Genomic DNA, 115,343 nt, shown 5'->3' with positions numbered 1-115,343 from the left:
CTTCGATTCGCTCCTTGCCCTTGCCGACGTTTTTCCTGCGCAAAGCGACCTGGCCGATTTCTCCAGTCTCACCCGGATGCGTTCCACCGCACGGGACACGTGCAAAGCCTTCGATTTCCCAGAATCGACGTTGCTGTGGCGCATCGGAAAAACCGGTCACGATGGGCCGATTCTCGGTAACCAGTGTGGCGAACGATGCCTGAATCTCCTCAAAGAAGTTGCCGATGTTGAAATTGAGCGCAAAGTCGAGGCGTGCCCGATCTGGTGAAATATGGGCGCCGATTTTCTCGACGCCCGGTACAAGCTGATACACCAGATGTAAAACGATTTCGGCCGCCGAATGCAGACGCATCAGCGTGTAGCGCCGCGGCCAGTCGATATGCACCTCGACGGCGTCTCCGGAACGTAGTCCGTGTTCGGCAGATACGGTATAGACGACGTCGAACCCGGATTTCGCGGCACCGAGGACAGGCCGGCCGGCAATCGTCCCGGCGTCGCTTTCCTGTCCGCCGGAAAAAGCGAAGAGAATCGTTTCCTCGAGCATGACCGAAGAACCGTCGACCGCCGCAATACGCGTCATCAATTGCGTTCGGTAGGGATCGTCCCAGAAAAGCTTGCGCAGCATGGAGAGCGAAAGAAAAACTCCATTGTCTTCGTGCTTGGCTGTAGAAGCAAACGACGGACATAAGGGAGGAGCTTAAGTTCTTTCACTCCACCGCTCGGCGAACACGTCAGGTTCTTGGCAACGCGTAAGCGATCACCGAGTCCCCGACTTTCGTCCCCAACGAGCCATGGCCGCCGGCAATCACCAGCAGGTACTGCCGACCGTCGTCGCCCATGTATGTCATTGGCGTTGCCTGCCCGCCGGCCGGCAAGCGGCTGCGCCAGAGTTCCTTGCCGTTGATCACGTCATAAGCGCGGACGTAGTAGTCAAGGGTGCCGGAGAGGAAGGCGACGCCGCTGCGCGTAACGATCGGTCCACCAAGATTCGGCACACCCATGCGGAAGGGGAGCGGTATCGGTGCCAAGTCTTGTACCGTGCCGTTGCGATGCTTCCAGGCGATCTTGCCATCGGCGAGATCGACGCCGGCGACATAGCCCCACGGGGGTGCCTGGCACGGAATGCCGAACGGTGAGGTGAAGGCGTGGAGCTTGACGGCGTAGGGCGCGCCAAAATTCTCGTTCAGCGCCGGCAAACTGTCGTCGGGGCGACGGCTGCCCTGAACGACTGGTGTCGTGTTGTCCGGGCGCGGGATCAGCTGCGATACGAAGGCGAGATAGGTCGGCGTGGTGAACGCGATTTGGCGGACGGGGTCGACGGCGATGCCCCCCCAGTTGAAGACACCGAAGTTGCCCGGATAGATTAACGAGCCGCCGGTCGACGGGGGGGTAAAGCGTCCGTCATAGCGGAGGCGACGAAAGGCAATGCGGCACATCATCTGATCGAACGGCGTGCCGCCCCACATGTCGGCCTCGCGCAGCGGCGGGGGGTTGAACGAGACGCCCGACACCGGCTGCGTGGGCGCCGTTCGGTCACCCGCTGCCGCTCCCTGCGGCGCGGGAACTTCTTGCACCGGAACGAGGGGGGCGCCGGAACGCCGGTCGAGAACGAATAGTTCGCCCTGCTTGGTCGCTTGCACGAGCGCTGGCACCGTCGTGCCGCCGATGCTGAGATCGATCAGGCTGGGTTGTGCCGGTACGTCATAATCCCAGAGGTCGTGGTGCACGGTCTGGAAAACCCAGCGTACGTGCCCGGTCGCGATCTCGAGCGCGACGACCGACGACGAATAACGTTCCACGTCCGGGCTGCGCTGAGCACCCCACTGGTCTGGCGGCTGATTGCCCATCGGGATATAGACGAGACCGAGCGCCTCGTCAGCGCTCATGATCGACCAGCTGTTCGGGGAGTTGGCGGCGTAGGTCTGCCCAAGGGCCAGTGGGGTAGTCTCCTGCGGGTGTGCCGAATCCCACTTCCACAGCAACTGGCCGGACTCGACATCGAAGCCGCGGATGACGCCGGACGCTTCGTTGGTCGACACGTTGTCGAGTACGGTTCCACCGACGATGACGACATTACGCGTGGTGGTCACCGGCGAGGTCGAGTAGTAGCTGCCCGGGCGCACATTCGGCATACCGGTCCAAAGGTCGATCTGCCCGGTCCCCCCGAAACGGCGGCAGAGCGAGCCATCGTTTGGATTGAGCGCGATCAGGCGGCCGTCGGCGGTTGGCATAAACAATTTTTCGGGGCAATCGCCCGCGGCCGGCGTAGGTGCCGGTACGCTTTCTCCGGCGGACAACGGTGTTGTGGTACCCGCGGTCGGTTCCACCGCGCGGCGATGAAACGAGAGCCCCCGGCACGTCAGGTGTTGCAGCGCGAGTCCGCTTTTGATCTGAGGGTCGAAACGCCACAGTTCCTTCCCTGTCGTGGCGTCGAGCGCAATGACGAATTGATGCGGTGTGCACAAGAATAGCCGGTTGCCGACCTTGAGGGGCGTGACCTCGAAGGTTGTTTCGACCGGGTCGCCGGGCTGTCCGCGAACATCTCCGGTGTGGAAGGTCCAGGCGACGTCGAGCTTTTCCGCGTTGCCTGGAACGATCTGGTCGAGCGGCGAATAGCGCTGCCCTTCCGAAGTGCGCCCATACGCATGCCATTCGCCTACCGGCACAGGCAGTCCATCCGGCCCGGGGGCGCCAGCCACCCCCGGTGAACGAGCCGCAGGCAATTCCCCGCGCAGGGCATACGGATCCACAAACCAGGAAACGATGCCGACGATCAGGTAAACCGCGAGTACAAGCCCCAAGGCACGTCGCCCCCCATCCCAGCCGAGCGGGGCAGCGTCGCTGAAGTCGCTTGCCGAGGCATAGCGCAGCCGGCGGATAATCCAAGGTGTGACGAGGAAAGCGCCGACGATGAACAAAACGTCGCCGCGCGCGGCGATGCCCCACCAATCGAGCCCCTTCTCCCACAGCGACCAGACAAACGTGCCGAGTATCACTGCGGCATATATCCACAAGGCCGTCGGTCTCGCTCCAAAAAGCAGAGAGGCGGTGATGAGCAGACCCGTTCCAGCGGCGACGTAGTACCACGACCCGCCCAGGGATACGAGCCAGGCGCCGCCGCCGAGGAAAGCAATGGCCATGAGGGCGATCAGGGCGGCGCTCAGCGTGAGCAGCTTGCTGCGGTTCGGGGTGCGATTCATCGTCTAGGGCTCCGGTGGAAAGGTGGCCGATGCGAATTGGGACGAATTGGGAACGCGTATTTGGGATCGGCGTGCGCAGGCGCCGATCCCACGTCGGGCGCGGTTCGGACGCGCCGTTCCCCGGCAGATGGCGTGCCCGGTACGATGCCAAAGCTGGTGCGATGTGAAGTCGCCTGTGGTGGCAGGCGTCCAGCCGACAACTACTCGGCGCGCAATAATCCCGCGTGTTTCGAAAGGGGGATAGCGGTCTCGAATTCGCGCACTTCGCGCAAGGCGTCGCTCAGGCTCATCTCGTTGGCGGCGAGCAGCTTTTCCACCAGATGTTCGGTGAGCGGCTTGAGCCGCGCGAGGATCGACCGCGTTTCGGCGTAAAGCCGTTCGCTCTGCGCCTCCATGATGTTGCGCGTTTCCTCGTCGGGCTGGCGAGGCCCGTCCGACCCGCGCGACAGGGCGCCGAAGTTCAGCCTCGTCTTGCGATACATGCCGATCTCGCCGACGGCATGGTGCAGAAGCTGGGTGACTCGCGTGATGTCATTGTGCGCGCCGTTGGTCGTCCCCTCCTCGCCGAAGAAAAGTTCTTCATTCGCCATGCCGCCGAGCAGGACGCGGATCTCGTGTTCGATATCGCCCTTGCTCTTGAGCAGATTGGCGCCCTGTTTGTGGAAGACGAAACCAAGCGCGTTGGTACGCGGGTTGGCCTTGAGCGAAATCTTGATCGTCCGCATGTCGGCGAGGATCTGGTCCCAGTCGTCATGAGTCAGTCGTCGCTCACGCTCGAGATCAACGAGAAAGTGTCCCCATTCGTGTATGGCAATGATGCGCCGGTCACGCTCACGCTCCTTGGTCGTCTGAGTGTTGACGTTACCTACCAGCACGCGTTCGGCCGCCTGCATCAGCGTATCGGCGCCGATCATCTCGCCGGCCTGCACGGCGCTGATGCCCGCCTGGTTGACGATCGTTTCGAGGTCGGCTGGGCTGCGTCCTTCGGTGACCGCCACGAGGTGGCGCAAGTCGAGATCGGGCAGGACCTTGTCTGCGCGGCGGTCGAGGTAGTGGTGGATGATGGCGAGGCGCTCCTCGCTGTTCGGCATGCGGAAGTCGACTTTCATCTGGAAGCGCCGAAGCATCGCTTCATCCATCTGCATCGTCTCGCTACTGAAATTGCTGGCGACGATCCAGATGATCTCCGCTTCATCGCGGCTGCGTACGCCGTCGAGCATCGACAGAAAGGTGTTTGCCGTATCGTCGTCGAATTTGCGTCGGCCGCCGCGCTTCATGAACAGGTCCTGCGCCTCGTCCAGAAACACGATACAGCGTTTGCGACGCTTGGCCATGGCCACAATGCGTGCCAAGGTGCCCGAACCGCCGGCGACGAAGCCGGTTTCCAGATTGGCGGCCGAGTGAAACAGGATAGGCAGCTGCAATTCCTTGGCGAGATAGCTCGCGAGCTTGGTTTTGCCGGTGCCGGCGGGGCCGCTGAACATGACGTTGAACGGCTTGTTGATGCCGTACTCGGCATACAGGCTGCGCCGCTCGTATTGATCCTTGATCTGCGCGACTTCGCCCTTGATGTCGTCCATGCCGACGAGATCGTCGATCGATCCTTGCACCTGCGCCGCTTCGATGAACTTGAGCGATTTGAACTGCGTACGCAACTGGACGAAGAGAAAAGCGAGCAAACCGAGCGTAAAGACGGCCGAGAGGACGCCGCTTGCCACGCCCATCCAGTTGTCCTTCTCCGATTGCGGTCGGGCACCGGCAAAGCGCGCGTCAAGACGTTCGAGGAGATCGGCGTGCGTCGCCTGTACCTCGCTGCGCGGGATGAACACAAGTTTGCTTCCCCAGAGCGCCGATACCGCCTTATCGGTGAAGATGCGGGTTTCCAGATCGCTCGGGTAGTAGGCGTATTGCTTCCCCTGCGATTCGATGAGCACGATTCGTTCAGATATGTTCCACATCAGCGGTTCGTAAATGACCGTCACGCGGTCGATCGGCTGCGCCTCGAGAAAGCCCAGGATGGACCCCGAGCCGAACACGACGGGTAATCGGTCGCTGAGCGTCCATGGCTTCTCTCCGGCGGGGGTTTCGGCGACCATTGATTTCACCTGTTCCGCAAGGGCCGCCTGCCGCTGCAACAGGACGAAGGAATAGCCTGCCGTCACCGGGATCGCCAAGGCGATGGTGAACACCAGGAGCTTCACGGCAATCGGCTGCAGGGCAAACCAGTCCTGGATTCGGGCCGCCGTGCGTTTCACCGCCGGCCACAGGCCGGACGACGCTGCATCCCCCGGTTTCGGTAGGTCGGACATGATCCCCTTTCTCGACAGGATCTTCTGCCACGCGGCGAGGGCAACGAGGCGGAAAGGAACGACGGCGTGGCGCGATCTATCAGGCGCGCCATTTGCCCGCGGGTTTAGGCCGACGTCCCGACCGAGGTTTGAGTCGGCCGCATGGACGAGGTTCCGGCGAGTGCGTTTCGTCCGGCAGGGCATTGCCGACGTATTCACCGGGCTTCAGTGCGCAACGGTGCGCCGCCTAGGGAGGCTCCAAAGGGAGCCGATTCGAGTCCGATTACGCCAAGAAAGGAAAACCGTATGAACAGCATCGTTTATCTTGTGGGTTTGATCGTTATCATCATTGCGATCCTCTCGTTCTTCGGGCTCAGGTAACGCCGCCTAATGCCGGTCCCCGGGGCGCAGCGTAGTCTGTTCGTGCCCCCGGTTGTTTCCGAGTGCTTCCGAATTGCGCGCCTTTGTTCCACGCTTCGCCGTTGTCCTCCGGCGGGTGGAACAATCTGGCCGCTTTCTTGCGTCGGTCAGTGCCGTTCACGTGCTACGTCGACGAGGAGTTGATTCGCGTGTCCTAAACAACTGTTGTTCGCATCGCGAATACTCGCCGGAGGATTGAAAAACAAGGGATTTTTCCTTGACCGCCAGACTGCTTTAAACTACGCTCCAGAGAATTTTGGTTTACCTCAGTCTGAACGGAAGGAGACGCCCTGATGCAAGAATCAAACTTGGTCAAACTCGCGGCGGCGGCATTCGTCGCTGCGGCCCTCAGCGCCCCGGCCCTCGCGGCCGATACCATAAAAATCGGCGTAGCTGGCCCGCATACCGGCGATCTTGCTCCGTATGGCTTGCCGTCGAAAGACGCGGCGGAGATGGTTGTCGCCGACGTGAACGCCAAGGGTGGCATCAACGGCAAGAAAGTCGAACTGATGATCGCCGACGACCAGTGCAAACCGGAAATCGCGACCAACGTGGCGACGAAGCTCGTCTCCGAAGGTGTTAACCTTGTTCTGGGCCACGTCTGCTCCGGCGCAACCAAGGCCGCTCTTGGAATTTACAAGGGCGCCAAGATCATCACCATCAGCCCGTCCGCGACGAATCCTCCGCTGACCAAGAGCGGCGAGTACCCCAATTTCTATCGGACGATCGCTCCGGACGACGACCAAGCCATGCTGGCGGCTTCGTTTGCCACCGATAAGCTGAACGCCAAGAAAGTGGCCATCCTGCACGACAAGGGCGACTACGGCAAAGGTTTCGCCGATTTCGCCAAGGAAGCGATCGAAAAAGGCGGCAAGGCCAAGGTCGTGATGTACGAAGGCATTCAGCCGGGCGCCATGGACTACTCGGCCGTTATCCAGAAGCTGCGCAAGGAAGGCGCCGACGTGTTGATTTTCGGCGGCTACCACCCCGAAGCTTCCAAGCTCCTGTCGCTGATGAACAAGCGCAAGATCAATGTGCCCTTCATCGGTCCGGACGGCATCAAGGGTGACGGTTTCCTGAAGATCGCCGGCAAGGATGCCGAAGGGGTGTACGCGACGGGTCCGATGGACGTGTCGAAGTACCCGCTGAACGCCAAGGCTCGTGAAGAGTACAAAGCCAAGTACGGCAAAGAGCCGGGAACCTTCTTCGACCAGGCCTACGCCGCGATGCTGGCCGCCCTGAACGCGGTCAAAGTTGCAGGAAGCACCGACTATGAGGCTCTGGGCAAGGCGCTCAAGAGCAGCCAAGTCGAAACCACGGTTGGCAAGATCAAGTTCGACGCCAAGGGCGACGCGGAAGGTGTCGGTTTCGCCGTCTATCAGGTGAAGAACGGCGCGTTCGCCGAGGTCAAGTAATCCCGCTGGAGATCCCTTTCTGTTAGCCGGGCTCATCTCTCACCGTGAGGGGATGAGGGAGGGTCCGGTTAGCGGACAGGTAAAAGGAACAACAAAAAATACAAAGTACGAACTACCACCCGGGAGGCGGTCGTTGACCCCTCCCGGTTTTTTGATGGTCACCAATAACCACAACACGACCTCTGCCGTCTGACTTCGTCACGGCAATTCCCATTCCTATCGAAACGGTTTTTCCATGGATTTTCAGTATTTGTTCGAGTTGCTATGCGGTGGGGTGGTAAAGGGGAGCATCTACGCCCTGATCGCACTTGGCTACACCATGGTGTACGGCATCATTCAGTTGATCAACTTTGCGCACGGCGAGATTTACATGATCGGCGCCTTCGTCGCGTTCATTGTCGCCGGCGTACTGACGCTGACCGGCTACAGCGGACTCGGCATCCTGCCGCTGGCCGCGCTGATCGCCGTCATCTATGCCGCCGCTTACGGCTACACGCTGGAGAAGATCGCCTACCGGCCCTTGCGCAACGCACCGCGCCTCTCCCCCTTGATCAGCGCAATCGGCGCTTCGATCTTCCTGATGAACTATGTGCAGTTGGTGCAGACGCCGGACTTCCTGCCCTTCCCCGAACTGGTTCCGGACTTCGAATTCCTCGGTGACCTGACGCAATTCATGAGTTCGGTCGATGTAGTGATCCTCGCCGTCACGACGGTGACCATGATCGCGCTTACCGTGCTCATCAAATACACGCGCATCGGCAAGGCGATGCGGGCGACTCAGCAGGACATGGTGATGGCGCGTTTGGTTGGTGTAAACGTCGACCGCGTGATCTCGGCGACATTCATCATCGGCTCGGTATTGGCAGCGATCGGCGGTGTGCTCATCGCGTCGCGTACCGGACAGATCAACAGCGCGATCGGTTTCATGGCCGGCATCAAGGCGTTCACCGCGGCGGTGCTCGGCGGCATCGGCAACATCCCGGGAGCGGTGCTCGGTGGCCTCGTCCTTGGTGTCGCGGAAACCTTCGGTGCCGGCTATATCTCGAGCGCCTATGAGGACGTTTTCGCGTTCGGCCTGCTCGTTCTGATTCTCATCCTGCGCCCCGCCGGTCTGCTCGGCAAGGCCGTCAAGCAGAAGGTGTAAGGGGGAAGATACAAAATGTCTCACTTGAAACGTTCTTTGGGTATCGGCCTTTGGTTCATGTTCCTCACCCTGCCGCTGATGGTGGTGCGGGTGAACACCGTCAGCCGCGAAGTCGAGTGGCGCTGGTCGAACCTGGTCTGGGTCGGTATTTGTGCTTTCGCGATCGCCTGGTTCTGGCAATTCTCGATTGAGCGGCGGGCCGCTCAGCGCGCCAAGGTAGCCGCCGAGCCACATCCAGAAAAGGATCGGCCGTCGCTGGCCCAGCGGCTTGCCGACGATCCGGTACTCAGTCGTCGCGTGCTACTCGCCGCGGCTTTGATTGCGCTGATCTTTCCGTGGGCCGTGTCCACGACGCAGAACTTCTACCACGTCAACGTCATGGTCAGCGCGCTGATCTTCGTCGTGCTTGGACTCGGTCTCAACATTACCGTCGGCCTTGCCGGACTGCTTGACCTCGGCTACATCGCGTTTTTTGCGGTCGGTGCTTATACCTACGCGTTGCTCGCCAAGGGCTTCGGACTCGGGTTCTGGATGTGCTTGCCGCTCGGTGGGGTCATGGGCATGCTGTTCGGCGTCGTGCTCGGCTTTCCAATCCTGCGCCTGCGCGGCGACTATCTGGCCATTGTCACCCTCGGCTTCGGCTCGATCACCAAGATCGTTCTGGAAAACTGGGACACGGTGTTCGGCGGTGCGGCGGGCATCGCGGGGATCCCGCGGCCGGATTTCTTCGGCTTGCCGCTCGATGGGCGCGAGAAGTCGATCTATACCTACTACATCGTGTTGGCGCTCGTGGCGGTCACCATCTTCGTCACCAATCGGCTGAAGAACTCGCGTGTCGGTCGCGCATGGATGGCGCTGCGCGAGGACGAGATCGCGTGCGTCGCGATGGGTGTGGACATGGCGCGTACCAAGCTCTCGGCGTACGCGCTGGGTGCCTTTTGGGCTGGGTTGGCGGGCGTGATCTTCGCGGCACATAACAACTTCATCAATCCGGACAGCTTTACCTTCATGGATTCGGCGATGGTTCTCGCCATGGTCGTGCTCGGTGGCATGGGCTCGATCCTCGGCGTGATCATCGCGTCGCTGGCGCTGAAACTCCTCCCCGAATACCTGCGCGCCTTTGCCGAATATCGGATGCTGGTTTTCGGCGCCGTGATGGTGCTGATGATGATCTTCAGGCCGCAAGGGTTGATCAACAATATGCGGCGCAAATACGAATACGATACCGCTGATGTGGAGAGTAACGATGGCGGCAAGTAGCACACGTGGTGGGAAGAAACTCCTTGAAGTCAGCGGCCTGACAATGGACTTCGGCGGCCTGCGAGCCGTCGATAACGTTGGCCTCGATATCCATGCCGGTGAGATCGTGGCGCTGATCGGGCCGAACGGCGCTGGCAAAACCACGTTCTTCAATTGCGTAACGGGGATCTACACACCGACAACGGGCGACGTACGGATTCATACGGCCGATGGGGCAACGCGGCGCATCAATGGCATGAAGCCGAATCGCATCACCGGCCTCGGCATGGCGCGGACGTTCCAGAACATCCGCTTGTTCCCGGCGATGACGGTGCTCGAAAACGTGATGATCGGGCGTCATTGCCGCACCGGCACGACGATCCTCGACGCGATTCTCGGGACAAGCCGGTCGGCGCGCGAGGAACGCGAGTCGATCGATACGAGCTATCAGTTGCTAAAGAAGGTGGGCCTCGCGGACGTCGCTGACGAATATTCCCGCAACCTCTCCTACGGGGCGCAACGGCGGCTCGAGATCGCTCGGGCACTGGCTACCGAACCTTTCCTGCTTCTGCTCGACGAGCCAGCGGCGGGGATGAACCCGCAGGAAACGCATGAACTCGACGAACTGATCACGCGCATCAGGGACGAGGAGAACGTGGCGATACTGCTTATCGAGCACGACATGAAGCTCGTCATGAATATCTCGGACCATATCTGCGTGATGGAGTACGGCAAGGAAATTGCGCAGGGAACGCCGAAGGAGATCAAGGAGAACCCGAAGGTGATCGAGGCCTATCTCGGTGAGGAAGCTCATGCTTGAAGTACGCAATATTCAGACCTACTACGGCAATATCCAGGCGCTGAAGAACGTCTCCCTGACGATCAACGAAGGCGAGATCGTGACGCTGATCGGCGCCAACGGCGCCGGCAAGAGTACGACGCTCATGTCGATCTGTGGGGTTACGCCGCCGCGCCACGGCGAAATCCTGTTTCGCGGACAACCGATCCATCATCTCGGCGCTGAAAAAATCGTCAGTCTGGGCATCTGCCAGGTGCCCGAAGGCCGGCACATCTTCCCGCAAATGAGCGTGATCGAAAACCTGGAGATGGGCGCCTATCTGCGGCAGGACAAGGCCGGTATCAAGCAGGACATCGAGTACGTGTTCGGGCGTTTTCCGATCCTCGAAAAGCGCCGTAATCAGGCGGGAGGAACGCTGTCCGGCGGCGAACAACAGATGCTTGCCATTTCGCGTGCATTGCTGGCGAGGCCGTCTCTACTGCTCCTGGACGAGCCGTCCTTGGGTCTGGCGCCGTTGATCATCAAGCACATCTTCGAGATCATCAAAAAGATCAATAGCGAAAGCAATACGACTGTCTTCCTGGTCGAACAGAACGCCAATCAGGCACTGAAGATCGCGCATCGCGGGTATGTAATGGAAAACGGCGCGATCACGCTCGAAGACCGGGCCGAAAACTTGCTCAGTAACGAGGACGTCAAGCGAGCCTACCTCGGAATGTAAGCACTCTAGCGTAGCGAGGTTTGCCGACGATCGCCGCGCGAGCCCTCGCAGATCACATTCCGAGACTCGGCAGCGGCCCCGTAAGAAGTTTCCTTCACGAAGTTCTGGCGCTTCCCGCGCCGAGCGATTCAGGAAAACGAGATGAGCGCAGTTCCGTTCAAGTACGAGTACCCGCGGGTGCTCTCAATTGCCGGTTCCGACAGCGGCGGCGGCGCCGGTATCCAGGCCGATCTGAAAACATTTGCCGCGCTGGGATGCTACGGCATGACGGCGATCACGGCGCTGACGGCGCAGAATACGCGCGGCGTGCGTGCCATTCACAGCGTACCGCCGCAAATGCTCACCGATCAGATCGACGCGGTGGTCGAAGACATCGGTGTGGACGCGACTAAGATCGGCATGCTGCATGCACCGCAGATCGTACGCGCGGTTGCTGAAGCACTCGACCGGCATGCACTCAAGAACGTGATCTTCGATCCCGTCATGGTGGCGACGAGTGGCGCCGTCCTGATCGACGAGGACGCGATGAGCGTTCTGGTCAGCGATTTGTTTCCTCGTGCCAGCCTGATTACCCCAAATCTCGATGAGGCGGCCTTGCTTGTCGGTTATCCGCTGCACTCGCGCGAGAACATGGAACGCGCTGCCCGTGACTTACAGGGTCGGGGTGCGCGGGCCGTGCTGCTCAAAGGAGGCCACCTACCAAGCGAAGAGGTCGCCGACTTGCTGCTCGAAGCCGACGGAAAGGCTCGTTGGATGGTGGCTCCCCGCATTGCGAGCCCAAATACACATGGCACGGGGTGCACGCTCTCCAGTGCCATCGCGGCTCATCTGGCCCTCGGTGCCACCCTGATTGAAGCGGTCGAAGGCGGCCGCGCTTTCGTCCGTGCCGCGATGACCTCCGGTGCCCAGGTGCTCACCGGAAAAGGCAGCGGTCCGCTCAACCACGGCCACGCGCCGCGGGCGGCTGTTCTCAAGCCGATAGTCATAGCCTAACCACAAGCCCAGTTTGCCCAGAGGTGCGCAGGCCGAGCAATTGGACGGCTTGCCGCGGGCCTTTCTATGCCGGCGAACTAACGGCCGTTAGTATCCCGTTCCGGACGTTTTCCTTCTGCTACAAGTACATAAAGAAGCCGGGCTCCCGTTGCCCAAATGTCAACTCGACCTGACAAACGGTTTCTTCGTTCCCCACCATTCGATGTTACGATGACAAAAGCTTGATCGAATGGCTTTCCTTAATTGCGGGAAGTCGCGGCAGTTTCCAACGAACAAAACTATTCTCCGACGCCCCGATATGTCGATGGGTGAGCCGATTTGCGGAGAAGAGGTCAGTAGCGGGTCGTTATGGCGCATGGGGCGATAATCGCTCTGTCTGAAGCACTCAGTTCCAGCGTCGCGCGGTTCGATAGAGACCGGAGACGCATTCTTTGATTCGATTCCCGGGGAGGGGAGACATGTCAAACAGAGTGAGTTGGATTCGCAAGCTATGCCTTGCGGCGGTGCCGGCCGTCGCTTTCGTTTCAGTTTCGGCGTCGATTGCCGATGAGGCGGGAACGCTGCGCATCGGCCAATCCGGAGAGTTTAGCGGGCAAGGCGTGGCGAAGGAAAATGCGCTTGGCGCGCAGCTTTATTTCGATTCCGTGAACAAGCGCGGCGGCGTCAATGGGAAGCAGATTGCGCTGATTTCGCTTGACGATGCGCGCGATTCGGAACGCACGATCGCGAACACGAAGAAGCTGATCAACGAACACAAGGTGCTGGCCCTGTTCGGGTATCGTTCGACGCCGAGCGTCGAGGCCGTCGTGCCGTTGATCCAGGCCGAAGGGGTACCGTTGATCGCGCCATTTACTGGCGCGCAGTCCATCCGGGGTCCAAAAGCCAAGATGGTCTACCACCTGCGAGCGAGCTACCAAACCGAAGCGATGCGCATTGTGGAGCACTTGGCGTCGTCGAGCATCAAGAAGATCGCCATCCTCTACCAGGAGGACTCGTTCGGCGAAGATGCGCTCGCGGGGTTTCAAGCCTCGTTGAAGGCACGCGGTCTGCAGCCGGTGGCGGTGGCAAGCTACGATCGCAAGACCATGGACCTCAAGCCGGCGGCCGCGAAGCTGGTGAAGGCCGAACCCCAAGTCATCGCGATGGCATGCACGCCGAAAGCGTGCGCGCAGTTCGTACGCATGCTGAAAAAGGATAACGTCGGGGTCAGTTTCGTGACGCTATCCAATACAACGACCGACGAGTTCCTCAAAGCCATCGATAAGGAAGGTCGCGGTGTCATCATTTCACAGGTGGTGCCCTATCCTTGGAACCCCATCTCGCCTGTGGTCAAGGAGTTTCAGCAACTCTTGCCGACGGCCAAGGAGCCGGTACCGTTGTCGTATGCGAGCCTTGAGGGATTCGTCGCGGCCAAACTGATGGTCGAAGCGATACGCCGCGCCGGGCGAGAGCCGACGCGTGCCAATCTCGTCGCTGCGCTCGACAGCCTGCCGGAAATCGACCTAGGCGGTATGACGGTCGACTACAAGAAGAACGGCACCGGAGACGGTTCGCGTTTCGTCGACATCACGATGATCGGTAAGGACGGGACGATCATCCACTAGCCCCGTCGGCCGGTTTCCCCGAAGCGGCCCGTCCAGAAACTAGCGCATGCAGTTTGCGTGCGAACTCTTCGTGCAGGCCATGGAGGCGGTCCAACTCCTCCATGGCCTGGCCCGTGTGCCCTTGGGAATGAAGCCGCAGCGCATCGGCGCCGAGATCGTGCATCCGACGATGGACTTCGGTGAGCTGCGCGAACGTAGCCTTGTGACCATGTCGCGATCGACCTTCGAATTCGAGCCATGTAGTAAACCGGCATTCGGACGATATGCCAGGTAAGTCGTCGCGTTCCCCACAGAAGAAAGCGCCGAGTGCCGTGATCCAAGCGCGATGCTCGACACCGGAAAAAAGCAGGGGAAGGTCGTCACGGCTGACCGTCTTTGCCGTACTCCATACCGAATCCGGACGCCATGATGCGGCCCAGCGCGGGATGTCCTCACCCGGCATCGGCCGGGCAATGCCGTATCCTTGTGCCAGCTCACATCCCAGTTGCAACAGCATGCGGCCGTGCTCAACCGTTTCCACCCCTTCTGCTATCGCCTGTCGACGGAAGGTTGTTGCGAGCGTCAACACGCCGACCAGGATGGCCAAGTCGTCGGGGTCGTCCAGCATGTCGCGCACAAAACTCTGATCGATCTTCAGCAGGTTGACGGAGAGTCGCTTCAGGTAGGTGAGCGACGAATAACCCGTGCCGAAGTCGTCGAGGGAGAAGGTCACGCCGAGTTGCCGGCAGGCGGCGATGACTTCCGAGACACGGGCGAGGTCTTCGAGCGCGCTGGTCTCCAGAACTTCCATTTCGAGCACGCCTTTCCCGATGGACGGATGCGCGGCGAGGATTCGTTCGAGCCGTTCGAGAAAATCGGCGTGTTGCAGCTGATAGGCGCCGACATTGACGCTGATCGGAACATCGAGTCCTTCTGCACGCCAGGCCTCGCATTGGCCGAGTGCGGTGTCGATCACCCAGTCGCCGATGTCGACGGCAAGCGGATGATTCTCGATGACCGGCAAAAAGTCCGCGGGTGGAATCAGGCCGCGTTCGGGATGTTGCCAGCGGATCAACGCTTCGACGCCGATCACTTTGCCGGTACGCATGTTCACTTTCGGCTGGTAGCGTAGGACGAATTCGCGCTCGCTCAGTGCGCGCCTGATGCGTTCGACGCTTTCGTGATGTCCGCGCACCGTACGATCCTGTTCGGCATCGAAAATGTGATAACGGTTCTTGCCCGCCAGCTTGGCTTGGTACATGGCCTGATCGGCTTGCCGAAGCAGTTGGTCCGCGTCGACGTCTTCGAGCTGCGGGTAGGTCGTGATTCCTAGACTCGCCGACACTTGCATGGAAACGTCGCCGATTGACACGGGCTGCGCGGCGGCGCTGAGCAGGCGGATGAGCATCGGTTCGCTGGCCGCCATGTCGGGCAAATCGAGCAAGACGGCAATGAACTCGTCACCGCCCAAACGGGCCAGTGTGTCGCCTTCGCGTAACGCTTTTTTCATCCGGCTGGCCAGGACGACGAGCAGCTGGTCGCCTGTCTGGTGGCCGTAGCGATCGTTGATCGCCTTGAAGCCATCGAGGTCGAGATAGACGACCGCCAGCGGCTTGCCATGGCGGGTGGATTGAACCATCGCCTGGTGCAGACGATCTGCGAGCAGCACGCGGTTGGGTAGAGTGGTTAGCGTGTCATAGTGGGCAATGTGTTTGAGTTGGCTTTCATGCTCCTTGAGTTCGGTGATGTCGGTCGAGATCCCGCAGAGCGCGTAGATTTCACCGTTTTCCCGGCGGAGAGGCAACTTGGTGGACTGGTAAATGCGACGCTCGCCGGTCGCAGAAACGAGGTTGTTTTCCTCGGCCCGTACGGTTTCTCCGCCGAGCAAAACCCGAACGTCATTCCGCCGGATATTGGCGGCCGTCGCGTCGGAGAAAAATCGCTCATCGCCGTGGCCCACAATGTCAGTCGCCTCCTTGAGCTGGAGAAGGTCCCGTACCGCCCGGTTGGCGAACAGGTATTTGCCCTGCATGTCCTTGAGATAGATGCAGGCGTCTACGTTCTCGAGGATAGTGAACAGACGGTTCTCGCTGGCGCGCAAATCTTCCTCCGCCTTACGCCGTTCGGTGATGTCGCGCGTGATCCCGTAGTAGCCGGTGACAGGCCCATCAGGCGCACGGCCAACAGTCACCAGGCTCTCGGTCCAGATAAGCCGTCCGTCCTTGCAACGCTGCTGCGCGATAATGGTGATCGGTTCGTCGTCATGCTGCCGCTCGTTGTCGCTCAGCCGTTGCCTGACCCTTTCCTTGACCGCCGCGACGCCCTCCTCAGTCATCATCGTCAGGACATGGCGGCCGATCACCTCATCGGCGGAGAACCCGCGCAGTCGTTCGTCGGCTGGGCTCACATAGGTGAAGCAGAAGTTGCGGTCGAGTTTCCAGATGATGTCCGAGACATTCTCGGACAGCAGGCGGTAATGCGTTTCGCTTTCCCGAAGCTTATCCTCCGTCGCGCGCAAGGCGGATATTTGGTTGTGCAGCGCCTCTCTTTGAGCCGCGATCTGATGCTGGTCGTCCTCGAGCAGCTGCCGCATCCGTTCGTAGGCGGCTGCCAGCTGTCCGATCTCGGCAAATTCGACTTTGTCGATCGCCACGGCGTGAAAATCGAGGTGCCCGATGCGATCGCTCGCCAGAACGAGCTCTTCCAGTGGGCGGGCGATACTCCCCGCCTGACGACGCGAGAACAGCAACACGCTCGCGAGAGCCAATGCCAGAGCACCGAGCAGCGGGCCCACCACGGACAACCAGTTCGGCACGAAATCCGATTCGGGAGCCAGCGTGGCGATCCACAACTTGCGGTCGCCGAGTTCATGTGAGTGAAAGCGCGCGAGCCAGCGTTCGCCCTCGGCTACGAAACTTACCGTTCCTTTTCGACTCGATTCTTCCCAAGCATCAAGGGCTGCGGCTAAGGCCGGCAGCGGTAATTCCCGAGCCGGCTTGAGGACCTCCTCCAGCCAGCGCGCGTCAACGGACGATTCCGACGGAGCGGGCAGTCCGAGGACGCGTAGGTCGTCCGTCAATACGGCGGCCATGCCTCGCACGCCCACATGGGCACTCATGGTGATTATGGAAAGGTCGCGTAGCTTGAGATCGACGCCGACGACGAAATCGCGCCCGTCACGCAACGAAAAAGCGAGTGCGCCGGTGATCCCCGGGTCGCCCGTCGTATAAAACGTATAGGGATCGGTCCAGCGCACGTCCTCGCGTTGTGCAATCGCCGCCTTGTACCAAGCGCGCTGCCGCGGATCGTAGTCGAGTGTCTTCCAGCTCCGCATGGACCGGCCACCCGCTTCCCGCTCGAAGAAGAGATGATCATTTCCCCAACGGCGAAGATCGGTCAGGCGGTTGGTCCAGCCGCCGTCGGGGCGTTGCAAGAGCATCCAGCCTTCACCGACCGACGTACCGGCAACGATCGAGGTCGCTTGCGGCAATGTTTGAAGGACGGGTTGGAAAATGCGGTTGAATTCGTCTGCCGAGTCGATGTCGGGCGGTCGTTGCTGCAACCAGCCGCGACTCATCTTGAGGATTTGCTCTGCCGGCTGGAACACGCCGTCCATCCCCGCTTCGAGTTGAGCCGCGGCGGCGGTGAATTGCTCCTCGGCAATTTGAGCCGCCATCGGTTGCAAACTGAACTCGTAATAGCCCGCGCCGACGAGGATGGCGGCGCTGCAAACCAACGTGCCTACGCGCAGTTCGAGACTGCGGCGTAGGGGGATGGCCGGGCGGGAACTATTGCTGCTCATCAATAGGCGTCGTGCGTCCTTTTTCAAGAAGAATACGCCGAACCGGTGCGGTGACCAATGGCGTCCCGTTTCGTCGTCGGCAGACCCGCTGGCCGGCCGCAACGAGCGGATCGATGGTCTCCAAGTGATGGTTGCGCGGCTCCGGATCGCCGCCCATACTTTTGCTTTTCGAGCCGACCGTAGAAGGAGGACATCATGAGCCTGACGATCACGTCGAGTGCGTTCGCGCATCAGGGATCGATACCGAAAAAACATACGTGCGAAGGCGCCAATGTGTCGCCGCCGCTGTCGTGGTCAGGGGTACCCGCCGGGGCGAAGAGCCTGGTGCTGATCGAGGACGACCCGGATGCACCGGATCCTGCCGCTCCGAAGCGCGTCTGGGTGCACTGGATTCTGTACAACATTCCGGCTACCTGCGAAGGTTTGCCGGAGGCCGTGAAAGATTTGCCGCCCGGGGCGCTGGAAGGATTGAACGACTGGCAGCGCACGGGGTACGGCGGCCCGTGCCCCCCGATCGGGCGCCACCGGTATTTTCACAAGCTCTACGCACTCGATACGATCCTGCCCGATCTCGGCACCCCTACCAAGAAGGCGTTGCTGGAGGCGATGGCCGGGCATGTCGTCGCGCAGGCGGAGTTGATCGGCACTTATCAGAAAGGGCAATGAGGCGCGTGCCGCGTTGCCATGCCTGTGGTGCTGCCGGGCCGGCTTTTTGCCGCGAAATCCGGTGGTGGCTCAACCGCCGCCACGATATTGAATGAGGCGACCATGAAGTACGTCAATCTCGCCGGCGAACAAGTGCCGGCTCTTGGGATGGGAACCTGGAATATCGGCGACTCGCGAGCGTCGCGGGCCGAAGAAATCCGCAGCCTGCAACGCGGGCTCGACCTCGAAATGCGCCTGATCGACACCGCCGAAATGTACGGCGAGGGCGCTTCCGAAATACTCGTTGGCGAAGCGATTGCGGGACGCCGCGACGAGGTTTTTCTGGTCAGCAAGGTGTATCCGCATAACGCCACGCGGCGGGGCACCATCGCGGCATGCGAACGCAGCCTCGCGCGCTTGCGCACCGACCGGCTCGACCTCTACTTGTTGCACTGGCGCGGTAATGTCCCGTTCGAGGACACGATCGCGGGATTCGAAGAATTGCAACGGGCCGGAAAAATCCGTCATTGGGGTGTCAGCAACCTTAATCTTGCTGACATGGAAGAACTTTGCGCGACGCCCGGTGGCGAGCGGGTCGCCACCAACCAGGTGTTGTATAACCTGACGCGTCGCGGCATCGAATGGGACTTGTTGCGCTGGTGTGTCGCACGCGGCGTTCCCATCATGGCGTATTCCCCGATCGAGCAGGCGCGCCTCGTGCGCGACCAACGCCTTGTCGCTCTTGCTCGCCGTGTCGGCGTTTCTCCAGCACAGTTGGCGCTGGCCTGGCTCCTTGCCAAGGACGGGGTGATCGCGATCCCGAAGGCAGGGCGCGTTGCGCATGTCGAGGAAAACCACGGTGCCCTGGCGTGCCTGCTCGATCGCGAAATCCACGCCGAACTCGATGCGCTGTTCCCGCCGCCGCGCGGTCCGCAACCGTTGGCCATGCTGTAGCACGAGAGAGCCTTTCGGCTCGCGCCGCCGCTAAACGTTCCAGACGCGTTTGAGGACGGAGATCATGCCCACCGTGGAGGGGTTCGACTCCTCGCTGGCACGGAAGACGAACACGAGTTGCGTGGTGAGGCTTACGTGCGGCCAGATGAAGAACTCGCCATCGGCGGCCATCGACGTCGCCACTTCCTCGCGCATCAGCGCGAGCCCGAGGCCCGAGCGAACCATGCCCTCGATCGCAGAGAGCTGGTCGCATTCGACGACCACGTTCGGCGTCACGCCTTGATTGGCGAACATCGCGTTCTGGATTTGACGCACATGGCTGCGTGCCGGCGGCGCAATCCATGGCATGCCAGCGACATCGCGCCAGCCGGCTTTGCCGAGCGCTTCGGCGAGCGGCGTGGGGGCGACGACGACATACGTGACACCGCGCAGCTTGATCGCCGACAGCTCTTGGGGAACGGCATCGGCAACACAAAAACCGGCGTCGCATTCGGCGCTGGCTACACGCTCCAGGACTTCCTCCGAAGAGCAGTTCGAGGTCTTGAGTTGCAGCAGCGGGAACGCGCTGCGCAACCCGCTCAGGAAACCGCCGATACGCAGAAACTCGACGTCATCGACGAGGGCGAAGTTCAGGCTGCCCGTGACTTCGCCCTTAATGGCTTTGGCATGGCTCAAGAGAGCGCTGAAGTCGGCGAGCACTTTTTCAGCATGCGGCAGCAGCGCTTCTCCCGACTTCGTGAGTTCGATGCGGCCAGGGGTGCGGCGGAACAGGGCAATCCCGAGTTCCTGCTCCATCGTCTTGATATGCCCGGTCACGGCGGGCTGCGTGACGTGCAGCACCTCCGAGGCGCGGGTGACGTGCCCGAGGCGGGCGACGGTAACGAAAGTCCGGATCCTCAGGATGTCCACGTAGGCACCATTGGCCGTCCCTGTCGGCCCAGGTTGTTCGACAAGAGCTCGGCCGTCGCTGCGCGTCTTGCGTGCGCGCATTGGCAACGACCGGGAATTGACCCGAAGTTCGTAGCGGCTGTTCGCGAATACCCGGTTTTACGCATTCACGAACCTGATCTGGCTGATTTCGATACCCAATAACACCTCGCTCCCTACCGGCATCGGTAGCGTTGCCGTGCGGTGCGGCAGGTCGCAGACGACGGTTTCGTCGCCGACGCCGACGCTGTAACGCAAATAGCCGCCGCGGAACTCACTACGAAAGATACGCCCGTTCATCCAGAGATAGTCGGCGTCATGGGCGCTGCTGTCGTAGGGCGCGACGTGTACCGAGGAGGGGCGGAAGCACGCATAGGCGCGCCCTGGCGCGGGAACGCGCAGCCGGTCCAGTAGCGGCACCGAGCCGGTTGCGTCGGAATAGAAACAGGCGGCGCCCGCTTCGTCCTCTTCAATGCTGCCAGCGATCAGATTCGCCGTTCCTACCGAATTGGCGACAAAGGTATCGAACGGATAGTCGTAAAGAGCCGGCGGCGAACCGATCTGCTGGATACGTCCATCGCGGATGACGGCGATTCGGTCGGCGACGCTCAGCGCCTCCTCCGGGTCGTGCGTGACCATGATCGTGGTGATGCCGAGTTTGCGCTGCAAGGACTGAATGTCGCGGCGCAGATGAATACGGAACGGCTGGTCGAGCGCGGACATCGGCTGATCGAGCAGAAGGATGCGCGGTTCGACCACGAGCGCGCGGGCGATGGCCACCTTTTGCTGCTGGCCGCCCGACAGTTCGCCGGGGTAGCGCTGCGCGAGTTCGTCGAGGCCGACGAGCTTGAGCATGAAGTCGACCTTGCGGCGGATATCGGCTTCGGGAACGCCCTGGCGGACGAGTCCGTAGCTGACCGTCTCGTACACCGTCATATGCGGCCACAACCCCAGACTCTGGAAAACCATGCCGACGCCACGCTTTTGTGGCGGCTTGGAGGAGACCGGATCGCCGTCGATCAGAAGTTCGCCACTATCCGGTGTTTCCAGCCCCGCAACGACGCGCAGGAAGGTGGTCTTCCCCGCGCCCGAGGGGCCGAGGATGCAGAAAAACTCGCCGGACTCGATCCGCAGATCGATGCCGGAAAGAATGCGCTTGTCTCCGTGCGACAGCGAAACCCCTTTCGCTTCGATCGAAGAACGTTTCAGAACCAGCATTCTCGCGCTCCCGCAAGTTTCAGTTTTCTGGTCGGAGCTTGGGCTCCGACGCCTCGTTGTTTCATCACTACCTCGCCAAGCCGTCCTTCTGGGCGAGCACCACGGCGGCTTTCAAGTCGCTCAACGCCGCCCCCAGGCCTGGGACCGTCCGTCGCGCCGAGGCTACCATCCACCCGATCGCCAGCACGGTGCCGATACACGCGGCAAGCACGACGCCGTAGGCCATGCCGACACCGAATTCTCCAATACCGATACGGTCGATCATATACGTGGTCGCCACCTGGTTCTCGGCCGACGAAAGCAAAAGCACCGAACCGAGCATCGTCATCGAGCGCACGAAGCCGTAGGCCACCGAGACGACGAAGGTCGAGCGCAACGTCGGCGCGACTACCTTCGCGAACGTCGTCAGGGCGCCGGCGCCGAACAGGCCGGACATTTCGATCTGCGCCGAGTCCATCCGGCGCAAGGCGACGCCGCCAAAGCGCATGCAGACGGCGAGATTGCGCAAGAGCATCGCGAGCAGGATCAGCGTCCAGGCGCCCACGCTCGTCAGGCCGAAGCGCCCGAACGCGAGCAGGAAACCGGCGCCGATGACGACACTTGGAACGGAGAGAATGTAGGACGAAATGGATTCGATCGTGCGTGCGCCGCGCAGGCCGCCGCGCTGCAGGACCCAGACCATCGCCATCCCGATCACGCCGCCGAGCGGGGCAATCAGGAAGGCGCACGAGAGGCTCGCGATCAGCGAATCCCAGCCGGAGCCGGTCAGGTGCACGCCGTCCTGAGCGACGAGAACACCGAAGCCGCGTACGAAGTTCTCCAGCGTGAACGAGCGGTCCGCGATCCCGCCTTCAGAGAAAGCACCGACGACGAGCAGCGCGTAAATCGCCACGAGCGTCAGGACGCAGAGTGTGAGCAATGCACCGAAGATTCCACGCAGAGGAGCCGGCAACTCGTAACGGCAACGTTCGCGACTTTCCGGCAGGGTGGTGTTGCCCCGCCAGCGGTGGCGCGCCAGATATTCCTTTACGACGGCCATGGTGAGCGCGATGCCGACCAAAAGCAGAGCCGGTACGCCTGTCATTTCGCCGGAGGCGATCTCCGTGCTGCTCGAGTAGAAAAGTTCCGTCGCCAACACGCGTAGCTTGCCGCCGATAACCAGCGGATTGCCGATGTCGGAAAGCGTCTCGACGAAGACGACCAGCATGGCTACCGCCAGCGGGTCGCGCAGCGCCGGCAGTATCACGGTACGCAAGACATCGGTATCGGAGGCGCCGAGGAATTTCGCCGCGTCGATCTGTTCGCGACCGAGCGAATCGAGCGCATTCAGCAGCAGAAAATACGCGAGCGGGAAGAAGACAAGCACCTGCGCCATCATCACCCCGTAGCCACCGAAGAACCAACGCGACCGGGTAATGCCGAGCGTCGCTTCGAGGACGATGGTGACGATGCCGGCCTGCCCGAACAATTGTGCGAGCCCGAGGCCGACCAGAAAGGGCGGGGTGATCATCGGCAGGCAAACGAGGACCGCGACCCACTTGCGCAGCTTGCGGTTGCTGCGGTGTACGAAAAGCGCCAACGATAACCCTAGGGCTCCAGCCAATGTGGACACGATGACGCCGAGGCCGATCGAATTGACCGCGGAGCCGCAGCCACCGTTGCCGGTGAGGCACCCCAGGCTCCAGTATCGCGAAGCAAGGAGGCTGGCGATTCCCGCCGACATGTTCGGCATGGCGGTGCCGGTGCGATGCCATACGAGACTCCAGGCACCGGCCACCGGGACGCCGATGAAGACGATCAGTGCCGTTACCCAGAACGCCGCGGCGAGGGCGGCGCGCCAGGGTCGGCGTTCGCGGGCCAATGTGCGCGCAAGGGTGTTTTCCAGCGTACCGAGCGAGGCGACGAGCGCGGCGAGGGCTGCCGCCGCGAGCACCATCGGCACAAGGAAATCGTGATGGCTCGCAGAGGGCCAAGTGCGGGTAGCCAGCGCACTGAAGAGCATCGAAGCCGAACCGAAGATACCGAGCGACGCGGCACCCACACGGATCGACGTGCGTACTCCCGCCTGCAGCGTGCTGAAGACCGGGACGGCCCATAGCAGGACGGCGATAACGAAGGCCACTTCGCCAATGCCCCACAAACCGGCGAATGCCGTCAGCAGATCGCTGTCCTTCGCCTGTAGCGCACCGGGGGAAAGCGCGAACGCCGTTCCGGCAGCCGCCATCGAAAACGAGCCGAGCGCCACTACACGCCAAAGCGCCCGCCATAGCGCGAGCACCTCACGCTTGGCGGGATGAGCCCTTTGAGCCGCGGCGTCAGTCGTTCTGCGGTACATTGATTTCGTTGATCCAGCGGGAAAGCAGTCGTTTGCGGATCTGCGACGATCCGAAGCGTCGATGGTCGTAGGGCGTGAGCAAGGTCTGGCTTGGGTCGAGAATGCGCGCCTCCGGTGCCACGTGCTTGTTCGACGGGTACTGAAAAGCTCCCACCTTTCGCGCCAACGTCTGCGCCTCCGCGCTGAGCGCCCATTCATAAAAGCGCTTGGCTTCATCGAGATTCGCAGCGCCGGCGATCAGCGACAGCGAACCGATCTCGGCGACCGTGCCTTCGCATGGAGACTCGAACTCCAGGTCGGCGCCCCGCTCGCGGGCAGCAATCGCGTCGTGCATGAAACCAATGGCTACCGAACCTTCGCCGCGCACGATGTTTTCGATGCTGCCGCGGCCGCCATGCGTGTACTGGGCGACGTTCTTGTGCAGGCGCTTCAAGTAGTCGTTGCCCGCCTCTTCGCCGAAGAGTTGCGTCAAGGCCGAGATGATCATGTACCCCGTGCCGGACGACGTCGGATTGCCCATCATCACCTGCTGCCTGAATGGCTCGGCGAGCAGGTCGCGCCAGCAGCGCGGCGGTTCCGCACCGATACGCTTGAGTTGGTCCGGGCGGAACGCGAAGCCCAGTACGCCGGAATAGAGTCCAACGGTGCGGTATCCCGCACGGCGGGCCTGCGCCTGCGCCCAGGGCTGCAGATCGTCGAGGATGGGTGACCGGTATTCGAGCGTGAGGCCGCGCTCGGCGGCCTGCAGATGCGGATCGCCAGTTCCGCCGAACCAGACGTCGGTGCGCGGGTTGTTGCGTTCGGCGAGCAGCATGGCGAGTGCCTCGATGCTGCTGCGGTGGATCATCGTCATGCGTACGCCGGAAACGCGCTGATACTCGTTGCGCACGAGCTCGCACCACTCGATCTGCACCGAACAGACGACGTTGAGCCGGCGCGCCTGCGCGTGCGCCGTGTTGGACAGGGCGAAACCAAAGAGGGAAGCGAAAACCAGCGCCCCTAGCCCGATACCCGGCAGGTAGTCCTTGAGCTTACCCATTGCGTCCTGTTTCTTCCCGCGCCGGTGCCGCGGGGTTCCTAGCCGGTGGTGGCCGGAGAGATTATCGCCCGGGAACCGCCTGACGCACAGTCGTAGGATTCGAGGCGGTCGATGAGGTCGGCGATGGCGCTTTCGGTATGGCCGTTCGTGATGATGTCGGCGTAGGCCTTCACTTCGGCCAGCGCACTTTCCGGCGCTGCGGCGATGTCCGCCTCGCACAGCATCTCAACGTCATTCGTATAGTCGCCGATGGCAACGACACAACGTGGTGTCGGCTGCAACTTTTCCTTCAGCCACTTTAGTGCGGAACCTTTGGTGACGCCGGGGGCCGTCAGCTCGAAGTAGCGGGCACCGGAATGCGTCTTGTGCACCTGCGTCCCCAAGGGATCTTCGCCCAGCATCGCTTCGATGGCAGCGATTTCCTCGGGAAGGTCGGTGCAGAACAGCACTTTCAGCCAGTCGTCGACGATGGCCTCGAGCGGCTTGTTCTCGAAATACTGAGCTTCGCGAACGGCCAACGTGTCCGGCCGTGCGCTCGGGTTCACCTGTGCGAAAGGCCCACCCATGAAGACCTGCACATTGACGCCCGGGAACTTTGCCATCACTTTGCGCAGAAAGGCCTCCGTAAGCGGCCGATCGAGGACCGCCTTGTAGATGAAGCGGCCAGTGGACCAGTCGTAGATGGCGGCGCCGTTGTAGAGAATCCACGGCGAAGTCATCGGCAACCCTTCTGCAAAGGGAATCACATTCAATTCGGTGCGCCCCGTTGCACCGAGAAAACGGCCGCCCTCCGCGATGAAGCGGCGGACGGCGCGCACATTCTCGGGCGAGACGCTGTGCTGGTGGTCGATCAGCGTGCCGTCGAAATCGGAAACCAGCACGTAGCCATCAAACTTGCCCATCCATTCTCCCCAAAAATCGTACTTGTCTTTCGTCTGCCGTCTACATCGACAGTTCCCGGTTTCCGGAAAGCTTGAAGAAGATGAGCAGCGAAATGATCGTTGTTACCGTGAGCACCGACGACAAGGCGGCGGCCGTCCCGTAGCTGGCGCGGATGACCTCCGTGTAAATCGCCACCGACATCGTGCGCGTTTCTCCTGTGTAGAGAATTACCGACGCGCTTAGCTCGTTGATCACCGTGATCCAGCTCAGGATGGCGCCCGCGAGCACGCCGGGCAGCATCATGATTGCCGTCACCTTGAAGAAGGTCTTCATCGGCGAACAGCCAAGGCTGATCGACGCTTCCTCAACGCTCGGGCTAATCTGGTAGAGGATCGCCGCGCTTGAGCGCAAAGTGTAGGGCAGCCGGCGCACAACAAAGGCCAGGATGATGATGATCGCGGTGCCGCTCAGGATCACCGGCGGCTTGTTGAACGCCAGCAGCAAGGTGATGCCGAGCACCGAACCCGGGATGATGTACGGGAACATCGTGAAGGTGTCGATGATCGACGTGACCAGGTTCCGTCGCCGTGTCGCCAGGTAGGCGATGAACATGCCGAGAAGCACGATCGCCACGATGGCGGCGAGCCCGTACAGGTACGTGTTCGTGATGGCCGCGCCCAGCTTGTCGAAGATGATGCGATAGCTGTCGAGCGAGAAGCCTGGAGCGAACATCACGCCATTCACGTTCATGAACGAGGTGTAGATGACCGTGAGCTGGGGAATGATCGAGAGGAACACCAGCGCGTAGATGAAGGTATGCGCGAAAACGTTGGGAACCGGCGCGAGGTCAGTCGGTTTCATCGGCCGCAGCGCGCTCATCGTGAAGGACTTCTTGTTCACCACGTATTTCTGGCCGAGGAAGATCAGGCACGTGATGACCACCATGATCGCCGCCAGCGCCGCTGCGAAATTGGCTTGGCCGCCCATTTCGCTGACGAACTCGGAGTAGATCAGTACAGGCATGACGACGAAGCCTTCGCCGATCAGCATCGGCGTACCGAAGTCCGCCAAAGCGTTCATGAAGACGAGCAGGCCACCGGCAAGGACGGTTGGCGTGATCAGCGGCAGCACAATCGTGAACACCTTCTTGATCGGGTTGCATCCCAGGCTTTCGGCCGCTTCGCTGAGCGAGACGTCAATGCTCTTCAGGGCACCTGAGACGTAGAGGTACACGAACGGGTACAGCTTCAGCGTGAGTACGAGCAGGATACCCGTGAAGCCGTAGATCGTCGGCACGCTGATGCCAAGCTGCTCGGAGAAGAACTTCGTGACGAGGCCGCTGCGGCCGCCGAGCAGAATCCACGAATAGGCGCCGATGAACGGAGGCGAGAGCATCGAGATGATGACCAGCACATCGATGAGCCGCTTGCCGCGAATGTTGAAGGCGGAGGTGAGGTAGGCCATCGGCGCACCGATGAGGATCGCCAGAACCGTTACGCAGGACGTCACGCTCAAGCTATTGAGCAAGGCCCGGTAGTAATACCGCTTCTTGAAGAAGGCCGCGTAGTGCGAGAGCGTCATACTGCCGGTCTCGGAATCCAGGAAGCTGCTGGCGAAAAGCGAGAAGAGCGGATAGACGAGGAACAGAATGAACAGTCCGGCGATGACCAGCGTCGCCCAGAACCAGAAGTCGCGGGAAGAGGCGGACAGTTTCATGACCCGGCTCCCGCGCTGACGGTGCCATCGGCGCGTTCTCCTTGACGGCCGACGTCTGCGTGCCCCGTATGCGTTGCGAGGCGGATGACCGAGCCCGCCTTGGCGTCGCGCATCAGCGTATCGCCGCCGGTTGTGAACACGTTGATCTTCTCCGGGTTCACTTCGAGGTACACCATGTCGCCCGGCTGGTAAATCGTCTTCGCCGTGCCGATGTCCTGTGAGAATTCAATCGCGGCCTGGTCGGGAAGGAGACCGGCGGTGGTAAAGGCCAACTCGTAGTTTACGTACCGGCCGAGGAAGGTTGTTTTGACCACGCGGGCGGGCAAGCCGCGGCCGGACTCGGAAAGATGGAATTCCTCCGGCCGCACGCCCGTCACCGTGGCGCCCGCCGGCGCGTCCTTGCGAACGTGGCCGCCCATGTTGACGGCATAATCGGGAGTGAAGCGCAATTCCTGGCCGGCAAGCGTGGTCTTGAAGAGATTCGAGTGGCCGATGAATGTGGCGACAAAAATGTTGCTCGGGCGCGAGTAGATGACTTGCGGCGCGTCGATCTGCTGGATGACGCCTTCGCGCATGACCGCGATACGGTCCGAGATACAGAGCGCCTCTTCCTGGTCGTGCGTTACGTAAACCGTGGTGATGCCGACTTTCTTCTGGATGTCGCGGATGGCTCCGCGCATTTCGACGCGCAGTTTCGCATCCAGGTTCGAGAGCGGCTCATCCATGAGCAGCACGCTCGGGTGCACCACGATCGCGCGAGCGAGCGCCACCCGCTGCTGCTGACCGCCGGAAAGCCTTTCTGGCAAGCGGTCCTGGTATTCCTCAATGCGCACCGTCTTGAGCATTTCTTCGACTCGGCGCGTCTTTTCGTCTTTCGACAGCTCGCGGAACTGCAAGCCGTACTCGACGTTTTTCCTGACCGTGAGATGCGGAAAGATCGCGTAGTTTTGGAACACCATGCCGATGTTGCGCTTGTGCGCCGGGATGGCGTTGATGACCTCGTCGTCGAAGCGGATCTTGCCGGCCTCGATGCTGTTGAAGCCGGCGATCATGCGCAGCAGCGTCGTCTTGCCGCAACCGGACGGGCCGAGGAGAGTAAAGAACTCGCCGTTCTCGATGTCCACCGAGAGGTCGGGAATGATCGTGACTTCGCCGTATTTCTTGACTACGTTTTCTACATGGATCGATACACTCACGGAATTTCTCCAAATGCTTGGACCGGCGGGAATACAGGGCTCCCGGGACGGGCGCGAGGCGGCCATCGGCCACTCCCCGCGCCATGTTCAGGGCGCCGGATCGCCGGCGCCGCGGGCGTTGCCGCTTACTGGCTGGTGTAGATGTCCTTGAACTTCTCGAGCCAGAGGCGCTTGCTCTTGTTCACGACTTCGTCGTTGCCCTTGATCAACTTGATGCTCGCCATCGGGGCCAACCCGTCGGTCGCCGGCGCGTCCTTGCGCACGGAGCGGCGGTTGAGCTGCGTCGCGATCATCGTCTGCGTCTCCTTGCTGGAGAGAAAGTCGATGAACTTCTTCGCGTTTTCGAGGTTCTTGGCGCCTTTGATGATCGCTGAGCCGTCGGTCTGCGAGATCACGCCTTCGTTCATGTAGACGATCTTCACCGGAGCCTTCGATTTCACGTACGTTGCCGCGCCTTCTTCGAAGGTCAGGCCGACCGTGTATTCGCCATCGGCGACACCCTTGTAGACGGCGGAGGAACCGGAGAGCAGCTTGCCGTCGAGGTTCTTGGCGAGGGCTTCAACATAGGACCAGCCCTTGTCCGGGTCGCCCTTGCCCATCGCGTAGAGCATGTTGATCAGGTGTTCGAACGACGAGGACGACTTGGACGGATCGGCAAAAGCGATCTTGCCCTTGAGTGCGGGGTTAAGAACGTCCTGATAGCCCTCGACCTTGATGTTGCCGATCAGCTTGGTGTTCACCATGATCACGCTCGGGATCTGAGTGAACGCCGTGACGCGGCCGTCGGTGTTCTTGAGGTTGTCGAAGAAGCCGGATTCTTCGGGCGTGCGATAGGTTTCAAAGAACTTGCGCGAGGGTTCGAGAGTGGACATCGAGCCGCCCCACATCACGTCGGCCAGCGGGTTGGAGGTTTCCGCCTCGACGCGCTTGAGCAGTTCGCCCGTACCTGCGGCGACGACTTCCGCGCGGATGCCGGTTTCCGCCTCGAACTTCTTCACGATCGGCTCGATGAAGACGAGGGGATGCGGACAATAAACGACGAGCTTCTTGGACGGTGTTTGCGCCTGTGCTGACCCGAGCATGGCGGCCGCTACCGCGACCCCACACAGCACCCGAATTGCTTTTTTCATGATGGATCCTTCGAAAACAAAAGTGGAAGGGAAGAAAATGCAGCAATCCGATGGTAGGTTTCCGGTATGGGCGCGTCCAATCAGTAATCGTGATGGCGGCAATTAGAACCGGGCTGGAGTACGCCGGAGCCTTGCACGGCAATGCCGCCGAGGGATGGGTTTCACCCGCGGGTCGGGGCTCCAGGTCGGAGAACGCCGACAACAGCTGGCGACGATTCAGCTCCCCGACGCTTCGATCGGCCGCTTTACCGGCAGCCAGATCGTGAAGGTCGTTCCCTCACCTGCCGTACTCTCAACGTCGATACGCCCGCCGTGCTTCTGAACGATCCCATAGGAAACCGACAGTCCGAGGCCCGTCCCCTTGCCCACGGGTTTGGTCGTAAAGAACGGGTCGAAGATCTTCGTCATCAGCTCGGGCGCAATGCCGGCGCCGGTGTCGGCGATCGATATCCACACCTGATCGCCCTGCTGTCCGCTGCGTAGGGTGATCCTTCCGCGCTCCGCGATGGCTTGCGCGGCGTTGACCAGCATGTTCATGAAAACCTGATTGAGCTGCGATGGCAGGCATTGGACGAGCGGGAGCGTCCCGAATTCGCGCACCACCTCGGCCTTGAACTTCAGCTCGTTCCACACCACGTTGAGCGTGCTCTCCAACCCGGCGTGCAGGTCGGCCCACACCCAGTCGTTGCTGTCGAGCCGCGAAAAGTCGCGCAGATCATGCACGATGCGGCGGACGCGCGCCGTACCATCGATGGATTTAGCAATCAGTTTGCCGATGTCGTCGCGCAGGTATTCGAAGTCCATGCGCCGACGCTGGTCGGCGATCGCTTGTTGCAGCGAGGGTTCGCACGCCTGTTGCGATTGGCTTTCTTCGTACAGGCCGATGAGCTGGAGCAGATCGTCGACATACGACTTCAATGTCCCGAGATTGGAATTCACGAAACCGATGGGGTTGTTGATCTCGTGCGCGACACCGGCGGCAAGCTGGCCGATCGAAGCCAGCTTCTCGGACTGCAGTAGTTGGTTGTGCGCTTCCTCGAGCTTCTGGATCAAGGCGCGCTGCTCTTCCTTTTCGTGCTCGAGTTCCACGAGCGCACGCTTGCGGTCCTCGATCTCGATTTCCATCTGGGCCTTCGTGTACTGCAGGGCCCGATTGATCCTCTCGTTTTCGTGCAAAGCCGCTTCGAGCGCTTCGGTTCGTGAGCGGACCTGCCCTTCGAGCACGATTGCCGTCTGGAAGAGGCCGAAGTCCGAGCCCTGGGTGCTCCGTTCCGCCCGGTTCATCAGAGCGTTTACCATCTTGTTGAGACGGGCGATCTCGGCGCGCAACGCTTGTTCGCGTGTATCCGGATCGGAGCACCATGCATCGTCAGGCATCGTCGCTCCCGCGCGTTCCGAGTGCGATACCCGTCAACGTCTGATTGACATGCACGCCCCGGAACTGTTCGCCGTAGGTGCTGAAGCCGACGACGTGATGTTCGTCGAACAGCCGGCTGACCTCGCTTTTTAGCCCCGATTGCGCGATCTCGATGTTGCGCAAAACGCAATCGCAGGCGAGCACCGCTTGCGGCGGCCCGATTTCCTGCACGAGGCCGGCGAAGGTGCGATTCAGGTTGTCGAGCAGATCCACGCCGTGCGCGACCCGGAGCACCAGGCCTTCCTCGATGGCGCAGAAGAAAGTCAAGCTGCCGTCCGGATTGGCTCTCTGGATCGAGCGCACATAGTCCGTCCCGTCGAGGATCACAACGACCGGCGAACTGGCGAAGTTGAAAGCCCCCAGATTCTCCTTCGGCACGCCGATCACTCGCGCATACTCTTCGGCAGCCGGCAAGCCGTTGACCTCCTTGACGAGGCGCCGCGATGGGTCGGCCTCCGTCACCACGAGCCGTTCCTTGCTGCTTACGAAATGCTGGGTCTTGAAGACGCGGAAAGGAAACGGCGTGCTGATCAGCACCAGCACAGCGCTGTCATCATGAAAGCGGTCGCCGTGATAGACACGTGTGCGTTTGAACTCCAAGTCGTCCGCCGCAGAACCGCCGATCAGCGGGATACGGGCAAGGGCGGTTTGAAACGTGTGCACCACCGGCTCCTCGCGTACGGACAGCCCGTCGACCATCAGGAAGGCGAACACATTAGCCACGTCCGGTGCTGCCGAGGTGTTTTCGATCTGCAGCAACAGTGTGCGAGCGAACGCCTGACCCTCGGCAATGCTGAAATCCTGCAGGCCTTCGAAGAGCCCGACGGCCGCCTTGAAAGAGCCGGTGGGAAAACTGATCCCGGAAAGACTGTGATCGCGATAGCCGGATGGGCCGATCTCGCCGGCCGTGGTGCAGCCGACGACGCGTACGCCGGGAAAACGGAGCTTCATTTCGCTGGCCAACGCATCGAGATCGTAATGGCTGGAGCAGAAGAAAACGACGAGCTCGCACTCGTCTTGTGCCACGGCGGCATGGAATTCGCGTACGGCCTGCCGCGCGTCGGAAGCCAATGAATGCCCCGTGCGCACGAACTGTCGTGGTGGCACTCCGTCCCTTTTGTCGTCAATGGTCATGGACGACCTCCCTAATCGATGCGACGCATCCGTCACGATACGCGATACGCAACGATACCCTGAAACGCCGCCGGCCTATTCTTCCGCGCGTTGTCGGAAAGCCGCACTCAGCGGGTCAGGCAGTTCGTTCCTGCGTTTTGAAGCCGGCCATTGCCTTCAGCATGACCTGTGAGACGTTCTCCAGGTCGGTGGCGATCGACGCGGCGATATTCATCTGGTTCGCCGTGCTTTCGCCCGCGATCGACAACGACTCCATGTTCTTGGCGATATTTTGCGAGGCAACCGACTGTTCGCTGACCATCGTCGATACATCGTCCGCTCCTACGGCGACTTCCGCCACCAGCGAGTCGATTTCGCCGAGACCCTTCTGCACCTTGTCCATGCAGGTAACGCAGTCCTGTAAGGACGCCTCGCTGCCTTCGAGTGCACACGCCACCTTGCTTGAGCGTTCGCCGAGGTGAACGGTGGTTGCGCGAATCGACTCGGCGGTTTCATTGGAGCGAGTCGCGAGTTTGCGAACTTCGTCCGCGACAACGGCGAACCCGCGGCCGCTCTCGCCGGCGCGCGCGGCCTCGATGGCCGCGTTGAGGGCCAGCAGGTTGGTCTGATTGGCGATCTCCGACACCAGCGCGACGAGGTTGTCGATTTCACCGACGTCCTGGATGAACGACTTCGTCAGTTCGCTCACGGCTTGCAACGATTCTTCCGTCTTGTCGAGCGACCCGGAAAGCGCCGCGAGGTCGCCACCGCCTTCGGCCGTCCTCTGCTGCACGGCGCGTGCAGCTTCCTTCGAGCGTGCCGCCTGGCCGGACACTTCGCTGATTGAGACCGAGATTTCCTCGACCGTCGCCGCCACCGTGCTCGTGACCTCGTGCTGCGCCTGAACCTGTTCGTTGGTCTTGTGTACCACCGAACCGATCTCGTGCGCGGATTTGCCCATGCGCGCCGCCTCGTCCTTGAAGTCGACAAACATGGTGTGCAGCATGCCCAGGAAGGTGTTGAAGGCGCGGGCCACACGCGCGAGTTCGTCACCGCTCGACTCGTCGAGGCGGACGGTGAGATCGCCGCGGCCGTTCGCCAAATCCTCGGCCATGGTGATGAAGGTGTTCAGGCGTTCGGAAAGAATCTTGCGTATCGCGTAAGCGAGGCCGGCGGCGAGGAAGGCGAGGCCGACAATGCCGACGCCGATGGTCACGTAGACCATGCGGTGAGCGATGCTCAGCATCGCGTCGGCCGAGCCGTAGTCGATGCCTACGAAGACGGCTCCGTTGAGATTGCCGCCGAGCTCTACCGGCAGGTACGTGGCCATGTGCTTGCGACCGAACAGCGTGATTTGCCCCGAGTAGCCCTGGCGAGCACCAAGCGCCTTGGCCGCGGCCGACTCAGGGTCGAGGGCGGTGCCTACTGCCCGGGTACCGTCTTCTTTCTTCAGCGTTGTCGTTGCGCGGACGAACTTGCCGTCCTTGTTGACGAATAGCGTGGCAACGGTATTGCCGCCGCTCGTGAAGGGATCGAGCAGGTTTTCCGTTCCCAGCGCGGCGTCGGTCCACTGGGCGGCGTTGCCATAAAGGCCTTTGAGCGAATGAGCCAGCGCGTTGGTTTGCGTTTCCAGTGCCTTGTCCGTCATCTGGGGAATCATCGCCGTGCGGACGAACAGCACGATGGCAGAGATCACCAGCAGCGAGCACAGGCATGACCACAACAATAGCTTCGTCGAGATGGTTCGGGCTTGGAGCTTCATGATCCTGATTCCTTTCGAGGTGAACAGAGGAGCAGAAGAGGCTCGGATGTCGAAGCCGGGTCGAACGGGGGACAGCAAAACGTTGGGAAATGCAGGACATCGGCCGGGAGGCCGCGTCGGGAACATCCGGAGACGAGGGCGCCATTCTTCTGTGCTGATATGGTTTAGTTATGCGGGTCAGCACGAAAAATGATACACCCGGGCGTGCGCCGCCGTGGCGTTAGGCGGTTTACCGTCGGTTAGGGCATCCGGGGGTAAATCTGCCCGCCGGCCGCAGGTGGTTGGCGGACAAGCGGTTTTACTCGGCCCGCAAGGCTTCCACGGGGTCGAGTCTCGCCGCCCGACGTGCGGGGAGGACTCCCGCGAGTAATCCGATGCCGATGGCGACCGCTTCGGCGGCCATCACGAAAACCAAAGGGGTGTGAACCGGAAGGGCGGGCAGCGTGAGGTGGATAGCCTGGGCCAGCCCGACGCCAAGTGTCAGGCCGATCACGCCGCCGAGGGAGGAAAGGGCCACCGCTTCACCCAGAAATAGCCAGAGGATGGTGTGCCGCGGCGCACCGAGGGCGACGAGCAAGCCGATCTCGCTTGTCCTTTCTGTGACCGAAATGGTCATGATGGTGACGATGCCGACGCCGCCGACAAGCAATGAAATACTGCCCAGCGCGCCCACGGCCATGGTCAGGATGTCGAGGATGTTGGACAGGGTGCGCAGCATGTCCTCCTGTGTCGTGACGGTGAAATCCTCCCGTCCGTGGCGCGCCTTCAACGTGGCGATGACGGCTTCCCGAACATGGGTCGAAGGTACGCCTTCCGTGTACGTGAGGTCGATTTTCATCATGCCGGCACGGTTGTAGAGCTCAAGCGCGCGCGCTGTCGGGATATACGCGGCATCGTCGAGGTCGATGCCGAGAAACTGGCCCTTCGATTCGAGCACGCCGATCACGCGGAATTGCAGATTGCCGATCGAGAGACGGGCGCCCAAGGCATTGTCCGCCCCGAAGAGTTCGGTCTTCAGTTTCGATCCGAGAACGACGAAGGCACGCGCATTCTCCGATTCCTCGGGTGGCAGGAATTGCCCGCTGCGCACTTTGATGCTGTAGACCTTGGTCATTGCCGCGCCGACGCCGTTGATCGTCGTGCGGCGCAGGCGGCCGTTGGCCTTGACCTCGGTATTGCCCCAGACGAGCGGCGATACGCCCGTGACGTTCGGCAGGCGTTCGAGCGCACGCGCATCGTCGAGGGTCAGCGGTCGGACCGAACTCGGGATGCCCGTCGGTGCGGGCCCGGAGGTTTTCACCTTGCCCGGCTCGACGCTGACGAGGTTGGTGCCGAATTGAGTGAATTCCGCGAGGACGAAGCGATGCACGCCTTCGCCGATCGACGTGAGCAAGATCACCGCGGCAATACCGACCGCGATGCCGAGCAGCGTCAGAAAGCTGCGCAGTCGATGCGCCGTCAATGCACGCCAGGCGAGGTGGAGGGTATCGGCGGGCCTGATCATCGTCGCCTATCGTTTGGCGAGCGATTCGACGGGGTCGAGCCGAGCGGCACGCCGGGCGGGCAAGACCCCGAAGAGGATGCCCGTCACGAGTGCCGTACCGAGTCCCGCGAGAACGGCCCAATCGGGGGCATAGGCGGGAAACGCGGGATACATCTGGCGCAACAGGAAGGCCGCCGTCTGCCCGATGAGATAGCCAAGGACGGCGCCAGCGAGCGAAAGCATCGCGGCTTCGGCAAGGAAGGCGCGGCGGATCGTCGCTCCTGTTGCCCCGAGCGCCTTCAGCAGGCCGATCTCGGCGGTACGTTGCGTCACCGAGACTAGCATCACGTTCATGACCAGAATGCCGGCGACGGCAAGACTGATTGCCGCGATGCCGGCGACGGCCAGCGTTAGTGCGCCGAGCAGCCGATCGAAGGTGGCGAGCACGGCATCCTGCGTGATGACGGTTACGTCCTCCTCGCCTTCGTGCCGTTGCTTGACGATCTCAGCCACTTGCGTCTTGGCGCGTTCGATTGCTTCGCGGCTGTTGGCCTCGACGAGGATGCGGAACAGCGTGTTGCTGTTGAACATCGCTTGTGCCAAGGCCACAGGAACGATGACCAGCTCGTCGGTATTCTGTCCGAGTCCCTGGCCGGTCGCCGCCATGACGCCGACGATTCGGAAGCGTCGATCGCCGACACGCACCAATTGGCCGAGTGCCGGCTCCGATCCGAACAGTTCATCGCGGATCTTGGCGCCGATCACCGCCTCCGACGCGCCGCGCCGCCAATCGCCCGTGGGAAGGAACCGACCTTGAGCGAGGCTCAGCCGGCGCACGTCGATGAATTCGGCTGTCGCTCCGACGACGAACACTTCGCGCAGCTTGCCACCGAAACTGATCTCGGAGGTGCCGACGGTCATCGGCGCGACGCGGCGCACGGCGCTGGCGCGCAACATCGCCTGCGCATCGTCGACGGTCAGGTCGCGCGGGGTGTTGGTAATGGAATTGCCGGGATTGAAACCACCTGTCTGCGAACGTCCGGGAAGCACGATGACGAGGTTGGTGCCGATCGACGAGAATTCGTTGACGACGTAACGGCGTGCTCCGTCGCCGAGAGCGGTCAGAACGACGACGGCGCCGACACCGATCGACATCGCCAGGACGAGCAGCGAACTGCGCAGCGGATTGCCGGTGGCGGCATCACGGGCGAAACGGAACAGGTCGGGGGCTCGCATCGTACGGCCGTCCTGTACTAATGACGAACTGCCGCGCGCATCAGGCCGCACTCGCCGAATCGTGCCGCAACTCGCCGTCTTCCATCAGCAGTTGGCGCCGGGCGCGGCTGCCGAGGACCGCGTCGTGGGTGACGACGATCAACGTGACGCCGCTCTGGTTGAGCGTTTCCAGGAGATGCATCACTTCCTCGCCGGTCGCGCGATCGAGGTTTCCGGTCGGCTCGTCGGCCAGGATCATCGCCGGTTGCATGACTGTCGCCCGCGCGATGGCGACGCGCTGGCGCTGCCCGCCCGATAGCTCGTTCGGCCGGTGCGAAGCACGGTTGGCGAGGCCGTAGTCGTTGAGCGCCCGCTCGACACGGCGTTGGCGTTCGGCGGGCGCAATGCCAGCGAGCGTCATCGGCAGCGCGATATTCTCGGCGGCCGTCAGCCGGGGAACGAGATGGAAGCTCTGGAAGACGAAACCGATACGCCGGCTGCGCACCCGAGCCTGTTCCTCCGGCGTCAGCGTCGTCACGTCGCGTCCCTCGAGGTGATAACTGCCTGCGTTTGGACGGTCAAGCAGACCAAGGAGATTGAGCAGCGTGGACTTCCCCGACCCCGACGGGCCCATGACTGCGACATACTCTCCCGGGTGGATGCGCAGGTCGAGGTGGCGCAGGGCGTGCACCTCGCTGTCTCCCAAGTGGAAGATCCGCTCGATGCCGGAGAGTTTGATCAGCGCATCCATGCGAAAACGAAAACGAACGCCGACCCAGTTGTTATTTGGTCCCGGCGGTTGCCGGTGCCTCGATGGCGTATGGCGCTCCCGCCTTGACGCCAGCGCGTTCGAGCGAGGTGACCACGCGGTCCCCGACGGCCAGTCCGTCGAGCACTTCGGTGTATTCCCAATTGGCGAGCCCCGTCTTGACCTGCCGTTCCTCAAGCCGTCCGCCGTTTCCCGCGACGAGCACGCGGCCGCCTTCGAGCAGCGCCGACGTCGGCACGCGGATGACATTTGCACGCGCGGCCAGGATCACTTCGACGTCCGAGCTGTAGCCGACGAGGAGTTTTCCGGGGGCCGACGGATCGTCGAACGTCGCTTCGATATCCACTGTGCGCGCCTGCTTTTCGACGGCTGACACATAAGGCGCGATCCGCTTTACTTTGCCGGGGAAGCTCTTCTTCGGCAGGGCATCGAGACTGATGCGCACGGGCTGGCCGACCAGGATCTTCGGCGCGTCGACCTCGTCCATCGGAGCCTTCACGTAGAGGCAGGAGTCGTCGATGAGATCGATGGCCGGCGGCGTCTGTACTCCCGGTGGCGAAGGCGTCGAATATTCGCCGACTTCTCCGACAATCTCCGCGATGGTGCCGTCGAATGGCGCGTAGAGGACCGTCCGGCCTTGTTCGACGCGCGTCGCGTCAACCTTGGCCTGGAATTGCGCGACGTCGGCTTTCGCGGCGGCGCATGCCGCGCGCTTCGCCTGTGCCTCCGTGCGTGCCGATTCTTCGCGGGAACTGGAGACGAAGCCGCGGTCACGCAAGGCTTTCTGGCGCTCCGCTTCGCGCTCGGCGTTCACCGCCTGCGCACAGGCTTCGTTGACCCGCTGACGGGCCGTTGCTACCTGCGCCATGGCCAACGTACTTTGCGCCTGCTGATCGTCGTTCCATAGTTTCATCAGCAGTTGGCCTTTCTTGACGCGGTCTCCCTCTTTGACGGCCAACACTTCGATGCGGCCGCCCATGATCGTGGACAGTTTCGTGCGCTGGCAGGCCTCGACGGTGCCGGCGCGCGTGTTGGCGATGCTCGATTCCACCGTGCCGCGATTGATTTCCTTCGCCACAACGGCGACCGGCTTCGGTCTTCCCAGCCACCACACGGCGGCACCGAGCAGAGCAATGACGACAAAGGCAACGGACAGGCGGCGGATCCAGGGCGACATGGCAAGAGCGGCTTAACCGCGAGGCATAACCAGAACGGTATGGTCGGGCAATTCAGGCGGTGTAGCAAGCCTCTGCAAACGTCGAGCTTTTCGGCGTTCTTCAACGGAGCTCGCTTGAATTCACTTCCCAAACTACCGAGGCCATCGGACCTTGGGAATGACACCCTGAAAAGCTCAACCGAACGACTGCTCTGAGGCCGTATTTGTCGGCCGATTTCCAATCTCGGGATGATGAAAATGTCAAGGAACTTGCCGGCATGCGGCCGGCTAGACGACTGTTAAAGTTTGCAAAGGGTAGGGGGCTGCCCTCATTAACTAGTGACAAGACAACTATATGCGGGTGCATCTTACGTTCGACGTCGAAGTATGGTGCCAAGGGTGGCGGCGCCTGAAGGAAGACTTTCCTCTTGCGTTTCGCAAGTACGTGTACGGGCCTCCTCCCGGGGAGAGCGCGGCACTGCCTCTCAATCTGAGAATTCTCCGCGACCACGGCCTGAAAGCCGTGTTTTTCGTCGAGCCGCTCTTTTCCTTTTGCTTCGGTATCGAGCCTTTACAGGAAATTGTCGGCCTCGTCCTGGACGCCGGCCAAGAGGTACAACTGCACCTCCATCCCGAGTGGCTGGATGAACTCGCCGTGCCGCTGATAGCGAAAAGAAGCAAAACGCGGAATCTGCATTCGCTCGAGCCATCGGAGCAACGGGCTGTCTTAAGCGCGTGTGTCGACCGGCTCGTCGCAGCGGGAGCACCACGGCCAACGGCTTTCAGGAGCGGCAACTATTCGATCAACTCGCACACGCTAAGCGCGCTCAGCGACAACGGCATTGTTGTCGATAGCAGCGTGAACCCTTGTTTCGATTTTCCTTATCCCGGCGACGCGCACACGTGGAACCTTGACCGTTGTTCGGTCGGCGGAATAACGGAATACCCGGTCACGGTTTTCCGGGATGGGTTCGGGAAGAAGCGCCCACTTCAGGTTACCGCCTGTTCTTCTGCCGAAATCGTGCAGGCGTTGCGGGCAACACGCGACGCGGGGCGTTCGGACGCGACGATCGTCTCTCACAACTTTGAACTCCTCACCCCGGACTTGCAGCGTGAGGACCGGATCGTTCGCCGACGTTTCGAGAAGGTGTGTGGGTGGCTAGGGCAACACGCCGATGAGTTCCCGACCGACGGCTTTGCGGCGTCGCCTGTCGTTCTTCCACATCCCGCGCATTCGACCGAACCGCTTTCCCTTTCCCGCTGGGCGACGAGCAGGCGGCACGTTGAACAGCTTGCTCGGCGCTTGGGGCATTTCGCGAGACGCGGGCGGTAGAGCGGCTCCCTCGTTCTTCTCGGCACACCCAGCGCGGGCGGATTACGTTCGAAAACGACAGTTCGCGCTGTGGGGACGGTGCCGCAAAAAACGAAATGCTTGCGAAGGTGATGAGAACACCGGCTTTCGCTTACTCGTGGCTGGTTTCCCCGTCGGTCGCGACCGACAACCGACGCGGGCGTTCTTTTTCCCAGACAACGCGGTCGTCCACCGCGTACAGCCAACAAGTCATTTCTTGCGGGCAATAGCTGAATGCGGTGGAAATCGCGTTGACGTTGTCTGCGCTCATGAACCACCCACCCTTTTCCGTGATGACAAACGCCTTCGGTTTGGGAAGCGTCAGAAAATGCGCGTAGCGTTGTCTTCCTTTATCGCCAAGAGGGACAGCGTTCGCGTCGTCGTAACGAGCGAAGCCGCTCGCTGGGGGAATTTCCTGGGTATGGGTGAAGAAGCGCTGCGCGTGAGAAAGGCGAAGGGGGCGATCCAACTTTTCGGCAAGGTAGTCGAACAGGCGCTCGCGAGAGTTGATGCGCGCCTCCGGATTGCCCCCAACGGTCGCTGTGCCGGATCGCGTATTCCCGACGTTGCGCCGTAAGGTGACAGGTGCCGTACCATCGAAGCCGTGATAACTGCCCGGGTAGACGATGAGTTCTATCCCGGCGTGGGTTTGATTATTGATGCCCGGGGCACGCAGACGCTCTGCAAGTTCGACGCAGGCCTTGGCCGGAGTCCAGTCGTCGAGTTCCCCGGCCATGATGAGCAGTGGCGCAGAGAGGGCGTAGTCGGGCGTTCGATTCGTCGCTGAACACCCGGGGTAATAAGCAACGGCCGCGCGAGGTTGCGTCGGCTGCCTGGCGACGAAGGGATCGCTCCGGTCGAGCGTCTTGAGGACTGTTTGCGCGCCATGCGACCAACCGGCAATTACGATACGGTCGCTGTCGACGTCGCGGCGTGCGGCGAGCCAGCGAATCGCGGCGAAGACATCCTCCCTTCGCTCCTGCTCGCCGAGGGTTCGCTCTCGGTTCGGAATCTCGCAGATCGATTTGATGCCCCGCGGGGTAAAGCTGTCGAGAACGAGGAGATGCATGCCCTCGCGATTGAACCAGACCGCAAGCTCTTTCCACTTTGCAGTGAGCTTTCCCTTGCTATCGAGGGCGCCGGAACAGCCATGCAAGGCGATGATGGCCGGGGCCCTGTCAGAGGCGGGAGCCGACGTCGGGAACCAGTAAGCGGTGAGCGCGCTGTCCTGGCGATAGCTCGGCAGCATGATCGTTGTTTCCTGCGCGAAGCTTGTTGACGTGCAGAGAAAGGCGAGCAGGAAGGCAAACCGTTGGACCATTTTTCGGCGTACGCTGGCGGTACAGCTGTGCAGAGTCGTATGCGTTTCGGGTGAGCGGCCGTGGCCGCCTCGCCGAATGGTAACGCGATGCCGCTGGCAGCGAAAGGAATGGCTGCGCATGACGAATCCGGTCTGCCGCCGCTCCACGTAGCGCCCCCGCCTTCGATGGCAGGGAACGTTACTCCGCTGGCCCTCGTCTGAGTGCTGGCGGGTCACCTCTACAAGGAGAAAACAATGAGCGTTCGTCGATGCGTCGGATATCTGGTGCTTTCCGTTTCGTTGCTCTCATCCGTTGGCGTTACTCAGGCGGCATCGCTGCCGGCGGCCGAGGCGAAAAACGGAATGGTGGTTACCTCGCAACATCTCGCCTCCAAAGTCGGTGTCGATATCCTGAAGGCTGGAGGTAACGCGGTCGACGCGGCGGTGGCGGTCGGATACGCCCAGGCGGTGGTGAATCCTTGCTGCGGAAACATCGGCGGCGGCGGCTTCATGACCATCCATCTGGCCGATGGACGCGATGTGTTCATCAACTTCCGCGAGAAGGCTCCGGCGGCGGCGACGGCGAACATGTACCTCGATGCCGCCGGCAACCCGGTGAAGGATGCGAGCCTGTATGGCTTTCTCGCGGCGGGCGTACCGGGTACGGTACTTGGTCTCGATACGGCGTTGCAGAAGTACGGAACGATGAGCCGCGCACGAGTGATGAAGCCGGCCATCAAGCTCGCCCGGGAAGGTTTCATTCTCAACCGCGGCGATACCGACATTCTGGACACGACGATCGAGCGCTTCAAACAGGACCCGGAATCCGCCCGCCTATTCCTGCGCCGTGACGGAACACCATTGCAACCCGGCGACCGTCTCGTGCAGAAGGACCTCGCACGTGCGTTGGAAGCGATCGCCAAGCGCGGACCGGACGCGTTCTACCACGGCAAGATCCCGCAAGTCGTGGAAGCCGCGGCAAAGCTCGGCGGAGGACTTTTGACGGCGGCTGACTTTGCCGACTATGCGATCAGCGAGAGTAAGCCGGTATCGTGCGAGTACCGCGGTTACGTCTTCCTCTCGGCGCCGCCGCCCAGTTCGGGTGGCACGACGATGTGCCAGATTCTGAACACGCTCGAAGGCTACGATCTCAAGTCGATGGGCTTCAATTCGGCGGCCACCATTCATGTAATGGCCGAGGCGATGCGGCATGCCTTCATGGATCGCAATACCTTTCTCGGCGACCCGGCGTTCGTAACCAATCCGCTCGACCGCCTGCTCAGCGACGATTACGCGGCGGCCATTCGCGCTCGCATCCTGCCGGACAAGGCGACGCCGTCATCTGAAGTCCAGCCCGGAATGCCCCCGCACGAGAAGACCGAGACGACGCACTATTCGATCGTCGATAAGGATGGGAACGCGGTGTCGACCACTTACACCGTCAACGGTCGCTTCGGCGCCGTCGTCATTGCGCCGGGAACCGGCTTCTTCCTGAATAACGAGATGGACGACTTTACCGTCAAGCCTGGCGTAAAGAATCTGTACGGTCTCGTGCAGGGCGCGACCAACGCGATCGTTCCCGGCAAGCGGCCTTTGTCCTCGATGTCGCCGACGCTGGTGACGAAGGACGGCAAGACCTTCATGGTGCTCGGCTCACCGGGCGGTTCACGCATCATTACGATCACGCTGGAGACGGCTCTCAACATCATCGATCACGGCATGACCCCGCAGGAGGCGGTCGATGCGCCGCGCATTCACCATCAATGGCTACCGGACGAGGTGTATTACGAGACCCGCGGCTTGTCCGCCGACACGTTGAAAGTCCTAAAGGACATGGGCTACAAGATGACGGAACAGACGCCCTGGGGCGCCGCGGAACTGATCCTTATCGGTCTGCCGGGAGCCGCGGGTGTCTCACCGGCCAGCTCGGGTAACGATGCGGCCGTGTCTGGTCGCGTCCGCTCCGGTTTTTTCTACGGTGCAAATGACGGCCGGCGTCCGTCCGGGGCGGCGGTCGGCTACTAGAGTAACCGCCGACATCGGTGCTCCCCGGCCGTGACTTGTGCGGTATCGCAAGCGCGGAGAGCGGCCGGGCTATTCCCTAGAGGGCGTGCCTCCTGGGCGGGGATGGGCGGGTTGCACGACGAGACTAAGCATCCCCCGTCGGGGGCAGGGCCACAGACGTGGCATCAATTACGAATCCAAGCGCATCGCGGCCAGCGTAGCATTTTGTTACCTATTCGCGCCGAGGCTGGGCGGTGCGTCGTATAGAATCGGGCTGTCCTGTCGCTCAGGGCATTGACAATAGACCCAAATAAAGAGGTGCTCGCCATGTTCTTCGACAAGAAAACAATCGTCATTCTGCTTGCCGCGCTCGCACTGTCGCCTGCGACGGCGCTTGCTGAGAAGGGTGGGAACAAGCACGGACGGGGCAATCAGGAACGTCCTCAGCATGTCGAAGAGCATCGCGACCGTGGACCTGGAGGGCCGGACGTGCGTGTCGAAGCCTGGTTCGGGGATCACGACCGTACCGTTGCACGCGACTATTACTCCGCCGAAATGGGGCGTGGGAACTGCCCGCCCGGCTTGGCAAAAAAGCGCAACGGCTGCCTGCCCCCCGGGCAGGCAAAGAAATGGGCCGTCGGCAGACCGCTTCCGCGTGATGTGCGCTACTACGAACTTCCGCGCGATCTCGTCGTGCATATGCCGCCGCCTCCACCTGGGCATCGTTATGTCCAGGTGGCCGGCGACATCCTGCTGATTGCCGTGGGCAGCTCGATGGTCATCGATGCGATTCAGGATATCGTTCGCTAATGCATAGCCAGTCGCGTTTCGGATTCCGAATGCTTCGCTCGGCGGCGATGTTTGGTGCCGTGCTCGCGTTTTCCTCCGGTGCGCTGGGAGCGGCTCCGCCGCCTCCGCCTGCCGTTGAGATCGTCGCGGCCGACTTCGGCCTCTTCGATACCAAAGAGAAGGATGAAGTCCAGTTCCGGTCGACGCGTGTTGTGCCGCATCGCGAAGGCCAACGTTACGGCTGGGTGCTCGAACTGCGGACGACGAGACGAAGCGTGAGCGTACGCGAAGAGTATCTCGTGCCCAACGTCGCGAAAGCCGAGAAGTCGGCCGAAGCTCGCAAGGTGGAACGACCAGGCTTTGAAACCGTCGAAATCGACTGGCCAAGACGCAACCAGGTCAGCCAGCGTCAGCTCGTACCCGTTGACGGCAAGATTTTCGGCGAATGGGCCATTGGGCCGAACGAACCTGCAGGGCGCAGGCACCTCGAGGTCATCGTCGAGGGGCAGTTGGCGGCGAGTTTCGAATACGAAGTGAAGTAAGGCCGATTGGGGCGCGACACGGAAGCCCGATGGGTCGCGGTTTCGTTCGGTGACCTGCTTAGGACGGAAACGTCACCGCCGAAAAGTGGCTTCAATTCAAATTGCTTTAACCGGCTCCGGATGAAGGATGCGGCGAACCGAACGTTCGCCGCATGAGAACGACTAAGAATGACTCGGGACCAGCGGTGTAGCTGCCCCCGCATGCTTCTTGGCCAGCTTGGCGGCCTTTTTCTCCTTCGGGGTCTTGGTGGGTTGTTTCTTGGTTTCCTTCGTGCTTTCTTTCGATTTCCCCATTTCTCAGTCTCCTAATAAAGAGCCCGCAGAAGGTGCGCGGGCAATCCAGTATAGGACGCGAACCGCGAGACTGCGAGAAGAGGTTTTAGAGAACAAGGGCAAAAAAAAACGGAACCCGAAGGTCCCGTTTCTTGCTTACCAAGGACTTTGCTCAGTAAACCGGTGCGCCCTTGATCAGGCTCGGAAGCCAGGTCGAGAAAGCCGGCACGTACGTAACCACCGCCATGACCGCGAACAGTGCGCCGTAGAACGGCAGAATGCTCTTCATCACCTGTTCGACTGAAACCTCCCCAATGGCGCATCCGACAAACTGCGTCGTTCCCACTGGCGGGGTGTTCAGTCCCAACGCGCAGTTGAGGAGCATGACCATGCCGAACTGGACCGGCCCCATACCCATTTGCAGAGACAAGGGCAGGAAGAGCGGCGTGCAGATCAGGATCGTGGACGCCATGTCCATGAAGGTGCCGAGCAGGAACAGAATCAGGTTGATGAGGAAGAACATCACGTACGGGTTATCGGTCGCGGAGAGCAGCGCCTGCGCCGTTTTATCCGGGATCTCCAGAATCGCCATGATGTACTGGAACATCGTCGACACGCCGATCAGCAGCAGCACGACGCCGGTGGTCTTGGCGGCTTTAGCCGCCGCCTTCATCAGCTTGTGCCAATCCATCGTACGGTAGGCGACGAAGGTGAGCAGCAAGGAATACGTCACCGCGATGCCGGCCGCCTCCGTTGCTGTCGTCACTCCGGCGATGATGCAACCGAGAATGATGATGACGACCAGCATGCCGGGGATGGCAGAGATGAACGACGTGAAGACCGCATGCCAGCCGGCAAACTTGTCGAGTTGGCTCGATCCATCGGGACGGCGCGGGTAGCCTTCCTTTTTCGCTACCCAGTAGGCGGCGAGCAGCATGCAGACCATCAGGACCAGAACCGGCAGCAGGCCAGCGAACATCAATTCGCCGATGGAGGCGCCCTTGACCATGATGTTCGGGCCGGCCAGCATGCCGGCCGTGCTCGATGCGGCGAACGCATAGATGATCATGTTGTGCGAGGTTGGCATCAGAGCACCGCACAAGGCAGCGTGTGTGGTCACGTTGACCGCGTAGTCGGCGCTGTAACCTTCCTTCTTCATCATCGGGATCATGACACCGCCCATGGCCGAGACGTCCGCCACCGGGGAGCCCGAGACACCGCCGAACAGCGTGCAGGCGACGACGTTTGCCATGCCCAAACCGCCGCGCCAATGGCCCACCAGATTACGGGCGAAATTGACAATCTTGTCGGCGATGCCGCCATGCAGCATCAATTCGCCCGAAAACACGAAGAACGGAATGGCGAGGAACGAAAACACGTTCATCCCGGAAATCATGTTCTGGAACGCGAGTTCCAGAGGGAAGCCCTCAACCCAGTACGTCGCCAGGCAGCTCAGGGCAATCGAAAACGCTACCGGAACCCCGAGCAGCAGAAAAAGGGTGAAGCTAATGCAAAGTACGGTCAGTGCCATGATGGGACCACTTCCTTATCGGTCGACATAGCAATCAGATGCTCGACCGAGAACATGATGATGAGAACGCCAGCGACGATACACGGTATGTAGCGGTAGGCCTCTGAAATCCCAAGCGTCGGTATCAGGTTTGACCACACGGAAATGGCCATCGCGGTGCATCCGAGCACGAGCGATATACCGAAGCAAATGGTGATTACACCAACCAGGTTTCCGACCCAGAATTGAACGCTTTTCGGCAGGAGACCAATCAAAGACTCCATTCCGATATGCCCCTCGTCACGCACACCCGCCGCCGCACCGAACATAGCGACGTTGATAACCAGGATGAGTGCGACTTGCTCCGACCACGCGGGGGCATCGTTGAGTATGTAGCGCCAGATAACAGACCCAACGACAACTGCCACAATGCTCAGCAGGCAGGCGACTGCAATATACATCGCCCAGCGCGATAGCCGAGCGTTAAGGTTTGTTAGCCAATCCATTACTTCACTCCAAAAAAAGCCGAAGGTGGAAATCTCACACCTTCGGACTTTATGGCATCGACAGCGACGATCAGATTACTTTGTGTCGACGATTTTCTTCACCAGCGCCTTGAGTTCCGGGGTCGGGGCAAACTTGTCCCACACCGGCTTCATGACGTTGACGAATTCAGCCTTGTTGACGTCGTTGATGTACTGCGCGCCTGCTTTGATCGTGGCTTCCTTCGAAGCTTGCTCTTTCTTCGTCCACAGGTCGATATAGTACGGAACGGTTTCCTTCGCGGCGTCGCGGATGACCTTCTGTTCTTCCTTGCTCAAGGTGTCCCAGACCTTCTTCGAGAAGACCAAAACTTCCGGGGCCATCACGTGCTGCGTTTCGCTGTAGACCGGGGCCGCTTCGTAGTGCTTGGCGGTCTCATACGACGGATAGTTGTTTTCCGCCGCGTCGACGAGGCCGGTCTTCAGTGCCGTATACACTTCAGCCATGGGGATCGGCGTCGGGTTCGCACCCATCGCCTGCACCAGGCTTACCCAGAGGTCGGAAGGCTGAACACGGATCTTCATGCCCTTCACGTCGGCCAGGTTGCGAACCGGCTTCTTGGCATAGATCGACCGTGCTCCCGATTCCCACATCACCAATCCGACGAAGCCGGCCTTTTCGAAGGCAGCCAGGATTTCGTCGCCGATCGGGCCGTTGACGACCTTACGGAAGTGGTTAATGTCACGGAAGATGAACGGGAACGACGGGATCATCGATTCGGGAACGATGCCATGGAAGGCGGCCGTATTGACGCGCACCATGTCGAGGGCGCCAATCTTCACTTGCTCGACGGTGTCCTTTTCCGACCCGAGGGCGCTATTGCCGAAAACCTTGACGTTGTACTTGCCGCCGGTTTTCTGGCTAACGATTTCGCCGATCTTCTTGACCGTCATCACCGTCGGATAGTCGAGCGGGTGAACGTCTGCCGAGCGGAAATCGCGCGCATTTGCGGCGCCCATGGCAAATGCCGATGCCAACGCCACCCCCAAAACAGTCAACAGTTTCTTGTGCATGGTCTCCTCCTCTATAAGAAGCACATTATCAAAACGCTTTGAATAAAACCCGGGGTTGAAGGCCCTCTCCGCTCCCAGTAACGTCGGAATATACGCCAAGCAGAAACAGTGTTCAAGGTGTTTTTGAAACGCCGTTTCATTTTTGTTGTTATTGTCGCGAAGAGCCATTCCGGCAAGAACGGGCGGGAACGAACCGACAAAAAATGAACGAGTTAACCCCCGCGACGGCGCTCACCTCTCTCGGTTTTTTGACTGGCGAGTGTGAGCTTGCTTCCCCCGACGATGGTTACCCTACCATCTTGCGGCGCGATTATGTTGAGAGACGAGGATGCTTTCCAATGCTAAAAACAATGACCGTCATGCCTATTCGGTATGTGTTAGCCCTGTGTTAGCCGGGAAGGCGGTTTTCGTGCCGATACGCATGAACGACATCGAGCATCTCCCTGAGGAGCGGGGATTCCTCTCCTTTTCGATAGGCACAGTGCACGGCGATCGAGCACTCGACGGTTGCTTTCAATGGCCGATAAACCACTTGAGGAAGCTGCAGACTCAGTACGGATTCCGGGATCAAGGCGCAACCAAATCCCCCGGCCACCATGACGGCCGCGGCGATGAGGTCGGTAGCCTTCTGAACGACCATGGGTTCGAAGCGGTGATGCTCGAATAGCGCGTGCCCGGCGATGAATACGCTCTGGTCTTGCTCGCCGATCAGCGGTTGGTCGCGCAGATCATCCAGCGTTATCTCATGCTGACGGCTCAGCGGATGATTGGCGTTGAGTGCTACCCACAGCGGTTCGCGGCAGATGAGCTCTGTCTCGATGTCCGGCGAGTCAGGGAAATAGCGGTCGAACGCGATCAGGATTCTTCCTTGATGCAGGGCGCCGACCTGCCTTTGTTTGGCCGCGTTGTGCAGTACGACCTTGACGTCGGGATGGCTGGCGGTGAATGCGCTCAATATACGCGGCACGATGTTGAGCATTGCCGAACCAAAAACGCCGATATCAATCCGGCCGGCCTGCCCGACGGCCACTCGCCGGATCTGTTCCGTCGCGAGTTCAACGTGGGCGCTGATGTTGTGGGCATGGGCAAGCAGCGCCGTGCCGGCCTGCGTGAGTTCAACGCCCGCACTGTTGCGAATGAAGAGCTGAACGCCCAGTTCTTCCTCAAGGGATTGGATGTGCCGGGTGAGCGGCGGTTGCGTAATATGTAGGCGTTCCGCTGCGCGGCTGATGCTGCGCTCCTCCGCGATGGCAATGAAATACTTCAGCCGGCGAACATCCACCTGATCTCTCCCCCGCTATGGACTCGGCATCCTGCGGCGTGTCGGCCCGTCATTTGCGGCCTCGCACTGACCCGCTTAGGCAGTCGATAACCGGCACTTTTGCGCAGTCCTGGTCTCTTGCGCCTGGTTGCTGTTGAGGCAAACCACGTTCCATGAACTCGCTCGGGCCGTGGCGCGGCTGCCCCGCCACCCGCTGACCGCGATCGACTTATTTCCTCTCGATCAGCTCGATCTTGTAGCCGTCCGGATCTTCGACAAATGCTATCACTGTCGTCCCGTGTTTCATTGGGCCTGCTTCCCGGGTGACTTTCCCCCCGCGTTTCTTGATCAGGTCGCAGGTGGCGTAAGCGTCGTCGACCGCCAGCGCGATATGACCGAAGCCGTTGCCTAGTTCGTAGGACGGCGTGTCCCAGTTATGCGTCAACTCAATGACCGCGCCTTCGCTCTCTTCGCCAAAGCCGACGAAGGCCAGCGTAAATTTCCCTTCGGGATAGTCCTGGCGGCGCAGGACGCGCATGCCGAGAACTTCGGTGTAAAACTTGATGGATCGGTCGAGGTCGCCGACACGGATCATCGTATGTAGGATTCTCACGGGCTTTTCCTTTCTGTGAGCGTTCGGGCGCATGGCGCGCCTGAGTGACCAAGAGATTCTATCGCGCCTTCGTCTCAAGGAACCAGACGTCAGGGTTTCGACGAATCCCTCTTTCGACCAAAGTATGATCGCGGAGACGTTTCGTCTCATTTTGTGGCAAGGATCGGGATTCCCTTGCTCATCCGTCAAACAATTCGGGATAAAATTGTTCGCCTGCCAGGTCTTATCACCAGACCGCAACCGATCTTTATTTCGCCTCATTTCCTGGAGCAATCGACAACTATGAAACGAAATATCCTGGTTCTTGCACTGTCCTTGGCCGCTTTGGCAGGGTGTGGGAAAAAGGAGGAAGCGGCACCCGCCGCACCCGCAACCAGCGCTCCGGTGGCAGCCGCACCGGCGAATGCGGAAGAGAAGGTCCTCAATATCTATAACTGGGCCGACTACATTTCGTCCAACATGGTGGCCGATTTCGAAAAAGAAACCGGCATCAAGGTCAACTATCAGACATTCGAGAACAACGAGGGCCTGCATGCGAAGTTGGTGGCAGGCAATAGCGGATTCGACCTCGTCGTTCCGGGCGCTGTTTTCGCCAAGTCGCAGATCGACGGTGGCCTGCTGATGAAGCTGGATAAATCGAAGATCAGCAACTATGGAAACCTCGATTCGGCGATCATGAGCAAGCTGGCTTCGGTGGACGCGGGTAACGAATATCTCGTTCCGTGGGCCTGGAGCTACACGACGGTAGGCATCAATAAGGCCAAGGTCACCAAGGCTCTTGGTTCGACGCCCATGCCGGAGAACGCCTGGGATCTCGTCTTCAATCCAACGTATACCGAGAAACTGAAGTCCTGCGGCATTGCCTATCTCGACTCGCCAACCGAGGTGATACCGCCGGCCATGCATTACCTCGGCAAGAATGCGTATTCAAACGACCCAGCGGATCACAAAGCTGCGGGAGAAATGCTGGCCAAGGTTCGCCCGCACATTCGGCTATTCACGAGTACGATGATCGACGACTTGGCCGGGGGCAAAGCCTGCGTTGCGCTTGGTTGGGCGGGGGACATGAACATCGCGCGTAGTCGGGCGATCGAGAACAAGAGCGATAACCAGATCGAAGTTTTGCTGCCGAAGACGGGCGGCTTGATCTTCTTCGACTCGCTTGCCATTCCGAAGGACGCCAAGCATCCGAACAACGCGCATGCGTTCATCGACTATTTCCTGCGTCCTGAGGTGTCCGCTTCGCTGACCAACGAACTCTCGTACGCCACGGCGAACAAGGCGAGCATCGCCAAGGTGAAGCCGGAGATCGCCGAGAACAGGACGGTTTTCGTGGACGCTGCCAACATGGAGAAGATGGTCTCGCCGTCGAGTTTCAGCAACGAGGCACGCGAGTCGATGAGCAACGTCTACACGTTGTTTAAGAAAGGCCAGTAGCGCCGGACAAACCCGCTTCTCTTACAATCGTCGAAATGTAAACGGCTGTGCATTATCGTGGGGGTGATGCACAGCTTTCTTTTGGGCCGTACTTCTTTCCTTAGCGTGAGCACATAACCGTCATGAATCAACATGACTCGCACCCGTCCGGCTTCTTGCTGACAGAGAATCTGGTCAAGCGGTTCGATGATGTCGTCGCCGTGGACGACGTCTCCATCTCCATTCAGAAGGGTGAAATATTTGCGCTTCTCGGCAGTTCCGGGTGCGGCAAGTCCACACTGCTGCGTATCCTCGCCGGGTTCGAAAAGCCCACTGCGGGGAGGGTGTTGCTGAACGGCCTGGACATTGCATCGTTCCCGCCCTACGAGCGGCCGATCAATATGATGTTCCAGTCGTACGCATTGTTTCCTCACCTTAATATTTGGGACAACGTCGCTTTCGGGTTGAAGCGTGAAGGCATGCCGCCCGCGCAGATCAAGACACGCGTCGAGGAAATGCTCGAACTTGTGCAGCTCACGGCGTACGCCAAACGCAAGCCGCATCAGCTATCGGGCGGCCAGCAGCAACGGGTGGCGCTGGCACGCAGCTTGGCCAAGAAGCCCCAACTTCTGCTGCTCGACGAACCTTTGGGTGCGCTCGACAAGAAACTGCGGCAACGTACGCAGTTCGAGCTCGTGCACATTATCGAATCCGTCGGTGTTACGGTGGTCATGGTGACGCACGATCAGGAAGAGGCGATGACGATGGCGTCACGGATTGCCGTCATGAGTCATGGCCGGGTGTTACAGGTGGGGACGCCGCAGGAGATCTACGAGTGCCCGACCAACCGCTTCGTCGCCGACTTCATTGGCAACATCAACCTGTTTGATGGTCAGCTCAGCGTGGATGAGCATGATCGGAGTGAGATTACGATCGACCAGGGCGTCGTGCATATCGATCATGGCATTGGCGGTTCGATCGGGATGCCGCTGACGATCGCCGTGCGACCGGAGAAGATCTACATTTCGAAGACCCGCCCGAACGTCAACGTGAATCTCTTCAGCGGCAAGGTGCGCGAGATCGGTTATTTCGGGAGCTACAGTTCGTTCATCGTGGAAATGCAGGATGGGCGCACGGTGGTCGTCACCGAGCCGAACGGCAGCCGTCTGGAAAACATCGACATCACGTGGGACGACCGAGTCTTTTTTTGGTGGGACGAGGCCGACCCTGTCGTACTCACGCACTAGGAACGCTGCGTCATGAATATCCAACGATGGTTGCACGTGCATCCGGGCCGGCGTTTCGTTATCGGTGTGCCTTTCGTCTGGCTGCTCATCTTTTTTGTCGTACCGTTCCTGATCCTGCTGCGCATCAGTGTCACCGACATGGGCAACGGCGTGAATCCCTTCGCGCCGCTCATGCAGGCCGTAGACGGCTCACTGCATATCATGCTCAAGTACCAGAACTACCTCTCAATCTTCGAAGAGGTGGACAAGGGCAGCGGCGCCAAGGCATGGGGGCAGACGATCTATCTTGAAGCCTACCTGACCTCGCTCAAGTACGCCTGTTTGACGACGATCCTATGCCTCGTCATCGGTTACCCGTTCGCCTACTTCATCGCGCGCGCGAAGAAGAGCGTTCAACCGGCCCTGCTGATGCTCGTCATGCTGCCGTTCTGGACCTCGTTCCTGCTGCGGGTTTATGCCTGGAAGGGCATCCTGGCGGACCAGGGGGTCGTGAACAATGTGCTGGTATGGGCGGGTTTCATCCAGGAGCCACTGCAACTGCTGTATTCCGACGTGTCGATGCTCGTCGGAATGACCTATGTGTACTGCCCGTTCATGATCCTGCCGCTTTACGCGACGCTCGTGAAACTCGACTTCCGTTTGCTTGAAGCAGCGTATGACCTTGGCGCAAGTCCGTGGAAGGCGTTCTGGCTGATTACCGTACCGCTGAGCAAGGCCGGGATCATCGCCGGTTCGATGCTGGTGTTCATCCCGTGCGTCGGCGAGTTCGTCATCCCGTCGCTGCTCGGTGGCGCTGAGAACATCATGATCGGCCGTGTCGTCTGGGACGAGATGTTCAGCAGCAACAACTGGCCGCGCGCGTCGGCGCTCGCCGTGGTGATGATCCTCTTCATTCTGGTTCCGATGGCCGTCTACAACCACTATGGCGCGGAACGCGAAGCTGCCGGGAAGGAATAATATGAAGACCTCCTCGAGCCAGGCGCTCTTGCGTTTACTTCAGGCGCATTTCGGTAAGCTGTGGCTGCTTGTCGTTTACCTGTTCCTCTATGGGCCGCTGCTTTTCCTGATCCTCTTTTCCTTCAACAGCACGCGGCAGGATGCCGTATTTACAGGCTTTTCGACGCGCTGGTATGAGGCCTTGCTCAACGATTCACGTTTGGTCGGCGGCTTCTTCCTCTCGCTCAAAGTCGCGGTAATCACCGGCACGCTGTCGACGATCCTCGGCACGTTCGCCGCCTTCGTGCTCGTGCGCTATCAACGTTTTCGCGGCCGGTCGTTATTCTCGGGACTGGTCAGCGCGCCACTCGTCATGCCTGAAGTCATCATCGGGCTCTCGTTGCTCTTGCTGATGGTTGCCGTCCAGCACGCGATTGGCTGGCCGGAGCGCGGCGCAACGACGATCGTGCTTGGCCACACCTTGCTCGGCATGGCGTATGCCACCGTCGTCGTCGCCGCGCGGCTGCGAGAAATGGACCGGACGATCGAGGAGGCGGCGATGGACCTCGGCTGCCGCCCTCTGCAGGTTTTCTTCCTGGTCACATTGCCCAACATCCTGCCGTCGCTGGTTGCCGCGTGGATGCTGACCTTCACGCTCTCGTTCGACGACGTGGTCATTTCCGAATTCCTTTCCGGGCCCGGCGTCACGACTTTGCCGCAGGTCATCTTCGGCTACGCGCGGCGAGGCGTTAATCCCTCGATCTATGCAGCGGCGACCATCCTGATCCTCACCGTATCGACAGGCATTATTGCCTACAGCATTCTCACCATGCGCGCACAACGCCGTCGCGAGCGGGATGCGCAAGCGGCCGTTCTAGCCGAGATTCGTTCGGTCGAGGAGAATGTGGGGACGGCCTAAGCCGCCGAGGCCGGCAGGCCTGTCTACTAAATGCCTAATGTGGCTACCAGTGCGGACACTGTGCCGCGAGCGTCTTCAACTCGTTGCGCGCGGCCAGATAGTCCGGGAAAAGCCGACCGACCAGCGCCCAGAAGCGCGGTCCGTGGTTCATCTCGCGCAGATGCGCGAGTTCGTGGGCGACGACGTAGTCGATGACGTGCGGCGGAAAGTGAATCAGCCGCCAGTTGAGCCGGATGCCCGTTCTCAGGCTGCAACTTCCCCATCGTGTACGTGCCGATGTCAACGAGAGCCTCGGTACGGTGACGCCGAGTCTGGGGGCGTGAAAACTGAGGCGCTCGGCGAAGAGCGCCATGGCGCGTGTTCGCAGCGCCTTTTCGAGCAACTGGCCGGCACGCGTGGCATCGGTCGGATCACGCAGGCAGAGCGTCAGGATGCGGCCGGCGTGCTCATTCCAGAAGGCACTGTTGCGCCCGAACGCGAGGCGAAGCTCGAGTGGTTCTCCGAGGAAGGGCAGCCGGGCGCCGTCGGCGATGCGCAGCTTCTGAGGCACCCGCCGGCTGCGCCATTCATCCAGTTTCTGCGCGACCCAGTCGGCATGTTGCCGGATCAGCGATTCGACTTCGGAAAACGAGGCGGAGCGTGGGGCGCCGACCCGCAGACCGCGGTGGTCGATCGTCAAGCCGATCGTACGCCTCCGGGCGCGCCGCAGCACATAGGGGACGATGCGGTCATCAAGAGTAATCGTGCGCCGCGATTCGTCGGCCGCGAGCGGCTTTTCCTCGGCCAGCGGCAGATCAAGTTGCCACGACATTCTCTGCGGCAGCGTAGCGGTGCGGTGAGAGGCGGCGCATTTCGCCTTCGATCCATTGTTCGGCAAGCAATGTCACTTCTTCAGCGCTTTTCCCGGCGGTATCGATGGCCGGGCCGATGCTCACGGTGATCAACCCGGGCTTCTTGACGAAGGCGTTGCGCGCCCAGAATTCGCCCGCGTTGTGCGCAACTGGAACGGCTGGAACGGCCGCGCTGACCGCCAGTTGCGAGCCTCCACTCTTGAAGCGCCGCGTTTCGCCGGGCGCCATCCGCGTTCCTTCCGGAAAGACGATAACCCAGTAGCCGGCACGGAGACGGTCCCGACCCTGCTTGACCACCTGCCGCAGCGCATTCTTGCCGGCACTGCGGTCGATCGAAATCATCTTGATCGCAGCGAAGGCCCAGCCGAGGAAGGGAATCAGAAGTAGCGACTTCTTCAGCACGAAGACGAGCGGCGGGAAAATCGCCTGTAGCCCGATCGTTTCCCACGCCGACTGATGCTTCGCGAGGACGACCGACGGGACGGTGGGAATGTTCTCGCGTCCGATGACCCGATAGTCGAGGCCGAGCACATACTTGCAAAGAGCCATGAAGCCGGCGCGCCAGACGGCGATGATACGGAAACGCCAGGACATCGGGAGGACGACCGCCAGCGTGACGAGCAAGCCGGCGGGGGCGGTAATCAGGGTGGCGAGCAGAAGAAAAACGGTCGAACGAATGAACGCCGTCATGGTTTCTTGTTCAGGATATGCTCGACAGCAGCCGCGAGATCGGCGAAAACAAGGGTGTCCGGCGGCAGTTCCTCGGTCGCCCGCGTCTTTTCGCCTTTTCCGGTGAGCACCAGGATCGGCATTGCACCGACGGCGACAGCTGCTTCCAGATCGCGGAGAGAGTCACCGATCGCCGGGACACCGAGCAGACTGATGTTGAAGCAGCCGGCGATGCGTTCCATCATCCCCGGCTTGGGCTTACGGCAGTTGCAATTCGAGTCGGCTGAATGCGGGCAATAGAAAATCGCTTCGATACGGCCGCCGAGTTCCTGCACCGCCCGGTGCATTTTCCCGTGCATCGCATTGAGCGTGTCCATGTCGAACAGGCCACGCCCGATACCGGACTGGTTGGTGGCGACCACGACGCGATAGCCGGCCTGGGTCAGTTTGGCGATGGCCTCAAGGCTGCCCGGCAAGGGCTTCCATTCGGCCGGACTCTTGATGAAGTGTTCAGAGTCGTAGTTGATGACGCCGTCGCGATCCAGGATGACGAGTTTCATACGCCGAGCTTCGAGATATCCGCTACCGCATTGAGTTGATCGAAGAGCGCCTTGAGCAATCCGAGTCGGTTGGCGCGCACAGCAGAATCATCGACGTTGACCATCACCTTGTCAAAGAAAAGGTCAACCTCGGCCCGCACCGAAGCCAGCGCCTTGAGCGCCTCGGTATATGCTTCGTCCGCTACGCGCTTGCCCACGACCGGCGCAATTTCCTTGACGCGCGCGTTGAGCGCTTTTTCCGCCTCTTCGCTGAAGAGCGATTCCTGTGGCGCACCGAACGAACCCTCGGCCTTCTTCAGGATATTGCCGATGCGCTTGTTGGCGGCGGCCAGCGCTTCGGCCTCCGGCAGCGCCTGGAAATCGCGGACGGCTGACAGCTTCGCCGGTACCCGGTCGATGCGCGTCGGTCGCTGAGCGAGGACGGCTTCTATGGCATCCTGGGCGTGGCCAGCGTCTCTGAGCAAGCCGCGCAGACGGTCGAGCATGAAGTCGAGCAGCGGTTCCGCCACGGGCTGCTTCAGGACTCCGTCGGCAAAACCCGCTTGCGCGTCGGCGATCAGTTCCGCAAGGTCGAGCGGCAGCGGTGTTTCCATCAGAATGCGTAGGACGCCGAGCGCGGCGCGGCGCAGCCCGAATGGGTCCTTGTCGCCGGTCGGGATCTGGCCGATGCCGAAAAAGCCGGCCAGCGCGTCAAGCTTGTCGGCGAGAGCCGCCGCGCAGGCAATCTCACCCTGCGGCAGTGCGTCGCCGGCGAAACGGGGCTGGTAGTGGCTCTGGACGGCGTCGGCAACCTGCTTGTCCTCGCCGTCGTGCAGCGCATAGTAGCGGCCCATGATGCCCTGCAACTCGGGGAACTCACCAACCATGTCGGTAACGAGGTCCGCCTTGGCGAGTTGCGCCGCGCGTCCTGCGAGCGAAGCGTTCGCACCGAGCCGGACGGCGATGCGCTGAGCGAGTTCTTCCAAGCGTTCGACACGTTGCAGAACCGAGCCGAGCTTGTTGTGATAGACGACGCCGCCCAGCTTGTCGAGGCGCGAGGCGAGCGCATGCTTGCGGTCCTGGTTGAAGAAGAAGCGGGCGTCGGAGAGTCGTGGCCGTACGACGCGGGCGTTGCCGCCGACGATGTGCTTCGGATCGTCGACCTGCATGTTGGAGACGATCAGAAATTTGTTGAGCAGCTTCTTCGACGCATCGAGCAGCGGGAAGTACTTCTGATTCTGCTGCATTGTCAGGATCAGACACTCCTGCGGCACGTCGAGATACTCGGACTCGAATTCGCCGACGTAAACCACCGGCCATTCGACGAGCGAGGTGACTTCGTCGAGCAAGCCTTCCGACGGATTGATCGCCGCCTTGAGTTCGGCCGCCTTGGCGTCGAGTTGTGCGGCGATTTGCGCCTTGCGTTGCGCGAAGTCGGCGATCACCTTGCCTTCTACCTTGAGCGTTTCGGTGTAGCTGTCGGCGTCCTTGAGAGCAATCTCGCCCGACGACAGAAACCGGTGCCCAAGCGTGGTCGCCTGGCTCTTCAGGCCGAGGACTTCGCCCGGCACGAGTCGGCTTCCGTGCAACAACACGAGCCCATGTACCGGGCGCACGAATTGATGATCGGAGTCGCCCCAGCGCATTACTTTCGGAATGGGCAGCTTCTTCAGCGCGTCACCGACGATATCGGCGAGCACGTCGTCGAGCGCAACGCCTTTCACGGTGGCTTCGTAGAACAGCGCTTCAGCCTTGCCGTCCTGGCGCTTTTCGAACTTGGCGATTTCGGAGGCCGGAATTCCCTTGGCTTCGAGCTTCTTGAGCAACGCCTGGGTCGGCTGGCCGGTGGCATCGAGTGCAACGCTGACCGGCATCAACTTCTCCGTCACCTTCGCGTCCGGCGCTACGGCGACGACTCCGGGGATCTGGATCGCGAGGCGGCGTGGCGTGGCGAACCACTTGAACGCCGCGCCCGCGGAAAGCAGCTTGCGCGCCGCGAGACCCGCGTGAATCTGGGCAGCGAAGACTTCGCCGAGCCGTGAGAGCGCCTTCGGCGGCAGCTCCTCGGTAAGGAGTTCGACAAGAAGGGTAGCGGTGGTCATGTTATTTTCCCTCCCCGGCGCTCTTGCACATCGGGAAACCGAGCGCTTCGCGGGAGTTGTAGTAGGACTGGGCGACTTCGCGCGCAAGAGCACGCACGCGGCCAATGTACGCGGCGCGCTCGGTGACCGAGATCGCACCATGCGCGTCGAGCAGATTGAAGCAGTGCGAGCACTTCATGACCTGTTCGTACGCCGGCAGGGCGAGTTCGAGGCCCATCAGCCGCTTGGCTTCGGATTCGTGGTCGCTGAAGTGGCGGAAGAGCATCTCGACATTCGAATACTCGAAGTTGTATTTCGACTGCTCGACCTCATTCTGGTGATAGACGTCGCCGTACGTCAGGCGATAACCGGGGCCTTCGGCCCACACGAGGTCGTAGACGTTTTCGACGCCCTGCAGATACATGGCGAGGCGTTCCAATCCGTAGGTGATCTCACCGAGGACCGGCTTACAGGTCAGCGAGCCGACTTCCTGGAAATAGGTGAACTGCGTGACCTCCATGCCATCGAGCCACACTTCCCAGCCGAGGCCCCAGGCGCCGAGGGTCGGCGATTCCCAGTCATCCTCGACGAAGCGCACGTCGTGTTCCTTCAGATCGATGCCGAGCGCTTCGAGCGACTGCAGGTAAAGATTCTGGATGTTGTCGGGCGAGGGCTTCAGGACGACCTGATATTGGTAATAGTGCTGCAGACGATTCGGGTTTTCGCCGTAACGGCCGTCCTTCGGCCGGCGGGACGGCTGGACGAAAGCGGCATTCCACGGCTCGGGACCGATTGCGCGCAGGAAGGTCGCCGTATGAAACGTCCCGGCGCCGACTTCGATATCGTAAGGCTGCAGCAGCGCGCATCCTTGTTTGCCCCAGAAGCTCTGGAGACGCAGAATGACATCCTGAAAAGTGGGCATGAATGAATGGTCTTGTAAAAGCAGAAATAAACGCCGATTTTACTTGCTTTTGAGGCCGATCAGATAGCGCAAGGCCACGCGCGGCATTACACCGACGTGTTTGTCAGGCACGCGACCGGTGCCGGCCGGATCGATTCAAGACAAGGCGTTCGGCTGGCCAACTTATTGGCGCGGCCGAAGCGCAAGAAACAGCGGAAAACTGAAACGGGCTAGAACGAGAGCGTCATCGCGGTGCGGTATTGGCCGCCGGCGGCCAATTGCGGCGCACGTTCTGCAACGTCGCCGCGTTCAACGCAGATGTAGCCGACGTGGTTGCCTTCGCCGAGGTCGGGAACGTTCTTGTCGTTGGACCAGGCGTTCCAGACCACGGCGCACTTCGCCTTCGAGTCGATCTGGAAACGACCCTCGGGCGCTTCCACGGTTTGCCGGTCGGCGACGTCGAGGTAGATGCGATCGGTGACGGCGCTGATCGTCACGTCGCCCTGCTGCGATTTGCGCGCAAAATTGTCGGTCTTGTCGATGTACGTATTGCCCGAGAGCCCGGACACGCGCACTTTGGCGACATCACTGACCGAGAAATAGGTGTGGAAAGCGAAGGCCAGCGGCGCGGTCTGGGCGCTGCGGTTATTCACGGTCATATCGAGCTTGAGTTCCTCGCCGATCAGCATCTCGAAGCGGAAGGCGTAGGCGTAGGGCCACAGCGGGCTCGTCGTTTCGTCGCCCGCGAGTTCGAACACCAGGCGGGTGGCGCCAGTGGGCAGGGTTTCGGCGTCGGAAAGCGTCCACGGGAGGGTGCGCGCGAAGCCATGCATGCTCTTGCCATCGGGGCCCGGGCCGAACCACGGCAGGCAGAGCGGTATTCCGCCGCGGATCGGCATTCCGTCCGCGAGCACGCATTTCGGGGAAACCCATAGCATCTCGCGTTGCCCGGTCGGGCGGAACGCCATGACGTGTGCTCCTTGCAGCGCGATCACCGCACGCGCCAACCCGTTTTCGACGACGAGCATGGGCAAGCCAGCGTCGGTCTCTGCGTGCAGGGCCGGGTAAAGCTCCTTCGAGTTGACGACCTTCAGACCGGCTTTGGCGAGCAGTTGTTGAAAATCGGCTTGGCTTGGCATGAGTGCTTCTCCTTTCTGATGAGGAAGATGGCGCGTGGCGTTTAACGCCCGCGCGGTGGCCGGTCTGGTCACCGGGCCCTTGCGCGCAGAAGGATAACCCCGATGAGCACCAGTGCGAAAGCGACGACCAACCAGTTACCCCAACGTACGTAGGGTGTGGCACCGGTGTGCCCTTGAACAACGCCGCGCAGAGCGCCGCGTGTGAAGGGGGCGAGGGCTGTCTTTACGCGGCCATCGGGGAGAATGATCGCCGTCATCCCCGTGTTCGTGGCGCGCAGCATGACGCGGCCTGTCTCCAGTGCACGCAGGCGGGCTATCTGCAGATGCTGTTGCGGCGCCAACGAATCGCCGAACCAGGCGACATTCGACACGTTGGCGAGTAGCGTGGCTTCCGGCAAGGCGCGAATGATCTCTTCGCCGAAGGCGTCTTCGTAGCAGATGTTCAGAGCCAGATGCTGCCCGCCGATAGCCATCGGGCTCTGCGGCAGCGAACCCGGCGTGAAGTCCGACATCGGGATGCTGGCGAGTTTGAGGAACCAGCCGAACCCCGGCGGGACAAACTCCCCGAATGGGACCAGGTGGGCCTTGTTGTAGCGTTGCGGCGCCGAGTGTCCGATGCTCACGGCCGAGTTGGTGTAACCCGATTCGTCGCGTACCGGAATGCCGAACACCACATCACCGCGCGGGCGTTCGGCGAGTGCCTTCATCGCCTCGATGTACTCGCCCGGGATCTGGTCGAGAAACGCTGGCAGCGCCGTTTCCGGAAGCAGCGTAAGTTGCGCGGGGTTGTCGCGCGCGAGTTCGTAATAAGTGCGCAACGACTCATAGAACCGTTCCGGGCGCCATTTGAGGTCCTGCGCGACATTGCCCTGCAAGAGCGCGACGGTGACGGGTTCCCCTGAAGGATGCGTCCACCGAACTTCACGCAGGACGCCGCCACCGGCCCATAGAACGACGACGAAAGCGGCCAAGCCGAGCAGGCGGAAACGGTACGTTGTACGGGCTCCGCACCTTGTGTTGTGACGCCAGGCAAGTGTCATCTCGCCAAGTGCGGCCGCCGTTGCGGCGGTTAGGAACGAGAGGCCGAAGACTCCAATGATCGGTGCGTAACCGGCGAGCGGGCTGGGCGGCGTCTGCGCGTAGCCTACCGCGAGCCACGGAAACCCCGTGAATATCCATCCGCGCAGCCATTCGGTCGTCGCCCACAATGCGGCGAAAAGGGTTATGCGCTGCACCGCGTCCGGGGGCCGACAGCGCACGAAAACGGCACCAACCAGCGCGGGGTAAAGCGAGAGAAAGGCGCAGAACAGAAGAGTCGCCAGCCCCGCGAGCGGCGCGGCCATGCCACCGAAGACACTCAGACTTACGTAGACCCAAGACACCCCGGCGAGAAAGAACCCGAGGCCGAACGCGCCACCTATGGCTGCACCTTTCTTTGCCAAGGTCAGCCGATTTTCCCTACGCTCGGACAGGCTCTCGGCATCGCGCATCAGCAGCGCATAAAGAGCAGCGAGCGTAATCGCGATCAGCGGAAACCAGCCAAAGGGGGCAAAAGCAAGGACGCTGGCCGCGCCGCATCCACCGGCAAGAAGAAGTGGTACGGCTGAATGCAGCTTAGGCCGCTGCATCGGCCGCGGGGAGGATGGTGACGATCAGGCTGTACAGGCGGCGGCTGTCGGCGCGCTGTACGCGGAAGAGCAAACCGCCGAGTTCGACGGTTTCGTTGCGTTTCGGCACGCGGCCGAGATGATTCAGGATCAAGCCGCCGACGGTATCGCATTCCTCGTTGCTAAAGTGCGTTTCGAACGCCGCGTTGAAATCCTCGATCGCCGTCTGAGCCTTGACGCGGTAACGGCCGGTCTGGTCGAGGCGGATGTTGCCTTCGTCTTCATCGAAATCGTATTCGTCTTCGATATCACCGACGATCTGCTCGAGGACGTCTTCGATCGTGATCAACCCGCATACGCCGGCATACTCGTCGACGACGACCGCCATGTGGTTGCGCGAAACGCGAAACTCGCGCAAAAGGACATTCAGCCGCTTCGATTCGGGGATGAAAACCGCTGGGCGCAGCCATTCGCGCAGGCGGAACCGGTCCTCCGACTGGATACGCAGGAGATCCTTGGCGAGCAGGATGCCGATGATGTTTTCGCGATCTCCATCGATGACCGGAAAGCGCGAGTGGCCGGTTTCATTTACGTAAGCGACGATGTCTTCGAGCGGATCGTCGATCGAGACGACTTCCATTTTTGCCCGCGGCACCATGACGTCGCGGACACTGACTTCAGAGGCGGCAAGTGCGCCTTCGGTGATCGACAGCGCGTCCGCGTCGAGCAGATTGCGCTCGTGAGCCGAGTGCAGTAGAGCGATGAGTTGCTCCCGGTCCTCGGGTTCGCGCAGGAGAAGGGAAGAGAGGCGTTCAAAAAAGCTTGGTCTGTCGGTTTCCATTAAGGCAGGTTAGTACAAAGACGGAGGATCGGGCGGCAAAGCGGGATTCGTGGCCCCTTACTCCTGATCCGCCGAATAAGGGTCAGCGTAGCCCAGCGCGGTCAGGATGCGGCGCTCGTGATCTTCCATGACGCGAGCGTGTTCCGCGCCAAGTTCATGATCGTAGCCCTGCAGATGCAACACGCCGTGAACGATGAGGTGCGCGTAGTGGGCTTCCAACGGTTTACCTTGCTCGGCCGCTTCGCGTTCGACAACCGGCGCGCAGACCAAGAGATCGCCTCGGACCACCGGCTCGGCGTCGTAGGGGAAGGAGAGCACGTTGGTCGCATAGTCCTTGCCGCGATAGTCGCGATTCAGCTGCTGTCCTTCTTCGGCATCGACGAAACGCACGGTGATCTGCCCGCCGCGCGGACCGTCGACATCGAGCGCCGCACGCGTCCAGGCGCGAATCTGCGGGCGCGCCGGCAGGTCGGCATGGCTCGCGTACTGCACCGACAGGTCAAGGCGACGGCTGATCATTTGTCACTACCACTCTCAAGTGCCGCGGTATGCGCTTCGTATGCCGAAACAATGCGCGCGACGAGCGGATGGCGAACCACGTCTTCCTTCTGGAACTCGGAAAAGGCGATTCCGCGCACGTCCTTGAGAATCAGCCGCGCTTCGATCAGGCCGCTCTTCTGCCCGCGCTGCAAATCGATCTGCGTCACGTCGCCGGTCACCACCGCCTTAGCGCCGATGCCGATGCGGGTGAGGAACATCTTCATCTGCTCGGGCGTCGTGTTCTGCGCTTCGTCGAGAATGATGAAGGCGTGGTTGAGCGTGCGTCCGCGCATATAAGCGAGTGGGGCGATCTCGATCGCACCGCGTTCGAAGAGCTTGCCAACCTTGTCGAAACCCATCAGGTCATAGAGCGCGTCGTACAGCGGTCGCAGGTACGGGTCGACTTTCTGCGCCAGATCGCCGGGCAGGAAACCCAGCCGCTCGCCCGCTTCGACGGCGGGGCGGGTTAGCACGATGCGCTGCACCAGTTCGCGCTCGAAGGCGTCGACGGCAGACGCTACGGCGAGATAGGTCTTGCCAGTGCCGGCCGGTCCGGTACCGAAGGTGATGTCGTGTTCCTGGATGTTCTTGAGGTACTCGACCTGTCGCGGCGTGCGCCCGTGCAGTTCCGTCTTGCGCGTCATCAGCGCCGGCGATAGCGCGACGGATGGCGTTTCCTTGCGTCCTGGGCGGTTGATCAGTTCGATCAGGCCGAGCTGAATTTCGTCGACCGACAACGGTTCCTTCGCCTGGGCGTAAAACATCTGCAACGCTTCGGAGGCGCGGGAGGTCTGTTCGCGCTCGCCGCGCAGGGTAAAGCGTTCTCCGCGGCGAGCGATCGATACATCGAGCGCTGTTTCGATCTGGCGCAGGTTCTCGTCGAGCACGCCGCACAGGTTGGCGAGCTGCGTATTATCAACCGGCGAGAGCAGGAGCTCGACGCCGCGGGGAGTGCCCGTGGATTTGGCGTTCATTCTTCCTTGATCACGATTTCGCCGCGCAGCGAATGCGGCATGGCGCCAGTGATGCGGACGTCGATGAAACGATGGATGAGGCGGTGGCTGTTGGCGGAGCCACCGTCGAAATTAACGACGCGGTTATTGTCCGTACGTCCGGCAAGTTCGTTGTCGTCCTTCCGCGATAAACCTTCGACCAGCACGCGCTGGACGGTTCCCACCATCGACTGCGAGACCGACTGCGCTAGCTCTTCGATACGCTGCTGCAGGCGCATTAGGCGCTCCAGATGCACCTCGCGCGGCGTGTCGTCAGAAAGCTCGGCCGCCGGCGTGCCGGGCCGTGGGCTGTACAGAAACGAGAACGACGCGTCGAAGCCGACGTCATCAATCAGCTTCATCGTCTTCTCGAAATCCTCCGCCGTTTCGCCGGGGAAACCGACGATGAAGTCAGAGGACAGTGAGATATCCGGCCGCGCGGCGCGCAGCTTGCGCACGAGACTCTTGTACTCGATCGCCGTGTAACGGCGCTTCATGGCCGCGAGAACCCGGTCCGAACCCGATTGCACGGGTAGGTGCAGGTGGGACACCAGTTTCGGCACCTTCGCGTAAATGTCGATCAACCGCTGCGTAACCTCTCGCGGGTGGGACGTCGTATAGCGGATGCGCTCGATGCCGGGAATCTCGGCAATGTATTCGATCAACAGAGCGAGGTCGGCTGTCTCTTCGCCGGACATTGCACCACGGTAGGCGTTCACATTCTGTCCGAGCAGCGTTACCTCGCCGACGCCTTGAGCGGCAAGGCCAGCCACTTCGGTCAGCACATCGTCGAACGGTCGCGAGACTTCGCCGCCGCGCGTGTACGGGACGATGCAGAACGAGCAGAACTTGCTGCAGCCTTCCATGATCGAGACAAACGCCGCGGCACCATCTACCTTGGCCGGCGGCAGATTGTCAAACTTCTCAATCTCCGGAAACGACACGTCAACCTGCGACTTCCCGATGCGCCGGCGTTCGGCGATCAATTGCGGCAGGCGGTGTAGCGTCTGCGGGCCGAAGACGACGTCGACATACGGCGCGCGGGCAACGATCGCCGCGCCTTCTTGGCTGGCCACGCAACCGCCGACCCCGATCACCAGGTCCGGCTTGGCCTTCTTCAGCAGACGTACGCGGCCGAGGTCGTGGAAAACGCGCTCCTGGGCTTTCTCGCGCACCGAGCAGGTATTGAACAGGATGATGTCGGCGTCTTCGGGAGTGTCGGTCTTGACGATCTCTTCGGAAGCCGCGAGCACGTCGGCCATCTTGTCCGAATCGTACTCGTTCATCTGGCACCCGAAGGTGCGGATGAACAATTTCTTTGCCATGTAGCTAGATCAGTTTTATTGAAGCGCCGAAACTTCGGTGGGATTGAGCATCCAGACGCGGAAAACGGCTCCAGACATGTCGGTGAGATAAACGACCTTCTTGGTCTCCTGAATCGTCATCGGCATGACGATCAGGTTCTGCTGGCTCCGAAACTGCACACCGGGTGCCAGGCGCCACGATTTGTTGTCGATCACGATTGAGCCGTCGCCTTTGGGCGGATTCATCGTGCCCGTCTTGGCTTCCGGCGGCAGTTGCCGTGTCGCAATATACGTATCGTACTGAGCAGCCGTCGTGCCCGCTCCTTGGGTGGCGGTTTCGATGATCGCGCTGACGATCGAAGCAACGAGAGAGGCTGGTATCGGCATGGCGCCATTATAGACAAGCTTTCCTGCCTTGTGGGCAAGGGGGTGCTTGACCCACCCCCTGACCCAACCCTATAATTCCGCGCCCTACTGGTGATGTAGCTCAGTTGGTTAGAGCGATGGATTCATAACCCATAGGTCGGCAGTTCAATTCTGCCCATCACCACCAAGAACACGAAAACCCGCTGATTCGTCGGCGGGTTTTTCATTTCTGGCCTGGAATGCGGCCTTTTTCCGACAGATTCGGCGAGGTTTCGCCTCCTCCTCAGCCCTTCGGCTTCCCGGAACGCCTGGGTATGAGAGAATCGTTCAATAGACAACTTTCCAATGCGGGTTTGCCATGGCGTACAAAGTTTTTGTGGATGGGCAGGAAGGCACGACGGGCCTTCAGATCAACGAATACCTCGCGAAGCGGGTCGATATCGAGGTGTTGAAGATCGACGCCGACAAGCGCAAGGATTTGGGCGAACGCCGGCGGTTGATCAATGCTTCCGACGTGACGTTCCTGTGCTTGCCGGACGAGGCGGCCAAGGAGTCGGTGAGGCTCGTCGATAACCCGAACACCTGCGTCATCGACGCGTCGACCGCGCATCGCGTCAATCCGTCCTGGACCTTCGGGCTGCCAGAACTGGCGAAGGATCAGCGGGCGAAAATTCGGGCCAGCAAGCGCATCGCGAATCCGGGGTGCCACGCGACGGCTTTCATTCTCGCGCTCCGCCCGCTTGTCGCTTCCGGTCTGCTGCCGGCGGACACGCAAGTCGCCGCCAATTCGATTACCGGTTTTTCCGGCGGCGGCAAGAAGATGATCGAGCACTACCGGAGCCCGCAACGCATCGACGCGCCGCGTCCGTATGCCCTTGGCCTCACGCACAAACACTTGCCGGAGATGCAGACGTACGCCGGGCTTTCCGTCGCCCCGATCTTCCAGCCGATTGTCGGTCCGTTCTACAAAGGCCTCGCCGTTACGGCCTTCCTGCATCCGAAGCAGTTCGCGCGCACCGCGACACCGGCCGACGTGCAGAAGATTCTTGCCGACTATTACGCGGGGGAAGCTTTCATCCGCGTCGCGCCGACTGACCTCGAAGCCAACACGGAGGGCGGTTTTTTCAATGTCGAAGCGAACAACGACACCAACCGCGTCGACCTGTTCGTGTTCGGCACCGCCGAACGCATGCTCGTCGTCGCGCGTCTCGACAACCTCGGCAAAGGGGCTTCGGGTGCGGCCGTGCAATCGATGAACGTCCATCTGGGCGTCGACGAAAGCCTCGGCCTCGTCTGAACGGAAGGCGAGTTCCTTACGATCAGCAAGCGGAACGCAGGGCGCGGCACAAGGCGACGAGGAACTCCGACGCTGACGTCCGCGCTGAGTAGTCGGCGAATTCCGTCAGGTTCGTCTCGCCGGGATTGACTTCAACGACCAGCGCGCCGGCATCCTTGGCCAGCACGGCGAGGCCCGCCGCCGGTTGCACGACGCCGGACGTGCCGATGACGAAGAAAACGTCGGCGGCAAGGGCTGCGTCCGCCGCACGTTCCAGGGTCTCGCTATCCAGCGCCTCACCGAACCAGACGATGTCCGGGCGTACGAGCGCGCCGCAAGAGGGGCAGCGTTCCGGAATGACATCTTCCCATGGCGCCGCGAAACCGCACTGCCGATGGCAACGGATACGCTTCACCGTGCCGTGCAGTTCGAGCACCGAATGGCTGCCCGCTTCTTGGTGGAAGCCGTCGATATTCTGTGTGATGACGAGAACCTCGGCGGGCGCAAGCAGCGCTTCGAGTTCCGCGATGCATCGGTGACCGGCATTGGGTGTCGCTCCGGCGAGCCGGGAACGAAGGTCGTTGTGCCAGGCCCATACCTTTGCCGGGTCGCGGTAGAACCCGTCGATGCTGGCCACGGCCATCGGATCGACGTCCGCCCATAAGCCGTTTCCGGTGTCGCGAAAGGTCGGGATGCCGCTCTCCGCCGAAAGCCCGGCGCCGGACATGATCGCGACTCGCTCCGCTGCGCGCAGCGGACGGACGATTTTCTCCAGATCTTCTAAGGAAACGTTGGCTGGTTGATCGAGGAGCATGGTGAGAGTTTCCGTAATGCGCAATCTACGCGCGGCTACTGATCGGGTCGGCTGAGATTCGCAGCCCATCGCCGCGATAACCGCCGAGTCTTCGCTGGTTCGCTGCGTTGGTGCCTTGCCTGGCCTTGCTCACCGCCTGCGAACGGCGGGATCGAACGAAATCGGCGCATTCGGCCGGCGGCAGCGGTTTGCTGAAGAGGAACCCCTGAAACTCGGAACAACCGAGCGCTTCGAGCAACGTACGCTGCTCTTCGTTTTCGACGAACTCGGCGATGATCCGGATGTTTTTTTTGCGACAGAGATGGGCGATGGTGCGGATGATTTCCTGGCAGCTCGGGTTGCTCTGGACCTCGCGTGTTAGAGAGCCGTCGAGCTTGATGCCGTGGATGACGAACCGGCGCATGTAGAGCAGCGAACTGTAGCCCATCCCGAAGTCGTCGATTGCCAGTCGAATTCCGCTTCGCGCCAACTGCTCAAGTGTCTGAGCGGTCGTCTCGTTGTGGGCGATGGTGCGGCTCTCGGTGATCTCGAGTTCGATCGCCCCGGCCGGCAATGCGTGGCGCGAGAGGATCAGAAGGACGCGATCGGCGAACCCGGGTTCATTGAGCTGGGTCGGCGATATGTTGATCGACATGACGACGCCGCGCGCGACGCCCTCGGAGCGCCATTGCCGCAGCTGCCCACATGCTTCGTCGATGACCCAGTCGCCGAGCCGGCAGATCAGGTTGGCTTCCTCGGCGAGCGCGATGACGATATTCGGAGGAATGCGGCCGAAGGCGCCGTATTCCCAGCGTAGCAGCGCTTCCAGCCCGACGACGCTTCCTCGTTGGTCAACCTGCGGTTGATACATGAGCTGTATTTCACCGCGCGAAACGGCGTACCGCAAATCGTTCGCTAATCGCCGCGCCTGCGATCCGACGGGATCGCGGCGTTCGAGGATGCCCGAATGCTGATTGAGGCAGGATTCCTCCAGAGCGTCGAGCAAGCGCTGAAAATCGCGCCGCCGTTCCTTGAACGTGTGTTTTTGCGCGGCCCGCACGAAAGGCGAATAAATGAGCACGCCGACAAACAGGTTGAAGAACTGCAAGATCGCGCCATGCCACGACTGCGCAGCAAGGTAACCGCCGATTCCGAACGGCGTCGTCCAGTTCAGAGATTCGCGTACCACAGGGATCCAGCCCGACGCACAAGCGAAATAGCTGATGATGGTCAGGGCAAGCGGCGTCACGATGAAAGGCAGCAGGAACGCCGGGTTGAAAATTACGGGAAGGCCGAAGACGGCCAATTCGCTGACGTTGAACAGGGCAGGAGCGAGGCCGACACGGGCGAGCCGATTCTGGTTGCTTCCCCGCCAATGAATGAAGATGGCGACCAGCAATGCGAGCGACGTACCCGATCCTCCCATAAAGACATAGATATCGAGAAACGACTTGGTGAAAACCTCGACCGGCTGCCCTCCTGTCGCGAGAACGGCTGCGTTGGCCATTTCGGCCGTCTGGAAGTAGTGCTGTTCGATTGGCGCCAGAACATTATTGCCGTGGATGCCGACGAACCAAAGCAACTGACTGATAAAGTTGAAAAGCAGCGCGCGCGCGAGTCCGGACTGCAGGGGATCGAACAGCGCTAACAACATATTTTCGAAGAGCGTCATCAGGGGTTTGTCGGCCAGCCCTAGAATCAGCCGCGCGATAAGAAAAACGCCGATCGTGAAAAATGCCGGGAAGAACGAATGCAGGATGCCGGGAAAAATCGGGTCGGCATCGTGTGCGATCCATCCCCAACGGGAACGTCGGCCGGCCGCGAGCCGAAGGAATATTTCAGTGGCGCCGATGGCGACCAGCAACGAAGGAAAGACGAAGTGTGGTCCGAAGAGACTGCCTTCCGAATTGCCGTCGAACGGCGCGACGAGTACCAGGAAACAGAGCAAGGCAACGATTGCCGGCATCATCGGCTGCACGTCGTGGCAGCAATCGGTCTGTCGCTGAGCGGCAAGCGAATGGCTGACGGTCATCGTCAGACAGAGCGAAACGAGGCCGAATACCGCGTCACCTGCATGCAGGAACACGCCCTGCCACGCGTGCAGCGGACCCCTTATCAGGCTCTCGGGCAGCGCGAGGTTTCCGAGCACAAGCGATACCGCCCCAATCATGACGAGCGGAAGCAAGAGCAGGAACCCGCGCCGAACCGCTGAAAGATGCTGAGACTCCTCGAGCTGCGCGATCAATTTGGCATAACCCGGATACGCCTTGCTCATCGGTGGAGCTTTCGGGCGGCAATGCCGCTTAATCGAACAGTGCACGCATTATGCCCGCATTATCGTCGTGTGGACACGTAATACAACAGCTCTCTGCTGGAAACTACTTGGGGCTGCGTGTTGCCGACTCCGTCGGCTTTTGCCCTGGGGCCCAATGCCGACGGTAATGGCTCGTGGAATCAAATCGAGGCCCGATTTTCGGCGATCGTTACGCTTTTCGTGGGAAGGGGTGTTGCCGTGAAAGCAGCAGGGACGCTTGTGCGGCGCAAACTGTCACGTATCGTGACAGCGGTACCAGCCCCCAAACGAAACAACTTCCACCCTGACGATCCGTGTCTAGAATGGCCCATATAGCTATTCTTCTTGTCTCATGGGGAGGCTCGTCATGTTCTCGTTTCTTTCCAGAAAAGGCCAGGCGACCGAGCAGAAGAGTGCCCGGACGGCGGTTTCCGGACGTTTCGATGCAGAAGCACCGGCGGCCGTAGATGTCCTCGATGGCGGGCTGTTCGTAGCGTTCGTGCCGCCGTACGCCAACTTCACAGCGACGGCCGATCGCCTTGCCATGGCCGTGGCCGGGAAAGGGGCCTCGTCGCCTTCCTTTGTAGCCGTTTCATCGTCCGGCGCGCTATGCAGTCGCGCAGAGGGTGGGTCGACGTACTGCGGCGCCGACGCAAAGGACCGCGAAGGCAGTTATCTCCAGCTTGGCGGCGAGTTGATTGCAAGTACGGAAGTTTTTGCCGTCGATCTGAAGCCCAAGGAAGGCAAGACTGTCGCCGAACGGGTGCGCGCCGTCGCCGCCGAACTTGAGCGCGTTCGGCCAACGATGAAGATCAACGCGCAGGATACGTTCTGCCTTGTGTTCATCGATGGTTTGAGCGCGTCCGAAGGCTTCCTGATGCGCGCCTATTACGAGTCAGGGCGTTTTCCTTGTCTCGCGATCGGTGGTAGTGCAGGGGGCAAAACGGACTTTTCTGGAACCTACATCCACGCTCGCGGGCAAACGCTGAGCGGCCACGCCGTACTGATTTTCTGCAAGGTACGGCCCGGTGTGCGTTTTTCACCGTTCAAGACTCAGAATTTCCAGCCGGTACAGGCAAACTGGCTGGTTGCCGATGCCGACCCCGTCCTGCGCCACGTGCGTACCGTTTTCGCCAAGGACGGAACGACGATTCGTTTCATCGATGCGCTGGCGCAACATTTCGGCTGCTCCGCGGGCGAAGTTGCGGGGCGATTGCAGGGGCACACCTTCGGGGTGCAGGTCGGCAAAGAAATGTTCATCCGTTCAGTAGCGGCGATCGAAGAAGACCACACGGCTTTCTTCTGTGATATCGAGTTCGGCGATCGGCTGCACCTGCTGCGGCAGACCGACTTCATTGAAACGACGCAAAACGAATGGCGAACGTTCGCCGCCTCTCACGGCGCGCCGATCGCGATCTTGCTCAATGACTGCATTCTTCGGCGTCTGGGCAACGGCGGTGCGCTCGGGAAAGCGGAGTTCTTCAGGGGTATGCCGGCGGCGGGTTATTCGTCGTTCGGTGAAGTGCTCGGCATCCCCATCAACCAGACGTTGTCGGCCCTCGTGTTCTTTTCCGAAGGCCCGGGTTACGCGGACGCCTTCATGGACGCCTTTCCCGTGCATTACTCGTCGTTCGCCTCGCATTACTCGCAACGCTCGCTACGTCGTTGGGAGACGCTGAGCGAGATGCAACGTGGGATGGTCGACCGCGTGGTCGATTACGAGCGCACGATCCAGCCGGTCATCGACGTGCTGCCGGCGCTGGCCGAAGGGTTCAAACAACAATCGGGGAGCATGCTCAAGGCATTGGATTTGATCGGCAACGTCGGCGGGACGGCGAAGCAATCGCAATCGTCCCAGATCAACCTGGGCAGCGGGCTCGACGACCTGGAACGGCTCTCCAAGGACATCAGCGGGATCACGGGCGGCATCGGGCAGATTGCAGACCAGACCAACCTGTTGGCGCTCAATGCCGCGATCGAAGCCGCTCGGGCGGGCGAAGCGGGGCGCGGCTTCGCGGTCGTGGCGGACGAAGTGCGCAAGCTGGCACAAGCGGCCAAAGATCAGGCGGAACGGACGGGCTCGAGCATCCAGCAGGCGGTGACGACGATTTCTTCGATTCGCCAGACGGCCGATACGACGCTCGAATCGATGAACCGGCTAATCGCCGCCAGCGAAGAAGCGGCGAAACAGGTACAGGTGATGGCCTCCGATGCGGCGCGCGAACACGAGCACTTGTCGGGGAATCTGAAGAACACCGACCAGTTGACGCAAGGCATTGTCGTGCTCAACGACCTGGTGGGCCGCCTGAACCAATTGCAGGAGATGGCGCGGAAGCTGTAGCGACGGAGGCCGACTTTCGGTGCCGCCTGGAGCGGGGGGCGTAACGCCTTCTCGCAGTAGACTGAAGAGGGCCGACCGTCATGCGTGACAACCAGAACATGCGGGTGCTGTCAGCTGCGGTGCAGCCCATGGCGGCCACGTCCCGTTATCGCATGGCTAGTGACGCGTCATGTCGATCGGAAGGTTTTTCATCTTGCGCCATAAGGTGACGCGGCTGATGCCGAGGCGCGTGCAGACCTCGTCGGCGCTGTGCCGCGCAAGCATATTACGGATGATCTCCGACTCCATTTGCTTTAGCGAGCCGCTGTCGGGGATGGTGAGGAGTCCGGAAGTCGTCGATGCGTGCTCCTGTTCGCCAAGAGCTTCCACGATGTGCGAGGTATCTACTAGCTCGGTTTCGCTATAGGCAACGACCTCGGCGACGTTTCTCAATTGGCGGATATTGCCTGGCCATGAGTACGTCTTTAGGAAGTCCCTGGCGGCGGACGTGAGTCCTGGGTTGTGTCCAGCCTGCCCGGCGAAACGTTGCAGGTAGTGTTCGAAGATTCGGGGAACGTCCTCGCTACGAGCCCTTAGCGGCGGGATGCGCAGCCCGACGACGTGGATGCGGTAATAGAGGTCCTGACGGAAGCCGCCAGAAAGCGTTTGTTTGAAGAGGTCGCGATTGGTCGCGGAAATGATGCGCACGTCGACCGGGATGATTTTGTCGTCACCGATACGCATGATTTCCCGTTCCTGAAGCACGCGCAGCAAACGGCTCTGGATCTCCGGGGCCATTTCACCGATTTCATCGAGGAAAAGCGTGCCCTCGTGGGCCAACTCGAACAACCCGGGCTTGCCACCCTTACGCGCGCCGGTGAAGGCGCCGTCGACATAGCCGAAAAGCTCGCTTTCCAGAAGCGTCGGAGGAATGGATGCGATGTTGACCGAAACGAACGGGCCCTTGCGGCGCTTGCTCTGGTTGTGAATGCTCTGCGCGAAGACTTCTTTACCCGTCCCGGTTTCACCGTAAATCAGCAGATTCGAGTCATGCCCGGCGAACGTCTTCGCGCGGGTGAGTACCTGCCTCATGATTTCGGATTCGCCGATCACATCCTTGAAGTGGTAACGCGCGTACAACCCCTTCTGGTAGAAAGAGGACCGGATTTTCGTCTCCGACGCTTGAATTCGCGCGACTTCGTGCAACGTAACCACTTTGCCTCGTGCTGTATGGTCGAATTCGAGCGGGATGCTGCGTGCGAACACGTTGTTGCCGTTAATCGTCGCAATCTGCTCCTTTTCTCCCGAGTCAAAGACAGCCAACGCATGCGCAAAGTCTGGCGGAGAAGCCGGTCCTGTCGAACAAAGCCGTTTTGCATGGCGGTTGAAGAAGCTCACTTCATTTTCCGGCGTAACGGCTATGACGGCTTCATCGATGTTGTCGATGATGGCGGTTAGTTGCGCCGCCTGCAGCTTTTCGCGCTCTTTGGCTTCGAGCAGGCGCACGGCTTCCTGAAGCGCGGCCTTGATCGACACAGGGCCGCTTTCAAGGAATACGGCCTTGATGCCTAATTCGCATGCTGTCTTATAGGCAACCCGACAACCGATGATCGCTTCGAACCCCTCGCTGACCTGTTCCCTGACAGTGGCTGCGATTGCTTCTTCATCATCGCGGGGCCGGATACTGACCTCGGCGTCCATGATGCGGAAGGTGCCGGCCGCTCCACTGAATAGGTTGCCCCGGCTGACGATACCGATTCGCTTGTGACCTTGACTCGTTAATTCGCTCAGGATGCCGAGCAATTCGTTGAGCGACATCGAGATTTCGACGACGCTGATCCCCGGTATTGCGCGTACGCGTTGGGCCAGTCCGCCCCGCGTAACGACAACTTCCACCTCGGGATAGCGAAGAACCTGTTCGACCGCGTTGGCGTCGTCCGATACGACGACGTGGATGTTGATCCCCATGTCGCGCGCAATCTGGGGGGCTATGTCCGCAATGCTGCGCATGGGGCTCAAGAGGAGGATAGGGCGCATGGTGACGGCGAGTAACGAGATGTTGCGAGTGTAACAAGGATTTCACAATTGAAATTACACATGTTTCAGATATGAAATGTCGCGAGAGGCGAGGGTAATAAAAACAATGAGATAGAAATGGCACGGGCTTTGCTCTCATTGGTCCAGGAGGCTTCCCGTTTATCGGTGCGGCTTCGACGTGCCTCCGGCATTGTGCCGTGGGGTCAAAACACTAAGAGAGGGATGACTTATGTTCTCAAAGATCAGTAAGAAGCTGATGGTTGCAGCGGTGGGCGCAGCCATGTGCGTAGCCGCGGGTGGCGCCGTTGCCGCGGAGACAATCAAGATCAAGATTGCCTACGGCAACAACGTCGGTGAGCCCAACGACAAGGCGGTGCGCGAGTGGGGCCGGCTGATGAAGGAACGTAGCAAGGGGCAAGTCGAATTCCAGTATTTCCCGAGCTCAATGCTCGGCTCGCAGAAGGACGTCACCGAGCAACTGACGATCGGATCGAACGTGATCACGATCTCTGATGGCGGCTTCCTGATGGATTACGTGCCGGCTTTTGGCGTGACCTATCTGCCCTACATCTACGACAACAAGGAACAGCTCTTCAAACTGGTCGACAGCGATCTGTTCAAGGACCTTTCCAAGCAGCTCGAGGCCAAGGGCCTTTACATTGTGCATAGCAAGTGGATCTACGGTGTGCGCAACATGCTCGCCACCAAACCAGCGACCAAGCCGGAAGACCTGAAGGGTCTGAAGATCCGCGTGCCGAACATCCGTCTCTCCAACGAAATGATGAACGCCATGGGCGCTACGGCGACGCCGATGCCGCTGGCTGAAGCCTATCCCGCGCTGATGCAGGGCGTGATCAACGGTGCCGAAAACCCGATTCCGGTGCTTTATGGCGGCAAGATGTTCGAAGGCGCCAAGTACCTGTTGATGACCCGCCACCAGGTCAATCTGTCCTCCTGGATCGCCGGCACCAGCTTCATCAAGAAGCTCCCGCCCGAGATCGTCCAGATGCTCAAAGAGACGGGCGAAGAAGCCGGCAAGTTCCTCGACAAGGAGAACGAGATCGCCGACAAGGACGCCGTGAAGAAGATGGAAGCCGCCGGCGTGAAAGTTGTCGAAGTGGACCGCGCCGCGTTCAAGGCCGCAATGAAGGATTTCCCGAATCGCTTCAACAAGGAATTCCCGCCGGAGGTCATGAACAAGGTTTACTCGATCATCGGATCTAAGTAACTACGGACGCGCGGGCGCCGGGTCTGGCGCCCGTCGGTTTTCTTTTCTTGGCAGTCAGGGGTGGTCTCGTCCGCGAGGTCAAGGGCGGCTGTGCCCGATACAGGTGGATCCTATGAAGGTCTTTCACGCGTTTTACGATTTTGTCCGAAGGGTCGACAACTTCTTCGGCATGCTGGCCATGGCGTTCATCATTCTGCTCGCCTGTGCCAACGTGTTCATGCGTTATGTCGTCGGCAAGCCATGGGGCTGGGTCGAAGAAGTGACGGTCTTTACTTTTGTATGGCTGACGATGCTCGGCGCCTCGGCCGTCATCCACGTCGAAGGGCATTGCTCGATCGACGTGCTGGTTCGCCGCTTTCCGCGCAACTTGCAACGTTCGATCAGTATTATCGGCGACCTGGTCGTTCTCATTACGCTTTGCCTTCTCATCTGGTTCGGCGTCGTACTGACCATCAAAGGACAAACCAAGCTCACGCCGATCCTCGGGATCCCGTACAGCTATGTCGATGCGTCGATTCCCGTTTCCTGCTCGTTGATGCTTCTGTACTACGGCCGGATGTTCTGGAACAGCCTGCGCGGCAAGAAAAATACAACCAATCTAGATGATGATGCTGAGGAGTCCGCGCAATGAGTGTTCTGATTGCCTTCCTGGTTATGTTGGCATTGTTTGCCATCAACGTTCCGGTGGCCTTTGCCATCTGCGCCGCGACTTTTGCTTACTTCTTCATCGCCCAGGATATGTCGGCCGTGATGGTGGTGCAACGAATGATCGGTGGCGCGGATAATCTGCCGTTGCTTGCCATACCGTTCTTCATGATGCTCGGTTCGGTCCTCAATTACACCGGGATCACGAATCGGCTCCTCGTTCTCGCTGATGCCCTGTCGGGGCATATGCGCGGTGGCCTTGCGCAGACCAATGTCGTGCTGGGTGCATTGATTGGCGGGCCGTCGGGCGCGGGGCTGGCCGATGCTGCGATGATCTGCAAAGTGCTCGTGCCCGAAATGAGCAAGAACGGCTACAGCCGTCCGTTCGCGGCGGCCCTGACCTCCGCTTCGGCCTTGCTTGGTCCGATTCTGCCGCCGGGCATCGGCCTCATCATCTACGGGTTCGTTTCCGACACCTCGATTGGCAAGCTGTTCATGGGCGGCATGGGGCCTGGAATCCTGTGCACCTTGCTGCTGATGGTGGCGGTCGACTACGTCGCGCGCAAGCGCGGTTACAAGGCGACTCGGCCGAAAATGGCGAGCCTCAAAGAAATGGGTAAGGCTTCGCTTGAAGCGTTCTGGGGCTTGATGCTGATGGTCCTGATCCTCGGCGGCATACGCTACGGCATTTTCACGCCGACCGAAGCCGGGGCCGTCACCTGCATCTACGCGCTGGCTGTCGGCTTCGCCTATAAGGAGACAACGTGGAAGGACGTGAAGACCGCGCTCGCCGAATCGGCGCGTGCCAACGGCTCCATCATGCTGATCCTCATGGCATCAGCCGGCTTCGCCTGGATACTGACCTGGGAAGGTGTGGCGGCGGAAGCGACGGAGTTGCTGATGGGAATATCCACGAGCCCGACCGTCTTCCTTCTGATCGTCAACGTGTTGCTGATCGTCGTGGGCATGTTCCTCGACGGGAATGCCGCCATCATTGTTTTGACTCCGCTGCTCATGCCGACGGTTCAGGCGCTGGGGATCGACCCCGTGCATTTCGGGATCATGATGATCTTCAATCTCTCGATCGGCGCCATTACGCCGCCGTTCGGCACGACGATGTTCCTCACCTGCAATTTAACAGGCGTCAAGATTGACGAATACATGAAAGAGATCGTTCCGTTCTATGTTGCGCTCGGCGTGACGCTGGCGGTCACCACGTATTACCCACCCCTTTCGCTCGTTCTCGCCAATTGGGTACCCATGTGATTGAACTGGAGAAAGCATGAAATCCGTTTGTTTGAAACAGCCCGGCGACATATCGCTGGTGGAAATTCCGGAACAGAAGCGCGAGAAAGACCAGATACTGATCAAGGTTCGCAGCGCGGGGATCTGCGGGTCTGACATCGGTGCGTACAAGGGCGTCAATCCGCTCGTGTCCTATCCGCGGATCATCGGCCATGAAATAGCCGGCGAGGTGGTCGAAGTGCCGGATGATGAGGTGGAGTTCATGCCGGGCGATCGCGTCATCATCGAGCCATACGTCTATTGCGGCAAATGCTATCCGTGCTCGATTGGCCATACCAATTGCTGCGAAAACCTGACGGTGCGTGGCGTGCATATCGAAGGTGGTATGGCGGAGTTCATCTCGCATCCCCGCCACCTGGTACATAAAGTGCCAGCTGGTATTCCGTGGAATCTCGTACCCATGGCCGAGCCGCTTGTCATAGCCATGCATGCGATCAAGCAATCGGAGACAAAAGCGGGGCAGCATGTGGTGGTTACCGGCGCCGGGCAGATCGGCCTCCTGGCGGCGCAATATGCGCTGACCTTCGGGGCAATACCGATCGTGGTCGATCCGGTCGACGAGCGTCTCGCACTCGCGCGTTCGCTTGGCGTTGCGCATACGATCAACCCAACGTCGAGCGATGCCGTCGCCGAGATTCACAGCATCACGCAGGGACGCATGGCCGAAGTGGTGATCGAAGCGTCGGGCGATGCGCGCGCGATTCGTGGCGCGATCGACTATGTGTCTTATGCTGGACACATATCGTTGGTGGGGTGGCCGAAAGCCGACATCCCGCTGCCGACCGCACTGTTCACCAAGAAAGAACTCACCGTCCGCGGTTCGCGCAACAGCGTCGGGCAGTTCCCGGAGAGCCTGCAGCTGATCGCCGAGGGCAAGGTCAACGTGGCCGCGCTTCTGACCAAGACGGTGTCGCTCGACGAGACGCCGGCAACGGTGGCTGATATCGCGGCGCATCCGGAGCGGTATCTGAAAGTGACGTGCGTTCTGTGAGCAGCGTCGTAGTGCAGGTGCCGGGCGTCGCCCTTGGGTGACCCCGCTTCCTGACTGCTCGCGGGAGGGAGGCGACGCTTCATGCGCATCATTTCCCGCCATGCGGGCCTTGCATATGTGCATGTTGAATAGGCATTGGACAGGGGGTCGGACAAATAGGATATTCGCGGCCTGATGCCATCGCACTTTCTGCGTCGGTTTTCGGGTTGCGGTCTCCGATCGGATCGACTGGCGCCCTTTTCCTTTCTGTTACAAGCAAGAACCTTGGAGAGGTCTCAATGAAAACTCTGAATAGAGCCTGCCTTGCCGAAGGCCAACTCGCCGTCGAATCGGCGGCGCCGTCGTCGCTGAAGCCGACGCGCATCCTGCAGATCGGTGACGGCAATTTCCTGCGCGCGTTCGTCGACTGGATGGTGGACGTAGCCAATGGCGCCGGACTCATGAACGGCGAAGTAACCATGGTGCAGCCGCTTGAACGTGGCGTCGCCGGGTTGATGAAGGCGCAGGACCAATTGTTCACGGTGCTGCTGCGTGGCGTGCAGAATGGCCAGCAGGTGCAGTCGAAGCGGCTGGTGAGTTGCGTCAAGAATACGGTCAATCCATATGCCGAATGGGACACGATGCTGGCGACGATGCGCGATCCGGCGTTACGCTTTGTCGTTTCCAACACGACGGAGGCCGGCATCGCGTACGTCGAGGAAAGCCTCGTCGAGGGCAAGTGCCCGGCGAATTTCCCGGCCAAGGTGACGGCGCTCTTGTTGGCCCGCTTCAAAGCGTTTAACGGCTCGCCGGAATCGGGGCTCGTTTTCCTGCCGTGCGAACTGATCGAAGCGAATGGCTCCAAGCTGAAGCAATACGTGCTGAAGTTCGCCGACGCGTGGAAACTGCCGGCCGATTTCATCGCCTGGGTGAAGAACCACAACGTTTTCTGCAACACGCTGGTCGACCGCATCGTCCCTGGCTTCCCGGCCGCCGAGGCGGAAGCGCTTTACGACGAGTTCGGCTACAAGGACCCGCTGACGGTCGCCGCCGAGCCGTTCCTGCTCTGGGTGATCGAAGGCCCGGCGAAGATTGCCGAAGAACTGCCGTTGCATAAAGCCGGTCTGGACGTTGTATGGACGGACGATCTGCAGCCCTACCGCACGCGCAAAGTGCGCATCCTCAACGGCGCGCACACGGCGAGTTCGCTCGCCTCGTATTGCGCCGGGCTGGATACGGTGCGCGAGATGACCGAGGACCCGACCGTTTCGAAGTATCTGAACAAAGTCATGTTCGACGAGATCGTCCCCTTCGTCCCGCTGCCTGACGCCGAGCGCAAAGCGTATGCCGAGACGATCATGGAGCGCTTCGCCAACCCGCACATCCGCCACGAGCTGATTTCGATCGCGCTCAACTCGGTGTCGAAGTGGCAAGTGCGCGTACTGCCGACGGTCAAGGATTTCGCCGCGAAGCACGGTACGGCCCCGGCCGGTCTATCGTTCTCGCTGGCGGCTCTGCTCAACTTCTACCATGGCAAGCTGGCCGCTAATGGGGATTACGAGGGAACCCGGGAGAAGGGCGCCTATCCGATCAAGGACAACGCCGACATTCTGACGATCATGAATGCCGCGTGGTCCGGCACAACCGACGTGACCAAGGTCGCGACGATGCTGCTTGCCGATACGCGCCTGTGGGGCGAGGATTTGACGAAGGTTCCAGGACTGGCCGAGCAGACGGCCTCCGCGTTGGCACGTATCAAGGCCGTCGGGGTCAAAGCGGCTATGGGTGAGCTGTAATCATCGGCCTTTTCGCCAAGACGGGCGTGACGCCAAGGTGGATTCATAACCACCGTTTGTCGTCGTGCCCGGTGTTTCTCCGCTTACGAATCGATTCTTGATGGAGTCCAACATGACCCAACCCACGGTGATCCGCCTGCATGCCAACGACGATGTGTTGATCGCCGCCCAGCAACTGATTCCCGGGACGACGATCGATAACGAGCGCGTCACGGTGCGCGATCTGATCCCGTCCGGCCACAAGATGGCCGCACATGACATCAAGGCGGGCGATCGCGTTCGCCGCTACAACCAGGTAATCGGCTTCGCCAAGTCGGATATCGCGGCAGGCCAGCACGTGCATGCACACAACCTCGGCATGGGTGAGTTCGAGCGCGACTACGGCATTGGCCAGGACGCGCACCCGACGAAACTTGTCGACAAGCCCGCGACATTCAAGGGGTATCGTCGTCCGAACGGTAAGGTGGGAACGCGCAACTACATCGCGGTCATCTCGTCGGTGAATTGTTCGGCAACGGTGACACGCTCGATTGCCGGGCATTTCACACGTGAGCGGCTGGCGGCTTATCCGAACGTCGACGGTGTTATCGCACTCCCGCACCCGCTCGGATGCGGTATCAACGTGGCCGGCGAGGGGATGCAGATCTTGCGCCGCACGCTCGTTGGTTATGCCAAGCACCCGAATTTCGCCGGCGTGCTTTTCGTCGGTCTCGGCTGCGAACAGAACCAGATCGCGCCGCTGATCGAGATGGTCGGCCAGCACGAGGAAGGCATGCTGCAACGCCTGGTCATGCAGGAAGAAGGCGGCACGACGGCGGCGATCCGCAAGGGCATTGCCATCGTCGAAGGCATGCTGGACAAGGCGAATGCCTATCGCCGTGAAGAGGCGCCGGTAAGCAGCCTGATCGTCGGCCTCAATTGCGGCGGCTCGGATGGTTATTCCGGCATCACCGCCAACCCGGCGCTCGGCGGAGCCTCGGACATGCTTATTGCTCAAGGGGGGACGACGATCCTCTCGGAGACGCCCGAAATCTACGGCGCCGAGCATCTGCTGACGCGCCGTGCCGCGACGCCGGAGATTGCGCAGAAGCTGATCGACCGGATCGCGTGGTGGAAGGATTACACGAGCCGGACGGGGGCGGAGATGGACAACAACCCGTCGGTTGGCAACAAGGCGGGTGGCTTGACGACGATCCTGGAAAAATCGCTCGGCGCTGTCGCCAAGAGCGGCACCAGCCAGTTGAACGGCGTCTACCTGTTTGCCGAACAGGTCGGTGCGAAAGGCTTCGTGTTCATGGACACGCCGGGATACGATCCGGTGTCGGCGACGGGGCAGGCGGCCGGCGGTGCGCAAATTATCTGCTTCACCACTGGGCGCGGTTCCGCGTTTGGCTGTGCTGGCGTACCGACGATCAAACTGGCGTCGAACAATGCTCTGTACGAACGCATGGGCGACGACATGGACGTGAATTGTGGCGATCTGATTACTGGAACGCCGATGTCCGTCATCAGTCAGCGTATTTTCGATGCGATCATCCGCCATGCTTCCGGCGAAAAGGTGCGCAGTGAGGAACTCGGTTATGGCAACGACGAGTTTCTGCCATGGCAGGTGGGCGCGGTGATGTAAGCCTTTAGCCGCTGGTTGTCGGGACGCCGTGCGGTAACCGCCGGCGTCCGTCGATGCGGCGGCGTCAATTCAGGCCGGTCCTTGGTCGGGGCTTCTTTTCGACGCTCGCCGTCAGTTCCGATCTCTGCCTGGTGTCCGCGGGTAGAGAATGCTACTGCGTCTCGAAGCGGGCACCGCCACGGCGTTCGCCGGTGAAGGGGCGCCCGAAGAGCAGGATTCCCTTGCTTTTGAGGACGACCGAGTTGTTCTTGACGAGGAAGGACTCGCCGTTGTCCGGCTTGACGCAGGTGCCGTTCGTACTCGAATCGGTGAGTACGATCCGGTCGGGGTGACGCTCGATACGGCAGTGGTTGCGGGACACGTGACTGTCGTTAACGATCAGGTCGCTCTTCGGGTCCCGGCCGATCGTCAACGTCGGGTTTTCCTCGCTGAGCTCCAGAGTCCTAAGACCATGGTGCAACACCAAGTACGGACTCGCCGGTGGAGGCTCCATATGGCTCGGCCAGAACGACTCGCCGCCATAGGCGACCGTCCCGACCTCGGCGCGCCAGTCAACCGCGTGAGCCGCCACACCGACGAGCACGGAGGCTTCGGGCATGGGCCGCGCGATCTTGCGCAAGTCGGTATTCACCTCCGCGAGCGTGAGATCCGAAATGGCGATCCCATCGTCGAGTATCGCCAGAAAGGACGCGATCTCACGGCCGTTGTCGAGGGTATCGCGCGAACGTTGGCGAATGAGTCCGCGATGGACGCCAACGCGTAACGCCAACTTGTAACCCGAGACTTGGGGTAGGACCGCACAGCGATGCTGCATCTCGCAAGCGCCGAGGAATGCGGCATCGGCTGTGTCGAACGTGCTCAAGACGCCATTTCCGAAGCGCAGTTCAATGCGGCCGCGGAAGGCCGCCGTAACCCGTTCCAGACGGTTCAGACGCCGCTCCAGCGGATAACCCGCTTTCGCCTCGTCTACGGGCGTCGAGTCGCTTTCCGTGCGGTGTACTTCAGCGTGAACAATATACCGGCTGCGTGGGCTGCTCATGGCGTTGCGGATATTCTTCTGGTCTTCGATATTCTGGCAGTGTTGGCAGAGTTTTGAACGTACGGAATGGCTGACTCGCGATCCATCCATTCGCGCCGCTCCGCTTGAAGCCTGAGGTCGCAGTTTTCATGCTCAATGCGTGCGCCGCGATATGACGATACCCGTTATCCCGTGGCGCGTCGAGCCTCCCGCGCGGGGTTGGCAGCATCTTGATTTGCGTCGTCGTCAAAAAGGCGACTCTGCCATGTATCCCGCACCTTCAAGCGCTCTTCGAGCTTTGCGGGAAAGGCATGCTGCCGCATTCCCCAATCGGGAGAAACGAGCACCGCCGGCGGAACCTCGCTGCCGAGGCGCTGAATCTTGATCTGCGGCGGCAGGTATTCCAGGACATCGACCACGGCGTTCAAATATCTGTCCGGGTCGAGCAAAGGGATGCTTTCCGGCGCCGCGCGATACTGGTTGGCGAGCCGAGTGCCGCGTACGATCTGAAGCTGATGAAACTTCAAAGCATCGAGAGGCAAGCGAGCGAGCGCCTTGGCACCCTCGATCAGGCTTTCCTGTGTTTCCAGCGGTAGCCCGAGCAGCAGGTGGCCAGTGATGAACAGGCCGCGTTGTGCCGCGCGATTGATCGCCTCCTGGGTACAGGCAAAATCGTGGCCGCGCAGGCATTCGCGTAGTACCGCGTCGCTGCATGACTCGATACCGATCTCGAGTTCCACCGGCATGGTTTGGGCCAGTTCCGCGAGATAGTCGAGGGTGGCGTCCGGCAGACAGTCCGGCCGCGTGCCAACCACCAGTCCCCCAATGGCGGGATGAGCAAGGGCGACGGCGTAGCGCTCCTTCAGAACCTCGAGATCGTCGTAGGTATTTGAATAACTCTGAAAGTAAGCCAGGAATGCCTTGGTCCTCGGGTAACGCCGCCGCATGAACTCGACACCGATGTCGATCTGCTGGGTTATGTCGCGGTGTTGCCGCAGATAGCTTGGTGTAAATCCCTCATTGTTACAGAACGTGCACCCGCCGACGCCACGCGAGCCATCGCGGTTAGGGCAGGTGAAGCCGGCGTCGATGGACACCTTTTGCAGGCGGCCGCCGTGCGCGAGCTTGGCCCATTCGTTATACGAGTGGTAACGCAATCCACTGAAGGGGGCGAGGCTTTCGGCAAGATCGGTCATGTTCGGCGGTTCTTTTGCGCGTGCAATCTACGAGAGCGGTGGCGAGAGTTATGGGGCGTCCACGGTTGGCGGCAGGCAGGGCCGTTCAGTTTACCGTCTCCATGGCGTGGCAGATTAACCCTGTCTTTCCCCTCCGCTCGGGGCAGCGTTTGAACAGCGTGGTGGTGGAACGTTCCTCGCATCGGCCGCTTTCCAATGACCACGCTAGCACGTCGTTTGCTGCGCTGATTTGCAAGCACGTGAGTAAATAACGATATGTAATAAATAAATAAATAAACAGACTTTGCGGTTCTATATCGCGCCTTTATAGTCCAAATCGTTCGCAAAAACAGGAGTGAAAACATGCCCCGCTGGGTATCCCGCATTGCTATCGTCGCCGCGATCGTTCTGGTCGGCGCGGCTCCAGCCGTTGCGCAAACATCCTTGCTCAACGTTTCCTATGACGTGGCGCGCGACTTCTACAAAGACTACAACCCGCTGTTCCAGAAATACTGGAAAGCCAAGACCGGCGAGACGGTCGAACTGAAGCAGTCGCACGCGGGTTCGAGCAAGCAGGTGCGCGCGGTTGCCGACGGTCTGGAGGCCGACGTGGTGACGATGAACCAGGCGTCGGACGTCGATTTCCTTGCCGAGAAAGGGTTGGTGGCGAAGGACTATGCCAAGCGCTTTCCCAACAACGCCTCCCCTTATACCTCGACGATGGTATTCATCGTGCGCAAGGGGAATCCCAAGGCCTTGCAAGATTGGTCCGATCTGGTGAAACCGGGCGTGCAAGTCATCCTGCCGCATCCCAAGAATACCGGCAACGGCCGCTACAGCTACCTCGCCGCATGGGGCTACGCACTCAAGCAGCCGGGAGGAAGCAATAAGTCGGCGCAGGAGTTCGTCGGCAAGCTGCTCAAGAACGCGCCGCTTTTCGCCGCCGGCGGACGGGATGCGACGACGACGTTCATGCAACGCGGCATCGGCGACGTGCTGGTGTCCTTCGAGAGCGAGGCGGAGTTGATCGCCAAGGAATTCGGCAAGGGCAGCTTCGACGTCGTGTATCCGTCACTGTCGATCCTGACGGAGTTCCCGGTAGCCATCGTGGACAAAGTGGTCGACAAGAAAGGCACCCGCAAGCTGGCGCAAGAATACCTGGACTACTTATGGTCGAAGGACGGGCAGGAGAATGCCGCGCAGAATTACCTGCGTCCGCGCGATCCGGAGGTCTTGAAGAAGCATGCCGCGGAGTTTCCGGCGATCAAGACCTTTACCGTGGATGAGGTGTTCGGTGGCTGGGCGAAGGCCTTCCCGGCGCACTTCAAGGACGGCGGCACGTTCGACCAGGTGTATCAAAGTAAGTAACCCCGATTAGTTGCCGCCATCGGCGTACCAACGGAGCGAATCGGCGACCGATACGGGGACGACCAATCCGGGGCCGGGGCTGTTAGCAACCCCGCTCCGGCAAGTCAGTACATTGACCAACAACCAGGACCTGCGGCCGCAAGGGGAACGCGGCGCCCGAAAATTTGGCCCAACAATAACGATGAAAAACAAACACGTCCTCCCCGGCTTCGGCCTCGCGCTCGGGATCACGCTCGTCTATTTGTCGCTGCTTGTGTTGCTGCCGCTCTCCGGGCTCGCCTTCAAAGCAAGTTCGCTAAGTGCCGGCGAGCTGTGGAATGTGGCGACCAGCGAACGCGCACTCGCTTCGTACCGCGTCACGTTTGGCGCCTCGCTGTTGGCGGCGGGGATCAATGCCGTGTTCGGGTTGATCGTCGCCTGGGTACTGGTGCGCTATCCGTTCCCGGGAAAACGGCTCGTCGATTCGCTCGTCGATCTGCCGTTCGCTCTGCCGACGGCGGTGGCCGGCATCACCCTCGCGACGTTATATGCCGGCAATGGCTGGCTCGGGCGTTTCCTTGAGCCGCTCGGCCTCAAGGTGGCCTTCACGCCGCTCGGTATCGTCGTTGCGCTGACTTTCATTGGCTTGCCGTTCGTCGTGCGCACATTGCAGCCGGTGATCGAAGATATTGAGCCGGAAATCGAAGAAGCGGCGGCATCGCTTGGGGCCTCGCGCTTGCAGACCTTCCTTCGTGTATTGCTGCCCGGCGTTTTTCCTGCGCTGCTCACTGGGTTCACGCTGGCGTTCTCGCGGGCGATCGGCGAGTACGGCTCGGTCATCTTCATCGCCGGCAACATGCCGCTGATCTCCGAGATCACGCCGCTGCTCATCATCTCGAAGCTCGAACAGTACGACGTCATCGGCGCGACGGCACTGGCGCTCGTCATGCTCGTGATTTCGTTTGTCATGCTGCTTGCGGTCAACGCGCTGCAGTGGTGGTCGGCCAACCGGCATCACGGGCGGGAAAAGGTAAGCCTATGAGCGGACAAACCACCCGCCTCGCAACGGCCGAGCCGCGTTGGCTGCGCGCTGTGCTGATGGTCGTCGGCTTGGGTTTCCTTTTCTTCTTCCTGGCGTTGCCCTTGGTAGCCGTTTTCGTCGAAGCGTTCCAGGGCGGTATGAGTGCCTACGTCGAGGCGTTGCGCCATCCTGAGACGCTTTCGGCGATCGGGCTCACGGTTTTCATCGCCGTCTTCGTACTGCCGTTCAATATCGCCGTCGGCGTCGCGGCGGCTTGGGCGATCGCCAAGTTCGACTTTCGCGGCAAGAGCCTGTTGATCACGCTGATCGATCTGCCGTTTGCCGTTTCGCCGGTCGTCGTTGGCCTCGTCTTCCTGCTCATCTTCGGTGCCCAAGGTCTGTTTGGCCCGTGGCTGGCGGCGCATGACGTAAAGATCGTCTTCGCGTTGCCCGGCATGATCATCGTCACGCTGTTCATCACCTTTCCTTTCGTCGCGCGCGAATTGATCCCGCTGATGCAGGCACAAGGCAAGGACGAGGAAGAGGCCGCCATTTCGCTTGGCGCCAGTGCTTGGCAGATGTTCTTCCGCGTGACATTGCCGAACATCAAGTGGGGCCTGCTCTACGGCGTGATTCTTGCCAATGCGCGGGCGATGGGCGAGTTCGGCGCCGTGTCGGTCGTCTCGGGCCATATCCGCGGCGAAACGAACACGCTGCCCCTGCACGTGGAGATTCTTTACAACGAGTACAACGCCGTCGGCGCTTTTGCCTCCGCGTCCGTCCTCGCACTGCTGGCTCTCGTCACGCTCGTTGCGAAGACGGTGGTCGAATGGCAGATGAGACGCGAGACGGTAATGCTCGATACACCCCTCGCCCCCGAAAACGTCGGCCAGCCTAGCGGAACACAACCATGAGCATAGAGATTTGCGGCGTCGGCAAGCGCTTCGGCAATTTTGTCGCGCTCGACAACATCAACCTCAGCATTCCGACCGGCGAACTCGTCGCCCTTCTCGGGCCATCGGGCTGCGGCAAGACAACGCTGCTGCGCATCATCGCGGGCATGGAAACCCCCGATGGCGGCCACGTGAAGTTCGCGGGCGAGGAGGCTACGCACCTGCATGCGCGCGAACGCAACGTGGGTTTCGTCTTTCAGCATTACGCGCTGTTTCGGCACATGTCGGTATTCGAGAACGTCGCCTTCGGGCTGCGTGTCAAACCGCGCGGGGAACGACCGGCCGAAAACGAGATCCGCCGGCGTGTGATCGATCTCCTGAAGCTTGTGCAACTCGACTGGCTTGCCGATCGCTATCCCTCGCAACTCTCGGGTGGCCAGCGGCAACGCATCGCGCTGGCGCGCGCCTTGGCCGTCGAGCCAAAAGTTCTGCTCCTCGACGAACCGTTCGGCGCCCTCGATACGAAGGTGCGCAAGGAGCTCCGCCGTTGGCTACGGCGACTGCACGACGAGGTGCACATTTCCAGTGTGTTCGTGACGCACGATCAGGAAGAAGCACTCGAAGTCGCGGACCGGGTCGTCGTCATGAATCACGGGCGGATCGAACAGATCGGTACGCCGGACGAGGTTTACTCCAATCCGGCATCGCCCTTCGTCTATCAGTTTCTTGGCAACGTGAACGTTTTCCACAGCCGCGTGCACGGGCAATGGGCGGATGTCGGCGGGGGTGAAAACGAAGAAAAGGCTTCCGATACACCAGACGCTACGCCGTCCGGGCAGGCCGAGAAAAAAGGCGAGGCGTTGGCCTTTGTCCGTCCCCACGACATCGATATCGAGCGCAGCCCAGTGGCGGGAAGCATCGAGGCAACGGTGCAGGATGTGCATGCCATCGGCCCCATCGTGCGCGTCGAACTCGCCCATGCGTCGGAACTCATTGAAGTCGAAATCACCCGCGAGCGCGCCGCGGGACTGAATCTCGTCCGTGGCTTGGCCGTTTGGCTGAAACCACGCCAGGTCAAGGTGTTCAACGTTGCGGCGAGTCAACTCGAAGAAGGCGGCTCGGGCATCTAGTCGCCATTCCCTCTATGCCTGCTACCGCGGGCGCTGCGGCGGTCCTTTTTTCGTTTGTCGGGAAACGAGCGCAGGGCCGTAGTGTCCAACCGTCGTCGAATAGCGTCGAAATATCGCGAAAATCGACTTTCGACGCTCGATATTCGGGCCGTTATTCACTAAACTACAACCATTGTTGGTGGTGTTGCGCGGTCACTCCTTTCCCGTTCGCGGCCCACGACGCTTAGAGGTGCCCCATGAGTGTCTTCAAGCATATCCTCTCCGTTCTCGGCAAGCCGGATGCGGCCCCCGCGGCGCCTGTCGTCGAAACGCCGCAACCGACCGAGCGACGGCGGAAGAAGCGAGTGGGGTCGCATAAGGGCCGACGCGTATTGATCATCGACGACTCGGCAACAATCACGGCGGCGCTGGGGAAAATACTTCGCTCCGCAGGATGTATTGCCATCGAAGCCGCCGACGCCGAGAAGGGGTTGTTGCTTCTCTCGAGCGAGAAACCGGATCTCGTTTTCCTCGACATCGTGCTGCCCGGGATGAACGGATTCGCCGCCCTGCGTTTAATGCGACGCGATCCCGTGTCGCGCGATGTTCCCGTCATCATGATCAGCGGTAATGAACAAGCGACCGAGCAGTTCTACGCCAAGCGTATCGGCGCCGACGATTTCATGAAGAAGCCGTTCTCCCGTCATGAAGTCTTCGCCCGGATCGAAGGATTGATTGAACGCGGCAAACTCAAACGCATCCCGGTTCCGAATGCCGAATCCCCCGCAAACCTGGGACCGGCAGCCCAAGGTGCCGCAGTCGCGGCGGCTTCATCGGCAAACACGGGAAGCGCGGCCGCGACAACGACGGCTTCGGTGACCCCGTTGCCCACGGCCCGCGATTCGATCGCTGTTCCAGGAGCCGCGCCGGTCGGCGTTCCGCCTTTACGCAAGATATTTTCGCGCGATGCAGGAAGTGCTTCCGGCACCCCAGGAAACACCTTCACCGCGGCGTCCCTGGAGGCGCGCAAGCAATTGACGGCGATGGGGCTGCAGTACTTCAGTCAGGATCAGTTCCTGTCCGCCATCCATCGCTGGGACGAGTTGGCGATCGGTTTCTTTATTGCCGGCGGCGGCGTCGATACGAATGTCATTGTCGACGGCAAGACGTTGCGTGAATTGGCGCAAGCGCGTCGGCACAGCCACATCATTGCGCTGCTAGAACGCAAAGCCACGGCCTGACGGCGCCCTTTGCTTACGGGCCGGGCTTGTAAGCGAGGGGCGTGGATTTGGCTAAGGTCGGCGCCATATCTCTATCGAGCGTCGAGGTGGATCTAAGCATGCGGTGCAAGGTTCGCGTGTTGCGCGAGAGGGGCCGATTAGCGGCTCCGTATGCCGAGGCGGAGCATATTAGCGTCCCGTTCTTACCAGCCTGGTCGCTGCCGATCAAAGCGCATTCCCTCGTCTACCCGGAACGCTACGCGCAGCGCGTCGAAGTTGCCCGTTTCGTTTCTTGGTTGCGCGGTCAGGTATCCGATTCACTGGGAGCGCCCGCTGGGAGCTGACGGTGCCCCGCCGCTTTGCGCCTACAGCTCCTTCTCCGACTGGGTAGCGGTCAACGCGCTTCATTTGAGCTAGGCGGGGGCCGGGGCTCCAGGTATACGTTAAGCCTCGCCGTCTGCCGGGGAGCAGGGAGGCGGATGGTATAATCATTCGCTTTCCGGCTCTTTCAGCAGACCCTCGCGAATCGCTTGTCCATGGCGCTTTTCACTCTCGGTATCAATCACCGCACAGCGCCGCTCGCCGTTCGTGAACCCCTTGCGTTTCACCCCGAGGAGTTGCGGCGGGCGCTTGCCGATCTGATCAGCCGCGGCTGGGCTCAGGAGGCGGCAATCCTGTCGACCTGCAACCGCACGGAGCTTTACTGCGAGGCCCGCGATCCGTCGGTTGCCCGGGACTGGCTGACGGATTATCGGCGAATCAGTGCATCCGACATCGAGCCGTTTCTTTACACGTACCCGGACCGCGAAGCCGTGCGGCATGCCTTTCGCGTCGCCAGCGGCCTCGACTCGATGGTGCTCGGCGAACCGCAGATCCTTGGCCAGATGAAGGACGCCATGCGCATCGCGCGCGAGGAAGGCGCCCTTGGAACCACGTTGCACAAGCTGTTCCAGAGCGCGTTCGCCGTGGCCAAGGATGTACGATCGACGACAGCCATCGGCGCCAATATCGTGTCGATGGCGGCGGCGGCCGTGCGACTCGCAGAACGTATCTTTGAAAGCATTGCCGACCAGAAACTGCTGCTGATCGGTGCCGGCGAAATGATCGAGCTGTGCGCGGCACACTTTGCCGCGCGCAAGCCGAAGCAGATCGTTGTGGCCAACCGCACGCTCGACCGCGGTCAGGCGTTGGCCGAACGATTCGGTGCAACGGCCATCCGGCTTGAGGATGTGGCGGAACGCCTCGCCGAGTTTGATATCGTCGTTTCCAGCACGGCGAGCCAGTTGCCGATCATTGGCCTCGGCCTCGTCGAGCGCGCCATCCGGGCGCGACGGCATCGCCCGATGTTCATGGTCGACCTGGCTGTGCCTCGTGATGTCGAGGTCGAGGTGGGGGAACTCGACGATGTGTTCCTATACACGGTTGACGACCTTGCGCAGGTGGTCGAATCCGGGCTTGAGTCCCGGCAGGCGGCGGTGATCGATGCCGAAGCGATCATCGGCGCGCGCGTTGATGCTTTTTTTGATTGGTTGCACACGCGCCAGGCCGTGCCGGTGATCCGGTCGTTGCGCGACAGCGCCGAGCGGGTGCGACGGCATGAGATGGAACATGCCTTGAAACTGCTCGCGCGCGGTGATGAGCCGGCGCGCGTGCTCGATGAACTCTCGCAACGCCTGACCAACAAGTTCCTGCATCCTCCTTTGCAGGCGCTCAGTCATGGCGAAGGCGACCGCACGGAATTGCAGGCGCTGATAAGCCGTCTGTTCAATCTGCATCACGACTGAGACGACTGACATAGCGGCTGTCGTTGCCGCCTTTTCCCGCCAGCCTTCGCTCGCGGGTTCGTTTTTGGGTTTGGGCTATGAAACAAAGCATTCGTGACAAACTGGAAAGCCTGCGCGGCCGGCTCGACGAGCTCGACCGCACGTTGGCGAGCGAGGAGGCGACGCGCGATATGGATCAGTATCGCAAGCTGACGCGCGAGCATGCCGAACTCGGGCCGGTCGTGGCGCTCTATGAGAACTGGCTGCAGAGCGAGGCGGATCTCAAGGCCGCGCAGGAGATGATGGCCGACCCTGAGATGAAGGACCTGGCAGAAGACGAGGTCAAGGAGATCAAGGAACGCCTGCCGCAGCTCGAAAACGAACTGCAGCGTCTATTGCTGCCGAAAGACGCGAACGACGACCGCAATGTGTTCCTGGAAATCCGCGCGGGCACGGGTGGTGACGAATCGGCACTATTCGCGGGCGACCTCTTCCGAATGTATACGCGCTTCGCCGAGCGCCAGCGTTGGCAGGTGGAAATCGTGTCCGCGAACGAGTCGGAGATCGGCGGCTACAAGGAAGTCATTGCCCGGGTTGTCGGCAATGGCGTGTATTCGAAACTCAAGTTCGAGTCAGGCGGGCACCGCGTGCAGCGGGTACCGGAAACAGAAGCGCAGGGCCGCATCCACACTTCGGCGTGCACGGTCGCCGTGATGCCGGAAGCCGACGAACTCGAGGACGTCCACATCAACCCGGCCGATATCCGCATCGACACCTTCCGCGCTTCGGGCGCCGGCGGTCAGCACATCAACAAGACCGACTCCGCGGTGCGTATCGTGCACCTGCCGACCGGCATCGTGGTCGAATGCCAGGATGGGCGGTCGCAGCACAAGAACAAGGCGCAGGCGATGTCCGTGCTCGTCGCCCGCATCCGCGATGCGCAGGAACGCGAGCAGCATGCGAAGATCGCTTCCGAACGCAAGAGCCTGATCGGCAGCGGCGACCGCTCCGAACGCATCCGCACCTACAATTTCCCGCAGGGCCGCGTTACCGACCATCGCATCAACCTAACCTTGTACAAGATCGACTCGATCATGGACGGCGATCTCGACGACCTGATCGGCGCGCTGTCTACCGAGCATCAGGCCGAGCAGCTCGCGGCGTTGGCCGGTAACGAGTAAGGAATGCCGGGCGAGCCGATCGGCGATGCTTTGCGGCGTGCCAGCCGGCGCATCGAACGCGTCGATGCGCGCCTGCTCCTGCAACATGTCGCGCAGTGCTCGCATGCCGATCTCATCGCGCACGCCGAGCGCGAACTGACGGTAGAGCAGACGAGCCGTTTCGACGAGCTGGTTTCGCGGCGCGAGGCGGGCGAGCCGCTCGCTTATCTGCTCGGAAGCGCGTTCTTCCACGAACTGGAGTTTGCCGTGACCCCGGCCGTGCTTATCCCGCGGCCGGACACCGAAGTGCTTGTCGAACAGGCGGTTCGAGTCGCCGGTGCTTGGCCGCAACCGCGCATCGTGGACATGGGGACCGGGTCAGGCATTATTGCCACCGTCGTGGCGCGCTTATGCCCGGGGGCATTGGTCAGCGCTGTCGATGTTTCGCCGGAAGCGCTTGCCGTGGCCAGAGCCAATGCGGCAAAGCACGGAGCATCGGTGCGGTTCCTCACCGGTGACTGGTACGCGCCCCTCGGTGTGGAGCGCTTCGAACTCATCGTGTCGAATCCGCCGTATGTGGCCGAAGGCGACCCCCACCTGGATCGTGACGGCTTGCCGTTCGAGCCGCGAATAGCGCTCACCGACGGCCTCGCCGGCGGCTCGGGCATGGCGTGCATCGAGCGGTTGATCAACGGAGCGGCAGCGCATCTTGTTCCCGGTGGGTGGCTATTGATTGAACACGGCTATGACCAATCGGTCAAAGTCAGGGAGCGCTTGGTGGGGACGGGGTTTGCCGACGTCGCCTCGTGGCGCGACGGGGCGGGCATCGAACGCGTCAGCGGCGGGTATCTGCCTTGACGCTCCCCGGTACCGCCCGTAAACTCAATTCCGATTGTTTTACTCGACTATAAGAGGTTTTTCATGGATGTGCAGGAACTGATCAAGGAGCAGGTCACCACAAACCCGGTGGTGCTTTACATGAAAGGGACGCCACAGCAGCCCATGTGCGGGTTCTCGGCAACCGCGGTGCAGATCCTGCGCGCGCTCAACCTGCCGCTCTTCTTCAGCGTCAACGTCCTCGAGGATCAGGCGATCCGCGAGGGCATCAAGCAGTACGCCAACTGGCCGACGATTCCCCAGCTCTACATTCGGGGTGAATTCGTCGGCGGCTGCGACATCATGCGCGAGATGTACCAGAGCGGCGAATTGAAGACGCTGCTGGAAGGGATCGCGGCCCCAGACTGACCTACTGCCCACTGAAACCGAGGCCCGACGCCGTGATGGAAGTCGGGCCTTTTGCTTTCTGCGAGGTATCAGCGTGACGAGCATCGGTTGGTGAGGACATTCCCTCGGCTCGACGATGCCAATTTTGCCCGTGCCATAATGATTGAAAGATTGAATCAAGGAGAATGCGATGAAGTCGCTTAGGCATGGCGGCAGGCTGAGCTTGCTGGTCGTAACGCTGTTTCTCGCCGGTTGTGCCGGCTACGGGGGCAGCAACCTCCAGCCGGGCGTCAGCACGCTTGCGGATGTCCTGACGTCGATGGGCACGCCGGCAATGCATTGGAAAGACCCGGATGGTCGCGAGCAGCTGGCTTATCCGAGAGGGCCAATGGGCACCCAAACCTTCATGGTCTTTGTGGCGCCGGACGGCAAGCTCGAGCGCATCGAGGGCGTGCTCGATGAAGCGCACTTCGCGCGCATTCGTCCCGACAAGAGCACGCAGGAAGAAGTCCTGCGCCTGCTGGGGCCGTCCGTACCGCAGTGGACGGCGTATTTCAAAGCACGTGATGAGCTCGTCTGGGAGTGGCGGTATTGCGACGCCTGGAGCGTAACGGCGCGGTTCGACGTGCTCTTCGATGCCACCACCGGGCTTGTGCGCACGACCTATCAGCGTCCTGATATCGACGGCAGAAAGGACGTGAGCGTTACCTGCGGCCGCTAACGGTGACGTTACAAAGCGGCGAGGCGCGCGTTGGCTAGTTCGAGGCGTGTGCTCAGCACGCCGAGGAACGACTGGTAGACGTGCATGCGGCATCCCTCGGAAGCTCGCTTGAGTGCCGCATCCCGGATGGTGATGATTTTCGAATCGGCGAGAGCGACGATGTCGGCGCCGCGTGTTCGCGAAGGTTTGCCGATGACCGCCATTTCGCCGAAGCAGTCGCCTTTCCCTAGCAGGGTCAGGACGCGCCCGTTCTTCATGACTTTGAGTTCGCCCTCGGCGAGAAAGCAGAAGAAATCACCCTCTTCGCCGTCGCGAATGACCGTTTCGCCGGGTACCGCCGCTCGCCATTCCGAGAACCCCACCACTTCCCATATCTCGGCGTCGGAAAAGTCGGCGAAAAAGGCCAGGCGGCGCAATGTGTCGAACTTCTCCGACTCCGCGAAATCGCGTTTCGGGGTTTTCAGATGCCCGCTGCGGAAAGCCTGTGCGAGATCGCGACCGAATTCGTCCCAATTCTGGTAGCGCGCGTCCACATCTTTGGCCATCGCGCGCGCCACGATTTCGTCCAGCACTTCGGGGATTTCCTTGCGCAGATTGGAGGGCCGCGTCGGTGTGCCGTGAATGATCTGGTAGATGACGTCGTATTGGGTCTGCGCCTCAAACGGAAGATGCCCGGTGAATAGCTGGTACATGACGACGCCGAGCGAATAGATATCGGTCCGGTGGTCGAGCGGGAGTTCACGCACCTGTTGCGGCGACATGTAAGCAGGCGAGCCGATGCCCGACACGAGCGTACGTTCCGGTGCAGCAACGATCGCAGCGCCAAAGTCGGAAATCTTGATCGTGCCGGTGCCGGGCATCTTGCCGGAGTAGAGGATGTTTGCCGGCTTAATATCGCGATGCGTTATGCCGAGGCGGCACGCGTGGTCGAGAGCGCGGGTGCACTTGAAGGCGATCTCGACGATGCGCTCGACAGGCAGCAGACGACGCGGTCGGCAAAACTCCTCCAGCGTGCCGCCGGCAACGTATTCCATCACGATGTACGACAGCTCCTCGGCAACCACCGCATCGAAGATCTGCACAATGTGCGGGTGCAACAGCTTGCCGACGAGCGACGCTTCGTTGAGGAAGAGATTCGTGTAGATCTTGCCCCGCTCGGGATCCTTGAGGATTTGGGGGAAAGCGACCTTGACGGCGACCTCCCGTCGGGCGAAGGAGTCGAAGGCGAGGTAGACCGTGGCCGTGGTGCCGCGCGCAACCTCGCGCACGACGTCGTATTTTCCGATCCTGTTCATCCCCGGCAGTCCGCTGCCCGTCGCGGCGAGTGGCTGCGGTTATGAAAAGCGCGAACGCGCCCGGTCGATCGCCGCGCGTACCTGTTCCGGGGCCGTGCCGCCGATGTGGCTGCGCGATGCCAGGGAACCGTCGACCGTGAGAACAGCGAAGATGTCGTCTCCGATCAGAGGCGAGAAAGCTTGTAATTCGGTGAGCGGCAACTGCGGCAGGTCGACGCCGAGCTCCTCGGCACGTCGCACGGCGAGGCCAACGGCTTCGTGCGCGTCACGGAACGGCAGCCCCTTGCGGGTCAGATAGTCGGCGAGATCGGTCGCGGTGGCGAACCCCTGGCGCAAGGCATCGGCCATGTTCTCAGGTCGGGCTTCAACGCCGCGGATCATCTCGGCGAAGATGCGCAGCGTGTCGGTCACCGTGTCGACGGCGTCGAACAGCGGCTCCTTGTCTTCCTGGTTATCCTTGTTGTAAGCCAGCGGCTGACCCTTCATCAACGTCAGCAGCGCGCTGAGGTGACCATAAACGCGCCCCGTCTTGCCACGGGCCAGCTCCGGAACGTCGGGGTTCTTCTTCTGCGGCATGATCGAACTGCCCGTGCAGAACCGGTCGGCGATGCGTACGAAGCCAAAGCGCGGGTTCATCCACAGCACCAGTTCTTCGGACATGCGCGATACATGCATCATGAGCAACGCGGCCGCGGCGCAGAATTCGATCGCAAAGTCGCGGTCGGAAACAGCGTCCAGCGAGTTCTCGCACACGCCTTCGAAGCCCAGTTCGGCGGCGACGAACTCGCGGTCGATCGGGTATGTGGTACCGGCGAGCGCGGCGGCGCCGAGCGGCAGGCGGTTGGTGCGCTTGCGTACGTCGGCAAAACGTTCGGCATCGCGGCGCGTCATTTCGTACCAGGCAAGCAAGTGGTGCCCGAAGGTGATCGGCTGGGCCACCTGCAGGTGCGTAAAGCCCGGCATGGGCGTTGCCGCCTCGCGCTCGGCGAGATCGAGCAGGTTGCTCTGGAATTGCCTGAGGAGGACCTCGATATCGTCGATCGAGTCGCGCAGGTAGAGCCGGATGTCGGTTGCCACCTGATCGTTGCGCGAACGACCGGTATGCAGGCGTTTGCCGGCGTCCCCGACGATCGTTGTGAGACGCTTCTCGATATTGAGGTGGACGTCTTCCAGGTCGAGGGACCATTCAAAGGCACCGGATTCGATCTCGCCGACGATCTGCGCCATGCCGCGTTCGATATCCGACAGATCCTGTACCGAGATGATGCCTTGGCGCGCGAGCATGCGCGCGTGCGCCAGCGAACCGCGGATGTCCTGGCGCCACATGCGCCGATCAAAGTTGACCGATGCCGTGTAGCGTTTCACGAGGTCGGACATCGGTTCCGAAAAACGCCCGGCCCAAGTGTATTGACCGGCGGCGGGGGCTGGCTGCGAGGACGATGAATGGTGCGGTTTGGGTTGCGATCGGCTCATGATGAAGGCAAATTGATGGGCTAAAATGGCCTGATGCCAAGTATAAAGCAAAACCCCGCAGCCCCTCCGTTGCCGGACTTCCGCAACTTCGGCGTCATGCTGCGCATCCTGCTTGGCGTGAACCTCCTTGCCCTCGCGGCGGCGCTGGTGCAAAGCGCAGGGATCAACGAAACAGTGGGTCGCTACGTCGATCTGGCGGCTTGGGTGCAGCCGCTCTTGCTGCTTGACCTCGCGGTTTTCGCCGGGCTGCGTGACGTGTTGCGGCGGATCGATCCGCAAATCGGCCGTGTGGTCGTCGTCGGCCTAACCGTGATTTCAGCCGTGGTTCTGCTCGACTTCTGGCGCTTCCTCGGCTTCGATGAAGGCGGCTGGCCGCGCATGGTGCGCGTAGTCGTACTCGCCGGCGCGACGGCGGGCACGATGCTCTTCTATTTTTCTCTGCGGGCCCGCGCTTTCTCGCCGGCACTGGCCGAAGCCCGGCTGCAGGCGCTCACGGCGCGCATTCGACCGCATTTCCTGTTCAACAGCCTGAACGCCGTGCTCTCGCTGATTCGTACCGACCCGCGGCGCGCCGAGAACACGCTCGAGGAACTCGCCGAACTCTTCCGTGCGTTGATGCGCGATCACCGCGATCTGCTCCCGCTGGCCGACGAGATCGCACTCTGCCGGCAGTACCTCGATGTCGAAAAGCTGCGCCTCGGCGACCGCCTCAACGTCGAATGGGAGATCGTCGATGTGCCCGCCGACCTTAAGGTACCCCCACTGATGCTGCAACCGCTGCTGGAGAACGCCGTCTATCATGGCATCGAGCCGTCCGGTGACATGGGAACCATCCGCGTGCGTTTTGCGCGCAACGGCGACGAGTTGCATATCGATCTTGCCAATCCCTGCTTTCAGGGCAGCGATCGCCAGCACGGCAATCGCATGGCGCTCAATAACATCCGCGAGCGATTGGCGTTGCACTACGACCTCGAAGCGAGGCTGGAGGCGCGCGAGGAAACCGGTGCCGACGGTCGACGCGAATACCTCGTCAAAATCGTTCTGCCTTGCCGGAGTTCCAAATCATGATGGCCGGTCCGACCTTGTCAGTGCTCATCGTCGACGACGAAGCGCCGGCGCGGGCGCGCCTGCGCGACCTGCTCGCCGATATCGCCGCTGAAGTGCCGAACGCCGTAGTCGGGGAGGCGGCGGATGGCCTGCTCGCCGTACGCGCGCTCGAAGCGCACCCGGTCGATGTGGCGCTGATCGACATCCGCATGCCGCGCATGGATGGCATCGAGCTCGCACGCCATCTTGGCCGGCTGGAACATCCGCCCGCGATCGTCTTCGTGACGGCATACGACGGTTACGCCGTGCAGGCCTTCGAACTCAATGCGGTGGATTATCTCGTCAAGCCCGTTCGTGCGCAGCGCCTCGCCGCCGCACTGCAAAAGGTGCGGCACAGCCGCCCCGTTTCGCCGGAAGTTCTGGCCGGGCTGCAACAGGGCGCCCGCTCGCACCTGTCCTGCCACGAACGCGGCCGGTTACTGCTGATCCCGGTACCCGACATCCTTTATCTACGCGCGGATCTCAAGTACGTCACGGCGCGTACGGCGAATCGCGAATTCCTGCTCGACGAGTCGTTGACGCATCTCGAAGAGGAGTTTTCCGAACGCTTCATTCGGCTCCACCGCAGCGTGCTGGCGGCCAAGGACGCCATTGTCGGCTTCGAGAAAAACGCCGCTGAGGACGCTGAAACGCAGTGGCAAGCGCTTTTGCGCAACGTCCCGGAAAAGCTGCCAGTCAGCCGTCGCCAGTGGCCGCTGGTAAAGTCGTACGCGAAGCGCTTGAGTTCCTGACGGTCAGCAGGTTAGGCGGAGAGAGCCGGCCGAATGCGGTGCCGGCGGCGTTGTCGCGCATGGTAAAATCCCGACCGTTTTCATTGGTTTTTGGCCGCTTCGCGGACGCTCCGTGACCCTTCCTCGCACTGTTCCACGCCGCATCGTCATCGCCTCGCGGGAATCGCGCCTCGCCCTGTGGCAGGCCGAACACGTGCGGGAGCGGCTGTCTGCGCTTTACCCCAGTACCCTCGTCGAGATTCTCGGCATGACGACGAAAGGGGACCGCATTCTCGACCGGCCGTTGTCGCGCATCGGCGGCAAGGGACTCTTTATCCGCGAACTCGAAGTCGCGCTGCAGGAAGGCCGTGCCGACTTGGCCGTCCATTCGCTCAAGGACGTGCCGATGGAGATGCCGGACGGGTTCGCATTGACCGCGATCCTGACCCGTGAGAATCCGTGCGACGCTTTCGTTTCCAATCGTTATCCGGATCTCGATGCGCTGCCTCCCGGTGCGGTGGTCGGCACGTCGAGTCTGCGGCGTGAGGCGACGCTGCGCGCCGCCTATCCTTCGCTGAACGTAGAGCCTTTGCGCGGTAACCTCGACACGCGACTACGCAAGCTCGACGAGGGCCATTACGACGCGATTATTCTCGCCGCCGCCGGTTTGCGGCGGCTCGGGCTCGAACAACGCATCCGTGCCGTCATCGCTCCGGAACGGTCGCTACCGGCTCCCGGACAGGGCGCGCTCGGAATCGAAATACTTGCCGCCAACACCGAAGCGGCGGCTTGGCTGGCGCCGCTCAACGACTCAGCGACGAGCGACTGTGTTCGGGCGGAGCGCGCCTTTTCACGCGCGCTCGGAGGAAGCTGCCAAGTCCCTCTCGGTGGCTATGCCGTGATCGAAGACAACCGTTTGCGGCTGCGCGGATTCGTCGCGACGACGGACGGCCGACGCGTAGTTCGTGGTGAGGCAAGCGGTCTGCCGAGCGAAGCAGAGATTGTCGGTGGCGGCCTCGCGGCGCGGCTCCGTGCCGAGGGTGGAGAGGGCATTCTCGCCGACCTCGCGCATTCTTCACACTGATGGGCCGGTTGCTGCAAGGCCGGCGGATCCTCGTCACCCGCCCGCGCGCGCAAGCCGCTCGGCTGGCGGCCCTGATCGCGGGCGAAGGTGGCGAACCGCTCTGTTTTCCGCTCATCGAGATCGAGCCACCGCTCGATGCGGCGCCGCTCAGGGGCGTCGCTGCCCGACTGGCGCAATACGTACTTGTGGTTTTTATCAGCCCCAACGCTGTGGCGTTCGCGATACCGGAGATTGCGGCGCAGGGCCCGTGGCCGGAGGCGACGCAAGCGGCGGCAATCGGCCCGGGGACGGTGAGCGCGCTGGTGTCGCATGGTTTCGATTCCGATCGCATCGTTGTCCCCGCACAGCGCTTCGACTCTGAGGCCTTGCTCGATCAGCCGGCGTTGCAAAGCGCGCGTGTCGTCGGGAAGAAAGTGTTGATCCTGCGCGGTGATGGCGGGCGTGAGTTGCTGGTCGATACGTTGCGCCAGCGCGGTGCGGATGTCGATTGCATCGCGTGCTATCGACGTACCCCGCCGAGCGACGCATCGGAGATTGTGTCGCTGTTGCGCAACAAAGCACTCGACGCGGTCACGCTCTCGTCGAGCGAAGGTTTGCGCAACCTTCTGGCAATGCTCGATACTGAGGCTTGCGCGCAGCTACGGTGTCTGCCGGTATTCGTATCGCATCAACGGATAGAGCAGGCGGCCATCGCGGCGGGCTGGCGCGAGATCGTCGTGACGCCCCCCGGCGATGCGGGAATCGTCGAAAGTCTGTGCAGGTACAAATGGCTTCAACATGAATGAAACTGTCGATCAGCAAGCGGAAGCGTTGCCCGTGAACGAACCGGTGCGGCCGGAACAGGCGGTTCATGCGGCCCCGGTGCGCCGATCAGGTCCTCCCGCCTGGTTCAACCCCTGGGTGGTCGTCGCCTTGCTTGCGATAGCTCTGGCCGCCTGGCAGTGGGTGGAGACGCGCCTTCGGCTGGCCGATACACAGCAGGAGGTCGCACGCCGCCTGGCGGAAAGTGATTCGGTCGCCAAGGAGAGCCGCTTGCTGGCCCGGCAAGCACAAGAGCAGATCGCGACGCTGCAGGCTAAGCTCGGAGAGATGGAGGGCAAGCTGGCAGAGTCGAAGAGCCAGCAAGAAACGCTCGAATCGCTGTACAAGGAGCTCGCCCGCAGCCGCGACGAATGGGCTCTGGCAGAAGTCGAGCAGGGCGTGACCCTGGCGGCGCAGCAGTTGCAACTGGCAGGCAACGTGCAGGGAGCGGTGCTGGCGTTGCAGACAGCGGACGCGCGCCTCGCGGCGAGCGGCAAGCCACAGTACACCGCGCTGCGCAAAGCCGTAACCAATGATCTGAATAAGTTGCGCGCGTTGCCGCAAGTCGACTTGACCGGCATGAACCTGCGCCTCGAGAGTGCGATTGCCGTTGTAGACTCGTTGCCCTTTGCCGTCGACGTGCGCCCGCGTTCCGAGACCAAAGCTGGCGCCCAGCCTCCGGCGGCTGCAGCCTCTGCGTCCGGTTTTTGGCAGCGGCTCGCCGCCGATTTCTGGAGCGAAGTCCGGGGACTCGTGCGCATTCAGCGTTTCGACCGCGACGAGCCGGCGTTGCTCGCGCCCGGGCAGGCGTTCTTCCTCCGTGAGAACCTCAAGCTGCGCCTGCTCAATGCGCGCCTTGCCCTGCTCGCGCGCGACCAATGGACGTTCCGTAACGAATTGAGGCAGGCGCAGTCGTTCGTCGAGCGTTATTTCGACAGCCGTGAGGCGTCGGTCAATAATGCGCTGACGACCCTCAAGCAACTGTCGTCCACCGAGATCGCGATCGAATTGCCGACGCTCAACGAGAGCCTCTCGGCGATCAAAACCGCGAAACCCAAGGAAGGCCGATGAAGGGCCTGCTCTGGGTTCTGGCGCTGTTCGCCCTCGCGGTAGGGATTTCGCTGGCGGCGCACGTCAATGACGGCTACATCCTTCTGGTGTATCCGCCGTACCGAGCCGAAATTTCCCTCAATCTGGCCATCGTCCTGCTTCTCGGCGGCTTTGTATTGCTTTATGGTTTGCTGCGCGGTGTGGCGTTGGCGGCGGCGCTGCCGAGACGTGCACGCGCATTCCGCTCACGGCGCCAACACGAGAAAACAGTGCAGCGTTTCCACGATGCGGCGCGCTTGCTCTTCGAAGGGCGTTTCAAGCAAGCGCTCAAGCAGGCGTCGCTGGCGCACGCGACCGGCTATTCGCGGGCGTTCGCCGCGCTGATCGCCGCCCGCGCGGCGCAACGGCTGCGCGAGCCCTTCCAGCAGAAAACGTGGCTCGAAGACGCGGTCAAACAGGACCCGCAACTCGAACCAGCCGCGTTGATGCTCGAGGCCGAGATGCTGATCGAACTGCGACGTTTCGACGAGGCGATCGCCGTACTCCGCAAGCTGCACGAGAAATCCGGTCTGCATATCGCCGCGCTGCGACTGGAAATGCGCGCGCAGCAAGGGTGCGGCAACTGGGAAGAAGTCCTGCGCATCGTGCGCCTGCTCGAAAAGCGCAACGCGCTGCTTCCCGAGGTGGCGCGGGAGATCAAGCTCAAGGCGCACTGCGAGAACATCCGCGAACGCCAGGGCGATCGCGCACAACTGCAGGCTTATCGCAAGAACATGCCGGCGCTCGAAGCGAGCCCGCGGCTCACACATACCTATGCCGAAGCGTTAATGCGATTGGAAGCCGACGACGAGGCGCGCGCGGCCATCGAAGCCCAACTCGACAAGGAATGGGATTCCTCGCTCGCGGATCTCTACGGAAAAACGCGAGGGAGCGACCTTACCGCTTGCATCGCGCGGGCCGAAAAATGGCTTCCCGCACACCGCAATGATGCCGCGCTGCTCTTGGCGCTTGGGCGGATGTGTTTCGCCCAGCGGCTATGGGGCAAGGCTGAGAACTATCTGGACGCTTCGCTTTCTCTCGCTGACGGCCGCGAAGTGCGGCTCGAACTCGCGCGCTTGCTGGAACAGACCGGACGGGCCGACGAGGCGATGGAGCACTATCGGGCGGCGGCCGGCCTACTGTCCTGATTTCCGTACCGCTGGCGCGGGACTCTTCTTTTCAGCGTTCGCTCGTGGAGCAAACCGGCGACGTCGTTCAGATCCGTCGCCGACGCTCCTGCACGACGCCTATCCGGCAACCGCGGCGGCAAGCGCTTCGCCGAGAATGGCGAGTCCTTCGTCGAGCACGCTGTCGGGGATGGTCAGCGGCAGCATTAGGCGCAACACATTGCCATGACAACCGCAATTGAGGACCAGCAAGCCACGCTTGGCCGCCTCGGCCTTCAGGGCGTTGGCGATCTCGGCGGCTGGACGACGTGGATCTCCCTTGTGACAGAACTCGACGGCGGTCATCGCGCCGAGACCGCGCACTTCGGCAATGCAGTCGAAACGTGCTTTCAGATCGGCTAGAGCGGCGCGTGTTTTTTCTCCAAGCATGGAGGCGCGCGCACAAAGCCCTTCCTCCTCGATCACATCGAGTACAGCCAGCGCGCCCGCCACGGCGATTGGATGGCCGGCATACGTCGAGCCCAAGCCCCCCGGTACCGCGGCGTCCATGATTGCAGCCTTGCCGATGACGGCGGAGAGCGTCAGTCCGCCGCCGAGTCCTTTCGCCATGGTGATGATGTCAGGCTCGATGCCGTAGTGTTCGATGGCGAACAGCTTGCCGCAGCGCGCGGCGCCGGTCTGGATTTCATCGACGACGAGTACGATGCCCTTTTCGTCGCACAAGGCGCGCAGCCGACGCATGAAGTCCAGTGGCGCGGGAATGTAGCCGCCTTCGCCCTGGACCGGCTCGACAACAATGGCCGCCACGCGCGCCGCCTCGATGTCGTTCTTGAAGATCAGCTCCAGCCCGGCGAGCGCGTCGTCGACTGAAATGCCGCGCAGTGCATTCGGATACGGCGCGTGAAAAACCTCGGACGGAAACGGTCCGAAGCCTGTTTTGTACGGATCGACCTTGCCGGTGAGCGCGAGGGAGAACATCGTACGGCCGTGAAACGCACCGTTGAAGGCGATGATCCCGCTGCGCCCGGTGGCGGCACGCGCGATCTTGACCGCGTTCTCAATCGCTTCGGCGCCCGTGTTCATGAAGAACGTCTTCTTCGGTGTCTTGCCCGGGGCGAGAGCATTCAACCGCTCTGCCAGCTCGACGTAGGATTCGTAGGCAACAACCTGGAAGCAGGTATGCGTGAAACGTTCCATCTGTTCGTGTGCTGCTGCCATGACGCGGGGATGGCAATGCCCGGTATTGACGACGGCGATGCCGGCGCAGAAATCGATCCAACGCCGTCCCTCGACGTCCCAGATTTCCGCGTTCTCGGCCCGCACCGCGAACACCCCGTGCGCCTGGCCGACGCCGCGGGGCAGGGCCGCGGCGCGCCGCGCCATCAGCCCGGCATTCGTTTGTTGCTTCAGATCGGTCATCGAATTCATTTGCATCACTCCTGATCAAGAGACAAAAAGGGCAAAAGGGAACCTACGCTGGCTATCGCCAACGGTCAGCAATCGGGTTGTCCAGAGTCCGGCGTAGCCGGAAGGGCGGGACTTATCCGGTCGGCGTCATTGAATGCCCGCCAGACAGACGTATTTCATTTCCAGATAGTCGTCGAGGCCGTGGCGCGAACCTTCGCGGCCGAGTCCTGATGACTTGACGCCGCCGAAGGGCGCGATCTCCGTCGAGATCAATCCGGTATTCACTCCGACCATTCCGTATTCGAGCCCTTCGGCAATCCGGAAAATGCGACCGACATCGCGTGCGTAGAAATACGATGCGAGGCCGAATTCGGTGTCGTTGGCGAGTTGCAACGCGTGAGCTTCGTCCTCGAAACGGAAAAGCGGCGCCACCGGGCCGAAGATTTCTTCCCGCGCCAGGCGCATTCCGGGGGTGACGTCAGCGACGACCGTGGGTTCGAAAAACGAGCGACCGAGCGCGTGCCGCCGCCCACCGCAGAGGAGGCGCGCCCCTTTCGCCAACGCGTCGGCGAGCAACTCCTCGACCTTGGCGACGGCCGCCTCGTCGATAAGTGGGCCTTGCGTCACGCCGGGCTCCCCGCCGTTGCCTATTTTCAGCCGGGAAACGGCGGCCACGAGCTTGTCGGCGAAGGCGTCGTAAACGCGGTCCTGCACCAGCAACCGGTTGGCGCACACGCAGGTCTGCCCGGTATTACGGTACTTGGATGCCATGGCGCCGACGACCGCCGCGTCGAGATCGGCGTCGTCGAAGACGATGAATGGCGCGTTGCCGCCCAATTCCATGGACAACTTCTTGACGGTTGGCGCGCATTGCGCGATGAGTTGCGAACCGATCTCGGTCGAGCCGGTGAACGACAATTTGCGTACGATGGGGTTGGCGCAAATCTCGCCGCCGATGGCGCGCGCCGACCCCGTAATGACATTGAAGACACCGTTCGGGATCCCGGCACGAGTGGCGAGTTCCGCGAGCGCAAGGGCCGAGAACGGCGTCTGGCTGGCCGGCTTGACGACGATGGTGCACCCGGCCGCGAGGGCCGCGCCGGCCTTGCGCGTGATCATTGCTGACGGGAAATTCCATGGCGTGATCGCCGCGCACACGCCGACCGGCTCGCGTGTGACAAGCACACGCCGGTCGCCGGCATTGGGCGGAACGATGTCGCCGTACGCGCGTCGTCCCTCCTCGGCAAACCATTCGAGATAGCTGGCGGCGTAGGCGATCTCGCCTCGCGATTCGGCCAAGGGTTTGCCTTGTTCTGCCGTCATGATCCGGGCGAGGTCGTCCTGGTGGGCGACCATCAGCTCTGCCCAGCGCCGTAACCGTTTGCCGCGCTCGGCGGCCGTCTGCGCACGCCAAGCAGGAAACGCCGCATTGGCGCACCCGATGGCCCGGCGGGTTTCATCGGCGCCCATCTTCGGCACAGAGCCGACAGTGTCGCCCGTGGCCGGGTCGACCACCGGAATCGTCTCGCCGCTGTCTGCGTCGAGCCACTGGCCATCGATGTAGCCGCGCTGGCGCAGGAGATTGGCCTCGTTGAGTTTGAGCATGGTTTTCCTTGTAACGGTAAAGGCGGGTTCGGTGCGCCTCGGAGCGTCAATGACCCTGGCTGCGCAAGCGCTCCGATCGCCGGCGGAGCCACTCGAGCGTGATCAGCATGAACGTGGACAGGATCGTCAGAATCGTCGCCACGGCGGCGATGGTCGGGCTGATGTTCTCGCGGATGCCGGCGAACATCTGACGCGGCAGGGTGCTCTGTTCGGGGCCGGCGAGGAAAAGCGTGACGACGACCTCGTCGAACGACGTGCCGAAGGCGAATAGGCCCCCCGAAATGACACCGGGGGCAACGAGCGGCAGCGTGACCCGGAAGAAGGTGGTCAGCGGATTGGCGCCTAGGCTTGCCGCCGCACGCACGAGGTTGAAGTCGAATCCTTGCAGCGTCGCCGTCACCGTGGTCAGCACAAAGGGGACGCCGAGCGCGGCATGGACGATGATCAAGCCAAGGTAGCTGCCGGAAAGCCCGATCGGCGCGAACACGAGGTAGGTTGCCACGCCGACGATGACTACCGGCACGACCATCGGTGAAATCAGGATCGACGTCAGCAGCGCCTTGCCGGGAAACTCGATACGCGCCAGGCCGACCGCCGCCGGCGTGCCGAGTGCCATCGCGAGGAGCGTGGCGAAAGGCGAGACGATGCAGCTGTTCATGAACGCCTGGCGCCATGCGGGCGAAGTCAGGAACTCTTCATACCATTTGAATGAGAATCCCGACATCGGATAGAGCAGGAACGAATCGGCGTTGAACGACAGCGGCGCGATGACGAGGATTGGCAGCATGAGGAAGACCAGCACGAGGCCGCAGATGGCGCGGAAGGCGTAGTGCCAGACTCGTTCGAGCGGAGTAGCGTAGGTGGCGATCATTGTTCTCTCCCCTCTATTCAGCGGGCTCGCGCCGCCATGTCCTGGCCGCCGACAAGCTTCGTGTAGACGATGTAGAGGACCAGCGTCGCTGCGAACAGGATTGCCGAGAGCGCGGCGGCCATGCCCCAGTTGATCGTCTGGTTGGTGTAGAAGGCGACGAAGTAGCTCGCCATCTGTTCCTTCGGACTGCCGAGCAGCGCCGGCGTGATGTAGTAGCCCATGCACAGGATGAAGACGAGCAGGCAACCGGCGCCGACACCGGGCAGGGCGAGAGGGAAATAGACTTTCCAAAAACTGCGGATCGGCGGGCAGCCGAGCGAAACGGCCGCGCGGACGTAGCTCGGCGAAATGCCCTTCATGACGCTGTATAGCGGCAGGATCATGAACGGCAGCAGGATATGCACCATGGCGATGTAGACGCCCGTGCTGTTGAAGACGAGTTCCAGCGGCTGGTCGATCAGCCCGAACAGCATCAAGGCCTTGTTGACCAGTCCTTCGCTCTGCAGAAGTACCAGCCAGGCAGCGACGCGGACGAGGATCGACGTCCAAAACGGCAATACGACAAAGATCATCAGCACGTTCGCGATGCGCGGCGGTTGCGTCGCCATCAAGTAGGCGAGCGGGAATCCGAGCAGCAGGCAGAAGGCCGTGACGATCGCCGACATGCCGAACGTGCGCGCAAAGACATTGACATAGATGGCCTCGTCGGCATCGGCCTGAACGACGTTTCCGGCGTCGTCGTACTTGCGGTCGACGGAAGCGAGCAGGTAGCGCGCCGTATAGGGCGACGCGTTGCGCGCGAGATACTGCCAAGTGGCGGGTTCCTCCCAGCGCGGGTCCGCTTCGACAAGCGCCTCGCGAGCCGACGCTCCAGCCGTGGGCGGCAGTGCACGCGCGGTCTTCATCATCAGCGAGCGGAAGCCGGGCAACTCCATGTTCAACCGCTTGGCGGCTGCGGCAAACACCGGCGAGCCTTTGTGTTGCACGATTTCATCGGCGAAGGCGGCGAAGACCGCATCGGGCGGCGCGTTTTTCCCGTCCCATTGCCGCAGCAACTCGCTGGTCGCCGGAAAGGCGCTGACAATCTCCGGGTTGTCGATGCTGCGCTTGAGCAGTGCGGCAATCGGCCAGATGAATGTGAGAACGAGAAACAGCACGAGAGGCAGGATCAAGGCGCCGTACTTGAGCTTCTTCAGCCGTTCCGCGCGGGCGAGTTGCTCCTTCAGCGACATCGGCGTTTCGGCCGTTATCGCCTCCGGCATCGTCAGGGTCGATGGCGTACTCATACGGTAATCCTCGGTTCGGTGCACTGTCATGCTGTCGGCCGCGATCGTGCTCTTGCGCTATCGTCGAGCCGCCATGACGACGGCCCGACGTGGCGCCTGGTTGAGCGGAGCGTGCTTACTTTGCCGCCCAGGCGTTGAAACGCTGTTCAAGGTCTTCGCCGTGTTCGACCCAGAACTGCGTGTTGCTGGCCAAAGCGCCCTTCATGTTCTGCGGCGCTGTCGGCAGCTGAGGCACGATCGCCTTGTCCACCAGCGCGGTTCCCTTCACGTTGGTCGGTCCGTAGGGAATCTCGCCAGCGAACACTTTCTGGTTCTCGGGCTTGCTGGCGAAGGCGATGAACTTGTAGGCCTCTTCCTTGTTCGGCGTGCCGACCGGAATGCCCCAGGAATCGAAGTCGTAGATGTTGTTCGTCCACACGATCTTCAGGTTCTTGCCTTCCTTCTGCGCGGTGGCGATGCGCCCGTTGTAAGCCGTGCTCATGACCACGTCGCCGGCGGCAAGCAATTGCGGCGGCTGGGCACCCGCTTCCCACCATTGAATGTTTGACTTGATCTGGTCGAGTTTCTTGAAGGCCCGATCGGCCCCGGCTTTGGTGCCCAAGGTCTTATAAACGTCTTCGGGTTTCACGCCGTCGGCGAGCAGCGCGAATTCGAGAGTGAACTTGGCTCCTTTACGCATGCCGCGTTTTCCCGGGAATTTCTTCAGATCCCAGAAGTCGTTCCAGGAGGCTGGCGCATTCTTCAACGTATCGCCGTTGTACGCGAGGACGGTAGACCAGACGAAGATGCCGATGCCGCATTCAGAAAGGGCGGCAGGAACGAAGTCCGCCTTGGGCCCGATCTTGCCCATGTCGAGCTTCTCGTACAGACCTTCCTCGCAGCCGCGCGCAAGTTCCGGCGACTCGACCTCGACGACATCCCACGTGACGTTCTTTGCCTCGACCATGGCCTTGATCTTGGCCTGTTCACCATTGTATTCCCCGGCGACGATCTTGCCTCCCGTGGTTTTCGTATACGGCTGGTAGAACGCCTTCTCCTGCGCCTTCTGGTTGGTCCCGCCAAAGGAAATGACGGTGACGTCGGCGCTGGCGGTTCCAGCTACCAGACAGAGGGCGGCGCAGGCCGCTGCGATGGGACGAACGGCAGTGGTGGTGCGGGTCATGAGGCTCTCCTGGGTGAAAATAAGCAGTGCTGATCGGATAAGGTCGTACGGGTGAAGAAAGTCATGGTCAGGCGGCAACGCTGGGATCGAGGGCCAGCAGCTGTTCCGGGTTGATGCCGACATGGATTGCATCTCCCATGTCGAACCGGTGTTTGTGCTGCGCCGCCGGCGCCTTGATTACGAGCTCCTTGCGACCGGCAAGCTCGACGCGTACGCGCAGGTGGTCGCCGAGATAGATGATCTCTTTGACATATCCGCCAAGACGATTGGCGCAGCCGAGCGACTGCGCGTTCAGTTGTACGCACTCGGGGCGAACCGAAAGCACGGCGCGCGATCCCGGTTTGACAACGTTGCCGATGCTCGCTTGTACCCGCGCGCCGTTGTCGAGGCGTACCTGGCAGGTTTCGCCGTGCAGCGACTCCACGGTGCCGTCGAGCGCATTGTTCTCGCCGATGAAGTTGGCGACGAAGTTGTTCGCGGGCTTTTCGTACAATGCCGTCGGGCTGTCGATCTGCTGTATCACGCCGTGGTTGAACACGGCGATACGGTCCGACATCGTCAGTGCCTCGCTCTGGTCGTGCGTGACGAAGACGACCGTAATTCCCAGCTCTTCGTGGATATGCTTGATTTCCAGTTGCATGCGCTCGCGCAACTGCTTGTCGAGCGCGCCGAGGGGCTCGTCCATCAGTACCAGTTCCGGATCGAATACGAGCGCGCGGGCAAGTGCGATGCGCTGTTGTTGTCCGCCGGAAAGCTGCTGCGGATAGCGATCGCCGTACGCTCCGAGCTGTACGACATCAAGTGCGCGTGTGACCTTCGCGTCGATTTCGGATGCCTTCAGCTTGCGGATCGCGAGCGGGAAGCGCAGGTTCTCGGCCACCGTCATGTGTGGAAACAGCGCGTAGTTTTGGAACACCATGCCGATATTGCGTTTATGCGGCGGTACGCTGTTGATGACTTTGTCACCGAGGCGAATTTCGCCGCCGGTCGGCGTTTCGAATCCCGCGAGCATCATCAGGCAGGTCGTCTTTCCCGAACCGGACGGACCGAGCAGCGTCAGGAACTCGCCGCGCCGAATATCGAGATTGAGATCGCGGACGATCAGATTCTCGCCGTCATAAGTTTTCTGCACCTTGCGAAAGGTTACGTGCGGCACGGCGTTCTTCAGATCGCTTTTGTTCACTTTCATCTCCTTGCCGTTGGTATTCACTATCCGGTGCCGTCGGGCGGCGACTTCCAATGCCAATCTCAATCAACCACAGCTTGATCATAGGGAAATCATTGGTCAAAATGAGAACCAATTTTTGTTGATTATGTGAGACCAATTTGGGTCGGCACCATGGAACAAAATCTGGTTATCGAGGTCGTGAAGCAATATCTGGGCCGCCAGTTGTCCGCGGAAAAGCTGCGCTTTCGTCTCTATATGGCGCTACGCCTGGCGATTCTCGATCGCGCGTTGAGGCAGGGGACGAAGTTGCCCCCGACGCGACGTTTGGCTGACGACCTCGGCATGGGCCGCAATACCGTCGTTCGCGCCTATGAGCAACTGCTCGTTGAAGGCTATCTGGAAGGGCGGGTGGGCGACGGAACCTATGTGTCCGACATCGTCGATTCGGCAAGCAAGGCAGCCCCGCCAAAGCGCCTGCTGGGAACGCGGCGTGAAGGCTTATCGAAGCGCGGCAATGGCATCATGAACCACGCCGCGAGCAGCGTGATCCAACATGGTGCATTCATGCCCGGCGTTCCGGACGTCGACCTGTTTCCCTTCAGCATCTGGCGGCGCCTCGTCGCCAAGTACATTCATCCCTCCCAGTCGCGCCTGCTGCACTACACGCACCTTGGCTACGGGCCGCTCAAGGTGGCTCTGGCCGACTACCTGCGCGTGACGCGCATGATGGTCGTCGATCCAAAGCAGATCGTTATCGTCAACGGCACGCACCAGAGCCTGGACTTGTGCGCGCGCATGCTGACTGACCCGAACGATCGCGTCTGGATCGAGGATCCGGGCTACTGGGGGGCGCGCAACGTGCTGCGAGCGGCGGGGCTCAACGTCGAGCCGATCCTTCTCGACGACAAAGGGTTGGCGCCCACCGAGGAAGACTGGGCCGCCCCGCCGCGCTTGATCTTTACTTCGCCGTCGAGCCAGTATCCGACCGGAATCGTAATGTCGCTGGACCGGCGGCTAGAGTTGCTCGAACGCTCGCACCAGTTTGGTTCATGGATCATCGAGGATGATTACGACAACGAGCTGCGTTACGACGATCGCTCGGTGGCCTCGCTGTTCGGTCTCTGTCGACGCCAACGCGTGATCTACACCGGGACCTTGAGCAAAGTCATGTTCCCGGGGTTCCGTCTGGCCTACATGGTCCTCCCCGACGATCTTGTTGATCCGTTTGTCATCGGCAACTCGGAGCTTTACCGTGGTGGCCGGATGACCGAGCAAGCGGCCTTGGCCGAGTTTATCGCCGAAGGCTATTTCTCGGCTCACATCAAGCGTATGCGTTCAGTATATCGGGAACGTCGCGACGCTTTGCGCGAATCGATGGAGTCACGGCTTGGCGACGTGGTCAGCGTTTCGGGGGGACACGCGGGACTGCAACTACTCTATCGCTTCAACCGTCCGGTCGACGACACGCTGATTGCGGCCGATGCGCTTGCCGAGGGCGTCGTGTGCCGGCCTCTGAGTATGTATCACGCAGTGCCCCAGTTCAGCCATCCCGGCTTGAATCTCGGGTTTGCAGCGGTTCCGGAGAAAACGATCGTTTCGGCCGCGGCGCGCCTGGCGCGTGTGATCGAACGCTTTCTCTGATTCATTTCGGCGTTCTTCGCCTTCCTCGTCGCCTCTCTTGCATTTTCCAAGGTGATCCAAGTTCTTTCATCTGTGTGCAGTATGCCGACGGCGTGCCGCAGTCCGCACAGGAGAGCAGGCAAAGCGCTTACATACTGTTACGCAACAGGCAAACAAGACCAACAGACGGAGGGCAGTCGGCGACGTACACTGCAATCGTTGCTTCAGCGCCCCCCGCTGGCAACGTTTGACCCTCCCTGACCCATCGCAATGATGGGATTTCAATCCCGTGCCGTACCGGCGCGGGATTTTTTTTGCCTGTTCCTTATGATGCAAGCGGCATTTAACGCCGGCTGCCTACACCCAGTCCCGAGGCTGCAACACGTCGTAAAGGCCCGCCTCCGGCGTCCCCGGCTCAGGGTGCCAGTCGTATCGCCATTTCACGAGTGGCGGCAACGACATGAGGATAGATTCTGCGCGCCCGCCTGACTGAAGGCCAAACAGGGTGCCGCGGTCCCACAGCAAGTTGAATTCGACGTAACGCCCGCGCCGATAGGCTTGGAAATCGCGTTCGCGTTCGCCGTAGAGGGTCTGCCAGCGTTGGATGACGATCGGAAAGTAGGCTTGTGCGAAGGCGTTACCGACAGCCTGCGTGAGCGCGAAACAGCGTTCGGAACCACCCTCGCTCAGATCGTCGAAAAATACGCCGCCGACGCCGCGCGGTTCGCCGCGGTGCTTGAGAAAGAAATACTCGTCGCACCACTGCTTGTAGCGAGGGTAAAGCTCGTCGCCGAATGGAGCGAGCGCCGCCTTGCACGTGCCATGGAAATGGCGGATATCGTCGAGGAAAGGGTAGTACGGCGTGAGGTCCATGCCGCCGCCGAACCAGCCGACGGGCTCGTCTGCTCCATGGGTCGCGTTTGTCGCCAGTAGCGCGCGGACGTTCAAATGCGCGGTGGGGCAGTAGGGATTACGCGGATGCAGGACGAGCGACACGCCCATCGCTTCGAATCCCCAGCCGGCGAGTTCGGGGCGTTTTGCCGTCGCCGACGGCGGCAGCTCTTTGCCGGCTACGTGGGAGAATGCAATACCGCCGCGCTCGAACACGGCGCCATCCTCGATGATGCACGTCAACCCACCGCCAGTCAGAGGCCGGCCGGGCTCCTTGGTCCATGCATCGCGCCGGAAAACGCTCGTCGCGTCCCCCGTGAGCCGCTCAACGTCCTCGGCGGCCGCGACCAGGCGCTGCTGCAGGCCGGTGAAGTACGACTTGAGCGCCCCGGCCTCGATCATCGTTAGCGGCTGGTGGCGCGGTGCCCGATGTCGCGCCGGTACTGCATGCCGTCGAAGTGGATGCCCACAAGCGCATCGTAGGCGTGCTTCTGGGCCTGCTTGACGTTGTCGCCGAGCGCCGTGACACAGAGAACGCGTCCACCGGAGGTGACGACCTTGCCGTCGCGTTCGGCGGTCCCCGCGTGGAAGACGTGGACGTTTTCATTTTCTTCCGGGAGGCCGCTGATCACGTCGCCCGTGCGCGGGGTGTCCGGGTAACCAGAGGCGGCGAGCACAACGCCGAGTGCTACTCGGCGGTCCCACTCCGCTTCGACCTGATCGAGCTTCCCGGCGACGGCGTGTTCGAGCAGTGTAAGCAGATTGGATTTGAGACGCATCATGATCGGCTGCGTTTCGGGGTCGCCGAGCCGGCAGTTGAACTCGACCGTCTTCACCGATCCATCCTTGCCGATCATCAGGCCGGCGTAGAGAAATCCGGTGTAGGGAATCCCGTCGGCGGCCATTCCGCGTACCGTGGGCAGAATGATTTCGCGCATCGCTTTGGCGTGGATCGCCGGCGTGACGACCGGTGCCGGTGAATAGGCGCCCATGCCGCCGGTATTTGGACCGGTGTCGCCATCGCCGATGCGCTTATGATCCTGGCTCGACGCCAGCGGCAGAACGTTCTTGCCGTCGACCATGACGATAAAACTTGCCTCTTCGCCTTCGAGGAATTCCTCGATGACAACGCGCGATCCGGCCTCTCCGAGCTTGTTGCCGGAGAGCATGTCGTCGATCGCACGGTGCGCGTCTTCCAGCGTCATGGCAACGACGACACCCTTGCCGGCCGCCAGGCCATCGGCTTTGATGACGATCGGAGCGCCTTGCTGTTCGACGTACGCGTGTGCTGCCGCCATGTCCGTAAAGGTTTCGAAGCGCGCGGTCGGAATCTTGTGCCGCGCCATGAAGCGCTTGGCGAAGTCCTTCGAGCTCTCGAGCTGGGCGGCTTCCTTCGTTGGCCCGAAGACCTTCAGTCCGCGTGCACGAAGGCGATTGACGATACCCGCCGCCAACGGCGCCTCCGGCCCCACGACCGTCAGGTGGATTCCTTCCTTCTCGGCAAAATCCGCGAGCGCTTCGTGGTCGGTAATGTTGACGTTTTCAAGTTCCGGTTCGCGTGCCGTACCCGCATTGCCCGGTGCGACGTAGACCTTCTG

95 protein-coding genes and 1 tRNA gene (2 of these 96 only partly in view) are annotated in these 115,343 nt (G+C 61.2%); 43 read left to right on the top strand and 53 right to left on the bottom strand.

Annotation, left to right across the window (positions count from 1 at the left end):
* From NZ453_RS11565 to NZ453_RS11555, 3 genes are all read right to left on the bottom strand, one after another.
* On the bottom strand, positions 1-625 hold the 5' portion of the coding sequence (locus NZ453_RS11565; protein WP_263770739.1) for an alanyl-tRNA editing protein. 23 nt of this gene lie to the left of the window's left edge; the window shows 625 of its 648 coding nt (coding positions 1-625); the start codon lies at positions 623-625; its stop codon lies beyond the left edge, outside the window.
* A 106-nt stretch (positions 626-731) separates the two neighbouring features.
* Positions 732-3,200 (bottom strand): glucose/quinate/shikimate family membrane-bound PQQ-dependent dehydrogenase, encoded by a 2,469-nt coding sequence (locus tag NZ453_RS11560; protein WP_263770738.1) that lies wholly within the window; start codon positions 3,198-3,200, stop codon positions 732-734.
* 200 nt (positions 3,201-3,400) lie between these two features.
* Positions 3,401-5,509, bottom strand: coding sequence for an AAA family ATPase (locus tag NZ453_RS11555; protein WP_263770737.1), 2,109 nt, complete (start codon positions 5,507-5,509; stop codon positions 3,401-3,403).
* A gap of 692 nt (positions 5,510-6,201) precedes the next feature.
* Between NZ453_RS11555 and NZ453_RS11550 the strand changes: the two genes are divergently transcribed.
* The 7 genes from NZ453_RS11550 (at position 6,202) to NZ453_RS11520 (ending at position 13,823) form a co-directional block, all read left to right on the top strand.
* A complete protein-coding gene (locus NZ453_RS11550; protein WP_263770736.1) occupies positions 6,202-7,323 on the top strand; it encodes a branched-chain amino acid ABC transporter substrate-binding protein in 1,122 nt (373 codons plus the stop codon).
* A 235-nt stretch (positions 7,324-7,558) separates the two neighbouring features.
* Positions 7,559-8,467, top strand: coding sequence for a branched-chain amino acid ABC transporter permease (locus NZ453_RS11545; protein ID WP_263770735.1), 909 nt, complete (start codon positions 7,559-7,561; stop codon positions 8,465-8,467).
* A gap of 15 nt (positions 8,468-8,482) precedes the next feature.
* Entirely contained in the window at positions 8,483-9,727 is a 1,245-nt protein-coding gene (locus NZ453_RS11540) for an ABC transporter permease subunit (protein ID WP_263770733.1), read from the top strand.
* Positions 9,714-10,526, top strand: a complete 813-nt coding sequence (locus NZ453_RS11535; protein ID WP_263770732.1) for an ABC transporter ATP-binding protein — start codon at positions 9,714-9,716, stop codon at positions 10,524-10,526. Before NZ453_RS11540 ends, NZ453_RS11535 begins: the two co-directional genes overlap by 14 nt.
* On the top strand, positions 10,519-11,226 hold the full coding sequence (locus NZ453_RS11530) for an ABC transporter ATP-binding protein (protein WP_263770731.1): 708 nt from the start codon (positions 10,519-10,521) through the stop codon (positions 11,224-11,226). Before NZ453_RS11535 ends, NZ453_RS11530 begins: the two co-directional genes overlap by 8 nt.
* Before the next feature lie 141 nt (positions 11,227-11,367).
* The gene (gene thiD / locus NZ453_RS11525; RefSeq protein WP_263770730.1) at positions 11,368-12,219 is read left to right on the top strand and encodes a bifunctional hydroxymethylpyrimidine kinase/phosphomethylpyrimidine kinase; all 852 of its coding nucleotides are present in this window, start codon (positions 11,368-11,370) and stop codon (positions 12,217-12,219) included.
* A gap of 458 nt (positions 12,220-12,677) precedes the next feature.
* Positions 12,678-13,823: an ABC transporter substrate-binding protein gene (locus NZ453_RS11520; protein ID WP_263770729.1), complete on the top strand. Its 1,146-nt coding sequence runs from the start codon at positions 12,678-12,680 to the stop codon at positions 13,821-13,823.
* Here NZ453_RS11520 and NZ453_RS11515 read toward each other — a convergent pair.
* Positions 13,813-17,604 (bottom strand): EAL domain-containing protein, encoded by a 3,792-nt coding sequence (locus NZ453_RS11515; protein ID WP_263770728.1) that lies wholly within the window; start codon positions 17,602-17,604, stop codon positions 13,813-13,815. The genes NZ453_RS11520 and NZ453_RS11515 overlap by 11 nt on opposite strands.
* A 195-nt stretch (positions 17,605-17,799) precedes the next feature.
* Between NZ453_RS11515 and NZ453_RS11510 the strand changes: the two genes are divergently transcribed.
* On the top strand, positions 17,800-18,270 hold the full coding sequence (locus NZ453_RS11510; RefSeq protein ID WP_263770727.1) for a YbhB/YbcL family Raf kinase inhibitor-like protein: 471 nt from the start codon (positions 17,800-17,802) through the stop codon (positions 18,268-18,270).
* A 102-nt stretch (positions 18,271-18,372) separates the two neighbouring features.
* Entirely contained in the window at positions 18,373-19,203 is an 831-nt protein-coding gene (locus NZ453_RS11505) for an aldo/keto reductase (protein ID WP_263770726.1), read from the top strand.
* Between the two features lie 30 nt (positions 19,204-19,233).
* Here the strand turns inward: NZ453_RS11505 and NZ453_RS11500 are convergent, their stop codons facing one another.
* The 15 genes from NZ453_RS11500 to NZ453_RS11430 form a co-directional block, all read right to left on the bottom strand.
* On the bottom strand, positions 19,234-20,193 hold the full coding sequence (locus tag NZ453_RS11500; RefSeq protein ID WP_263770725.1) for a LysR family transcriptional regulator: 960 nt from the start codon (positions 20,191-20,193) through the stop codon (positions 19,234-19,236).
* A gap of 57 nt (positions 20,194-20,250) precedes the next feature.
* Positions 20,251-21,348 (bottom strand): ABC transporter ATP-binding protein, encoded by a 1,098-nt coding sequence (locus NZ453_RS11495; protein ID WP_263770724.1) that lies wholly within the window; start codon positions 21,346-21,348, stop codon positions 20,251-20,253.
* A gap of 67 nt (positions 21,349-21,415) precedes the next feature.
* Complete coding sequence (locus NZ453_RS11490; RefSeq protein ID WP_263770723.1) at positions 21,416-23,683, bottom strand: ABC transporter permease; 2,268 nt, start codon at positions 23,681-23,683, stop codon at positions 21,416-21,418.
* The gene (locus NZ453_RS11485) at positions 23,664-24,722 is read right to left on the bottom strand and encodes an ABC transporter substrate-binding protein (protein WP_263770721.1); all 1,059 of its coding nucleotides are present in this window, start codon (positions 24,720-24,722) and stop codon (positions 23,664-23,666) included. Before NZ453_RS11485 ends, NZ453_RS11490 begins: the two co-directional genes overlap by 20 nt.
* Positions 24,723-24,760: 38 nt before the next feature.
* Positions 24,761-25,624 carry an HAD family hydrolase gene (locus NZ453_RS11480; RefSeq protein WP_263770719.1) on the bottom strand — a complete coding sequence of 288 codons (864 nt, stop codon included), beginning with the start codon at positions 25,622-25,624 and terminating at the stop codon, positions 24,761-24,763.
* 40 nt (positions 25,625-25,664) lie between these two features.
* Entirely contained in the window at positions 25,665-27,320 is a 1,656-nt protein-coding gene (locus NZ453_RS11475) for an ABC transporter permease (protein ID WP_263770718.1), read from the bottom strand.
* Positions 27,317-28,516, bottom strand: a complete 1,200-nt coding sequence (locus NZ453_RS11470; protein ID WP_263770717.1) for an ABC transporter ATP-binding protein — start codon at positions 28,514-28,516, stop codon at positions 27,317-27,319. Before NZ453_RS11470 ends, NZ453_RS11475 begins: the two co-directional genes overlap by 4 nt.
* Before the next feature lie 125 nt (positions 28,517-28,641).
* Entirely contained in the window at positions 28,642-29,646 is a 1,005-nt protein-coding gene (locus NZ453_RS11465; protein WP_263770716.1) for an ABC transporter substrate-binding protein, read from the bottom strand.
* A 216-nt stretch (positions 29,647-29,862) separates the two neighbouring features.
* Positions 29,863-31,023: a histidine kinase gene (locus tag NZ453_RS11460; protein ID WP_263770715.1), complete on the bottom strand. Its 1,161-nt coding sequence runs from the start codon at positions 31,021-31,023 to the stop codon at positions 29,863-29,865.
* On the bottom strand, positions 31,016-32,197 hold the full coding sequence (gene nosP / locus NZ453_RS11455) for a nitric oxide-sensing protein NosP (protein WP_263770714.1): 1,182 nt from the start codon (positions 32,195-32,197) through the stop codon (positions 31,016-31,018). Before nosP ends, NZ453_RS11460 begins: the two co-directional genes overlap by 8 nt.
* 115 nt (positions 32,198-32,312) lie before the next feature.
* The gene (locus NZ453_RS11450; protein ID WP_263770713.1) at positions 32,313-33,938 is read right to left on the bottom strand and encodes a methyl-accepting chemotaxis protein; all 1,626 of its coding nucleotides are present in this window, start codon (positions 33,936-33,938) and stop codon (positions 32,313-32,315) included.
* A 298-nt stretch (positions 33,939-34,236) separates the two neighbouring features.
* Positions 34,237-35,439, bottom strand: coding sequence for an ABC transporter permease (locus NZ453_RS11445; RefSeq protein ID WP_263770762.1), 1,203 nt, complete (start codon positions 35,437-35,439; stop codon positions 34,237-34,239).
* 9 nt (positions 35,440-35,448) lie between these two features.
* Positions 35,449-36,657, bottom strand: a complete 1,209-nt coding sequence (locus NZ453_RS11440; protein ID WP_263770712.1) for an ABC transporter permease — start codon at positions 36,655-36,657, stop codon at positions 35,449-35,451.
* Positions 36,658-36,697: 40 nt separating this feature from the next.
* Positions 36,698-37,387 carry an ABC transporter ATP-binding protein gene (locus NZ453_RS11435; RefSeq protein WP_263770711.1) on the bottom strand — a complete coding sequence of 230 codons (690 nt, stop codon included), beginning with the start codon at positions 37,385-37,387 and terminating at the stop codon, positions 36,698-36,700.
* 31 nt (positions 37,388-37,418) lie between these two features.
* Positions 37,419-38,582, bottom strand: a complete 1,164-nt coding sequence (locus NZ453_RS11430; RefSeq protein ID WP_263770710.1) for an efflux RND transporter periplasmic adaptor subunit — start codon at positions 38,580-38,582, stop codon at positions 37,419-37,421.
* Between the two features lie 334 nt (positions 38,583-38,916).
* Between NZ453_RS11430 and NZ453_RS11425 the strand changes: the two genes are divergently transcribed.
* Complete coding sequence (locus tag NZ453_RS11425; RefSeq protein ID WP_263770709.1) at positions 38,917-39,894, top strand: polysaccharide deacetylase family protein; 978 nt, start codon at positions 38,917-38,919, stop codon at positions 39,892-39,894.
* A 130-nt stretch (positions 39,895-40,024) separates the two neighbouring features.
* Here the strand turns inward: NZ453_RS11425 and NZ453_RS11420 are convergent, their stop codons facing one another.
* On the bottom strand, positions 40,025-41,233 hold the full coding sequence (locus NZ453_RS11420) for a dienelactone hydrolase family protein (protein ID WP_263770708.1): 1,209 nt from the start codon (positions 41,231-41,233) through the stop codon (positions 40,025-40,027).
* A gap of 234 nt (positions 41,234-41,467) precedes the next feature.
* On the opposite strand from NZ453_RS11420, the gene ggt reads away from it, so the two are divergent.
* From ggt to NZ453_RS11405, 3 genes are all read left to right on the top strand, one after another.
* Complete coding sequence (gene ggt, locus NZ453_RS11415) at positions 41,468-43,237, top strand: gamma-glutamyltransferase (RefSeq protein ID WP_263770707.1); 1,770 nt, start codon at positions 41,468-41,470, stop codon at positions 43,235-43,237.
* Between the two features lie 306 nt (positions 43,238-43,543).
* Positions 43,544-44,026, top strand: coding sequence for an RcnB family protein (locus tag NZ453_RS11410; protein ID WP_263770706.1), 483 nt, complete (start codon positions 43,544-43,546; stop codon positions 44,024-44,026).
* Between the two features lie 29 nt (positions 44,027-44,055).
* A complete protein-coding gene (locus NZ453_RS11405; protein ID WP_263770705.1) occupies positions 44,056-44,547 on the top strand; it encodes a hypothetical protein in 492 nt (163 codons plus the stop codon).
* A gap of 162 nt (positions 44,548-44,709) precedes the next feature.
* On the opposite strand, the gene NZ453_RS11400 is transcribed toward NZ453_RS11405, so the two are convergent.
* The 6 genes from NZ453_RS11400 to gloA form a co-directional block, all read right to left on the bottom strand.
* Positions 44,710-44,841 carry a hypothetical protein gene (locus tag NZ453_RS11400; protein ID WP_263770704.1) on the bottom strand — a complete coding sequence of 44 codons (132 nt, stop codon included), beginning with the start codon at positions 44,839-44,841 and terminating at the stop codon, positions 44,710-44,712.
* Between the two features lie 151 nt (positions 44,842-44,992).
* Positions 44,993-46,351 carry a TRAP transporter large permease gene (locus tag NZ453_RS11395; protein WP_263770703.1) on the bottom strand — a complete coding sequence of 453 codons (1,359 nt, stop codon included), beginning with the start codon at positions 46,349-46,351 and terminating at the stop codon, positions 44,993-44,995.
* Positions 46,342-46,836 (bottom strand): TRAP transporter small permease, encoded by a 495-nt coding sequence (locus NZ453_RS11390; RefSeq protein WP_263770702.1) that lies wholly within the window; start codon positions 46,834-46,836, stop codon positions 46,342-46,344. The genes NZ453_RS11395 and NZ453_RS11390 overlap by 10 nt, the downstream gene beginning before the upstream one ends.
* 75 nt (positions 46,837-46,911) lie before the next feature.
* A complete protein-coding gene (locus NZ453_RS11385) occupies positions 46,912-47,886 on the bottom strand; it encodes a TRAP transporter substrate-binding protein (RefSeq protein ID WP_263770701.1) in 975 nt (324 codons plus the stop codon).
* Positions 47,887-48,274: 388 nt separating this feature from the next.
* Entirely contained in the window at positions 48,275-49,168 is an 894-nt protein-coding gene (locus NZ453_RS11380; protein WP_263770700.1) for a LysR family transcriptional regulator, read from the bottom strand.
* A gap of 208 nt (positions 49,169-49,376) precedes the next feature.
* Positions 49,377-49,760: a lactoylglutathione lyase gene (gene gloA, locus NZ453_RS11375; RefSeq protein WP_263770699.1), complete on the bottom strand. Its 384-nt coding sequence runs from the start codon at positions 49,758-49,760 to the stop codon at positions 49,377-49,379.
* 282 nt (positions 49,761-50,042) lie between these two features.
* Here gloA and NZ453_RS11370 point away from each other — a divergent pair, with 282 nt between their 5' ends.
* From NZ453_RS11370 to NZ453_RS11355, 4 genes are all read left to right on the top strand, one after another.
* Entirely contained in the window at positions 50,043-51,197 is a 1,155-nt protein-coding gene (locus NZ453_RS11370; protein WP_263770698.1) for an extracellular solute-binding protein, read from the top strand.
* A 122-nt stretch (positions 51,198-51,319) separates the two neighbouring features.
* Positions 51,320-52,423 (top strand): ABC transporter ATP-binding protein, encoded by a 1,104-nt coding sequence (locus tag NZ453_RS11365; RefSeq protein ID WP_263770696.1) that lies wholly within the window; start codon positions 51,320-51,322, stop codon positions 52,421-52,423.
* A 12-nt stretch (positions 52,424-52,435) separates the two neighbouring features.
* Complete coding sequence (locus NZ453_RS11360) at positions 52,436-53,380, top strand: ABC transporter permease (RefSeq protein WP_263770694.1); 945 nt, start codon at positions 52,436-52,438, stop codon at positions 53,378-53,380.
* A 1-nt stretch (position 53,381) separates the two neighbouring features.
* Positions 53,382-54,278: an ABC transporter permease gene (locus NZ453_RS11355; RefSeq protein WP_263770693.1), complete on the top strand. Its 897-nt coding sequence runs from the start codon at positions 53,382-53,384 to the stop codon at positions 54,276-54,278.
* A gap of 43 nt (positions 54,279-54,321) precedes the next feature.
* Here NZ453_RS11355 and NZ453_RS11350 read toward each other — a convergent pair whose 3' ends face one another.
* From NZ453_RS11350 to NZ453_RS11295, 12 genes are all read right to left on the bottom strand, one after another.
* Positions 54,322-55,089 (bottom strand): M48 family metallopeptidase, encoded by a 768-nt coding sequence (locus NZ453_RS11350; protein WP_263770692.1) that lies wholly within the window; start codon positions 55,087-55,089, stop codon positions 54,322-54,324.
* Entirely contained in the window at positions 55,073-55,819 is a 747-nt protein-coding gene (locus NZ453_RS11345) for a lysophospholipid acyltransferase family protein (RefSeq protein WP_263770691.1), read from the bottom strand. The genes NZ453_RS11350 and NZ453_RS11345 overlap by 17 nt, the downstream gene beginning before the upstream one ends.
* Complete coding sequence (gene gmhB, locus NZ453_RS11340) at positions 55,816-56,358, bottom strand: D-glycero-beta-D-manno-heptose 1,7-bisphosphate 7-phosphatase (RefSeq protein ID WP_263770690.1); 543 nt, start codon at positions 56,356-56,358, stop codon at positions 55,816-55,818. Before gmhB ends, NZ453_RS11345 begins: the two co-directional genes overlap by 4 nt.
* Positions 56,355-58,439, bottom strand: a complete 2,085-nt coding sequence (glyS, locus tag NZ453_RS11335) for a glycine--tRNA ligase subunit beta (RefSeq protein ID WP_263770689.1) — start codon at positions 58,437-58,439, stop codon at positions 56,355-56,357. The genes gmhB and glyS overlap by 4 nt, the downstream gene beginning before the upstream one ends.
* Before the next feature lies 1 nt (position 58,440).
* Entirely contained in the window at positions 58,441-59,340 is a 900-nt protein-coding gene (gene glyQ, locus NZ453_RS11330) for a glycine--tRNA ligase subunit alpha (protein WP_263770688.1), read from the bottom strand.
* Positions 59,341-59,549: 209 nt separating this feature from the next.
* Positions 59,550-60,458 carry a D-hexose-6-phosphate mutarotase gene (locus NZ453_RS11325; RefSeq protein ID WP_263770685.1) on the bottom strand — a complete coding sequence of 303 codons (909 nt, stop codon included), beginning with the start codon at positions 60,456-60,458 and terminating at the stop codon, positions 59,550-59,552.
* A gap of 68 nt (positions 60,459-60,526) precedes the next feature.
* Positions 60,527-62,086: an apolipoprotein N-acyltransferase gene (gene lnt, locus NZ453_RS11320; RefSeq protein ID WP_263770684.1), complete on the bottom strand. Its 1,560-nt coding sequence runs from the start codon at positions 62,084-62,086 to the stop codon at positions 60,527-60,529.
* Complete coding sequence (locus NZ453_RS11315) at positions 62,073-62,906, bottom strand: HlyC/CorC family transporter (protein WP_263770683.1); 834 nt, start codon at positions 62,904-62,906, stop codon at positions 62,073-62,075. The genes lnt and NZ453_RS11315 overlap by 14 nt, the downstream gene beginning before the upstream one ends.
* Before the next feature lie 57 nt (positions 62,907-62,963).
* Positions 62,964-63,425 carry an rRNA maturation RNase YbeY gene (ybeY, locus tag NZ453_RS11310; RefSeq protein WP_263770682.1) on the bottom strand — a complete coding sequence of 154 codons (462 nt, stop codon included), beginning with the start codon at positions 63,423-63,425 and terminating at the stop codon, positions 62,964-62,966.
* Complete coding sequence (locus NZ453_RS11305; RefSeq protein ID WP_263770681.1) at positions 63,422-64,420, bottom strand: PhoH family protein; 999 nt, start codon at positions 64,418-64,420, stop codon at positions 63,422-63,424. Before NZ453_RS11305 ends, ybeY begins: the two co-directional genes overlap by 4 nt.
* A complete protein-coding gene (miaB, locus tag NZ453_RS11300) occupies positions 64,417-65,763 on the bottom strand; it encodes a tRNA (N6-isopentenyl adenosine(37)-C2)-methylthiotransferase MiaB (protein WP_263770680.1) in 1,347 nt (448 codons plus the stop codon). The genes NZ453_RS11305 and miaB overlap by 4 nt, the downstream gene beginning before the upstream one ends.
* Positions 65,764-65,778: 15 nt before the next feature.
* A complete protein-coding gene (locus NZ453_RS11295) occupies positions 65,779-66,129 on the bottom strand; it encodes a hypothetical protein (protein WP_263770679.1) in 351 nt (116 codons plus the stop codon).
* 89 nt (positions 66,130-66,218) lie between these two features.
* On the opposite strand from NZ453_RS11295, the gene NZ453_RS11290 reads away from it, so the two are divergent.
* Together NZ453_RS11290 and argC are read left to right on the top strand one after the other, a co-directional pair.
* A tRNA-Met gene (locus tag NZ453_RS11290) sits at positions 66,219-66,295 on the top strand.
* Between the two features lie 171 nt (positions 66,296-66,466).
* Entirely contained in the window at positions 66,467-67,405 is a 939-nt protein-coding gene (argC, locus tag NZ453_RS11285; protein ID WP_263770678.1) for an N-acetyl-gamma-glutamyl-phosphate reductase, read from the top strand.
* A gap of 22 nt (positions 67,406-67,427) precedes the next feature.
* Here the strand turns inward: argC and NZ453_RS11280 are convergent, their stop codons facing one another.
* A complete protein-coding gene (locus NZ453_RS11280) occupies positions 67,428-68,198 on the bottom strand; it encodes an SIR2 family NAD-dependent protein deacylase (protein ID WP_263770677.1) in 771 nt (256 codons plus the stop codon).
* Positions 68,199-68,223: 25 nt separating this feature from the next.
* On the bottom strand, positions 68,224-70,452 hold the full coding sequence (locus NZ453_RS11275; RefSeq protein ID WP_263770676.1) for an EAL domain-containing protein: 2,229 nt from the start codon (positions 70,450-70,452) through the stop codon (positions 68,224-68,226).
* Between the two features lie 385 nt (positions 70,453-70,837).
* Between NZ453_RS11275 and NZ453_RS21945 the strand changes: the two genes are divergently transcribed.
* Positions 70,838-72,811: a methyl-accepting chemotaxis protein gene (locus NZ453_RS21945; protein ID WP_275983152.1), complete on the top strand. Its 1,974-nt coding sequence runs from the start codon at positions 70,838-70,840 to the stop codon at positions 72,809-72,811.
* A gap of 156 nt (positions 72,812-72,967) precedes the next feature.
* Here the strand turns inward: NZ453_RS21945 and NZ453_RS11260 are convergent, their stop codons facing one another.
* Entirely contained in the window at positions 72,968-74,800 is a 1,833-nt protein-coding gene (locus NZ453_RS11260) for a sigma 54-interacting transcriptional regulator (protein ID WP_263770675.1), read from the bottom strand.
* 256 nt (positions 74,801-75,056) lie between these two features.
* Here NZ453_RS11260 and NZ453_RS11255 point away from each other — a divergent pair, with 256 nt between their 5' ends.
* The 6 genes from NZ453_RS11255 to NZ453_RS11230 all read left to right on the top strand — a co-directional run bounded on the left by NZ453_RS11255 (position 75,057) and on the right by NZ453_RS11230 (position 82,398).
* The gene (locus NZ453_RS11255; protein ID WP_263770674.1) at positions 75,057-76,055 is read left to right on the top strand and encodes a C4-dicarboxylate TRAP transporter substrate-binding protein; all 999 of its coding nucleotides are present in this window, start codon (positions 75,057-75,059) and stop codon (positions 76,053-76,055) included.
* A 112-nt stretch (positions 76,056-76,167) separates the two neighbouring features.
* Positions 76,168-76,686, top strand: a complete 519-nt coding sequence (locus NZ453_RS11250) for a TRAP transporter small permease (RefSeq protein ID WP_263770673.1) — start codon at positions 76,168-76,170, stop codon at positions 76,684-76,686.
* Positions 76,683-77,966, top strand: a complete 1,284-nt coding sequence (locus NZ453_RS11245; protein WP_263770672.1) for a TRAP transporter large permease — start codon at positions 76,683-76,685, stop codon at positions 77,964-77,966. The genes NZ453_RS11250 and NZ453_RS11245 overlap by 4 nt, the downstream gene beginning before the upstream one ends.
* Positions 77,967-77,982: 16 nt before the next feature.
* A complete protein-coding gene (locus tag NZ453_RS11240; RefSeq protein ID WP_263770671.1) occupies positions 77,983-78,996 on the top strand; it encodes a zinc-binding alcohol dehydrogenase family protein in 1,014 nt (337 codons plus the stop codon).
* 278 nt (positions 78,997-79,274) lie between these two features.
* Positions 79,275-80,771, top strand: a complete 1,497-nt coding sequence (locus NZ453_RS11235; protein ID WP_263770669.1) for a tagaturonate reductase — start codon at positions 79,275-79,277, stop codon at positions 80,769-80,771.
* A 112-nt stretch (positions 80,772-80,883) separates the two neighbouring features.
* Positions 80,884-82,398, top strand: coding sequence for a UxaA family hydrolase (locus NZ453_RS11230; protein ID WP_263770668.1), 1,515 nt, complete (start codon positions 80,884-80,886; stop codon positions 82,396-82,398).
* Positions 82,399-82,549: 151 nt separating this feature from the next.
* On the opposite strand, the gene NZ453_RS11225 is transcribed toward NZ453_RS11230, so the two are convergent.
* Both NZ453_RS11225 and mnmL read right to left on the bottom strand, forming a co-directional pair.
* Positions 82,550-83,527: an FHA domain-containing protein gene (locus NZ453_RS11225; protein ID WP_263770667.1), complete on the bottom strand. Its 978-nt coding sequence runs from the start codon at positions 83,525-83,527 to the stop codon at positions 82,550-82,552.
* A gap of 74 nt (positions 83,528-83,601) precedes the next feature.
* Positions 83,602-84,612, bottom strand: a complete 1,011-nt coding sequence (gene mnmL, locus NZ453_RS11220) for a tRNA modification radical SAM protein MnmL/YtqA (RefSeq protein ID WP_263770666.1) — start codon at positions 84,610-84,612, stop codon at positions 83,602-83,604.
* Between the two features lie 342 nt (positions 84,613-84,954).
* Between mnmL and NZ453_RS11215 the strand changes: the two genes are divergently transcribed.
* The 10 genes from NZ453_RS11215 (at position 84,955) to NZ453_RS11170 (ending at position 95,049) form a co-directional block, all read left to right on the top strand.
* Positions 84,955-85,959: a sulfate ABC transporter substrate-binding protein gene (locus tag NZ453_RS11215; RefSeq protein ID WP_263770665.1), complete on the top strand. Its 1,005-nt coding sequence runs from the start codon at positions 84,955-84,957 to the stop codon at positions 85,957-85,959.
* A gap of 181 nt (positions 85,960-86,140) precedes the next feature.
* Entirely contained in the window at positions 86,141-86,980 is an 840-nt protein-coding gene (gene cysT / locus NZ453_RS11210) for a sulfate ABC transporter permease subunit CysT (protein ID WP_263770664.1), read from the top strand.
* Positions 86,977-87,873: a sulfate ABC transporter permease subunit CysW gene (gene cysW, locus NZ453_RS11205; protein ID WP_263770663.1), complete on the top strand. Its 897-nt coding sequence runs from the start codon at positions 86,977-86,979 to the stop codon at positions 87,871-87,873. The genes cysT and cysW overlap by 4 nt, the downstream gene beginning before the upstream one ends.
* On the top strand, positions 87,870-88,982 hold the full coding sequence (locus NZ453_RS11200; protein ID WP_263770662.1) for a sulfate/molybdate ABC transporter ATP-binding protein: 1,113 nt from the start codon (positions 87,870-87,872) through the stop codon (positions 88,980-88,982). Before cysW ends, NZ453_RS11200 begins: the two co-directional genes overlap by 4 nt.
* Positions 88,983-89,218: 236 nt before the next feature.
* A complete protein-coding gene (locus NZ453_RS11195) occupies positions 89,219-90,202 on the top strand; it encodes a response regulator (protein WP_263770661.1) in 984 nt (327 codons plus the stop codon).
* 515 nt (positions 90,203-90,717) lie between these two features.
* Complete coding sequence (hemA, locus tag NZ453_RS11190; RefSeq protein ID WP_263770660.1) at positions 90,718-91,965, top strand: glutamyl-tRNA reductase; 1,248 nt, start codon at positions 90,718-90,720, stop codon at positions 91,963-91,965.
* Between the two features lie 77 nt (positions 91,966-92,042).
* Positions 92,043-93,125 carry a peptide chain release factor 1 gene (gene prfA / locus NZ453_RS11185; protein ID WP_263770659.1) on the top strand — a complete coding sequence of 361 codons (1,083 nt, stop codon included), beginning with the start codon at positions 92,043-92,045 and terminating at the stop codon, positions 93,123-93,125.
* A 3-nt stretch (positions 93,126-93,128) separates the two neighbouring features.
* Positions 93,129-93,962: a peptide chain release factor N(5)-glutamine methyltransferase gene (gene prmC, locus NZ453_RS11180; RefSeq protein WP_263770658.1), complete on the top strand. Its 834-nt coding sequence runs from the start codon at positions 93,129-93,131 to the stop codon at positions 93,960-93,962.
* Between the two features lie 63 nt (positions 93,963-94,025).
* Positions 94,026-94,349 (top strand): Grx4 family monothiol glutaredoxin, encoded by a 324-nt coding sequence (grxD, locus tag NZ453_RS11175; RefSeq protein ID WP_263770657.1) that lies wholly within the window; start codon positions 94,026-94,028, stop codon positions 94,347-94,349.
* Between the two features lie 169 nt (positions 94,350-94,518).
* Positions 94,519-95,049 carry a hypothetical protein gene (locus NZ453_RS11170; protein ID WP_263770656.1) on the top strand — a complete coding sequence of 177 codons (531 nt, stop codon included), beginning with the start codon at positions 94,519-94,521 and terminating at the stop codon, positions 95,047-95,049.
* An 8-nt stretch (positions 95,050-95,057) separates the two neighbouring features.
* On the opposite strand, the gene NZ453_RS11165 is transcribed toward NZ453_RS11170, so the two are convergent.
* Together NZ453_RS11165 and argH are read right to left on the bottom strand one after the other, a co-directional pair.
* Complete coding sequence (locus NZ453_RS11165) at positions 95,058-96,344, bottom strand: serine/threonine-protein kinase (RefSeq protein WP_263770655.1); 1,287 nt, start codon at positions 96,342-96,344, stop codon at positions 95,058-95,060.
* A 39-nt stretch (positions 96,345-96,383) separates the two neighbouring features.
* Positions 96,384-97,817, bottom strand: coding sequence for an argininosuccinate lyase (gene argH, locus NZ453_RS11160; RefSeq protein WP_263770654.1), 1,434 nt, complete (start codon positions 97,815-97,817; stop codon positions 96,384-96,386).
* A 33-nt stretch (positions 97,818-97,850) separates the two neighbouring features.
* Here argH and NZ453_RS11155 point away from each other — a divergent pair, with 33 nt between their 5' ends.
* The 6 genes from NZ453_RS11155 to NZ453_RS11130 all read left to right on the top strand — a co-directional run bounded on the left by NZ453_RS11155 (position 97,851) and on the right by NZ453_RS11130 (position 103,756).
* Entirely contained in the window at positions 97,851-98,885 is a 1,035-nt protein-coding gene (locus NZ453_RS11155) for a sensor histidine kinase (RefSeq protein ID WP_263770653.1), read from the top strand.
* The gene (locus NZ453_RS11150) at positions 98,885-99,655 is read left to right on the top strand and encodes a LytR/AlgR family response regulator transcription factor (protein WP_263770759.1); all 771 of its coding nucleotides are present in this window, start codon (positions 98,885-98,887) and stop codon (positions 99,653-99,655) included. Before NZ453_RS11155 ends, NZ453_RS11150 begins: the two co-directional genes overlap by 1 nt.
* Before the next feature lie 112 nt (positions 99,656-99,767).
* The gene (gene hemC / locus NZ453_RS11145; RefSeq protein ID WP_263770652.1) at positions 99,768-100,718 is read left to right on the top strand and encodes a hydroxymethylbilane synthase; all 951 of its coding nucleotides are present in this window, start codon (positions 99,768-99,770) and stop codon (positions 100,716-100,718) included.
* Complete coding sequence (locus NZ453_RS11140) at positions 100,718-101,503, top strand: uroporphyrinogen-III synthase (RefSeq protein WP_263770651.1); 786 nt, start codon at positions 100,718-100,720, stop codon at positions 101,501-101,503. Before hemC ends, NZ453_RS11140 begins: the two co-directional genes overlap by 1 nt.
* On the top strand, positions 101,496-102,590 hold the full coding sequence (locus NZ453_RS11135; RefSeq protein ID WP_263770649.1) for a uroporphyrinogen-III C-methyltransferase: 1,095 nt from the start codon (positions 101,496-101,498) through the stop codon (positions 102,588-102,590). The genes NZ453_RS11140 and NZ453_RS11135 overlap by 8 nt, the downstream gene beginning before the upstream one ends.
* Entirely contained in the window at positions 102,587-103,756 is a 1,170-nt protein-coding gene (locus NZ453_RS11130; RefSeq protein ID WP_263770648.1) for a heme biosynthesis HemY N-terminal domain-containing protein, read from the top strand. The genes NZ453_RS11135 and NZ453_RS11130 overlap by 4 nt, the downstream gene beginning before the upstream one ends.
* A 99-nt stretch (positions 103,757-103,855) precedes the next feature.
* On the opposite strand, the gene gabT is transcribed toward NZ453_RS11130, so the two are convergent.
* The 6 genes from gabT to NZ453_RS11100 all read right to left on the bottom strand — a co-directional run bounded on the left by gabT (position 103,856) and on the right by NZ453_RS11100 (position 111,249).
* Positions 103,856-105,163: a 4-aminobutyrate--2-oxoglutarate transaminase gene (gene gabT / locus NZ453_RS11125; RefSeq protein ID WP_263770647.1), complete on the bottom strand. Its 1,308-nt coding sequence runs from the start codon at positions 105,161-105,163 to the stop codon at positions 103,856-103,858.
* A gap of 126 nt (positions 105,164-105,289) precedes the next feature.
* Positions 105,290-106,747: an NADP-dependent succinate-semialdehyde dehydrogenase gene (gene gabD / locus NZ453_RS11120; protein ID WP_263770646.1), complete on the bottom strand. Its 1,458-nt coding sequence runs from the start codon at positions 106,745-106,747 to the stop codon at positions 105,290-105,292.
* A gap of 46 nt (positions 106,748-106,793) precedes the next feature.
* On the bottom strand, positions 106,794-107,618 hold the full coding sequence (locus tag NZ453_RS11115; protein ID WP_263770645.1) for an ABC transporter permease: 825 nt from the start codon (positions 107,616-107,618) through the stop codon (positions 106,794-106,796).
* Between the two features lie 17 nt (positions 107,619-107,635).
* Positions 107,636-108,904 (bottom strand): ABC transporter permease, encoded by a 1,269-nt coding sequence (locus tag NZ453_RS11110; protein ID WP_263770644.1) that lies wholly within the window; start codon positions 108,902-108,904, stop codon positions 107,636-107,638.
* Positions 108,905-109,019: 115 nt separating this feature from the next.
* Positions 109,020-110,066: an ABC transporter substrate-binding protein gene (locus tag NZ453_RS11105; RefSeq protein ID WP_263770643.1), complete on the bottom strand. Its 1,047-nt coding sequence runs from the start codon at positions 110,064-110,066 to the stop codon at positions 109,020-109,022.
* 67 nt (positions 110,067-110,133) lie between these two features.
* Positions 110,134-111,249, bottom strand: coding sequence for an ABC transporter ATP-binding protein (locus NZ453_RS11100; RefSeq protein ID WP_263770642.1), 1,116 nt, complete (start codon positions 111,247-111,249; stop codon positions 110,134-110,136).
* A gap of 156 nt (positions 111,250-111,405) precedes the next feature.
* On the opposite strand from NZ453_RS11100, the gene pdxR reads away from it, so the two are divergent.
* Positions 111,406-112,875 carry a MocR-like pyridoxine biosynthesis transcription factor PdxR gene (gene pdxR / locus NZ453_RS11095; protein ID WP_263770641.1) on the top strand — a complete coding sequence of 490 codons (1,470 nt, stop codon included), beginning with the start codon at positions 111,406-111,408 and terminating at the stop codon, positions 112,873-112,875.
* Between the two features lie 336 nt (positions 112,876-113,211).
* Here the strand turns inward: pdxR and hemF are convergent, their stop codons facing one another.
* Positions 113,212-114,144 carry an oxygen-dependent coproporphyrinogen oxidase gene (hemF, locus tag NZ453_RS11090; RefSeq protein ID WP_263770758.1) on the bottom strand — a complete coding sequence of 311 codons (933 nt, stop codon included), beginning with the start codon at positions 114,142-114,144 and terminating at the stop codon, positions 113,212-113,214.
* A gap of 5 nt (positions 114,145-114,149) precedes the next feature.
* Positions 114,150-115,343, bottom strand: the 3' portion of a protein-coding gene (gene purD, locus NZ453_RS11085) for a phosphoribosylamine--glycine ligase (protein ID WP_263770640.1). 75 nt of this gene lie beyond the right edge of the window; the window shows 1,194 of its 1,269 coding nt (coding positions 76-1,269); its start codon lies beyond the right edge, outside the window; its stop codon occupies positions 114,150-114,152.

The organism is Propionivibrio soli, assembly GCF_025770765.1.
Taxonomy (GTDB): Bacteria; Pseudomonadota; Gammaproteobacteria; order Burkholderiales; family Rhodocyclaceae; genus Propionivibrio; species Propionivibrio soli.
Note: the sequence above shows the minus strand (reverse complement) of the source record. Positions and strands in the feature narration are given on the sequence as shown.

Coding starts and splice junctions, on each gene's coding strand:
- NZ453_RS11560 (WP_263770738.1), bottom strand. CDS start 3,200: ATGAATCGCACCCCGAACCGCAGCAAGCTGCTCACGCTGAGCGCCGCC.
- NZ453_RS11555 (WP_263770737.1), bottom strand. CDS start 5,509: ATGTCCGACCTACCGAAACCGGGGGATGCAGCGTCGTCCGGCCTGTGG.
- NZ453_RS11550 (WP_263770736.1), top strand. CDS start 6,202: ATGCAAGAATCAAACTTGGTCAAACTCGCGGCGGCGGCATTCGTCGCT.
- NZ453_RS11545 (WP_263770735.1), top strand. CDS start 7,559: ATGGATTTTCAGTATTTGTTCGAGTTGCTATGCGGTGGGGTGGTAAAG.
- NZ453_RS11540 (WP_263770733.1), top strand. CDS start 8,483: ATGTCTCACTTGAAACGTTCTTTGGGTATCGGCCTTTGGTTCATGTTC.
- NZ453_RS11535 (WP_263770732.1), top strand. CDS start 9,714: ATGGCGGCAAGTAGCACACGTGGTGGGAAGAAACTCCTTGAAGTCAGC.
- NZ453_RS11530 (WP_263770731.1), top strand. CDS start 10,519: ATGCTTGAAGTACGCAATATTCAGACCTACTACGGCAATATCCAGGCG.
- thiD (WP_263770730.1), top strand. CDS start 11,368: ATGAGCGCAGTTCCGTTCAAGTACGAGTACCCGCGGGTGCTCTCAATT.
- NZ453_RS11520 (WP_263770729.1), top strand. CDS start 12,678: ATGTCAAACAGAGTGAGTTGGATTCGCAAGCTATGCCTTGCGGCGGTG.
- NZ453_RS11515 (WP_263770728.1), bottom strand. CDS start 17,604: ATGAGCAGCAATAGTTCCCGCCCGGCCATCCCCCTACGCCGCAGTCTC.
- NZ453_RS11510 (WP_263770727.1), top strand. CDS start 17,800: ATGAGCCTGACGATCACGTCGAGTGCGTTCGCGCATCAGGGATCGATA.
- NZ453_RS11505 (WP_263770726.1), top strand. CDS start 18,373: ATGAAGTACGTCAATCTCGCCGGCGAACAAGTGCCGGCTCTTGGGATG.
- NZ453_RS11500 (WP_263770725.1), bottom strand. CDS start 20,193: ATGCGCGCACGCAAGACGCGCAGCGACGGCCGAGCTCTTGTCGAACAA.
- NZ453_RS11495 (WP_263770724.1), bottom strand. CDS start 21,348: ATGCTGGTTCTGAAACGTTCTTCGATCGAAGCGAAAGGGGTTTCGCTG.
- NZ453_RS11490 (WP_263770723.1), bottom strand. CDS start 23,683: ATGTACCGCAGAACGACTGACGCCGCGGCTCAAAGGGCTCATCCCGCC.
- NZ453_RS11485 (WP_263770721.1), bottom strand. CDS start 24,722: ATGGGTAAGCTCAAGGACTACCTGCCGGGTATCGGGCTAGGGGCGCTG.
- NZ453_RS11480 (WP_263770719.1), bottom strand. CDS start 25,624: ATGGGCAAGTTTGATGGCTACGTGCTGGTTTCCGATTTCGACGGCACG.
- NZ453_RS11475 (WP_263770718.1), bottom strand. CDS start 27,320: ATGAAACTGTCCGCCTCTTCCCGCGACTTCTGGTTCTGGGCGACGCTG.
- NZ453_RS11465 (WP_263770716.1), bottom strand. CDS start 29,646: ATGAAAAAAGCAATTCGGGTGCTGTGTGGGGTCGCGGTAGCGGCCGCC.
- NZ453_RS11460 (WP_263770715.1), bottom strand. CDS start 31,023: ATGCCTGACGATGCATGGTGCTCCGATCCGGATACACGCGAACAAGCG.
- nosP (WP_263770714.1), bottom strand. CDS start 32,197: ATGACCATTGACGACAAAAGGGACGGAGTGCCACCACGACAGTTCGTG.
- NZ453_RS11450 (WP_263770713.1), bottom strand. CDS start 33,938: ATGAAGCTCCAAGCCCGAACCATCTCGACGAAGCTATTGTTGTGGTCA.
- NZ453_RS11440 (WP_263770712.1), bottom strand. CDS start 36,657: ATGCGAGCCCCCGACCTGTTCCGTTTCGCCCGTGATGCCGCCACCGGC.
- NZ453_RS11435 (WP_263770711.1), bottom strand. CDS start 37,387: ATGGATGCGCTGATCAAACTCTCCGGCATCGAGCGGATCTTCCACTTG.
- NZ453_RS11430 (WP_263770710.1), bottom strand. CDS start 38,582: ATGTCGCCCTGGATCCGCCGCCTGTCCGTTGCCTTTGTCGTCATTGCT.
- NZ453_RS11425 (WP_263770709.1), top strand. CDS start 38,917: ATGCGGGTGCATCTTACGTTCGACGTCGAAGTATGGTGCCAAGGGTGG.
- NZ453_RS11420 (WP_263770708.1), bottom strand. CDS start 41,233: ATGGTCCAACGGTTTGCCTTCCTGCTCGCCTTTCTCTGCACGTCAACA.
- ggt (WP_263770707.1), top strand. CDS start 41,468: ATGAGCGTTCGTCGATGCGTCGGATATCTGGTGCTTTCCGTTTCGTTG.
- NZ453_RS11410 (WP_263770706.1), top strand. CDS start 43,544: ATGTTCTTCGACAAGAAAACAATCGTCATTCTGCTTGCCGCGCTCGCA.
- NZ453_RS11405 (WP_263770705.1), top strand. CDS start 44,056: ATGCTTCGCTCGGCGGCGATGTTTGGTGCCGTGCTCGCGTTTTCCTCC.
- NZ453_RS11400 (WP_263770704.1), bottom strand. CDS start 44,841: ATGGGGAAATCGAAAGAAAGCACGAAGGAAACCAAGAAACAACCCACC.
- NZ453_RS11395 (WP_263770703.1), bottom strand. CDS start 46,351: ATGGCACTGACCGTACTTTGCATTAGCTTCACCCTTTTTCTGCTGCTC.
- NZ453_RS11390 (WP_263770702.1), bottom strand. CDS start 46,836: ATGGATTGGCTAACAAACCTTAACGCTCGGCTATCGCGCTGGGCGATG.
- NZ453_RS11385 (WP_263770701.1), bottom strand. CDS start 47,886: ATGCACAAGAAACTGTTGACTGTTTTGGGGGTGGCGTTGGCATCGGCA.
- NZ453_RS11370 (WP_263770698.1), top strand. CDS start 50,043: ATGAAACGAAATATCCTGGTTCTTGCACTGTCCTTGGCCGCTTTGGCA.
- NZ453_RS11365 (WP_263770696.1), top strand. CDS start 51,320: ATGAATCAACATGACTCGCACCCGTCCGGCTTCTTGCTGACAGAGAAT.
- NZ453_RS11360 (WP_263770694.1), top strand. CDS start 52,436: ATGAATATCCAACGATGGTTGCACGTGCATCCGGGCCGGCGTTTCGTT.
- NZ453_RS11355 (WP_263770693.1), top strand. CDS start 53,382: ATGAAGACCTCCTCGAGCCAGGCGCTCTTGCGTTTACTTCAGGCGCAT.
- NZ453_RS11350 (WP_263770692.1), bottom strand. CDS start 55,089: ATGTCGTGGCAACTTGATCTGCCGCTGGCCGAGGAAAAGCCGCTCGCG.
- NZ453_RS11345 (WP_263770691.1), bottom strand. CDS start 55,819: ATGACGGCGTTCATTCGTTCGACCGTTTTTCTTCTGCTCGCCACCCTG.
- gmhB (WP_263770690.1), bottom strand. CDS start 56,358: ATGAAACTCGTCATCCTGGATCGCGACGGCGTCATCAACTACGACTCT.
- glyS (WP_263770689.1), bottom strand. CDS start 58,439: ATGACCACCGCTACCCTTCTTGTCGAACTCCTTACCGAGGAGCTGCCG.
- glyQ (WP_263770688.1), bottom strand. CDS start 59,340: ATGCCCACTTTTCAGGATGTCATTCTGCGTCTCCAGAGCTTCTGGGGC.
- NZ453_RS11325 (WP_263770685.1), bottom strand. CDS start 60,458: ATGCCAAGCCAAGCCGATTTTCAACAACTGCTCGCCAAAGCCGGTCTG.
- lnt (WP_263770684.1), bottom strand. CDS start 62,086: ATGCAGCGGCCTAAGCTGCATTCAGCCGTACCACTTCTTCTTGCCGGT.
- NZ453_RS11315 (WP_263770683.1), bottom strand. CDS start 62,906: ATGGAAACCGACAGACCAAGCTTTTTTGAACGCCTCTCTTCCCTTCTC.
- ybeY (WP_263770682.1), bottom strand. CDS start 63,425: ATGATCAGCCGTCGCCTTGACCTGTCGGTGCAGTACGCGAGCCATGCC.
- NZ453_RS11305 (WP_263770681.1), bottom strand. CDS start 64,420: ATGAACGCCAAATCCACGGGCACTCCCCGCGGCGTCGAGCTCCTGCTC.
- miaB (WP_263770680.1), bottom strand. CDS start 65,763: ATGGCAAAGAAATTGTTCATCCGCACCTTCGGGTGCCAGATGAACGAG.
- NZ453_RS11295 (WP_263770679.1), bottom strand. CDS start 66,129: ATGCCGATACCAGCCTCTCTCGTTGCTTCGATCGTCAGCGCGATCATC.
- argC (WP_263770678.1), top strand. CDS start 66,467: ATGGCGTACAAAGTTTTTGTGGATGGGCAGGAAGGCACGACGGGCCTT.
- NZ453_RS11280 (WP_263770677.1), bottom strand. CDS start 68,198: ATGCTCCTCGATCAACCAGCCAACGTTTCCTTAGAAGATCTGGAGAAA.
- NZ453_RS11275 (WP_263770676.1), bottom strand. CDS start 70,452: ATGAGCAAGGCGTATCCGGGTTATGCCAAATTGATCGCGCAGCTCGAG.
- NZ453_RS21945 (WP_275983152.1), top strand. CDS start 70,838: ATGTTCTCGTTTCTTTCCAGAAAAGGCCAGGCGACCGAGCAGAAGAGT.
- NZ453_RS11260 (WP_263770675.1), bottom strand. CDS start 74,800: ATGCGCAGCATTGCGGACATAGCCCCCCAGATTGCGCGCGACATGGGG.
- NZ453_RS11255 (WP_263770674.1), top strand. CDS start 75,057: ATGTTCTCAAAGATCAGTAAGAAGCTGATGGTTGCAGCGGTGGGCGCA.
- NZ453_RS11250 (WP_263770673.1), top strand. CDS start 76,168: ATGAAGGTCTTTCACGCGTTTTACGATTTTGTCCGAAGGGTCGACAAC.
- NZ453_RS11245 (WP_263770672.1), top strand. CDS start 76,683: ATGAGTGTTCTGATTGCCTTCCTGGTTATGTTGGCATTGTTTGCCATC.
- NZ453_RS11240 (WP_263770671.1), top strand. CDS start 77,983: ATGAAATCCGTTTGTTTGAAACAGCCCGGCGACATATCGCTGGTGGAA.
- NZ453_RS11235 (WP_263770669.1), top strand. CDS start 79,275: ATGAAAACTCTGAATAGAGCCTGCCTTGCCGAAGGCCAACTCGCCGTC.
- NZ453_RS11230 (WP_263770668.1), top strand. CDS start 80,884: ATGACCCAACCCACGGTGATCCGCCTGCATGCCAACGACGATGTGTTG.
- NZ453_RS11225 (WP_263770667.1), bottom strand. CDS start 83,527: ATGGATGGATCGCGAGTCAGCCATTCCGTACGTTCAAAACTCTGCCAA.
- mnmL (WP_263770666.1), bottom strand. CDS start 84,612: ATGACCGATCTTGCCGAAAGCCTCGCCCCCTTCAGTGGATTGCGTTAC.
- NZ453_RS11215 (WP_263770665.1), top strand. CDS start 84,955: ATGCCCCGCTGGGTATCCCGCATTGCTATCGTCGCCGCGATCGTTCTG.
- cysT (WP_263770664.1), top strand. CDS start 86,141: ATGAAAAACAAACACGTCCTCCCCGGCTTCGGCCTCGCGCTCGGGATC.
- cysW (WP_263770663.1), top strand. CDS start 86,977: ATGAGCGGACAAACCACCCGCCTCGCAACGGCCGAGCCGCGTTGGCTG.
- NZ453_RS11200 (WP_263770662.1), top strand. CDS start 87,870: ATGAGCATAGAGATTTGCGGCGTCGGCAAGCGCTTCGGCAATTTTGTC.
- NZ453_RS11195 (WP_263770661.1), top strand. CDS start 89,219: ATGAGTGTCTTCAAGCATATCCTCTCCGTTCTCGGCAAGCCGGATGCG.
- hemA (WP_263770660.1), top strand. CDS start 90,718: ATGGCGCTTTTCACTCTCGGTATCAATCACCGCACAGCGCCGCTCGCC.
- prfA (WP_263770659.1), top strand. CDS start 92,043: ATGAAACAAAGCATTCGTGACAAACTGGAAAGCCTGCGCGGCCGGCTC.
- prmC (WP_263770658.1), top strand. CDS start 93,129: ATGCCGGGCGAGCCGATCGGCGATGCTTTGCGGCGTGCCAGCCGGCGC.
- grxD (WP_263770657.1), top strand. CDS start 94,026: ATGGATGTGCAGGAACTGATCAAGGAGCAGGTCACCACAAACCCGGTG.
- NZ453_RS11170 (WP_263770656.1), top strand. CDS start 94,519: ATGAAGTCGCTTAGGCATGGCGGCAGGCTGAGCTTGCTGGTCGTAACG.
- NZ453_RS11165 (WP_263770655.1), bottom strand. CDS start 96,344: ATGAACAGGATCGGAAAATACGACGTCGTGCGCGAGGTTGCGCGCGGC.
- argH (WP_263770654.1), bottom strand. CDS start 97,817: ATGAGCCGATCGCAACCCAAACCGCACCATTCATCGTCCTCGCAGCCA.
- NZ453_RS11155 (WP_263770653.1), top strand. CDS start 97,851: ATGCCAAGTATAAAGCAAAACCCCGCAGCCCCTCCGTTGCCGGACTTC.
- NZ453_RS11150 (WP_263770759.1), top strand. CDS start 98,885: ATGGCCGGTCCGACCTTGTCAGTGCTCATCGTCGACGACGAAGCGCCG.
- NZ453_RS11140 (WP_263770651.1), top strand. CDS start 100,718: ATGGGCCGGTTGCTGCAAGGCCGGCGGATCCTCGTCACCCGCCCGCGC.
- NZ453_RS11135 (WP_263770649.1), top strand. CDS start 101,496: ATGAATGAAACTGTCGATCAGCAAGCGGAAGCGTTGCCCGTGAACGAA.
- NZ453_RS11130 (WP_263770648.1), top strand. CDS start 102,587: ATGAAGGGCCTGCTCTGGGTTCTGGCGCTGTTCGCCCTCGCGGTAGGG.
- gabT (WP_263770647.1), bottom strand. CDS start 105,163: ATGAATTCGATGACCGATCTGAAGCAACAAACGAATGCCGGGCTGATG.
- gabD (WP_263770646.1), bottom strand. CDS start 106,747: ATGCTCAAACTCAACGAGGCCAATCTCCTGCGCCAGCGCGGCTACATC.
- NZ453_RS11115 (WP_263770645.1), bottom strand. CDS start 107,618: ATGATCGCCACCTACGCTACTCCGCTCGAACGAGTCTGGCACTACGCC.
- NZ453_RS11110 (WP_263770644.1), bottom strand. CDS start 108,904: ATGAGTACGCCATCGACCCTGACGATGCCGGAGGCGATAACGGCCGAA.
- NZ453_RS11105 (WP_263770643.1), bottom strand. CDS start 110,066: ATGACCCGCACCACCACTGCCGTTCGTCCCATCGCAGCGGCCTGCGCC.
- pdxR (WP_263770641.1), top strand. CDS start 111,406: ATGGAACAAAATCTGGTTATCGAGGTCGTGAAGCAATATCTGGGCCGC.